The 112898-nt window shown below is 54.7% G+C and carries 113 protein-coding genes, 1 tRNA gene and 1 pseudogene (2 of these 115 running past the window's edge); 61 read left to right on the top strand and 54 right to left on the bottom strand.

Annotation, left to right across the window (positions count from 1 at the left end; all coding sequences use genetic code 11):
- On the bottom strand, window positions 1–309 hold the 5' end (the start) of the coding sequence (locus ACX3P5_RS10845) for a mannosyl-3-phosphoglycerate phosphatase-related protein (protein ID WP_458968683.1). It extends 480 nt beyond the left edge of the window; 309 of the gene's 789 nt are visible here — the first part of the coding sequence; the start codon lies at window positions 307–309; its stop codon lies off the left edge, out of view.
- A 350-nt stretch (window positions 310–659) separates the two neighbouring features.
- Window positions 660–893, bottom strand: coding sequence for a DUF2525 domain-containing protein (locus tag ACX3P5_RS10840; protein WP_233987810.1), 234 nt, complete (start codon window positions 891–893; stop codon window positions 660–662).
- A gap of 314 nt (window positions 894–1207) precedes the next feature.
- On the opposite strand from ACX3P5_RS10840, the gene ACX3P5_RS10835 reads away from it, so the two are divergent.
- Window positions 1208–1366 carry a YqaE/Pmp3 family membrane protein gene (locus ACX3P5_RS10835; protein WP_046288250.1) on the top strand — a complete coding sequence of 53 codons (159 nt, stop codon included), beginning with the start codon at window positions 1208–1210 and terminating at the stop codon, window positions 1364–1366.
- A gap of 63 nt (window positions 1367–1429) precedes the next feature.
- Complete coding sequence (gene dsrB, locus ACX3P5_RS10830; RefSeq protein WP_233987811.1) at window positions 1430–1624, top strand: protein DsrB; 195 nt, start codon at window positions 1430–1432, stop codon at window positions 1622–1624.
- A 117-nt stretch (window positions 1625–1741) separates the two neighbouring features.
- On the opposite strand, the gene ACX3P5_RS10825 is transcribed toward dsrB, so the two are convergent.
- The 15 genes from ACX3P5_RS10825 to fliF form a co-directional block, all read right to left on the bottom strand.
- The gene (locus ACX3P5_RS10825; RefSeq protein WP_458968682.1) at window positions 1742–3448 is read right to left on the bottom strand and encodes a methyl-accepting chemotaxis protein; all 1707 of its coding nucleotides are present in this window, start codon (window positions 3446–3448) and stop codon (window positions 1742–1744) included.
- 138 nt (window positions 3449–3586) lie between these two features.
- A complete protein-coding gene (gene rcsA, locus ACX3P5_RS10820) occupies window positions 3587–4222 on the bottom strand; it encodes a transcriptional regulator RcsA (protein ID WP_293002693.1) in 636 nt (211 codons plus the stop codon).
- Between the two features lie 629 nt (window positions 4223–4851).
- Window positions 4852–5637: a flagellar biosynthetic protein FliR gene (gene fliR, locus ACX3P5_RS10815; protein ID WP_094121981.1), complete on the bottom strand. Its 786-nt coding sequence runs from the start codon at window positions 5635–5637 to the stop codon at window positions 4852–4854.
- Complete coding sequence (gene fliQ / locus ACX3P5_RS10810; RefSeq protein WP_031377095.1) at window positions 5637–5906, bottom strand: flagellar biosynthesis protein FliQ; 270 nt, start codon at window positions 5904–5906, stop codon at window positions 5637–5639. Before fliQ ends, fliR begins: the two co-directional genes overlap by 1 nt.
- A gap of 25 nt (window positions 5907–5931) precedes the next feature.
- Window positions 5932–6663 carry a flagellar type III secretion system pore protein FliP gene (gene fliP, locus ACX3P5_RS10805; RefSeq protein ID WP_233988159.1) on the bottom strand — a complete coding sequence of 244 codons (732 nt, stop codon included), beginning with the start codon at window positions 6661–6663 and terminating at the stop codon, window positions 5932–5934.
- A complete protein-coding gene (gene fliO / locus ACX3P5_RS10800; RefSeq protein ID WP_233987814.1) occupies window positions 6663–7061 on the bottom strand; it encodes a flagellar biosynthetic protein FliO in 399 nt (132 codons plus the stop codon). The genes fliP and fliO overlap by 1 nt, the downstream gene beginning before the upstream one ends.
- Window positions 7062–7063: 2 nt before the next feature.
- On the bottom strand, window positions 7064–7471 hold the full coding sequence (gene fliN / locus ACX3P5_RS10795) for a flagellar motor switch protein FliN (RefSeq protein ID WP_094121979.1): 408 nt from the start codon (window positions 7469–7471) through the stop codon (window positions 7064–7066).
- A complete protein-coding gene (gene fliM / locus ACX3P5_RS10790; RefSeq protein ID WP_031377092.1) occupies window positions 7464–8471 on the bottom strand; it encodes a flagellar motor switch protein FliM in 1008 nt (335 codons plus the stop codon). The genes fliN and fliM overlap by 8 nt, the downstream gene beginning before the upstream one ends.
- A 4-nt stretch (window positions 8472–8475) precedes the next feature.
- Entirely contained in the window at window positions 8476–8961 is a 486-nt protein-coding gene (gene fliL / locus ACX3P5_RS10785) for a flagellar basal body-associated protein FliL (protein WP_336755505.1), read from the bottom strand.
- A gap of 129 nt (window positions 8962–9090) precedes the next feature.
- Window positions 9091–10371: a flagellar hook-length control protein FliK gene (locus ACX3P5_RS10780; RefSeq protein ID WP_458968681.1), complete on the bottom strand. Its 1281-nt coding sequence runs from the start codon at window positions 10369–10371 to the stop codon at window positions 9091–9093.
- The gene (gene fliJ / locus ACX3P5_RS10775) at window positions 10368–10811 is read right to left on the bottom strand and encodes a flagellar export protein FliJ (RefSeq protein ID WP_458968680.1); all 444 of its coding nucleotides are present in this window, start codon (window positions 10809–10811) and stop codon (window positions 10368–10370) included. Before fliJ ends, ACX3P5_RS10780 begins: the two co-directional genes overlap by 4 nt.
- A 28-nt stretch (window positions 10812–10839) precedes the next feature.
- Window positions 10840–12201, bottom strand: a complete 1362-nt coding sequence (gene fliI, locus ACX3P5_RS10770; RefSeq protein ID WP_094121974.1) for a flagellar protein export ATPase FliI — start codon at window positions 12199–12201, stop codon at window positions 10840–10842.
- On the bottom strand, window positions 12201–12893 hold the full coding sequence (fliH, locus tag ACX3P5_RS10765; protein ID WP_233987818.1) for a flagellar assembly protein FliH: 693 nt from the start codon (window positions 12891–12893) through the stop codon (window positions 12201–12203). Before fliH ends, fliI begins: the two co-directional genes overlap by 1 nt.
- A complete protein-coding gene (fliG, locus tag ACX3P5_RS10760; protein ID WP_094121972.1) occupies window positions 12886–13878 on the bottom strand; it encodes a flagellar motor switch protein FliG in 993 nt (330 codons plus the stop codon). Before fliG ends, fliH begins: the two co-directional genes overlap by 8 nt.
- Window positions 13875–15608, bottom strand: coding sequence for a flagellar basal-body MS-ring/collar protein FliF (gene fliF / locus ACX3P5_RS10755; protein WP_458968679.1), 1734 nt, complete (start codon window positions 15606–15608; stop codon window positions 13875–13877). The genes fliG and fliF overlap by 4 nt, the downstream gene beginning before the upstream one ends.
- A 231-nt stretch (window positions 15609–15839) precedes the next feature.
- Here fliF and fliE point away from each other — a divergent pair, with 231 nt between their 5' ends.
- Entirely contained in the window at window positions 15840–16151 is a 312-nt protein-coding gene (gene fliE, locus ACX3P5_RS10750; protein WP_233987820.1) for a flagellar hook-basal body complex protein FliE, read from the top strand.
- A gap of 35 nt (window positions 16152–16186) precedes the next feature.
- On the opposite strand, the gene ACX3P5_RS10745 is transcribed toward fliE, so the two are convergent.
- On the bottom strand, window positions 16187–16717 hold the full coding sequence (locus ACX3P5_RS10745; protein WP_293002722.1) for a tyrosine-type recombinase/integrase: 531 nt from the start codon (window positions 16715–16717) through the stop codon (window positions 16187–16189).
- A gap of 429 nt (window positions 16718–17146) precedes the next feature.
- Here ACX3P5_RS10745 and ACX3P5_RS10740 point away from each other — a divergent pair, with 429 nt between their 5' ends.
- Window positions 17147–17389 carry a DUF2612 domain-containing protein gene (locus tag ACX3P5_RS10740; RefSeq protein WP_233987822.1) on the top strand — a complete coding sequence of 81 codons (243 nt, stop codon included), beginning with the start codon at window positions 17147–17149 and terminating at the stop codon, window positions 17387–17389.
- 338 nt (window positions 17390–17727) lie between these two features.
- Entirely contained in the window at window positions 17728–18873 is a 1146-nt protein-coding gene (locus ACX3P5_RS10735) for an acyltransferase family protein (protein WP_262287626.1), read from the top strand.
- A 139-nt stretch (window positions 18874–19012) separates the two neighbouring features.
- Here the strand turns inward: ACX3P5_RS10735 and ACX3P5_RS10730 are convergent.
- The 3 genes and pseudogenes from ACX3P5_RS10730 to ACX3P5_RS10720 all read right to left on the bottom strand — a co-directional run bounded on the left by ACX3P5_RS10730 (window position 19013) and on the right by ACX3P5_RS10720 (window position 21491).
- Window positions 19013–20132: pseudogene (locus ACX3P5_RS10730) on the bottom strand (IS3 family transposase).
- 263 nt (window positions 20133–20395) lie between these two features.
- On the bottom strand, window positions 20396–20881 hold the full coding sequence (locus tag ACX3P5_RS10725; RefSeq protein ID WP_262287627.1) for an NUDIX hydrolase: 486 nt from the start codon (window positions 20879–20881) through the stop codon (window positions 20396–20398).
- Complete coding sequence (locus tag ACX3P5_RS10720; RefSeq protein WP_262287628.1) at window positions 20874–21491, bottom strand: hypothetical protein; 618 nt, start codon at window positions 21489–21491, stop codon at window positions 20874–20876. Before ACX3P5_RS10720 ends, ACX3P5_RS10725 begins: the two co-directional genes overlap by 8 nt.
- A 239-nt stretch (window positions 21492–21730) precedes the next feature.
- Between ACX3P5_RS10720 and ACX3P5_RS10715 the strand changes: the two genes are divergently transcribed.
- Complete coding sequence (locus ACX3P5_RS10715) at window positions 21731–21955, top strand: phage neck terminator protein (RefSeq protein ID WP_458968678.1); 225 nt, start codon at window positions 21731–21733, stop codon at window positions 21953–21955.
- A gap of 664 nt (window positions 21956–22619) precedes the next feature.
- Here the strand turns inward: ACX3P5_RS10715 and ACX3P5_RS10710 are convergent.
- Entirely contained in the window at window positions 22620–23771 is a 1152-nt protein-coding gene (locus ACX3P5_RS10710) for an acyltransferase family protein (protein ID WP_458968677.1), read from the bottom strand.
- 510 nt (window positions 23772–24281) lie between these two features.
- Here ACX3P5_RS10710 and ACX3P5_RS10705 point away from each other — a divergent pair.
- A complete protein-coding gene (locus ACX3P5_RS10705; protein ID WP_233987824.1) occupies window positions 24282–24623 on the top strand; it encodes a hypothetical protein in 342 nt (113 codons plus the stop codon).
- Window positions 24624–24804: 181 nt separating this feature from the next.
- Here the strand turns inward: ACX3P5_RS10705 and ACX3P5_RS10700 are convergent, their stop codons facing one another.
- Window positions 24805–25164: a hypothetical protein gene (locus tag ACX3P5_RS10700; RefSeq protein ID WP_458968676.1), complete on the bottom strand. Its 360-nt coding sequence runs from the start codon at window positions 25162–25164 to the stop codon at window positions 24805–24807.
- 121 nt (window positions 25165–25285) lie between these two features.
- On the opposite strand from ACX3P5_RS10700, the gene ACX3P5_RS10695 reads away from it, so the two are divergent.
- Window positions 25286–25504 carry a hypothetical protein gene (locus ACX3P5_RS10695; RefSeq protein WP_458968675.1) on the top strand — a complete coding sequence of 73 codons (219 nt, stop codon included), beginning with the start codon at window positions 25286–25288 and terminating at the stop codon, window positions 25502–25504.
- A gap of 48 nt (window positions 25505–25552) precedes the next feature.
- On the opposite strand, the gene ACX3P5_RS10690 is transcribed toward ACX3P5_RS10695, so the two are convergent.
- Window positions 25553–25753: a hypothetical protein gene (locus ACX3P5_RS10690; RefSeq protein WP_094121761.1), complete on the bottom strand. Its 201-nt coding sequence runs from the start codon at window positions 25751–25753 to the stop codon at window positions 25553–25555.
- Window positions 25754–26062: 309 nt separating this feature from the next.
- Between ACX3P5_RS10690 and ACX3P5_RS10685 the strand changes: the two genes are divergently transcribed.
- Window positions 26063–26311: a hypothetical protein gene (locus ACX3P5_RS10685; RefSeq protein ID WP_233987827.1), complete on the top strand. Its 249-nt coding sequence runs from the start codon at window positions 26063–26065 to the stop codon at window positions 26309–26311.
- Window positions 26312–26388: 77 nt separating this feature from the next.
- On the opposite strand, the gene ACX3P5_RS10680 is transcribed toward ACX3P5_RS10685, so the two are convergent.
- The gene (locus ACX3P5_RS10680) at window positions 26389–27015 is read right to left on the bottom strand and encodes a helix-turn-helix domain-containing protein (protein ID WP_458968674.1); all 627 of its coding nucleotides are present in this window, start codon (window positions 27013–27015) and stop codon (window positions 26389–26391) included.
- 138 nt (window positions 27016–27153) lie between these two features.
- On the opposite strand from ACX3P5_RS10680, the gene ACX3P5_RS10675 reads away from it, so the two are divergent.
- The 3 genes from ACX3P5_RS10675 to ACX3P5_RS10665 all read left to right on the top strand — a co-directional run bounded on the left by ACX3P5_RS10675 (window position 27154) and on the right by ACX3P5_RS10665 (window position 28295).
- Complete coding sequence (locus tag ACX3P5_RS10675; protein WP_233987829.1) at window positions 27154–27540, top strand: hypothetical protein; 387 nt, start codon at window positions 27154–27156, stop codon at window positions 27538–27540.
- Window positions 27524–27865, top strand: coding sequence for a hypothetical protein (locus tag ACX3P5_RS10670; RefSeq protein ID WP_233987830.1), 342 nt, complete (start codon window positions 27524–27526; stop codon window positions 27863–27865). The genes ACX3P5_RS10675 and ACX3P5_RS10670 overlap by 17 nt, the downstream gene beginning before the upstream one ends.
- 163 nt (window positions 27866–28028) lie before the next feature.
- Window positions 28029–28295: a hypothetical protein gene (locus tag ACX3P5_RS10665; protein ID WP_094121756.1), complete on the top strand. Its 267-nt coding sequence runs from the start codon at window positions 28029–28031 to the stop codon at window positions 28293–28295.
- Window positions 28296–28333: 38 nt separating this feature from the next.
- On the opposite strand, the gene ACX3P5_RS10660 is transcribed toward ACX3P5_RS10665, so the two are convergent.
- Entirely contained in the window at window positions 28334–28573 is a 240-nt protein-coding gene (locus tag ACX3P5_RS10660; RefSeq protein ID WP_031375086.1) for a DinI-like family protein, read from the bottom strand.
- A gap of 176 nt (window positions 28574–28749) precedes the next feature.
- Here ACX3P5_RS10660 and iraP point away from each other — a divergent pair, with 176 nt between their 5' ends.
- The gene (gene iraP / locus ACX3P5_RS10655; RefSeq protein WP_233987831.1) at window positions 28750–29046 is read left to right on the top strand and encodes an anti-adapter protein IraP; all 297 of its coding nucleotides are present in this window, start codon (window positions 28750–28752) and stop codon (window positions 29044–29046) included.
- A gap of 199 nt (window positions 29047–29245) precedes the next feature.
- Here iraP and ACX3P5_RS10650 read toward each other — a convergent pair whose 3' ends face one another.
- Window positions 29246–29569, bottom strand: a complete 324-nt coding sequence (locus tag ACX3P5_RS10650; RefSeq protein ID WP_094121754.1) for a DUF6388 family protein — start codon at window positions 29567–29569, stop codon at window positions 29246–29248.
- 224 nt (window positions 29570–29793) lie between these two features.
- Here ACX3P5_RS10650 and yedD point away from each other — a divergent pair, with 224 nt between their 5' ends.
- On the top strand, window positions 29794–30276 hold the full coding sequence (yedD, locus tag ACX3P5_RS10645; protein WP_233987832.1) for a lipoprotein YedD: 483 nt from the start codon (window positions 29794–29796) through the stop codon (window positions 30274–30276).
- A 38-nt stretch (window positions 30277–30314) separates the two neighbouring features.
- On the opposite strand, the gene amyA is transcribed toward yedD, so the two are convergent.
- The 4 genes from amyA to fliD form a co-directional block, all read right to left on the bottom strand.
- A complete protein-coding gene (gene amyA, locus ACX3P5_RS10640) occupies window positions 30315–31796 on the bottom strand; it encodes an alpha-amylase (protein WP_458968673.1) in 1482 nt (493 codons plus the stop codon).
- Between the two features lie 100 nt (window positions 31797–31896).
- On the bottom strand, window positions 31897–32262 hold the full coding sequence (gene fliT / locus ACX3P5_RS10635) for a flagella biosynthesis regulatory protein FliT (RefSeq protein ID WP_233987834.1): 366 nt from the start codon (window positions 32260–32262) through the stop codon (window positions 31897–31899).
- Window positions 32262–32669 (bottom strand): flagellar export chaperone FliS, encoded by a 408-nt coding sequence (gene fliS / locus ACX3P5_RS10630; RefSeq protein WP_233987835.1) that lies wholly within the window; start codon window positions 32667–32669, stop codon window positions 32262–32264. Before fliS ends, fliT begins: the two co-directional genes overlap by 1 nt.
- Before the next feature lie 9 nt (window positions 32670–32678).
- Entirely contained in the window at window positions 32679–34106 is a 1428-nt protein-coding gene (gene fliD / locus ACX3P5_RS10625) for a flagellar filament capping protein FliD (RefSeq protein WP_458968672.1), read from the bottom strand.
- A gap of 336 nt (window positions 34107–34442) precedes the next feature.
- Here fliD and ACX3P5_RS10620 point away from each other — a divergent pair, with 336 nt between their 5' ends.
- The 11 genes from ACX3P5_RS10620 to ACX3P5_RS10570 all read left to right on the top strand — a co-directional run bounded on the left by ACX3P5_RS10620 (window position 34443) and on the right by ACX3P5_RS10570 (window position 45659).
- On the top strand, window positions 34443–35666 hold the full coding sequence (locus ACX3P5_RS10620; protein WP_458968671.1) for a FliC/FljB family flagellin: 1224 nt from the start codon (window positions 34443–34445) through the stop codon (window positions 35664–35666).
- Window positions 35667–35829: 163 nt separating this feature from the next.
- Window positions 35830–37032, top strand: coding sequence for a flagellin lysine-N-methylase (gene fliB, locus ACX3P5_RS10615; protein WP_458968670.1), 1203 nt, complete (start codon window positions 35830–35832; stop codon window positions 37030–37032).
- A 163-nt stretch (window positions 37033–37195) separates the two neighbouring features.
- The gene (locus ACX3P5_RS10610) at window positions 37196–37975 is read left to right on the top strand and encodes a glycosyltransferase family 25 protein (RefSeq protein ID WP_458968669.1); all 780 of its coding nucleotides are present in this window, start codon (window positions 37196–37198) and stop codon (window positions 37973–37975) included.
- Window positions 37976–38214: 239 nt separating this feature from the next.
- The gene (locus tag ACX3P5_RS10605; RefSeq protein ID WP_233987839.1) at window positions 38215–39183 is read left to right on the top strand and encodes an HNH endonuclease signature motif containing protein; all 969 of its coding nucleotides are present in this window, start codon (window positions 38215–38217) and stop codon (window positions 39181–39183) included.
- A gap of 141 nt (window positions 39184–39324) precedes the next feature.
- Window positions 39325–40047: an RNA polymerase sigma factor FliA gene (locus ACX3P5_RS10600; RefSeq protein ID WP_233987840.1), complete on the top strand. Its 723-nt coding sequence runs from the start codon at window positions 39325–39327 to the stop codon at window positions 40045–40047.
- Window positions 40048–40097: 50 nt separating this feature from the next.
- Window positions 40098–40601 carry a flagella biosynthesis regulatory protein FliZ gene (gene fliZ / locus ACX3P5_RS10595; RefSeq protein ID WP_233987841.1) on the top strand — a complete coding sequence of 168 codons (504 nt, stop codon included), beginning with the start codon at window positions 40098–40100 and terminating at the stop codon, window positions 40599–40601.
- Between the two features lie 190 nt (window positions 40602–40791).
- The gene (locus ACX3P5_RS10590) at window positions 40792–41778 is read left to right on the top strand and encodes a D-cysteine desulfhydrase (protein ID WP_233987842.1); all 987 of its coding nucleotides are present in this window, start codon (window positions 40792–40794) and stop codon (window positions 41776–41778) included.
- Window positions 41779–41889: 111 nt separating this feature from the next.
- Window positions 41890–42690 (top strand): cystine ABC transporter substrate-binding protein, encoded by an 801-nt coding sequence (tcyJ, locus tag ACX3P5_RS10585; protein WP_233987843.1) that lies wholly within the window; start codon window positions 41890–41892, stop codon window positions 42688–42690.
- The gene (gene tcyL / locus ACX3P5_RS10580; protein ID WP_094121744.1) at window positions 42690–43358 is read left to right on the top strand and encodes a cystine ABC transporter permease; all 669 of its coding nucleotides are present in this window, start codon (window positions 42690–42692) and stop codon (window positions 43356–43358) included. Before tcyJ ends, tcyL begins: the two co-directional genes overlap by 1 nt.
- Window positions 43355–44107 carry an L-cystine ABC transporter ATP-binding protein TcyN gene (gene tcyN, locus ACX3P5_RS10575; protein WP_233987844.1) on the top strand — a complete coding sequence of 251 codons (753 nt, stop codon included), beginning with the start codon at window positions 43355–43357 and terminating at the stop codon, window positions 44105–44107. Before tcyL ends, tcyN begins: the two co-directional genes overlap by 4 nt.
- A gap of 466 nt (window positions 44108–44573) precedes the next feature.
- Window positions 44574–45659 (top strand): acyltransferase family protein, encoded by a 1086-nt coding sequence (locus ACX3P5_RS10570; RefSeq protein ID WP_458968668.1) that lies wholly within the window; start codon window positions 44574–44576, stop codon window positions 45657–45659.
- 1877 nt (window positions 45660–47536) lie between these two features.
- On the opposite strand, the gene putA is transcribed toward ACX3P5_RS10570, so the two are convergent.
- Window positions 47537–51484 carry a trifunctional transcriptional regulator/proline dehydrogenase/L-glutamate gamma-semialdehyde dehydrogenase gene (gene putA, locus ACX3P5_RS10565; protein ID WP_458968667.1) on the bottom strand — a complete coding sequence of 1316 codons (3948 nt, stop codon included), beginning with the start codon at window positions 51482–51484 and terminating at the stop codon, window positions 47537–47539.
- Between the two features lie 448 nt (window positions 51485–51932).
- On the opposite strand from putA, the gene putP reads away from it, so the two are divergent.
- The 5 genes from putP (at window position 51933) to phoH (ending at window position 58252) form a co-directional block, all read left to right on the top strand.
- Window positions 51933–53417 carry a sodium/proline symporter PutP gene (gene putP / locus ACX3P5_RS10560; RefSeq protein ID WP_233987847.1) on the top strand — a complete coding sequence of 495 codons (1485 nt, stop codon included), beginning with the start codon at window positions 51933–51935 and terminating at the stop codon, window positions 53415–53417.
- 193 nt (window positions 53418–53610) lie between these two features.
- Window positions 53611–54438: an iron uptake transporter permease EfeU gene (gene efeU / locus ACX3P5_RS10555; protein WP_233987848.1), complete on the top strand. Its 828-nt coding sequence runs from the start codon at window positions 53611–53613 to the stop codon at window positions 54436–54438.
- Between the two features lie 52 nt (window positions 54439–54490).
- Window positions 54491–55603, top strand: a complete 1113-nt coding sequence (gene efeO / locus ACX3P5_RS10550; protein WP_233987849.1) for an iron uptake system protein EfeO — start codon at window positions 54491–54493, stop codon at window positions 55601–55603.
- A gap of 2 nt (window positions 55604–55605) precedes the next feature.
- Window positions 55606–56880, top strand: a complete 1275-nt coding sequence (gene efeB / locus ACX3P5_RS10545; RefSeq protein ID WP_458968666.1) for an iron uptake transporter deferrochelatase/peroxidase subunit — start codon at window positions 55606–55608, stop codon at window positions 56878–56880.
- A 583-nt stretch (window positions 56881–57463) separates the two neighbouring features.
- Complete coding sequence (gene phoH / locus ACX3P5_RS10540) at window positions 57464–58252, top strand: phosphate starvation-inducible protein PhoH (RefSeq protein ID WP_458968665.1); 789 nt, start codon at window positions 57464–57466, stop codon at window positions 58250–58252.
- Between the two features lie 359 nt (window positions 58253–58611).
- On the opposite strand, the gene ACX3P5_RS10535 is transcribed toward phoH, so the two are convergent.
- The gene (locus tag ACX3P5_RS10535) at window positions 58612–59169 is read right to left on the bottom strand and encodes a serine acetyltransferase (protein ID WP_233987851.1); all 558 of its coding nucleotides are present in this window, start codon (window positions 59167–59169) and stop codon (window positions 58612–58614) included.
- 387 nt (window positions 59170–59556) lie between these two features.
- Window positions 59557–59644 (bottom strand) — tRNA-Ser (locus ACX3P5_RS10530).
- Window positions 59645–59887: 243 nt separating this feature from the next.
- On the opposite strand from ACX3P5_RS10530, the gene phoA reads away from it, so the two are divergent.
- Complete coding sequence (gene phoA, locus ACX3P5_RS10525; RefSeq protein ID WP_262287631.1) at window positions 59888–61306, top strand: alkaline phosphatase; 1419 nt, start codon at window positions 59888–59890, stop codon at window positions 61304–61306.
- A gap of 42 nt (window positions 61307–61348) precedes the next feature.
- Here phoA and msrA read toward each other — a convergent pair whose 3' ends face one another.
- The 6 genes from msrA to eptA all read right to left on the bottom strand — a co-directional run bounded on the left by msrA (window position 61349) and on the right by eptA (window position 67327).
- Window positions 61349–61882: a peptide-methionine (S)-S-oxide reductase MsrA gene (msrA, locus tag ACX3P5_RS10520; protein ID WP_031376424.1), complete on the bottom strand. Its 534-nt coding sequence runs from the start codon at window positions 61880–61882 to the stop codon at window positions 61349–61351.
- Between the two features lie 59 nt (window positions 61883–61941).
- A complete protein-coding gene (locus tag ACX3P5_RS10515; protein WP_458968664.1) occupies window positions 61942–62508 on the bottom strand; it encodes a flavin reductase family protein in 567 nt (188 codons plus the stop codon).
- Window positions 62509–62636: 128 nt separating this feature from the next.
- Window positions 62637–63626 carry an aldo/keto reductase gene (locus ACX3P5_RS10510; protein WP_233987854.1) on the bottom strand — a complete coding sequence of 330 codons (990 nt, stop codon included), beginning with the start codon at window positions 63624–63626 and terminating at the stop codon, window positions 62637–62639.
- A gap of 334 nt (window positions 63627–63960) precedes the next feature.
- A complete protein-coding gene (gene pmrB / locus ACX3P5_RS10505; RefSeq protein ID WP_233987855.1) occupies window positions 63961–65019 on the bottom strand; it encodes a two-component system sensor histidine kinase PmrB in 1059 nt (352 codons plus the stop codon).
- A complete protein-coding gene (gene pmrA, locus ACX3P5_RS10500; RefSeq protein ID WP_233987856.1) occupies window positions 65016–65696 on the bottom strand; it encodes a two-component system response regulator PmrA in 681 nt (226 codons plus the stop codon). Before pmrA ends, pmrB begins: the two co-directional genes overlap by 4 nt.
- Window positions 65693–67327: a phosphoethanolamine transferase EptA gene (gene eptA, locus ACX3P5_RS10495; protein ID WP_233987857.1), complete on the bottom strand. Its 1635-nt coding sequence runs from the start codon at window positions 67325–67327 to the stop codon at window positions 65693–65695. Before eptA ends, pmrA begins: the two co-directional genes overlap by 4 nt.
- 446 nt (window positions 67328–67773) lie before the next feature.
- On the opposite strand from eptA, the gene otsB reads away from it, so the two are divergent.
- The 18 genes from otsB to flhE all read left to right on the top strand — a co-directional run bounded on the left by otsB (window position 67774) and on the right by flhE (window position 88714).
- Window positions 67774–68562, top strand: a complete 789-nt coding sequence (gene otsB / locus ACX3P5_RS10490; RefSeq protein WP_336755475.1) for a trehalose-phosphatase — start codon at window positions 67774–67776, stop codon at window positions 68560–68562.
- Window positions 68559–69995 carry an alpha,alpha-trehalose-phosphate synthase gene (gene otsA / locus ACX3P5_RS10485; RefSeq protein ID WP_233987859.1) on the top strand — a complete coding sequence of 479 codons (1437 nt, stop codon included), beginning with the start codon at window positions 68559–68561 and terminating at the stop codon, window positions 69993–69995. Before otsB ends, otsA begins: the two co-directional genes overlap by 4 nt.
- 1031 nt (window positions 69996–71026) lie before the next feature.
- Window positions 71027–71377: a flagellar transcriptional regulator FlhD gene (gene flhD / locus ACX3P5_RS10480; RefSeq protein ID WP_233987860.1), complete on the top strand. Its 351-nt coding sequence runs from the start codon at window positions 71027–71029 to the stop codon at window positions 71375–71377.
- The gene (gene flhC, locus ACX3P5_RS10475; protein ID WP_233987861.1) at window positions 71377–71955 is read left to right on the top strand and encodes a flagellar transcriptional regulator FlhC; all 579 of its coding nucleotides are present in this window, start codon (window positions 71377–71379) and stop codon (window positions 71953–71955) included. The genes flhD and flhC overlap by 1 nt, the downstream gene beginning before the upstream one ends.
- Window positions 71956–72087: 132 nt before the next feature.
- Window positions 72088–72975, top strand: a complete 888-nt coding sequence (gene motA, locus ACX3P5_RS10470; RefSeq protein ID WP_094121232.1) for a flagellar motor stator protein MotA — start codon at window positions 72088–72090, stop codon at window positions 72973–72975.
- On the top strand, window positions 72972–73916 hold the full coding sequence (gene motB / locus ACX3P5_RS10465; protein ID WP_233987862.1) for a flagellar motor protein MotB: 945 nt from the start codon (window positions 72972–72974) through the stop codon (window positions 73914–73916). Before motA ends, motB begins: the two co-directional genes overlap by 4 nt.
- Window positions 73917–73927: 11 nt before the next feature.
- Entirely contained in the window at window positions 73928–75904 is a 1977-nt protein-coding gene (cheA, locus tag ACX3P5_RS10460) for a chemotaxis protein CheA (protein ID WP_233988160.1), read from the top strand.
- Between the two features lie 23 nt (window positions 75905–75927).
- Entirely contained in the window at window positions 75928–76425 is a 498-nt protein-coding gene (gene cheW, locus ACX3P5_RS10455; protein ID WP_233987863.1) for a chemotaxis protein CheW, read from the top strand.
- A gap of 160 nt (window positions 76426–76585) precedes the next feature.
- Complete coding sequence (locus ACX3P5_RS10450; protein WP_458968663.1) at window positions 76586–78256, top strand: methyl-accepting chemotaxis protein; 1671 nt, start codon at window positions 76586–76588, stop codon at window positions 78254–78256.
- A gap of 205 nt (window positions 78257–78461) precedes the next feature.
- Complete coding sequence (locus ACX3P5_RS10445; RefSeq protein ID WP_233987865.1) at window positions 78462–80024, top strand: methyl-accepting chemotaxis protein; 1563 nt, start codon at window positions 78462–78464, stop codon at window positions 80022–80024.
- Between the two features lie 107 nt (window positions 80025–80131).
- Window positions 80132–81808, top strand: coding sequence for a methyl-accepting chemotaxis protein (locus ACX3P5_RS10440; RefSeq protein ID WP_458968662.1), 1677 nt, complete (start codon window positions 80132–80134; stop codon window positions 81806–81808).
- An 83-nt stretch (window positions 81809–81891) separates the two neighbouring features.
- Window positions 81892–82761, top strand: a complete 870-nt coding sequence (cheR, locus tag ACX3P5_RS10435; protein WP_233987867.1) for a protein-glutamate O-methyltransferase CheR — start codon at window positions 81892–81894, stop codon at window positions 82759–82761.
- A complete protein-coding gene (locus ACX3P5_RS10430) occupies window positions 82761–83810 on the top strand; it encodes a protein-glutamate methylesterase/protein-glutamine glutaminase (protein WP_458968661.1) in 1050 nt (349 codons plus the stop codon). Before cheR ends, ACX3P5_RS10430 begins: the two co-directional genes overlap by 1 nt.
- Window positions 83811–83849: 39 nt before the next feature.
- Entirely contained in the window at window positions 83850–84239 is a 390-nt protein-coding gene (gene cheY, locus ACX3P5_RS10425; protein WP_094121240.1) for a chemotaxis response regulator CheY, read from the top strand.
- A 9-nt stretch (window positions 84240–84248) separates the two neighbouring features.
- Complete coding sequence (cheZ, locus tag ACX3P5_RS10420) at window positions 84249–84890, top strand: protein phosphatase CheZ (RefSeq protein ID WP_094121241.1); 642 nt, start codon at window positions 84249–84251, stop codon at window positions 84888–84890.
- A gap of 191 nt (window positions 84891–85081) precedes the next feature.
- Window positions 85082–86233: a flagellar biosynthesis protein FlhB gene (gene flhB / locus ACX3P5_RS10415; protein ID WP_094121242.1), complete on the top strand. Its 1152-nt coding sequence runs from the start codon at window positions 85082–85084 to the stop codon at window positions 86231–86233.
- On the top strand, window positions 86226–88322 hold the full coding sequence (flhA, locus tag ACX3P5_RS10410; RefSeq protein WP_233987868.1) for a flagellar biosynthesis protein FlhA: 2097 nt from the start codon (window positions 86226–86228) through the stop codon (window positions 88320–88322). The genes flhB and flhA overlap by 8 nt, the downstream gene beginning before the upstream one ends.
- Complete coding sequence (gene flhE, locus ACX3P5_RS10405) at window positions 88322–88714, top strand: flagellar protein FlhE (RefSeq protein WP_083067821.1); 393 nt, start codon at window positions 88322–88324, stop codon at window positions 88712–88714. Before flhA ends, flhE begins: the two co-directional genes overlap by 1 nt.
- Window positions 88715–88775: 61 nt before the next feature.
- Here flhE and ACX3P5_RS10400 read toward each other — a convergent pair whose 3' ends face one another.
- The 4 genes from ACX3P5_RS10400 to ACX3P5_RS10385 form a co-directional block, all read right to left on the bottom strand.
- Window positions 88776–89774 (bottom strand): aldo/keto reductase, encoded by a 999-nt coding sequence (locus ACX3P5_RS10400; RefSeq protein WP_458968660.1) that lies wholly within the window; start codon window positions 89772–89774, stop codon window positions 88776–88778.
- Between the two features lie 170 nt (window positions 89775–89944).
- Window positions 89945–90865 carry a LysR family transcriptional regulator gene (locus ACX3P5_RS10395; protein ID WP_458968659.1) on the bottom strand — a complete coding sequence of 307 codons (921 nt, stop codon included), beginning with the start codon at window positions 90863–90865 and terminating at the stop codon, window positions 89945–89947.
- A gap of 88 nt (window positions 90866–90953) precedes the next feature.
- Window positions 90954–92684, bottom strand: coding sequence for an arginine--tRNA ligase (gene argS, locus ACX3P5_RS10390; RefSeq protein ID WP_458968658.1), 1731 nt, complete (start codon window positions 92682–92684; stop codon window positions 90954–90956).
- A 208-nt stretch (window positions 92685–92892) separates the two neighbouring features.
- On the bottom strand, window positions 92893–93015 hold the full coding sequence (locus ACX3P5_RS10385; protein WP_007889544.1) for a hypothetical protein: 123 nt from the start codon (window positions 93013–93015) through the stop codon (window positions 92893–92895).
- Window positions 93016–93329: 314 nt separating this feature from the next.
- Here ACX3P5_RS10385 and ACX3P5_RS10380 point away from each other — a divergent pair, with 314 nt between their 5' ends.
- Complete coding sequence (locus tag ACX3P5_RS10380; protein WP_233987872.1) at window positions 93330–93890, top strand: VOC family protein; 561 nt, start codon at window positions 93330–93332, stop codon at window positions 93888–93890.
- Here ACX3P5_RS10380 and ACX3P5_RS10375 read toward each other — a convergent pair.
- Window positions 93887–95032: a MalY/PatB family protein gene (locus ACX3P5_RS10375; protein WP_336755456.1), complete on the bottom strand. Its 1146-nt coding sequence runs from the start codon at window positions 95030–95032 to the stop codon at window positions 93887–93889. The two genes, ACX3P5_RS10380 and ACX3P5_RS10375, sit on opposite strands and share 4 nt — an antisense overlap.
- An 85-nt stretch (window positions 95033–95117) precedes the next feature.
- Between ACX3P5_RS10375 and cutC the strand changes: the two genes are divergently transcribed.
- Complete coding sequence (cutC, locus tag ACX3P5_RS10370; protein WP_233987874.1) at window positions 95118–95870, top strand: copper homeostasis protein CutC; 753 nt, start codon at window positions 95118–95120, stop codon at window positions 95868–95870.
- 877 nt (window positions 95871–96747) lie between these two features.
- Window positions 96748–97167: a DUF1090 family protein gene (locus tag ACX3P5_RS10365; RefSeq protein WP_336755453.1), complete on the top strand. Its 420-nt coding sequence runs from the start codon at window positions 96748–96750 to the stop codon at window positions 97165–97167.
- 232 nt (window positions 97168–97399) lie between these two features.
- On the opposite strand, the gene ACX3P5_RS10360 is transcribed toward ACX3P5_RS10365, so the two are convergent.
- Window positions 97400–98131 carry a DUF421 domain-containing protein gene (locus ACX3P5_RS10360; RefSeq protein ID WP_458968657.1) on the bottom strand — a complete coding sequence of 244 codons (732 nt, stop codon included), beginning with the start codon at window positions 98129–98131 and terminating at the stop codon, window positions 97400–97402.
- Between the two features lie 2 nt (window positions 98132–98133).
- Entirely contained in the window at window positions 98134–98832 is a 699-nt protein-coding gene (locus tag ACX3P5_RS10355; protein WP_458968656.1) for a DUF421 domain-containing protein, read from the bottom strand.
- 268 nt (window positions 98833–99100) lie between these two features.
- Between ACX3P5_RS10355 and ACX3P5_RS10350 the strand changes: the two genes are divergently transcribed.
- Window positions 99101–99949, top strand: coding sequence for a hypothetical protein (locus tag ACX3P5_RS10350; RefSeq protein ID WP_233987929.1), 849 nt, complete (start codon window positions 99101–99103; stop codon window positions 99947–99949).
- 29 nt (window positions 99950–99978) lie between these two features.
- Here the strand turns inward: ACX3P5_RS10350 and ACX3P5_RS10345 are convergent, their stop codons facing one another.
- Window positions 99979–101076 (bottom strand): glycerol dehydrogenase, encoded by a 1098-nt coding sequence (locus tag ACX3P5_RS10345; RefSeq protein ID WP_233987930.1) that lies wholly within the window; start codon window positions 101074–101076, stop codon window positions 99979–99981.
- 154 nt (window positions 101077–101230) lie between these two features.
- On the opposite strand from ACX3P5_RS10345, the gene ACX3P5_RS10340 reads away from it, so the two are divergent.
- Entirely contained in the window at window positions 101231–101851 is a 621-nt protein-coding gene (locus ACX3P5_RS10340; protein WP_233987931.1) for a LysE family translocator, read from the top strand.
- 3 nt (window positions 101852–101854) lie between these two features.
- On the opposite strand, the gene cmoB is transcribed toward ACX3P5_RS10340, so the two are convergent.
- From cmoB to ACX3P5_RS10320, 4 genes are all read right to left on the bottom strand, one after another.
- On the bottom strand, window positions 101855–102823 hold the full coding sequence (cmoB, locus tag ACX3P5_RS10335; protein ID WP_233987932.1) for a tRNA 5-methoxyuridine(34)/uridine 5-oxyacetic acid(34) synthase CmoB: 969 nt from the start codon (window positions 102821–102823) through the stop codon (window positions 101855–101857).
- Window positions 102820–103548: a carboxy-S-adenosyl-L-methionine synthase CmoA gene (cmoA, locus tag ACX3P5_RS10330; protein WP_031376660.1), complete on the bottom strand. Its 729-nt coding sequence runs from the start codon at window positions 103546–103548 to the stop codon at window positions 102820–102822. The genes cmoB and cmoA overlap by 4 nt, the downstream gene beginning before the upstream one ends.
- Window positions 103549–103629: 81 nt before the next feature.
- Window positions 103630–104025, bottom strand: a complete 396-nt coding sequence (locus ACX3P5_RS10325; protein WP_094120003.1) for an MAPEG family protein — start codon at window positions 104023–104025, stop codon at window positions 103630–103632.
- A 68-nt stretch (window positions 104026–104093) separates the two neighbouring features.
- Window positions 104094–104915 (bottom strand): DUF72 domain-containing protein, encoded by an 822-nt coding sequence (locus ACX3P5_RS10320; protein ID WP_233987933.1) that lies wholly within the window; start codon window positions 104913–104915, stop codon window positions 104094–104096.
- A gap of 220 nt (window positions 104916–105135) precedes the next feature.
- On the opposite strand from ACX3P5_RS10320, the gene aspS reads away from it, so the two are divergent.
- The 6 genes from aspS to ruvB all read left to right on the top strand — a co-directional run bounded on the left by aspS (window position 105136) and on the right by ruvB (window position 110613).
- Window positions 105136–106914, top strand: a complete 1779-nt coding sequence (gene aspS, locus ACX3P5_RS10315) for an aspartate--tRNA ligase (protein ID WP_336755445.1) — start codon at window positions 105136–105138, stop codon at window positions 106912–106914.
- Window positions 106914–107345, top strand: a complete 432-nt coding sequence (gene nudB, locus ACX3P5_RS10310) for a dihydroneopterin triphosphate diphosphatase (protein WP_233987935.1) — start codon at window positions 106914–106916, stop codon at window positions 107343–107345. The genes aspS and nudB overlap by 1 nt, the downstream gene beginning before the upstream one ends.
- A gap of 235 nt (window positions 107346–107580) precedes the next feature.
- On the top strand, window positions 107581–108324 hold the full coding sequence (locus tag ACX3P5_RS10305) for a YebC/PmpR family DNA-binding transcriptional regulator (RefSeq protein ID WP_233987936.1): 744 nt from the start codon (window positions 107581–107583) through the stop codon (window positions 108322–108324).
- A gap of 37 nt (window positions 108325–108361) precedes the next feature.
- Window positions 108362–108889 (top strand): crossover junction endodeoxyribonuclease RuvC, encoded by a 528-nt coding sequence (ruvC, locus tag ACX3P5_RS10300; RefSeq protein ID WP_031377446.1) that lies wholly within the window; start codon window positions 108362–108364, stop codon window positions 108887–108889.
- 96 nt (window positions 108890–108985) lie between these two features.
- Window positions 108986–109600 (top strand): Holliday junction branch migration protein RuvA, encoded by a 615-nt coding sequence (gene ruvA, locus ACX3P5_RS10295; protein ID WP_031377445.1) that lies wholly within the window; start codon window positions 108986–108988, stop codon window positions 109598–109600.
- An 8-nt stretch (window positions 109601–109608) separates the two neighbouring features.
- Window positions 109609–110613: a Holliday junction branch migration DNA helicase RuvB gene (gene ruvB, locus ACX3P5_RS10290; RefSeq protein WP_233987937.1), complete on the top strand. Its 1005-nt coding sequence runs from the start codon at window positions 109609–109611 to the stop codon at window positions 110611–110613.
- On the opposite strand, the gene znuB is transcribed toward ruvB, so the two are convergent.
- Together znuB and znuC are read right to left on the bottom strand one after the other, a co-directional pair.
- Window positions 110614–111399 (bottom strand): zinc ABC transporter permease subunit ZnuB, encoded by a 786-nt coding sequence (gene znuB / locus ACX3P5_RS10285; protein ID WP_336755441.1) that lies wholly within the window; start codon window positions 111397–111399, stop codon window positions 110614–110616.
- The gene (gene znuC, locus ACX3P5_RS10280; RefSeq protein WP_336755439.1) at window positions 111396–112151 is read right to left on the bottom strand and encodes a zinc ABC transporter ATP-binding protein ZnuC; all 756 of its coding nucleotides are present in this window, start codon (window positions 112149–112151) and stop codon (window positions 111396–111398) included. Before znuC ends, znuB begins: the two co-directional genes overlap by 4 nt.
- Before the next feature lie 77 nt (window positions 112152–112228).
- Between znuC and znuA the strand changes: the two genes are divergently transcribed.
- Window positions 112229–112898 carry the 5' portion of a zinc ABC transporter substrate-binding protein ZnuA gene (znuA, locus tag ACX3P5_RS10275; protein WP_233987940.1) on the top strand. 278 nt of this gene lie beyond the right edge of the window, so only the first 670 of its 948 coding nucleotides appear in the window; it begins with the start codon at window positions 112229–112231; its stop codon lies off the right edge, out of view.

Raw genomic sequence — 112898 nt, 5'->3', positions numbered from 1 at the left:
CTGCAGTTCAGCCAGCCGGGCGCACAGGGCGTCGTAGGTCAGGGTAGTGTCGGGCAGACGGGTCCGCTGCCCATTCATGTCAACCACCGCGCCGTTTTCCGCAATAAAGGGCGCGCCGGCAATCCCGAGCCGTTTCTGCAACGGGATAATTTCGGCTGCTGTTTTGCTGGAGCAGATCACCAGCGGGATCGCCCGCTGTTTCAGGGTAGTCAGCCACTCGGTGGCGGCGTCCCAGCGATAGCTGTGGTGGTCGAGCAGCGATCCATCGAGATCGGTAATTATCATTAACGGCTGTTGAAGATCGGGCATCTGTCAGCTCCTGTCAGCACGGCTAAAGCGGCGATTTTTCAATATTATAGTTGAATATGGCTCACACTTTTTTTTGCAGCGCACGCCGTGAAAATCCAGGATAAATCTTAAATCGAAACGTTACGGATGCTGGCGATGCGTGAAGTGTGCAGGCGCTAAGTCGCTGTCTGCTGCGGTGTTTTCGGTAACATGCACGCTGATTCTGGCCGCCAGGTTGCAGAAATGTGCATATCAGATACTTGTCTTAACGAAGGGAAGGCGTAGTCTGCAGAGGTGTTAAGAATTCCCTGGTGTAACGAATTGAAATTTTTACCCGGCCATCCCGCCGGGTATTTTTTTTGAAATCGATTTCAGCGATGGACTTCACAGGAGCGGCAGTCGCCGATCTCCATTTCAAAGGTATCCGCCAGTTCGGTACCCCGATGCAACAGCCGTGGTTCCACCTTCAGTTCGGGCTGAGGCCCGTGCGCCATCGATTCCTGCATTTCGCCCGCGTTCCCGGCCTGAATCGCCTCCAGTAAACGGTCCACATCCAGTGTCATGGCGGAATGCTGCGTCCCGATAATCTGTTTTTCATCGCTCATTTTCTGACTCCCGGCAGCGGGCAGAGTAATAAGTATAGTGTGTAGCGGAGAAAGGGGCGTGAGGCGATCGCAGCAAAAAAAAGCCCGCGCTGCGCGGGCAAAATCCTTGTTACTTTTAGGTTGACTGCGCCTATGGGGTTGGTGCAGTGAGGAGAAGTGTAAAGGGGAGGCGCGTCAGAAGTCTTGCGGTGAAATGTTAAGGAATTGAAAAAACGCACGCTTACTCAGATTTACCTGACTTTTCGCTCATTAACAGCAGAATCAGCTATAGTTGCTGGCAAAGCTGATTTTTATCAATACCTAAAGGAATGGTTATGGACATCTTGAGAATTATTATCGCTATCCTGCTGCCGCCGCTGGGCGTCTTTATGCAGGTCGGTTTCGGTGGTGCCTTCTGGCTGAACATCCTGCTGACATTGTGCGGCTACATTCCCGGGATTGTGCACGCCGTCTGGGTGATTGCCCGTCGCTAACGCTCGGCATCTCTGCGGTTCTTCGTTTAGACTGTGCAACAGGAAATCATCAGGAGAACCGAAATGAAGGTGAATGACCGCGTCAGCGTTAAAACCGATGGTGGCCCGCGCCGCATCGGTACCATTCTGGCCATGGAGCCATTTAATGAGGGCACCATGTTTCTGGTGGCGCTGGAAGACTACCCGTTAGGCATCTGGTTTTTTAACGAAAGCGATCACCAGGATGGGATTTTTGTCGAGCCGTACAGTGCAGAGTAACAGTGCAGAGTAGTGCGGTAAGGCAGCACAAACGGTGACGCGATCCTCCTCCCCGTCACGGGGAGGAGGGGACACTGATTTTAGTCACGCCGCATTAACCAGCCTGCGTGACTGCACTCAGAAGGTTTCCCAGTTTTCATTACCGCTTGCCAGCGCCGGACGGGCTGCAACGGCAGGGGTTTTCACCGGTGCTGACGCGCGGGGCGCCATCCCGGCAGTGGCTGGCGTATCCTGCAGGCGGAACGCCGATACCGCCTGAGTCAGCTTACCAGCCTGATCTTCCAGCGAGGCCGCAGCGGCCGAGGCTTCTTCTACCAGCGAGGCGTTCTGCTGGGTGACGTTATCCATCTCGGTGACCGCCTGGCTGACCTGCTGAATACCGCGACTCTGTTCATCGGAGGCGGCGGCAATCTCTGCCATGATATCGGTCACCCGACGTACCGCTTCGACAATCTCGCCCATGGTGCTACCGGCATCACCGACCTGCTGCGAACCATCCTTAATCAGCGTTACCGACTCGCCAATCAGCGACTCAATCTCTTTTGCCGCCTGCGCACTGCGCTGAGCCAGATTGCGCACCTCACTGGCGACTACAGCAAAGCCGCGACCCTGCTCACCGGCGCGCGCCGCTTCTACCGCCGCGTTCAGGGCCAGGATGTTGGTCTGGAAAGCGATGCTGTTAATGACGTTAGTGATCTCGGCAATTTTCTTCGAGCTGCCGGAAATATTGTTCATGGTTTTCACCACGTTGCTCACCAGATCGCCCCCGCTGCGCGCTTTGCCTGAGGCATCGGCGGCCAGCTGGCTGGCGTGATGAGCGTTTTCGGCGTTCTGTTTCACCGTTGCGGTAAGCTGTTCCATGCTGGCAGCGGTCTGCTCCAGGGCTGCAGCCTGCTGCTCGGTCCGCGAAGAGAGATCGGTATTCCCGGCAGAGATTTCACTGGAGCCCTGATAAATGGCGACCGCGCCTTCACGTACCGTGCCAACGGTTTTCACCAGCGACTGCTGCATCAATTGCAGATTATGAATCAGCGTGCCGATTTCACTGCGACCGTGCGGCAGCGGAGGTGCGGTGAGATCGCCCTGCGCAATCCGCTCTATGCGCGACACCGACTGACGCAGCGGATTAATCACCACCCGACGCAGGAACACAAAGGTCAGCACCACCAGCACCAGCGCAGCGCCAAAGGCCACCGCCATAGCAATAAAGCCAATACGCGACTGCTGATTCGCTTCTGCGGTGATGGCATTGGCGCGATCGGTACGGATTTTGATCGCCTTCAGCAGCACGGCATTGTAATCCGCATCCAGCTTACGGGTGACGTCAGTTTCCTGAGCGATGATGCCTTCGAAACTGCCCTGTTTACCGGCGTTAATCATCGGTATCAGGCCTTTTTCAATGTAGTCGTTAAAGCGCGCCTTGAGCTGGTCATCCAGCGCGACATCCTCAGGCAATTTCACCTTACGGTCGGCATAGACTTTAAACCCGTCTTTGGCCTGCTGAATGCGTTTCTCCGCCGCCGCTACGTTGGCGCGGAACTCATCCATCTCACCAATACGCGCGGCGGCCCCGGCCTGAATAATGGTCAGACGGGCGGTGCGTAAATGGTTTGAGCTATTCGATATCCCCATGCGCACCTGAATTTCGTCGGTGGCATCGCTGAGCGAGTGATTCCCTGAAATAAGAAAGTAGCTGGCGACACCAATACAGAGTGCAAACAGCAGCAGAATGCCGCCGAAGATCAGGCTAAACAGCGGAACCAGGCGCAGGTTCTGCCATATGCCTGAGGTATTCTGTCCATCATTAACCAGTGCAGTGTTCATATCCTTGCTCTCTTGAGGCTGTTGTTATAAGGGTTAACATCGGCAAGAGGGCGGAAAGGCTTAGCGGCAGGAGTGAGATCTGGATCTCAGTTCAGAGAAAAAAAACCGGCCAGAGCGGCCGGTTTTCATTGCGGGAGATTATCGTACGTTGACGTAAATACCCGACGTGACATTATCTGTTAAACGCACCACATGATAAATAACCTGCTTATTATGGGTTTTGATTTTGCGTTTAATATTACCTTTGTGTGACGAAACGGTTTTCGCCTTAATTTGCATCTTATCTGAGATCTGAATGGTGTCGTGACCTGACATCCACATCTTCAGCATATTTGACTCGGTCTGGCTCAACGTCAATGGATGAACATCCATGCCGGAAGAGATACGCGCAGACTGATTGAGTTTTTTCTGCAAATAGGTGCTCAGCAAGGAATCCAGTGTCGAGGTCTTTATCGATTTTGATGTAATAATCAGGTTCTTACGAACGTAGAGGTATTCCTCAAAATGGATATTGCTAATCGCCATGAATATAAAAAACAGCGTATCAGGGTGCTGCATAATAATGCTGCGGATACGTTCGCTGGAGTCAGGTTCATGAATGAAGCAGTCTTCATTAATAAAGACGACACCAGGTTTTAATTGTTCACATTTTTGCTGTAGTTGCTCAATATCGGAGGCAGAAGTGATATTTTTCTTCTTAACTCCTTTAAAAGACATGTAGTCCGATAATCCCAGGCGTGTGTAGTTGCAGGAATCCATAATAATCGTTGGCATAATAGCGACCCTCACCAATTTGTTATCCGTTTAAATCAACGATGAATTACGCGTTGCGGTACGAGAGAGATTTCTAAGGCACTTTTTTATTCTGCTCGTGCAGTGTGGTAACAGGCAACCGCCCGTAAAAGTCTTCATCCCTGACCCGTTCTGCAAAAAAGTTTGTGCTGCTTTGACGTCACGCATTCTCCGGCAATGGCGGGGAATGCCAGTGAAATACCGGAGGTTAAGTAAGACTCTGTTTTTGGGAGCGCTGTCACTATCGCTGAAAACCCGGAGTTTTCTGATAGGACAAATCTTAAAAACATTTGTTTTACGAAAGTGTGATGTCTCAGCGTGTGTTGACAATGCCGGAAAAAACATTTTTTAACAAGAAAAATCACTAAAGAATTTTTTTTGTTCAAATTCAATGTATTGCCGATTTTGTCAACAAAATCACAGTCTAACCGCTACTGTGAACCGCCCTACTAAAATACGCGAAGCCCGGTTTAATAAGAATTATTTTCAGACTCTCAGCACATTTATCAGATTTTCCTTAGTTGCTTTCTGGAAAATATGGTTTGCAAAATGCACGGATGGTTTTGCGTTACTTAAGTATCACTTCATGAAGATAGTTAGAAACTTAATGTTCAGGGACGGGATAGTTCTGTGAGGAACAGGGCGAGTAAATCAAACACTTCACCGAACAAATGCTCACAGAATGGGGCGAGCAGTGGCATCAGCATACTGATAGTCAAAATGCCCACTGATAAGGTGACAGGGAAGCCAATTGCGAAGATTGATAACTGTGGTGAAACACGGTTTAACAAACCTAGTACCAGATTTAGCATGAGGAGCAAAACGATTAACGGTAGCGCTAACATCATGCCATTAAGGAAAATTAATCCGCCCGATTTCACCAGCGCCATAAACGCATTGGCATTTAGCGGATGTCCGCCGATGGGCAACGTATGAAAACTGTCCGCCAGCAACGAGATCAGCCACAGGTGTCCGTTGAAGGTCAGGAACAGTAACATCGCCAGCATGTCTAAAAAACGCGCCAGTACCGGCATGTTAAGGCGGCTGCCGGGATCGAAAAAGGTGGCGAACGACAGGCCCATCTGTAGCCCAATCACTTCCCCGGCGGTACGCACCGCGGCAAACGCAAACTGCATGGTGAAACCGAGCGCAATGCCAATCAGCATCTGCTGGATCAGCAGCCAGAAGCCGGCGGGCGAAAACAGCGTCACGTCAACCGGAGGCAGCAGCGGCATTAACAGCCAGGTGATCATCACCGCCAGACCAATTTTGACCCGGTGACTGATAGATCGTTCATTAAGCAGTGGCGCAGAGGCCAGCAACGCCAGAATACGCACCAGCGGCCAGAAAAACTGACTTACCCAGTGCACCAGCTGGCTGCTGTCGAGAGTAATCATCAGCCGATGATGTAAGGCAGGTTGGAAAAGACGGTGCGGATATAGTCGAGCAGCAGATTCAGCATCCACGGGCCAGCGATAATGCCGGTGGTGGCCACCGCCAGGATTTTCGGGATAAACGACAGGGTCTGCTCATTGACCTGCGTCGCCGCCTGCAACAGGCTGATCAGCAGGCCGCTGACCAGCGCAGCCAGCAGCATCGGGGCGGCCAGCATCAGGGCGACGCGCATCGCCTCCTGGCCCATTACCATTACTGATTCGGGTGTCATGTTGTGCTCCGGGAAAAGGGTGGGATCAGGAGTAGAAACTTTGCGCCAGTGAGCCGACCAGCAGTTGCCAGCCATCGACCAGAACAAACAGCATCAGCTTAAATGGCAGTGAGATCGTCGCCGGTGGCACCATCATCATTCCCAGCGCCATCAGCACGCTGGCGACCACCAGGTCAATAATCAGAAACGGGATAAACACGGTAAAGCCAATCTGGAAAGCGGTCTTCAGTTCGCTGGTCACGTAGGCGGGCAGCAGAATGCGCATCGGTACCGCTTCCGGACCGGCAATAGGCGCACTGTTCGCCAGCCGGGCGAACAGCGCCAGATCGGCTTCACGGGTCTGACGCAGCATAAACTCACGCAGCGGCTGAGCCCCTTTCTCAATCGCCACATCCATGCTGATTTTGTCCTGGCTGAACGGCAAATAGGCGTCCTGGTAAATCTTGTCGAAGGTCGGCGCCATAATAAAGAAGGTCAGAAACAGCGACAGCCCCAGCAGCACCTGGTTCGGCGGCGCGGAGGGCGTACCCAGTGCGTTACGCAGCAAACCAAATACGATGATGATGCGGGTAAAACTGGTCATCATCAGCAGCACGGCCGGAAGAAAGGTCAGCGCGGTGATAAACACCAGCGTCTGCACCGGCAGTGACCAGCTCTGGCCGCCGTTCGGCAGCGAATGACTCACCAGGCCCGGAAGCTGGGCATGGGCAACCGGTGCCAGCAACAGCAGCGGCAATAAAGGAAGCAGTCGACGCATCATTGAGGTTTTCCGGGACGTTTAACCAGATTCTGTAACAGCTGACGAAAATCCTGAGGTGCAGCACTGACTGGCGTAGTTGCCAGCGGCGCACCCGGCGGCAGGGTATGCAGATGGGTAATCTGCTGTGCGGTGACGCCGAGCACCAGCCGGGCATCGGCGGTATCGACAATCACCACCCGCTCACGCTGACCCACCTGCACGCTGGCGGTCAGTTTCAGCTCCTGGCTGCTTACCTTCTTCGGCGCGAAGCCGAAACGGCGCGCCAGCCAGGCGCAGGCCAGAATCAACAAAATAATCACGGCTAACATGCTGCTGACCTGCACCACCATGGAGCCGGTTGAAATCGGCTGCGCGTGCGGCGCAGCAGGTTGCAGACTTTGATTCTGGCTATTCATTCTCAGCGACTCAGACGACGCATACGTTCGGACGGGGTAATAATGTCAGTGATGCGCACGCCATATTTATCGTTCACCACCACCACTTCACCCTGGGCAATCAGGTAACCGTTGATCAGAATATCCAGCGGTTCGCCGGCCAGACCGTCCAGTGACACCACCGAACCCTGCGTCAGACGCAGCAGCTCTTTGATGGTCATCTTAGTGCGGCCCAGTTCCACGGTCAGTTTGACCGGGATATCCATGATCAGATCGATATCCTGCAGGGAGCCGGAGACGTTGCCGCTGTCGAATGACTTAAACACGTCATCGGTTTGCGGCGCGCTGCTGCTGCCGACCTGCTCATTCATTGCTTCAGCCCACAGATCGTCCGCAGAGATATCATCAGACGGCTTATTACTGTCACTCATGGGGCTGTTCCTCGTTCAGCGAATTCAAAATCGGGTTAATCAGGTGTTCGACACGAAGCGCGTACTGGCCATTCATCGTGCCATATTGGCTGGTTAAGACCGGCACGCCATCCACATGGGCGATAATGCGTTCCGGTTTCTCAATCGGCAGCACGTCGCCGGGTTTCAGCTGCAAAATTCGCGACAGGCGCAGCGAGGTTTCGGCAAAGTGCGCAATCAGTTCCAGCTCGGAGTGCTGCACCTGTTTTACCAGGTTGTCACGCCAGTGGTTATCTTCCTGGCGGGAGTTCTCGAGCGGTGGATTCACCAGCAGCTCGCGCAGCGGCTCAATCATTGAAAACGGGATGCAGATGTTAAATTCACCCACCAGGTTACCAATCTCCACCTGGAACGGCGTGTTAACCACGATATCGTTCGGTGAGGTGGTGATGTTGGTGAACTTCACCTGCATCTCTGAACGTACATACTCGACGTCCAGCGGATAAATGGCTTTCCATGCATCGCTGTAACCATCCAGCGCCAGCTTCAGCATGCGACGGATCACGCGCTGTTCGGTATGGGTAAACTCGCGACCTTCTACTTTGGTCGGGAAGCGGCCATCACCCCCGAACAGGTTGTCCACTGCGATAAAGACCAGGCTCGGTGAAAACACCACCAGTGCCGTACCGCGCAGCGGCTTCAGGTGGATCAGGTTCAGGTTGGTTGGCACCGGCAGATTGCGGGCAAACTCGTGATACGGCTGAATCTTGATCGCACCCACGCTGATATCCGGGCTGCGGCGCAGCAGGTTAAACAGCGCCATACGGAAACTACGGGCAAAACGCTCGTTGATAATCTCCAGCGCCTGCAGACGCTCGCGCACCACGCGACGCTGGGTGTTCGGGTCGTAAGGACGAATATCGCCTTCCGGCCCGTTTTGTTTCTTTTCTTCTTCCGCGCTGCCACTGTCGCCGTTTAATAGGGCGTCAATTTCAGCCTGGGAGAGAATGCTATCGCCCATTGATTCACCTCAAAATGAAGGCAGTAAACAGCACATCGTTCACGGCCTGCGGAGGTTGACCTTTTACCAGTGGTGGTGCCAGCACCTGTTTGATTTGTTCAACAAGCGCTTGCTTTCCTTGCTCTGTCGCCAGCGCCGCAGCGCTCTGACGCGAGAGCAGCAGCAGCAGACGACTGCGCACCTCAGGCAGATAGTCATTTAACCGACGTCGGGTATCCTCATCGGCCAGACGCAGGGTAAAGCCTACGTACAGCACGCGGTCAGGATCGTTGTCGGGATTGACCAGGTTAACCGTAAATGTATCAAGTGCAAAAAAGACCGGGGCGGGAGGCGGTTCGACTTTCGCCACCTCCGGCTTATCGCCCTCATGTTTATTCATCATTCGCCAGACTGCATAGCCTGCCACGCTGCAAGCGGCCAGCGTCACAATGAGCAACACCGGAATTAAGAGTTTACGTTTGCGGCCTTTAGCTTTCGCGTTATCAGACATGTTTGCAGTTACTTCCTGTGAATTATGGGCAAGCCTCTCGGCTCACCTGGACAGATTATCCCGCGTCTTAAGTCAAACAATGGGAAGAAAAGACGCGGGTTTTACGCTTACCTTCAGCGTTTGTCGCTATCAGGCAAAAGTGTCGACCGCGCCATTACCGTTTACGCGCGCCTGAAGGGCAGCGGGAACGGCAATCGGCGTGATGTCGGTATCACTCTCCTGAGCGAGAGAGAAGCGGCCATGCTGTCCGTCGCGGCGCGTCTCCTGCTGTTGCTGGAAGCTCTGGCCTTGCGCGGAACTGTCACTGCTGACCTGACTCTCACCCAGGTTGATTCCGCTCTCTGCCAGCGCGCTGCGCAGCTGCGGAATCGCGGCTTCCAGCGCCGCTCTGACGTGGCTATGGCCGGAAACCAGATTAATTTGTGCCTGGTCGTTATCCAGTTTCAGGCTGATCTGGATAGCGCCCAGGTCTGCCGGATGTAACCGCAGCTCGGCATTCTGCTGACCGTTGCGGCTGAACATCACAATCTGCTGGCTTAACGCCTGCTGCCACTCATCACTGCCCAGCTGGGCATTCAGCATCGGCGTGGAAGGCGTGCTGGTGGTCGACGACGCCATCATCGGCGGTGCCAGGCTGCTGGCACTGGAGATCGGCGTGCTGGCGATCAGCGAACTATCGCTGGCGCTGGCTTTCATCGCGGCCTGATCGTCCTGCCGGGTGAGTTGGCTCAGCGCCTGCTGAAAACTGCTGTCCAGCGTCAGAGTGCTGCTGGCGCTGTTGCTGTTTACCGCAGCCGTACTGACCGGGCTGGCGGCGCTGCTCACCGCGGGCGCATTCAGCGCTGCGTTTTTCACGCCAGGCGTCTGATCCGCGCCGGATTCTTTACTCTCCTGACCGGTGCCGGTCAGCATCTGGGCCAGTGAGGTCAGGCTTTTGCGCGTGCTGTCGCTCTGAATCCCCAGCTCACCCGGCAGTTCGCTGACCGGGCTGGTGCTGGCGCTCGCCGCCGCTGGTGCGGTCGGTAACATGGCGAACAGCGCCTGAACATTTTGCATATCGCTGGCACTTAACGGTGCGGCTTCCGGCTTGTCTTTATCATCGGCTGATTTGGTGCCGGCTTTAATATTTTCCGGTTTAAACAGTGCGCTCAGCGCTGCCGGATTATCCAGTGCCGCGATCAGCGCATTCAGCGGCGCGGCAGGCTGGGCGTCAGTCTCACTTTCTGTTTTGGCATCAGCCGATTGCGCCGCTTTTCCCTGCTGCTTTACCAGGTTAAGCAACTGGTTTCCCAGCGTGGTCAGAAAGTCGTGCGGCAGGGCATCGGTGCCTGCCGCAAGGTCAGTGGAAACTGATGGTTCCGCGTCGGTTTTTACCGCCGCTTTGGTGGAAATGTGTGGCAGCGTAATCATTCGCCTCTCCTCAATGCGGCCCGTTGGGCAAATTCATCCATCCGTTTCTGGTCGAGACGGTTTTCCTGTCGTAATGCATTTTCTGCTGCCCGGGTGATCAGGGTCTGATACGCGTTCAGTCGCTGCTGTTTCTCACGCCAGTTGATCAGCGCCTGCTCTAAACGCTGGTTCCAGCTGTTGAGCTGATTGCGATGCTGATCGATCGCTTTTTCCAGCGTCTGAATAAACTGGTGATAGTTGGTCCAGCGGGTGCTGGCGATGCCGCTCGACATATCGTCGTTGAGCTTGTTGCGATATTCGTCCTGATAGTCGAGCAGCATGGTCAGCTGTTCATTAGCCGCCTGCTGACCGCGACGCATATCGCCCAGATAGATCGCGGCGCGCTCCAGATCCTGCTCCGCTAAATCGCGAAGCGTGTCGATGGCATTTGCAGTTTTCATGGCCGTTACCTTGCGTTAATCGCGTCGATTAGCCGAACAGTGCATGCAGATGCAGGCAGGCGTCGTCATAATCGCTGCGTTCGAAAATGCCCTGTTGCAGGAACGCTTCCATTTGCGGATAGAGCTTGATGGCTTTATCCAGCATCGGATCGCTGCCGGCGGCGTAGGCGCCCACGCTGACCAGATCGCGGTTGCGCTGGTAGCTGGAGAGCAACTGCTTAAACTGACGCACGCGTGCGTAATGGTTCTCATCAATCAGCGAGGTCATCGCACGGCTGATTGAGGCTTCAATATCGATCGCCGGATAGTGACCCGCTTCCGCCAGCCGACGCGACAGCACAATGTGACCATCGAGGATGGCGCGCGCGGAGTCAGCGATCGGGTCCTGCTGGTCATCACCTTCGGTCAGCACGGTATAGAAGGCGGTAATCGATCCGCCGCCATCAATGCCGTTACCGGCACGTTCGACCAGCGCCGGCAGTTTGGCGAACACCGACGGTGGATAGCCTTTGGTGGCAGGCGGCTCACCGATCGCCAGCGCGATCTCACGCTGCGCCATCGCGTAGCGGGTGAGGGAGTCCATAATCAGCAGCACATGTTTGCCGCGATCGCGGAAATCTTCGGCGATACGGGTGGCGTAAGCGGCACCCTGCATACGCAGCAGCGGCGAGACGTCAGCGGGCGCGGCGATCACCACCGAACGGGCACGACCTTCGGCACCCAGAATGTTCTCGATAAAGTCTTTAACTTCGCGGCCACGTTCGCCAATCAGCCCGACCACAATCACGTCAGCTTCGGTATAGCGCGCCATCATGCCGAGCAGCACGCTCTTACCGACGCCGGAACCGGCAAACAGGCCCATACGCTGGCCGCGTCCTACCGTCAGCAGCGAGTTAATCGCACGCACGCCGGTATCCAGCACATCGGTGATCGGCGTTCGCTGTAACGGGTTGAACGGCGGGGTGATCAGCGGCGCACGATAGCCGGTATCCGGTGATGGCAGGCCATCCAGCGGACGACCGCTGCCGTCCAGCACCCGGCCCAGCAGTTGCGGGCCTAACAGCAGTTGCTTACCCGCCTGTGGATTTTCACCGTTCTGCAGCGCGTAGACGCGTGCGCCAGGCAAAATGCCATCCACCTCTTCCAGCGGCATCATCAACAGTTTTTGTCCGTTGAATCCCACCACTTCGCTTTCGATTTCGCTGATGGAGTTGCCATTGTTACGTTCAATAATGCAGGTCGCACCGAGCGGCAACTGCAGGCCGGTCGCTTCCAGCACCAGACCGGTGGCGCGGGTCAGGCGACCATAGCGGCGCACCGGCTGAACCTGGGCGATACGTTTTTCGAACGCGTCGAGCGCGCCCAGCCAGCGATTGAGGCGGGTGGTCATTACACTTCTCCCGGCGCGGCAAGACGGCACAGTTCCTGCCAGCGCGTCGCCACGCTGGCATCGAGGTCGCCATCTTCGGCGCTGAGTTTACAGCCGCCAGGATGCAGCGTGTTGTCCGCCAGCAGACGCCAGCCGTGCAGATCCAGCGTCGGGCCCAGCGTCTGCTCGATACGTTGCAGATCGTCCGGATGCACCCGCAGCTGCGGTTTACCACTGAACATCGGTTCCTGCTGCAGTAATCCCTGAATCTGACGCAGCAGGGCGCTGCCATCGACCGTGGTCGCCTGGCCAATCACCGAGCGGGCGGCTTCCAGCGCCAGCTGCATCAACCGGGCAGCAATAACGCTATCCAGCGATTCCAGCGTGTTCTGAAATTCCGTCACCAGTTGCTGCATCCGCGCCTGTAACGGCGCCTGCTGCTGCTGCGCATCGGCCAGGCCCTGCTGAAAACCGGCGTCGTAGCCCGCTTTCTGACCTTCGGCAAACCCCTGCTGATGACCTTCGTTGTAGCCCTGGCCCTGCGCTTCTTTACGCATCTGCTGTTGCAGACGTTCCAGTTGCTGCTGCTGCTCATCCACTTCGGCGGTAAATTCGGTGATCTCCGGCTGTGGCTCCGGTTCAGGCTGATCGAAACGGCCTAAATCGGTTGGCTGCCACAGCTGCCACGGGCGGGCAGAAAATGCATCAGACATAGGTTTCCTCGCCACCGCCAATCACCATCTCGCCCGATTCGGCTAAGCGGCGTACCACCAGCAGGATCGCTTTCTGCTCGTTTTCCACTGCCGACATACGAACCGGTCCACGGTTGGCCAGATCGTCGCGCAGGATATCGGCCGCACGGGCTGACATGTTTTTGAGGAATTTCTCGCGCAGCGGCTGCTCGGCACCTTTCAGTGCCACCAGCAACTGCTCGGATTCCACTTCCTGCAACAGACGCTGGATGCTGCGGTCGTCGACTTCCACCAGGTTTTCGAACAGGAACATCTCGTCGATAATTTTCTGCGCCAGCTCGCCGTCGAAGTCGCGTACCGCTTCGATAACCGCTTCTTCCTGCTGCGTTTTCATCAGGTTGATGATCTCGGCTGCGGTTCTCACGCCGCCCATCTTCGCGCGCTTGAGATTGGTTCCATCCAGCAGGCCGTTGAGCACTTCGGTCAGTTCGGCCAGCGCCGCTGGCTGGACACCGCCGAAGGTGGCGATACGCAGCATCACGTCGTGGCGCAGACGCTCGTCGAACAGCGCCAGGATATCCGCCGCCTGACCCCGTTTGAGGTGGACCAGGATGGTGGCGATGATCTGTGGATGCTCGTCGCGGATCAGATCGGCAGCCGCCTGTGGCTCCATAAAGTTGAGCGTTTCCATGCCGCTGGTGGTTTCGCGGGTTTCGAGGATATCCTCCAGCAGGCTGGAGGCACGCTCTTCACCCAGCGCTTTAATCAGCACTGAACGCAGGTATTCATTGGAGTTGAGGCTCAGCGCCGCAAACTGCTCGGCATCGGTCTCAAACTCACGCAGCACTTCGGTCAGCTGCTTGTGCGACACCTGGCGCATACTGGCCATCGCGGCGCTCAGGTGTTGCACTTCACGCTGGTTCAGGTGTTTGAAAACTTCCGCGGCGCGCTCTTCGCCGATGGTCATCATCAGGATGGCGCTTTTTTCGGTTCCGGTCAGACTCATAGCTCTTTACTCATCCATTCGCGAATCACCAGCGCAACAACGCGCGGATCGTTTTCAGACATGTCGCGGATGCGTTGACTCATCACTTCTGCGCTCATGCGGTTACTGGACTTACGTTCTTGATCCAGCTCATCTTTGCTGAGCTGTACGTTATAGGCTTCTTCTTCTGCCGGTTCGGCGGCGCGCGCGGCGGCGGCTTCAGCAGCGGCTTTCTCTTCCGCCTTCTTACGAACCAGATGCGGACGAACCAGTTTGCGGTAGAGAATAAAGGCCACCAGCGCCACCAACAGCCACTTACCGGCGCTCATCAGCTGATCAAAGAACGCTTGCTGCTGCCAGAAGGGCAGGTCGCCCGTGGTCGGCTCGGTCGTATTGAACTGCGAGTTCACCACGTTGATGCTGTCACCACGGGTCTGGGAATAGCCCATCGCTTCGCGGGTCAGATCTTCAATCTGCTTCAGCTGCTGCTCATTCAGCGCAACCGCTTTACCTTTATCGTCTTCGCGATAGTTGACGACGACCGCCACCGACAGACGCTGCACGTCGCCGACGTTGAGTTTGGTATGGCGAATGGTGCGGTCCAGCTCATAGTTGACTGTGTCGTCGCGACGTGAGTTGGTCGGCGTGCTGCTGGCCGCTGCGGTACTGGTGGTCTGTGCCGCGTTGTTCTGTCCGTTGGCATTCTGACCATTCGCGTTCTGACCGTTGGCGTTCTGGCCATTGGCGGCTGGCGTATTCACCGGCGCGGTATTGGCTGGCGCGGGCTGATTAGAGAGCGCGCCCGGCACGCCGCCCGGATACGGGCTGCCTGACTGATCGCTGGTGCTGGTCTGACGCGAGCGAATCGCCGCGTTAGACGGGTTCGCGTTAGGCTGATATTTCTCGTCGGTCTGCTCGCTGGTATCGAAGTTGATCTGTGCCGTCACCTGCGCATGCACGTTGCCCTGGCCGAGAATCGGATTCAGGATCGCTTCGATACGTTGCTGATAGCGGGTTTCAACATCTGAGGCGTACTTCAGTTGTGCATCATTCAGATCGCGGCCAACGCTATCAGAGCGGGTCAGCAGGCGACCGGTCTGATCGACCACCGTGACGTTGCCTGGCGGCAAACCCGCCACGCTGCTGGAAACCATGTGGGCGATGGCCTGAATCTGACCTTCATCCAGCGCACGACCCGGCTGCAGGGTTAATGTGACCGAGGCTGAAGGCGCTTTCTGCTCACGCACAAATAAGGTGGGTTTTGGCATCGCCAGATGGACGCGGGCAGTTTTGACCGGACCCAGCGATTCGATAGTGCGAGCCAGTTCGCCTTCCAGCGCACGCTGGTAGTTGACCTGCTCGCTGAACTGGCTGATACCGAACTTCTCTTTATCCAGCAGTTCGAAGCCGACCGAGCCACCTTTCGGCAGGCCCTGTTGTGCCAGACGCAGGCGCAGCTCATGGACATTCTCTTCCGGCACCATCAGTGCGCCGCCATTTTCGGCGAAGCGATAGGGAATGTTCATCTGCGTCAGCTGCGTGACGATAGCACCGCCATCTTCATCTGACAGGTTGTTGTAGAGCACGCTGTAGCTGGGGGCTTTAGCCCACAGCACCATTGCAATCACAATGGCGATAACAGCGGCGGCGGCGACGACTAAAGGAATACGCGGATTTGCGCGCAGGCGAGCGAGAAGGTCACCGAAGCCTTTCTTTTCTTGATCTTGTGTGGCGGCTGCACTCGCATTCATGACCGATTCCTGCCTGACGTAATTGACCGGGTTAGTTGAGATGGCAAAACAGACTCCCTGACCTGCGTAAATAAAAATTCCACTTCAATGCCAGGCATTATTTGTTGAAACCGAAAATTTGATGGCTGGATAAGCCGGGGTTTTTGCTGTCATTTAGCGCCTTTGTCTCATTGACAACGTGCTAGATTTTTGAACACAGAAAAACTTCACCACTTTTACAAGGTAACGTTAATGTCCATTCAGGCAATCGACGGGGTACTTCAGCAGCTTCAGGTCACCTCGCTGCAGGCGAGCAACCGCAGCAGCGAAGCGCCCAACCAGATCGATTTCGGCGCAACCATGAAAGCCGCGCTGGATAAGATCAGCGAGACGCAAACCACTGCCCGCACGCAGGCGCAGGATTTTGAGATGGGGAAACCGGGCATCGCGTTAAATGATGTGATGGTCGATCTGCAGAAATCATCTATCTCGATGCAGATGGGGATTCAGGTCAGGAACAAGCTGGTATCGGCGTACAGCGATATTATGAATATGCAGGTTTAGGAAGGCTAACTTATTGAATAAGAAGGGTATATCGTTCAGATCGCCTTGGTGTGGGACACCTGTGGGACAAATTCGTTGAGTTTTTCGTTCAGAAGACTCCTTTGTGCCTCGTCGTTTTCCTTCATCCAGGATCCGTATACCTGATAAACCATCTGAGCATTTGCATGGCCCATCTGACTGGCTATGAAGTTTGGATTTGCGCCGGCAGAAAGTGACCAGCATGCATACGTGTGCCGGGACTGGTAGGGCTTACGATAAGTCAGCCCGGCCTTCCTTATTGCAGCTCTCCATGTCTGTGGCAGAGATGACACCGCATAATAGTTTTCACTTTTATTGTTGACCGCATTCACTGTCGGGTTGAAGACGAAGGTGAGTTCCTCTTCGCTCTTTTTGCCATATTCCCGGGAATGCACTGTAATGACGGACGATCCCTTCAGTCTGGTCAGCTCCTGCTGATCTTTGAGAGTCGTGACAGCTGCATCTACCAGATAAATAGTGCGCAGACCTGACGCAGTTTTAGTTGGGGTAAAGTCACCGAGGATTGTCAGGTTACGCTTCACTGTGATAGTGCCTTTTATCAGGTCGATATCTTCCCATGCCAGTGCGCAGATTTCGCCATGCCTCTACCGGTGTAGACGGCCAGCGACCACAGGTTACGTAACTGCCAGCACCTGGAACACGCCGACGCAAACCAAAACCTACTTCCGAGTTGAGCTGGAAAGCCCATCTTCACTGCCATCAGACATCGTAACGTAAGCTTAGGGATCAATAATCAGCGCCTTCAATGGCAATAGTGAGCTGGTGCCTAAAGCTCGTATCGCTTCGAAAGTCTTTGCCGGCGGCTATTACTCGGTGCTAAACAACATAGACATGGCATCTGTTAACGTGCTTTCGGTAACAGTCAGTCTGGACGGGATTAACTTCGCTTCCTCCGTTGGATATGGCGTTAACCAGATACCCTCCCTCGACGCCAGTGATATTTGAGTGAGCTTTGTATGAAGAACGTGAAAGACACGATCCTTACGCAATACACCGCCAGCCCCAACATCCGAAGCCTGATTGAAACCTTCAACACATCAACGGACATGACGGAATTTACAGACGAATTCCTGACTTCCATTTGGGTTGTTTCAACGGCAACCGGGTACGGGCTGGATGTGTGGAGGAAGATAGTTGGCGTCTCAAGGCTGCTCAACGTCAGGCTCGCCAAGCCTGATCATTGTAGAGTGGTAATATGAATAATGATAATGTTTTTAGGTTCGCTTTTTTTAAAAAAGGCGAACTTAAGGTTGTTAATGTAATCTTGGCTGAAGAGGATACAAGATTACCGGGTACACAACTCTGAAGTTGAGTGACGATGCTTATTGCTCTCCGGGAATGGTATATAACCCAGATGACGGCATATTCTATCAGGATGAAAATTATTCTGAAATCCACCCCACAGACCCAGAGTTGATTTAAATCCTTTTGCAGTAAATATCCTGTTTGCCATAAACCTCGATGCAAATTTCGCTGTGCGTTTGGTTTTTACATACCTACGGTTTATGATGTGTAAAAACTAGATGATGGTGAATACATGGAACAACTCTGCGTGGTAAAAAAGGATCATTCTGCGGATGGTTTAAGAGGTATAGCTGCACTTTCAGTTGTACTTTGCCACTTTTTGATTGCTTTTTACCCGCAGGGCTTTATTTATCTCTATCCTGGCAGTGCCGTTACAGGAGCAAGGGAAAGCTCCGTGTCTAGCTTCCTTCAGCTTCCGATGATATCTGCCTTCTGGAATGGAACATTGGCCGTCAGTCTGTTTTTTGTACTCAGTGGCTATGTCCTGACAAGCGCCTTTGTAAGCGAGCAGGGTATCAGCATTCTAAGGAAACGCCTGGCTAAACGGTACTTTCGTTTCTGCATTCCTGTATTTGCCAGTGTAATGCTATCGTGGTTCATTGTTACCAGCGGATTAGGGCACTGGAAAGAGGCCGCCAGTTTGTCAGGATCATGGTGGCTGGGTCACTTCTGGTCATTTGAGCCTTCCTTCTACGATGCAATCAAAGAGGCGTTATATGGCGCTATATTTGGAGGGAGGTCTTTCTACATGCCACCCCTCTGGACAATGAAAATTGAGTTTATAGGTTCAATTATCGTTTTGTCATATACCGCCCTTAAAAGAGATAAGCCCTCGGACGCATTGGTTATAGGTGTTATATCAATATACCTTTATATATACGCCAGATATGAGGCAACTTACTACCTGTCATTTATTGCAGGGAGCTATTTGAATAAAATCAATTTCAAGCCAAGAAAGCCATATGTCTTCATCATAATGCTTGCGGCGCTTTACATCGGTGGGGCTAATGGGGATGCGCTTTATACTTGGCTCAATGATGATTATCTGGACTACCCTTTAGCAAAACAGCTGATGAGTGCTGCTGCTGGCTTTCTTATTGTTATGCTGGTTAAGGCTGGTTTTGGGAGAAAAGTTTTCTGCAGTAAGCTAGTGCAACTGTCTGGTAGGATTTCATTTTCAGTATACCTCGTTCACTTCCCTATATTGCTCAGCTTCTCTTCGTACCTATATATCAAGATGCATGATTTCGAAAGCTATGATTTAGCTATTTTTATTAACTTCATTTTGACGATGGCAGTCGTCGTATCAACCGCATACATCTTTATGAAGCTTTTTGATGAGTCGAGTACCAAACTATCTCAAAAACTCATAAAGTGATGTAAAAAATTGATAAAAAAGCCCCGGCGACAGGGCAGCTACAGACCGCGCCCATCTCAGCAGGCTGCGGGGTGTGATTTGAGATTAGGCATTTCTGGTCGCTGCTGCCCTGACCTGCCCCCAGGATTAGATACAACCTTTAGTTAATAATGTCGGTTGGTTTTTCTTCATATTTCCTGTTTCGCCAGTCCATTGCGAATTCAGCTGGTGTCTGGTAATCCAGCGATGAATGGGGACGGCACTCGTTATAATCCTGCCGCCAGTCATTAATCGTTTTCCGGGCATGAAGAATATCGCTGAACCAGTATTCGTTCAGACTCTCATCGCGAAAGCGTCCGTTAAAACTCTCAATAAATCCGTTGTGCGTTGGCTTACCTGGCTGGATAAACCGTAGTTCCACACCATGCTCAAAGGCCCATTGATCGAGCGCGCGGCAGGTAAATTCCGGGCCCTGATCGGTTCTTATCGTAGCCGGATAGCCGCGAAACAGCGCAATGCTGTCCAGAATACGCGTGACCTGCACGCCTGAAATCCCGAAGGCAACAGTGACCGTCAGGCATTCCTTTGTGAAGTCATCGACGCTGGTAAGGCACTTGATCCTGCGACCAGTAGCCAGCGCATTCATGACGAAATCCATCGACCAGGTCATGTTGGGCGCCGCCGGGCGGAGCAGCGGCAGACGTTCTGTTGCAAGCCCTTTACGACGAAGTCTGCTTTTAACGCCCAGACCGTTCAGATGATAAAGGCGGTACACGCGCTTGTGATTAACCAGAAGCCCTTCACGGCGCAGCAACTGCCAGATGCGCCGATAACCAAAACGTCTGCGTTCAAGCGCCAGCTCAGTAATACGCCCTGATAAATGTGCATCAGCAGCCAGACGCTGAGCATTATACGGCAGGTCGACAGGGACAAACCTGTTAGCCTACAGGCACGACGTTGCGACAGACCGGTCGCATCACACATCAACACCACGGCTTCGCGCTTCTGGCCTGTCGTCAGTACTTTCGCCCATGAACCACCTGAAGCGCCTCCTTATCCAGCATGGCTTCGGCAAGCAGCTTCTTGAGCCTGGTGTTTTCTTCCTCAAGCGACTTCAGGCGCTTAACCTCGGGCACCTCCATACCGCCATACTTCTTACGCCAGGTGTAAAAGGTGGCGTCGGAAATGGCGTGCTTACGGCAGAGCTCACGGGCAGAAATCCCGGCTTCAGCCTCGCGGAGGATACTGATGATCTGTTCGTCGGAAAAACGCTTCTTCATGGGGATGTCCTCACGTGGCTTATGAAGACATTACTAACATCGCGGTGTATTAATCAACGGGGAGCAGTTCCGGTACCGGCTGCACGCAATCGAAGAGATACATGACACAATTTTGGATGCTGAGTTTGAGCAGCAGTTGGGCTAAATACCGGAAGGCTGTATGAGTAATTAACAAAAAAGTTTAATATATCCTCATGACTGCGCTTTACTAATTCGGTTTGCAAAGAGCAGGCGGCTTTTTCGTACAATTTCAGCAAGGGGTCTTAACTTGAATTTTTAGTAATCAATAAAATAATGGATGATAAAGTGAAGTTATCTTTTATTAAACCTTGTTTGATCATGTCAAAGATCTCTTCGCGTGAGTAGAATTTACAGCACATGATGCCTTCATTTTTTTGAGGGGAGAGTTGATCTATATCATCAACTTCGCAAAGAATCACCTGGATATTATCTGAGATTAATCCTGAGTCAGTTAATAGTTGTCCAAGTAAATGACTATTAGATGATTCTAAATTCAGTTCTTCTTTCAGTTCTCTTTCGCCGCCAATTAAATGGCTTTCTCCAGCCTCAAGGAATCCGCGAGGAAATTCGTATAAAACCTCACTATTCCTGATGTGTTGAATGATTGCATATTTATTTTCGTGGGCGGCTATTATTACAACACCACCATTTTTTTGATGCAACTTAAGATGTCTCATTTTATCAACTGAGACAGATAGCATGTTGTTTTCGAAAATAACCTTATTCAAAATTGACGATCCATGTTGGTTGGTTAGCAGAACGGCGTATAATCTTTCTTGTATTATAGAGGTAATATAAGACATACGTGAAATAGACCAACACTTTAACGGTTGCGGTCAATAAATCATTGTTGACCTTCAATAGCAAGAATATTTCTTTGACCAATATAGCAGTCGGAAATCCAGATATTAGGATCATGCAAAATATAACTCTGTTCTCAATACCTTTTAACATCCCTCTAAAATCCATATTGCTATATTTTTGGTTCTGCTTTTGGAAGAAATGCTTAATGCTTTCGTTGACATCACTGAAATCAAATTCATTCCTTGAAAGTATTTTATTAAGTGCCAGGGCCGAGTCAGTATATTGCATTTGCCAAGAGCGCAAGCCAGAGAGGGTTCTTATTACCATTCCTCCGATCATACATATAACTAAATTTAAAAATATAGCTGAATATTGGCTGGATATCATTTTGCTGAAGGCTGTATATGAACCAATGTAAAACGACAAGATAACCAGATAGAAAGCAATGGTTTGATCTCTTTTAGAAGACTGCTCTTTTATATGATCATTACATCTTTCATAAACTGACATCAGAAAATCTTTTGATGCTGACATTGGAACTCCTGAAATGTATTTTATAAATAGTTCTTATAAAGTTATTAGTTCTAAAACGCAACGACTGGAAACCATTAAGAACCTTAAATTCCACATTTACCAATGATAACAGTATTGCTATGGAGATACCAAAAGACGACATCCGGCTTCATAGATCAAACTTCAAGGCTATCCATCGGGCATGGTGCGACCAAGCTGGACGCAACTTAGGCCGCGCTGCTGGCAGCCGATAAAAACTTGTGCGGATTCGGCATTATCGGCTTCACCTCCGACAAAGCCCCGCATTCACTAATCAGACTGAAGAAAGCGATCAACTCTGGCGTCACGAAGTTATCGAAACGCTCGTATCCTTCTATGGCCCTCAAAGTCAGTCCATCGCAAACCTGTTTCGCGACGGCCTTAAGATCGAGCAGAACAATGAGGCACTCAAACAAAAAGAGCTTTCACTCGCTGATTACAGCTAATTGAAGGCTTCCCCGAGCTCATCAACAACCAATGGGTGCGCCGGTACGACATCACTGTGCGCCTGCGCCGCAAGGTAATCCGCGACAACGGCATTAAATCACTGGTCGAAGCGTGACAGGTTGAAAGAGCCAAACCTGCCAGCCGAAGGCATAGCCTTGTGACAGCCCCGTTGCTGCCACAATTTACCGTTTTTGGTCTTTCGTCAGAACTTTCGCCGCGGGCCAACTTAAGCCCCTTTTGATCCGGCATGGCATCGGCAAGCAGCTTCATGAAGCGGAAGTTATCACTCTTTAAGTGATTTAAGCGGCTTCATTTCCGGTATTCCATCTCGCCAAACGTCTTATGCGTTGGAAATGATTCTTCATGCGGTTATCTTGAGTATTGTTGATGAAAACATCACTGACATCGAGGTGTACTAATAATCGGGAAGCAAGTCACCCTTGTGGGGACGGCTATGTACGGATCATGTAGTCTTCAACTAAAAGATATTTACGTGCTGCCTGATTTTTTTAGAGTTTTCGATCCGTGATCACTCCGATGATGCAGGATCACAGATCACGCCAGTAACGAGAGTATGAGATCTGTTATTTTTTTCGGCAGATCAACCAAAAAATAAATAAGCAAATATTAATTGCAAGGATTAATTTTCATCTGCCGTGTATACTAATTTATTTTCTTGCTTAGTTTAATGCTTTTTTTCTCAATGGTTATGTACATAATATAAGAAATTACTAATACCGAAGTAAAAGCAACAGTTAGCGAATAGAGGTAATGGAAACCCATGCTTTCCATCCACCGTATTATGCAATAGCCGATGACTGAGTGAAGCGCATAAAACGAATAACTTATTTCTGATAAGAAAGAAATAACCCTGTTTTCTTTAATGTGTTTATTTAGCAGGAAGGCTACAAAGAAAAATATGTACCCATATATATAATTGACGCCGGTGCCTATAAATTGATTAGCCTGGGGGCCAATCTTCCATGAGGCGGCGACGCAGAGAGAAACGATAATAGTAGAAGCAATGAACTCGCCAGAAGTGATCTTTCTCTCATAAAAAAAGTTTATCAGCACACCCAGTATCATATAAGATACATACATAAGTTCAATTTTTAGCGCGTCAAAGGAAAAATGCCCTTGTTCAGATGATCCTATCTGAAAATGGCTGGTTATAACTGTCACAGCCATGAATAAAAAAGGCATTGCAATAACTTTTATCAGAGCGGCGTTTTTTAACGCGCTATATATTATGGCGCAGCATAAATAAAATTTTATCTCAATAGAAAGCGTCCAGTTAACGTAATCGATGCTTTCATAATTGAATAAAGAGCCTAACAGAGAGATATTAAGAATGAAACGGCTTAATCCTATCTGAGCTTCACTTCCCCAGTACGCATGGCTGGAAGCATATACAGCCATCATGATGACAGAGCAAGCTATATATGTAGGATAAATTCTTAAGGCTCGTGATTTTAAGTATCCGCTTCTGCTTTTTTTTCTTAAAGAATAGGAAATAACAAATCCGCTAATCAGAAAGAACACCGAAACGCCGAATGGGCCGTAATTAAAATAGGGGAGTGGTGGAACCAATGATAGATAGTAACTGGGGTTACCAATATTGTTGCCTGAAGCTCCAGTCACTTTACTAATGAACTCATGATCTAAAGAGTAAATTCCTAACCAGTGAACAATGACTACGCATAAAAAGGCAATAGCTCTAAGTTGTCCTGCAAAAATAACGCGAGACGAAGATATCGATGTAGGATACGTCTGGGCAATGCCTGCGCCATTGAGTTCAGGTGATGCTTGCGACATGCAAGACCTCTTCAGATAAAAACCAGTAATTAAATTTCTGTTAAAAAAGGGTAAAGATCAAGTAAATTGTGAGACTTGTCTTAATTTTGGCGTAAAAAGGTTCAGTCAAAGGTTAAAGAGACTTGTGCTAAGCAACCAAGGGCAGTTGTCTGACAAAGTGAAGTGTAGGGCTAAGCTTGCACATTCAATGGTGAGATGATTGAACTAAAAGCTGCTCTTTAGGCTATTTAAACTCTGCGATTTTGTCTTTACGTTTTTTTATAAAAAGATGCCATTATCTTATTTTCATAAATAATGCTTAAATATCATTAGCATAAGTGGAAGGCATGCTGACAGTGGGGTGAATGCTCCTGACCCATTTTGCTCATTAAGTAATGGTCTTTATGCGCCGCATCAGGGATCAAGACGTTTGGTCATTTCACCGATAGTGAGCGAAAATTATGCCACCTATAGTGGGTAGCAATTGCCTGCCACACAGACCTTCTCAGCCATCAGCAGGACACCGCAACAATGATAAAAACGATCGCCGGATTACTGTTACTGACATCTCTGTCTGCTACTGCTGGCACGCCGCTGCAATGCGGACCTTTCAAAATCGAGTCTGATGAAAAGGGCGCAGTCACGGTTAATGGTGCCAGCGCGAAGATAAAGAGCACCACCTTTCTCAAAGCAAAAAACGATGACGATAACGTCAGGCTTCACTGGCGGGTCAAAAACACCAAAGCGCCAGGCATGATCGATATGGATCTGGTGACCCGTGAGGGTAAATCGGAGTTAGAGGCTGAAATCGTCCGTACCAGCCCGAGTCAGATAAAAATTCGCGGCAGCTACGACTGTGAAAAAATAAAGTAACCGCGAGTTCCTGCACCTTGAGCAGACGGAAAGCAAACAGTCGTATCAACTACCGCGTTGAAAACAGCCTTAGCTCAAATATCGATGCGCGCCTTTTCAGGCAATAACGAGTGAAACCCGGTTAAGGCCCTCTGGCCCCAGATGTGATGCGCTCAGGTTTCAGGCAGCCCGATGAATGCGTTCACTGCGCTTTTTTACACTCATCGATCAGGGCCGCTACCGATGCGCTGATGTCGGCGGCGTGCGGGTCATAAAAAAATTCAGTGCTGGTTTCGCTGTGGCTAAATTTGGCTATTTCGACCCAGGCGATAACGGTTCCGTCACCTTGTTCAAGGTTATAGCGTTGCGTACCGCCAGGTAGCGGATCGTCCTGATCCAGATAAAGGTGCCGGCTGATGGCAGCTGAGTAGAGACAGGACTGCACCTGATCAGGATGCGCATTAAAATAGGCGGTTTTAACTTGCGGATGTAATCCAACCCGACCGGTATCCACACAGCCGGCCACCATCATTAAAGCGAGTACTAAAACTGTTTTCTTCATCAACTCAAACCTCATCACGCTGCAGCATTTTTTTTGTCCATTCCGTCAGCCCTGAATCAGCGCCGGACACGGCACAGAATAGCCTGAACTATACTTATCTTTTTTCAACGAGGAGGATGAGATGATCAATCTTCGAGAGATGAATGAGAAAATTCATCAGGTGCTGCAGGCCGATGAAGCGTCAGGGTTTACGCCGCAGACTGCAGAGCAGGTATTAGCGGTGGTGAAATCTTACTGGCAGGAGGGCGATGAAACGATAAGAAACGACATCACCCAGAAATTGTCCCGTCTGGAAAAATCGGGCGTACCTTTTCCGGATCATTACCTCGATACGCTGTAGCCTTCCGCTAAACCACAATGCGCCCCTGCGTGGGGCGCGATCTCTTCACTACTGCGCTTTGTAGGGATCTTTTTTATCATCCTGACTATCATCGTTCTTACGCGGCACTTCGCCATGATCTTTTGGCGCATCAGTAGCGGGATGATCGTCCTCTTCATAGGCATTGCCGACATGTGGCGCCGCTTCCGGCAGGCTTTTACTGACTTCACCTTCGTGTTTACGTTCTTCATTGGTTTTATGTTTAAACATACTTCACTCCTTTTTTTTCTGTCCGTTAAGTCTAGACCAGCCAACAGATGCTGGCAGGCGGGTCCACGTTCAGATAAAAAAAAGCCCGCACGAAGCGGGCTGAATCGGAGTTTTCTCTCGTGTGCTGCACGGCTTTATTCGTTGCGTGTCAGTGTGTAGCGGGATCATGCTAACGGGGTAGAACCGGCGCGGGAATGGACAAATCTGTTATCTGGCGTGCGGCAGGTCACAAATTAATCGATTAATAAATTCGATTGAACAGATTAATAAAAGGCATATAGTGACCTGCGTTACCAGGAGATAGAAATTATGTTACGAGACTATTTAAAGATTGAAGCTGACGATCAGCTGATTAAAAACCGTACCCTGAGCCTGAACAATCGCGGTCAGGAAGAGGTCACTGAGTGGACCATCGTCAGCCCGCACGGCGTCAAAAAAGGCGGCGTGACCCTGTTCGATAAACTGAGCACCCGCCGTTCATGGTGTGTCGGCTATCGCATCACGCAAACCGATCTGCATGGCAATGTGGTGGTGGATAAGCTGACTGACGCGTTATAAGTTGTCCGACTTTTGCCGTAGTAAAATGTGAACTTTGTTGGAATTAACCCGCAGCGTAGCGGGTTTTTTTATGTCCGCTAACGATAGCGGCGCAGTTCTACCAGCGTGCCGGCCAGCTTTATGCCATCGCGACGGGAATGCAGCAGTGGAAAGTCGATGTTCTCCGGTGCCAGCTCAAACTGCACAACACCGCTCTCACTGCTGCGTTGCCGGTATGTACGCAGCAGTGCGCTGTTCTGCTGCAGCGCCAGCACGCTGTCGCCGGGCAGCGGTGAGACGGCCGGATCGATGATCACCACATCATTGTGCCTGATAGCAGGCGTCATGGCCTGTTCCTCAACCCGCAGGGCAAAGCTCTGCTGAGAGAGCGCCATGTCGTTATGCATCAGCAAATCATACTTCACCGAAGTGGCGTCATTCAGCCACCGGGCGACGTCGCGCTGATTGAGCAACGGAATCTGATGCAGGCCGGCAAATCTGCTTTCGCTAAAAACAGGACCATCGCCATCTATCAGATAGGCAGGCGCGCATCCCAGCGATTCCGACAGCCGCAGCAGATTTTCACCACGCGGTAACGTCTCCTCTTTTTCCCATTGTGAGATCGCCACATGGGACACTTTTACCTGTTCCGCCAATTGCTTCTGCGTTAATCCCAGGTTTTTTCGTCGGTGGCGAATACGGTCGCCCAGCGTTTCGTTTTTCATCTGCTTGACATTCAGGTTAAGAATGACTTAAGTATACTTAACCCTGGCATTTAAGCAATCTTAAATTTCAGGCAGGGGACGTGCCTGTTGTTGCACGCCGTGGTGTTCCAGTGACCTTACCGGGTAGAGGGGTGCGGCATGGAAAGTAGTTTAATTACCAGTATGGGTGCGTTGGTTTTGGGTGGGGGCGCGGCGGCACTGTTCTGGAAACCATTATTGGCGGGTATCGCGTCAATCGTGACCAGTAATCGGGCCGGCGGCGAAATTATAACCAGTTATAAAGAACAGGTGGTGTTGCTGAAGGAGAGCAATCTGCTGATACGAGAAGAGAACGACGAGCTACGAGAACGGCACGATAAAAATTTGCGGCGTATCTCCATGCTCGAAACCGATCTTCGGCTTATCAAGAATGCGTTAGGGATACTGCTGGCAATGACAGAGGCCGATCACAGCGATAAGTTTCGCAACGAGGTCGATCGCCTTATCTCAACTCTGGAGGATCGCAGCGATGGTGACGATAAATAGTCCTGCTACAACCCTGTTAAACAAGCGAAAAATTATCCTCGGCGGCGTGATGCTGGGCTGCTCGATGATCTGCGTGCTGATGACGATTCTGTTTCTTTATGTCAGCAATACGGCCAACCGGCGAGTGGCAGAGATTCGGCAGGAGTATCGCAATATAGCGGCAAAACGTGATGCCCGGGTCGATTTGCTGACTAATCAGGTGACGACGTTACAACACAAACTTGATGCGTTACCGGACCGCACGGCGATCAAAACGGTGGATAAAGTCAAAGAGGTAGTGATTGAAAAAGAAGTGTCACCGATGCATTCGCAACCCAGGCCATAACTTCCGATTATTCTTAGTGCGGCTTCGCTATTATCGACTAGTTTTAAATCTCCGGGCGACATTTTCTTTCGCTGTATTGTGCGAAGAAAAGGCCCGCAGATTGGCCGGTTGATGAACCGCTACGCCAAATCACTTTGGATAACTAACCAGAAGGACATTTAGCATGAGCGATTCAACAGAAACCAAGAGCAAAAATGATTACCTGCGTGATGTCACCTCTCAGCTGAAAGAGATGCGCCACTATGCGCAAACCAACACCGAGACGCTGTCAGCACATTGGTTAGCCTTCGACGCGGGCGAATACAAAGACAAAGTTAACGCCGATCGCATCGATGCGCTACTCAACAAGCAGGGTAAGATGCTGGAAGATCTGGATGCGGCCATCCAGGACATTGAGATCGAAATTAATCACAGCGAGCAGGAGAGTTAAGTGATCTCCCGCTAACTGATGCGGTGGCCATTAAGGGATTAATCGGCCACCAGCCACATTTCCGCTTCGTCGAACATCTCTTCAACTATCCGCGCAATCGTCGCTTTGTCGTTCTTACTCAAATCCGTATCAATAGCGTTACGTTCCATCGGTTTGACCTTAACTTCAATGTCAGGAAACACCCGATGCACCCGCTTTTCCAGCTCTTCGAGAATCATCTCGCGCGCACCCGGTAAACCGGCTACGTTACGCTTGTCATAAATCAACTCAACAAACATGATGGCAATCCATTCAGGGCAAAATCGCTGGGATATAATACTGTAAATAAAAACAGTGGCAAGGCGGCGCGCCCGATTACGGGAAATATTTTTATGTCATGCCGGACTGCATCTTGATCTGGCTTATTACTGCATCATCACGACATAATGGCAGCTCAAACATCTGGAGAAGTGCGATGCGACAACTGGTCATTGATATTCTGCTTAAACTGGCAAAGATGGACGTCGACGCGAAAGAGCTGACCGCCCAGCTTGAAGCGCAATCGCTGCTCGTTGCTGCGTTACTGGTGCAGGCCAAACAGGACAACACGCTGACGATTAGCGAGACGGTTCAGGATGCTATTGTCACGGCGTCACGTTCGTCGACCGACTTTTTGCAGTCTGACGTAGACCTGCTGCTGACGCACATTAATCGTCTGCTGGCAGTGGCACAATATGTGGAAGTAAAAGGAAAGATGGCAGAAGAGGAGTAGCCGGAGAAAAAAATTCGCCTCTGGAGGTGAAATCCAGCAACACCTCCAGAGGCAGTGCAAAAGCACTATTCGTTCAAGGACAATCACGACCGAAGTCGTAGGATGAAGTTATACACTTTCCTCGTCCTTGTACAACTTTATCGGCGGTTATCTCACTGGTTGGAGGTGTATAAAAAATACACCTTACAAGACTGGCCGATCAGAGCTCGTTTTTGATGCAAAACTCTTCCCAGCTCATGCCCAGCGATTCAGCATGTGATTTGAGATAGGTCTCAATCGCCTCAGCCGCCACCGCTTTATCTGGCTCAGCCAGCTGTATCGAAAAGATCATCCCATCCAGATTTTTCTGACGTAAAAAAGCCGCATAGATGCGTTCAGCGTGCCATTCACGCAACTGACGCAGGGAAAGATTGGCCGCGCGGGCGTCGCTTTCGGTCAGCTCATCCAGCGCTGCCTGGAAATCGGGATGAGCGGTAAAGAACATGTCGCGCGCCTGCGCGTAATACGCTTCTGGGGTTTTCATAGCCGGGTTCCTGAATATCTGTTGCAGCCCGCCAGTGTAGCGGGTTGCGCCAGCCTTGTCAGGAAGCGATGCTACGGCGTGGCAGAACAACGGTACTGACGCCGACTTTATACAAGACAATGAAAAAAAACGCGCCGGGCGCGGCTGGATCAGCCGGATACCTTGCGCACTGGCGTGGAAAAATTATAACGTAGCCGCCATTGACGCGATCTTAGGGATTAAACATGAAAAAGTGGATGCTGATTGCCACGCTGGCACTGGGCGGTTGTGCGCAAATCAACGATTATGACAGTGCGGTGCAAACGCCGGCGCCGGCGAATCTTCAGGGTAACTGGCAAACCGTCGGGCCTCAGGGAAAGCTGATTAGCGATCAGGCAATGGGCTCGCTTATTGTCAATGCGGATGGCAGTACGCTGGATTGCCGTCAGTGGCAGCGAGTGATTGCCAAACCCGGCAAACTGACGTTGCTGAGCGGTGATTACGTTAACGTAACGCGTCAGGTTCGGGTGATGCCGCTGGTGGTGGATAACGGTGAACTGAGTTATGACGGGCTGACGCTGCGCAAAGTGGATCGTCCGACCCTTGAGTGCCAGCAGGCGCTGGAGGAGGTGGCGAAGCAGCCAAAAGCCGCCATCATTCAGAATATTGAACCGCAGCTGCTGCGGACCCACATTACCGATAACAATGCGGCGGCCTTATCGCAATAATGTGATCTGGCAGGGCCGCGGCCCTGCCAGAAGAGGCACTACTCTGCGACGACCCAGACGCTGACGCTGCCGCCGTTACAGACAAACACTGCATTACCCTGATCATCGGCGGTAATCGTTTCTTCACGGTTTGCCAGATGATCGCGCCATACCTTGCCGGCATAGCCTTCACCCATCGCCACGGCTTTTTCGCCCGCCTCGCCATTCGACATGATTACCACACAGCCCGGCTGCGTTTCGGTTCCGCTGCGGCTAAAGGCAACGCAGTTAGGATGATCGAAATAGTCGGTCTGTACGCCCCAGCCATACTGCTGGCGCGCCCGGATTAACCCTTCCAGCTCCGGGATCACCGGCATCTCAATCTTATGCTTCTCACCGTCGCCACCGGTATCTTCGTAACTGGCGCCGAACAGATCGGGATAGAAAATGGTCGGTACCCCTTGTTCTCGCAGCAGGATCAGCGCGTAAGCCAGCGGTTTAAACCAGGCTTCCACCGGCGCTTCCAGCGACTGTAGCGGCTGGGTATCGTGGTTGGCGACGATCGTCACCGCATGCCAGGGATCGGCCACCACCAGCGAATTAGCAAAGATCTGACTCAGATCGTAAGCGCTGCCTGCGGTTGACGCCTGGTGGAAGTTCATGTGCAGTGGCGCATCAAACAGCATGGTTTTGCCTTCCACCTGATGCACATATTCCTGCAGCTTGTCGGTTTCAAACGACCAGTATTCCGCGACGATGAACATCGGCTCTTCGGCCACTTCCTGAATGTGGTCGATCCAGGCTTTATAGAACCAGGCCGGGATATGTTTCACCGCATCCAGACGAAAGCCGGTACACGGCACCTGTTCCATCACCCAGCGCGCCCAGTATTTCAGCTCTTCGCTCACCGCTTTATTGCGGAAATCGATGTTCGCGCCCATCAGATAGTCGAAGTTACCCAGCTCATTATCCACCTGATCGTTCCAGCCTTCGGCGGTGTAATCATTAATGATTTTAAAGACGCCGTTTTCATCCGGATTTTCGATATGGTCGACGCCGCTAAAGCATTTATGATCCCAGACGAATTTAGAATATTCACCGGCGCGCACCGGGTAGGTGAACTTCGTCCAGGCTTCGCACTCCACCACCTCGTCGTAAATTTCATCACGGTTGTCCGGATTGACGCGGTTGATGCGGATCTGCTCTTTTTCATCGGCACCCATTTTATGGTTGAGTACCACATCCAGCAGCACGCCGACGTTGTGGCTGCGCAAGGCATCTGCTGCCGCCAGTAACTGCTGTTTATCGCCATATTTGGTGGCAACGCTGCCTTTCTGATCAAATTCACCGAGGTCAAACAGGTCATAGCTGTCGTAACCGACCGAATAGCCACCCGATTCCCCTTTATAGCTCGGCGGCAGCCAGGCCATGGTGATGCCGATTTCGCTGAGCCAGGCCGCGCGATCGGCGATTTCCGGCCACAGTTTGCCGCCATCCGGATAATACCAATGGAAAAACTGTAATAACGTCGGGTTTTGCATCTACTGCACTCCAGGGGATGATGAGAATCAAGTATGGAGTAAGCGGCAGAAAAGAGGCGCCGCGCAGAGAAATAAATCTGGCGGCGGGAGAGAGCAGCAATCAGGAGAGGGTTTCGCGCGGTACCATCACAACACCGCCTTGCTTACCGTAGGCAGAAAGCACCGATTTCTGGCGCGCATTCTGGCCGACCAGCGAGGCCAGCTCATCCATCCGCGCCTGCAGCAGGCGTTTCACTTCACTCTCATTATCCAGAATATGACGCAATACCGGACGCAGCTGCTCCTGAACCTGAACGGAAGGAGCGGCAGCTTCTGTCGATTGTGCTAACGATTGCACCGCGCTGACATAGTCCATCTCCCTGCTGATCAATTCATCCCATTCGCCCTGTGCGGCGTGACGCAGCATTCCCTGGCTGAGATCGAGTAACTGTTGGTAAACGGCAATCAGATGCGGTGCAATAGTCATTAAACGGCGTCCTGAATCAGGTTAGGTTGAACCACTTCTTTCCACGCGTCGGCGATGTTGCGCAGTAAGCCTTCGACTTCTTCGATAGCTTCTGCATCATTGTGCAGGTTGGCCTGCAACAGACGACGCGTCATGTAGTTGTAAAGACCCAGCAGGTTGTCTGCCAGCTCATCACCACTGTTTTCACTGAGGCCCTGTTTGAGGCCTCCTTCAATAATATTGATAGCTTTGGAAAGGGAATTACCTTTGCCTTCAATATTGCCATCCTGCATAAACAGGCGAGCGCGAATCAGCGCGCTGAGCGCGCCATCAAACAGCATAACCACCAACTGGTGCTGGCTGGCGCTCATCACGGCGCTTTCCACGCCAATTTTTGCATAGGCTTTGGTGCCTGTAGCGCTGTACATGGTCACTCCTTACGATTTGGAACTGCTTGACGTCATGTTGTCAAACTGCTGAGTCAGGTAGCTACTGGTGCTGTTGAGTGAACTCATCGTCACATCGAGCTGGGTAAATTGCGCCTTATAGCGGGCAATCAGGTTGTCGATGCGAGTGCTCATTTTGTTGTACTGATCGGTCAGGTTGTTGAGCGTCTTGCTCACGCCATCCTTCGCCGCCTGAATGATGCCGGTTGATGAGAGCCAGCCGGTCAGGTTAGTGGCGATTTTGGTGGTGATGCCGGTGGTTTTGCCGTCGCCGATCATCATCTCTTTAATGCCGTCAGGATCTTTATCTAAGGCGGTTTTCAGTACCGCCGAGTCCAGCTTCAGTGCACCGGTGGTCGGGTCTGAAGAGATACCAATCTGCGATAGGGTTTTATAGCTGGATGAGCTCGCGGCATTAGTCAGCAGACCTTTTAACTGCGTCTGTATAGTGCGCAGCGTACTGTCGCCCACCAGCGCGCCGTTGCTGGTATCCTGCGCCGTTGCACCCACATCAACAGCGGTATATTTGGTCAGGCTGTTGAACTGATCGAGCAGGGTATTGTACGCATCAACAAAGGTAGAGAGCGCCGTCGTCACCTTGCTGGTGTCTTTAGCGACGTTCAGGGTCTGGCTGGTGGTGGTGGTGTCTTTCAGATTAAGGGTGATGCCCTCTAAGGCGTCGCTGATGGTGTTGCTGCTGCTGGTGATGGCAACATTATTCACCGTCAGTTGGGCATCCTGTGCCGCCACGCTCAGATCCATAGGATTATCTGCATCGGTTTTAGTGGCATCAAAACCCACAACGTTTTGCAGCGTATCGTCGCCGGTCACGGTCACGGAGGAGACCGCATATTTCTCACCGGTTTTCGCCGCCGTTAATGAGAGCCGATATTCACCGTCACCCGATTTAATGATGCTGGCGCTCACGCCGGCACCCGCTTTATTGATCGCGTCACGCATACCGCTCAGCGAGGTCTGATCGCTGGTGAGCGTAATATCTTTACTGGTGCCGTCAGCCAGCTTGATAGAGAGCGTACGGCTGGCCGCTGAGCTGTCGCCCAGTACGGCGGTGTTGCTGCTCTGCACGCCGGAAGTCAGGGTTTGCGCCTGCGCCAGCTTCGACACGCTAATGGTATAGCTGCCGGCTACGGCGCCGCTCGCGGTGGTGGCGCTAAAGGCGCTGCCGGTGCTGGTGGCGGTGGTGGAGCTAAACAGATCGGCGCTGTTCAGCGCGGTATTCGCGGTCTGAAAGGTCGTCAGCGCGCTGGAGAGCGTACCGTAAGCGCTGAGCTTAGCGGTATAGGCGCTCTGCTGGGTTGAGATCGGTGTCAGCGACGCTTTTTCAGATGCCTGCAAATTATCCAGAATCGTACTTAAATCGAGTCCTGAACCGATACCCAGGGTGGAGATAGTAGCCATGTTGCTTCCTTATATGGTCGACACGGAGTTTGAATACCTGAGTTATCGGCCTTGATTAACGAAAGTTTAAGGTTATTTGCCTTAGGGTAATGAGGTAAATAGGGCATATAGAGAAGGGTATTTCAACGACTAGAAAATTAATCAATTAAGTCTAAAGAAGTGCGGCAGGGTGGCGATAACCAAAAGCGTGACAGGTTGAAGCAAAAAAATTCGCCTGGTACTAAAAAAATTCTAAAGGTTGTTTAACGGCAGACGATAACAACTTTGACGGCGCTGAAGCCGGCGGGTTGAAGCCCACACCTTAACCGAAAGACTTGATTAACAGGAAAATTTATCATGGCCCAAGTCATTAATACCAACAGCCTCTCGCTGATCACTCAGAACAACATCAACAAGAACCAGTCAGCTCTGTCTACTTCTATCGAGCGTCTGTCTTCTGGTTTACGTATCAACAGCGCAAAAGATGACGCTGCTGGTCAGGCAATTGCCAACCGTTTCACCTCTAACATCAAGGGCCTGACTCAGGCTGCGCGTAACGCCAACGACGGTATCTCTGCTGCGCAGACCACTGAAGGCGCGCTGTCAGAAATCAACAACAACTTACAGCGTATCCGTGAGCTGACTGTTCAGGCTCAGAACGGCACCAACTCTGATTCTGACAAATCTTCAATCCAGGACGAAATCAAATCACGTCTGGACGAGATTGACCGCGTATCTGGCCAGACCCAGTTCAACGGCGTGAACGTGCTGGCGAAAGATGGCGCTATGAAAATCCAGGTTGGCGCGAACGATGGCGAAACTATCACTATCGACCTGAAGAAAATTGACTCTTCTACTTTAGGTTTGAGCACTTTCAATGTTACTGGTCCTGTAAGTAAGACTGGAACTTTGTCTGGACCTTCAACTGCAAACCTACAGAGCTACTACGGTGCAACCACCAAAATGACAACTACTTCAGTTGCTGAAGCTGCTTCTGGTGACGATCTGGCTACTCGCCTTGGAGTAGATAGCGGTAGCGTAGCCATTGCGAATGCTGCCGTTGCCGATGATAATGGAAACTTGTTTGCTAAAGTTACTATCACTCCTGGCAGTGCTGCTGAAGTGAATAGCCTCAAAGCAAATGGATTCGAAAGTGAATATGACGCAGGTACCAGTACTGGCGTTGCTAAAGAATACTATATCGCCTTAGATCCGAAAGATGCTGATACTTCAGCAGGTACAACAGCAGCGTTTAGTCTGGATACCACTAAGCTGAATCTGAATAATATGGTTTCTGGTTCTACCACTGACCCACTGGCCAAGCTGGATGACGCGATTGCCAGCGTTGATAAATTCCGTTCTTCACTGGGTGCGATTCAGAACCGTCTGGATTCAGCGGTAACTAACTTGAACAACACCACTACTAACCTGTCTGAAGCACAGTCTCGTATTCAGGATGCTGACTACGCGACCGAAGTTTCAAACATGTCTAAAGCGCAGATCATTCAGCAGGCGGGTAACTCAGTGTTGGCGAAAGCTAACCAGGTTCCACAGCAGGTTCTGTCTCTGCTGCAGGGCTAATCGCCTCTACTCTGAACGTCAAACCCCGCTTCGGCGGGGTTTTTTTATGCCTGTGATTAGCCGCTTTTTTAGCGGTTTCTCCACCCATCAATCGCTGCCCGCTGACTTATTATCCTGACACTGTGCCGCATTCTGTTAAGCGCCTCTGTTGAGCAGGTAAATAATGAAAAATATCACTGTCGTTGAACCGCTGTTTGTCAGTGCCTTTAAATGTATTGGCAGCGCGTGCCGCGATCACTGTTGTAAAGGCTGGGATATCACTCTCGATAAGTCGACGGTCAATCGTTATCTGAAATCTTCCCGGATTGAAATTAAGACGCTGGCGGCTGAAAACATCATCACGACCCGTAAAAGCCATGCCAGCTGGGGAGTGATGAAGCTGAATGCTGCAGGTAATTGTGCCTTTATGGATGAAAACCGGTTGTGTAAAGTCCACGCAACGTTAGGTGAATCAGCATTAAGTCCTACCTGCGCCACCTACCCAAGAGCGGCGAATACCTTTAAATCTGAGCAGCAACGAACCCTCGCGTTATCCTGCCCGGAAGCCACGCGACAGCTCTTCGCCTCGCCCGATGCGATGCTGTTCGGGGAAACGCTCAGACGTCTGCCAGAAGGCTTTAAGGCGAAGGATCTCGATCAGGAGAAAAAGCTGCTTAATTTGATGTGCCTTTACATTGTTAAGTTTAGCGGCGTTCAGCTTGATGAGGCGCTGTACGCGCTGGCCAGTTTCCTGCTGGGCGTGGAGAAACTGAACGCAAGCGAGGATCGGGTTGCGCAGATGGAGCACTATTTTTCTCAAACGCTGGCGGGTTTAGAGCAGGGCGAGATCAGGCAACAAATTGCACAGTTGAAGCCAGATTACAATTTGCAGTGGTCGCTGTTGTTAAGGCTTCAGAGCTATCTCGGGGTCATGGCGGATAAGCGGGGCTGGCCAACGCTGAACCACTACGTAAATAAGCTGATTTATATTCAGGCGGAAGGCGCGCAGTCGGATGACATTCACCAGTCGATGATACGACTGGACCATGCCTGGCAGCATAAAGTGATGCCGTGGCTCGCCGAACGTCCGTGGATAATGAACAACTATGTTCAGTACCGCATTTACGATGATTTTTTCCCCAATGACGAAGGCCGTAGCCACTTACTTAGCCTCTATCTGCTGACGGCAGAATGGTTTTTACTTAAATCACTGATTGCCGCCAATGTTGAGCTGGTCGGAGAGATGAACGAAGATGATATGATTAATATCATTTACAGCTATCATTCTATTACCAAACACAATCCGCAATCTGCCGCTGCCTTCATCGCCGAAATCAATAAAACCAAAGTCAACGATGACCTGTCACTGCTGTTATTATTGAAGTAAATACGACCCCGCGTTAGCGGGGTTAATTTTAAAATTCGCAAATGAGGCTAATTTCTCTGCATTCAGTGCGACTTAGCATTTTTAAATCTTCAGTATTAAGCCTGATAACGGTATGCTTGTCGTTTCTGACACATTTAGTTACCAGGGCGTAAATAACTCCGCAATGAAGACCTTCATTATCAACCTCGCTTCATCCACTGAACGCCGTGCCATGATTTCCGCACAGTGCCATAAGGCAGGAATAGCCTATGAGTTTATTGATGCCGTTAATGGTAAAGCACTGAGTGAGAAAGAAATTTCCCAGCATACGCGGCCGGTTAACTATGCGTTTAAACCTGGTGAAATAGGCTGTGCATTGAGCCATATCAATATTTACCGGAAAATGGTTGATGAAAACATTGCGCAGGCATTGATTCTGGAAGATGACGCGCTGCTAACTGAACAGTTACCGGAAATATTAAACAGCCCCTCATTACAGTTGCCAGAAAATAGCCCTGTGCTGGTACTGTTATCGCAAGTTAATAAATATGTTAATAAGGTTGTTGCACCGGTTACGCCAGCCGCCAGTTTATTTCCGGTACACAGCGCGACCACGTCTCATGCTTATGTGATTAATCTCGAAGCCGCCAGACGGCTGCTGAAGCTGCTTTATCCGGTCTGGATGGCCGCTGATAAATGGTGTCTGTTCGAGGAGCATGGCGCATTCCGGTTATTGGCTGTCTATCCTGCGCCGGTGTTACTGCATGACGTGGCGCAACATACCACCATTCAGCAGTTTGATGATGTTGACAATCACAACAGACAAAAACGGGCGATCTGGACCAGCATTATGGCGAAACGGCCACTCAGCGCAAAAATCCGTCAGCGTTATCGTCGGGCGGTGGTACCGCTTCTGAACCCAATTGTTGATGTCAAAGCCCGGCTAAAAGAGTCGGGCCAGTAACACACCCGGTCTTCAGAGGTGCAGGCATAGCTTTCCAGCAGAATTAACCCCCGTGCCACGGGGTAGCCATGCCGGCACAGTTGCTGAGATCCCTGACAGCAGAGCCGGCGCAATGTCAGCAAAAAATACACCGCGCTGCGCTTATTCACCACCCGGTTACAGTTCCCCTCCAGCCTGCCGATAACTCCTTGCAGAACAACATCACTTTTGATCCATTTTCCTTATTTTGTGGAGTGTCTATGCGCTTCAATTATGACTTGTTACCGGGTGAGCGGCTGACCTTTGAGGAGATCGCGCTGCGCTATGCCCAGCAATACCCTGAGGAGAAGGAGCTGACGGCGCGCGCGCTGCTCAGCCCGTCAACCAGCTTTCGCACCCTGAAAATCCGTGCGGTGTTTGCGCAGGAAGAGAGCAACAGTCCGCTGGAGGATCTGCTGTTCATCGCCAACGATAATGAACGTAAAAATTACCTGCGCCGCTTTGAGCACTACCTGAAGCAGAATCTCTCCTTTCTCTATTTCCGGCGCAGCGAGAAAGAGAAACGCGACAATCTGTGGAAGGTGATGGGCAGCACTCAGGTGTTCGCGATGATCGATCCCCATTCGGCTACCGCCCAGAACCTGATCAACAGTCGTGGCTACAAACTGGTGCTGATGTATCAGGATGAAGACGAGGCCTACTGGCAGCTGTTTAACCCGCAGGCGAATCCCTGCTTTCCGCAGTCGCGGCGCATCCAGTTCATCGTGGTGTTGAGCACGCCCCAGCATAAAGTCCCGGCGGCGGTGATGCCGGGGACCGAAGTGGGGCGGCGGGTGAAAGCGCGGGTGCTACAGCGCGCCAGCCAGGCGGAGTTCAGCGCGGGGGTAAAAGCGCGTTACGGTGGCTGTGTGATGACCGGAACCCGACTCACCGAACGGCACAACTGGCCGTGGGTGGAAGCGTGCCACATCGACACGCAGGAGAATGACGAAGGGGTGCTGGCGGATAACAGTATCGATAACGGTTTATTTTTGCGCAGCGATCTACAACGACTGTTTATCAATCGGCTAATCAGCATCGATGGTGAATCGGGGCAGATTCAGGTGCATCCGGGTGACGAGGCGCAGGAAAACATCAGCCCTTATTATCAGGAACTTGATGGTCGCGTCTGCACCCTGTGGTCGGCAGTTCCTCCCGCCACCCGCCAGCGGCTGCGGGCGCGACGCTAGTCCACATCAGGGGCAGACGGATTTGCCCCTGCAGATAACAAAAATGAAATAACCTCGTTTTACCCCGCCTATTCCCCCAATCAATAACCCTACAGAATTGGATAATCATGCCGATAACTTCATTAACGCAGGGTAGTCAACGTGAACGATCTCTATACCGCCGAAGGCGTGATGGACAAGCATTCGCTCTGGCAGCGCTACGTCCCGCTGGTGCGCCATGAAGCGCTGCGCCTGCAGGTGCGTCTGCCAGCCAGCGTTGAGCTGGACGATTTGCTGCAAGCGGGAGGTATCGGCCTGTTAAATGCCGTGGAGCGCTACGACGCGCTACAGGGTACGGCCTTTACCACCTATGCCGTGCAGCGTATCCGTGGCGCAATGCTGGATGAGCTTCGCAGCCGGGACTGGGCTCCACGCAGCGTGCGTCGAAACGCGCGCGAGGTGGCCGGAGCAATGCATAAGGTGGAACAGGCGCTGGGTCGTGCTGCCTCCGAGCAGGAAGTCGCTGAGCAGTTGAATGTTTCAATGGAGGAGTACCGGCAGATCCTGCTGGACACCAACAACAGTCAGCTCTTCTCCTACGATGAGTATCGGGAAGAACATGGCGACAGTGCGGAGCTGGTGACGGAAGGGCATGAAGAGGCCAACCCGCTTCATCAGTTGATGGAAGGGAGTCTGCGTGAGCGCGTCATTGAAGCGATCGAAGCGTTACCCGATCGTGAAAAGATGGTGCTGACACTGTACTACCAGGAAGAACTGAACCTGAAAGAGATTGGCGCGGTACTTGATGTGGGGGAATCCCGTGTCAGCCAGCTGCACAGTCAGGCGATTAAACGCCTGCGGGCCCGACTTACGGGAGCGCGCTAGCAGTATCAGTTCCTGGCGATTCAAAAATATAAGAAACCGGGGACTCAGCAATGGGAGCCAAGACCAAGGCCAGACCGTTAAGTCGTTATCTTAAAGACTATAAACACAGCCAGAGCAACTGTTCACACTGTGGCAAGGTATTAGATCGTATGGCGCTCGTTTTTCGCGGCCAGATCATCAATAAAGAGGCCATCGCTCGGATGGACCAGATGATTGATGAGCCACTGTGGCTGAAACTTCAGCCAGAACTGACTGCGCTCTGTCGCTTTTGCAGCGATATTTTTTGCAATACCCATCCTAATTACTTCGACATTATGGCGTTCAAACAGTACCTGTTCGAACAGACAGAGATGAGCCCCAGCACCATTCGTGAATACGTGGTGCGGCTGCGTCGGCTTGACGACATGCTGAAGGCAAAAAATTTCCCGGCCGATCGGCTACAGGGCAATAGCTGGCATCAATGTCTGGAAAGCGACCTGCCGGATGCGGGCAATAACAATTACCGTATTGCTCTGCGCAAATACGATCAGTTTTTAGGGTGGCAACAGGGCTAGATCCCTGCTGCACACCCATTGCTCCCCCTGCGCACCGCCGGTGCGTTCCTGCCATTTTTAATCTGAAAAAAATGGCGGGGCGGGGGAGCACGCCTGTCACCGCATCTCACGCCACCTGAATCAGAGTGATCCTTTTCGCATCTTCTGCAACACTGTAAGGATAATTTCCAATGCCCGAATGGAGGCAGCATTGTCTTTACATCTGTTACACCAGTTTCCCCGGCTTGAGCTGCTGGGCGCACCGACGCCGTTAGAGCACCTGCCGCGACTCTCCGACTATCTGGGCCGCGATATTTTCATTAAGCGCGACGATGTCACGCCCGTGGCGATGGGCGGCAACAAACTGCGTAAGCTGGAATTTCTGGCGGCCGATGCGCTGCGCGAAGGCGCGGATGTGCTGCTAACCGCTGGCGCGATTCAGTCCAACCATGTGCGGCAGACCGCTGCCGTTGCAGCCCGTCTTGGCCTGAAATGCGTTGCACTGCTGGAAAATCCGATTGGTACCCATGCTGAAAACTACCTGAGCAACGGTAACCGGCTGCTGCTGGAGCTGATGGACGCGGAAGTGATCATGGTCGATGCGCTGCACAACCCTGCGGAACAGCTGGCTGAGCAGGCTGCGCGGCTTGAAGCCCAGGGATTCCGCCCTTACATCGTGCCGGTCGGCGGCTCCAATGCGCTGGGTGCGCTAGGCTATGTGGAGTGCGCGCAGGAGATTGCCCATCAGAGCGAAGGCGTGGTTGATTTCGCCGCCGTGGTGGTCGCTTCGGGCAGTGCCGGCACCCATGCCGGTCTGGCGGTGGGTCTGGAGCATCTGTTGCCGGAGACCGAGCTGGTGGGCGTCACCGTTTCACGCCAGACTGAGGCGCAGTTACCGCTGGTTGAGCGGCTGCGTCAGTCGCTGGCGGAGACGCTGGAAGTGCAGGCTAAGGCACCGATTACCCTGTGGGATGACTACTTTGCGCCGCGCTACGGCGAGCCAAACGACGAAGGCATGGCGGCGGTGAAACTGCTGGCACGGCTGGAAGGTATTCTGCTGGACCCGGTCTACACCGGTAAAGCGATGGCGGGCCTGCTGGACGGCATCAGTCAGAACCGTTTCCGTCGTGAAGGGCCACTGCTGTTTATTCATACTGGCGGTGCGCCGGCGTTATTTGCTTATCATCCTTCGGTCTGAGACAAGCAAAAAAAACAGTTTATAATCTTGCCGTTATCACGACAGACCGGCAGCGGGATCGCAGCGTTGCCGTTATAAACTACACACAACACAATCAATAATGGGGTGAATATGACCTTTTCTCTTGTACGTCGCCAGTTGGTGATGGGCGTCATGGCCGTGGCGCTGGTCGCGGGCGTCAACGTTAAAACTTTCGCAGCGGAAAACCTGCTGAATAAAATTAAAGAGCGCGGCACGCTGCTGGTGGGTCTGGAAGGCACTTATCCGCCGTTCAGCTTCCAGGATGAAAAGGGCAAGCTGACCGGTTTTGAAGCGGAGTTCGCGCAACAACTGGCGCAGCATATGGGCGTTAAGGCCAGTCTGAAACCGACCAAATGGGACGGTATGCTGGCCTCGCTGGATGCGAAGCGCATTGATGTGGTGATCAACCAGGTCACCATCTCTGATGAGCGCAAGAAGAAGTATGACTTCTCTACGCCATACACCATCTCCGGCATTCAGGCGCTGACCATGAAAGCCAACGCGGGCACCATCACCAAACCTGCTGACCTGGCCGGTAAAAAGGTGGGCGTCGGTCTGGGCACCAACTACGAGCAGTGGCTGCGTGAAAACGTGAAAGGCGTGGATGTGCGTACCTATGATGATGACCCGACGAAATATCAGGATCTGCGCTCAGGCCGCCTGAACGCCATTCTGGTTGACCGCCTGGCCGCGCTGGATCTGGTGAAGAAAACCGGCGATACCATGGCCGTTGCGGGTGATGCGTTCTCTCGTCAGGAATCGGGCGTTGCGGTTCGTAAAGGCAACGACGACCTGCTGAAAGCGATCGACCAGGCTATCGCTGAAATGCAGAAAGATGGCTCGCTGAGCAAGCTGTCTCAGAAATGGTTTGGCGCGGACGTGACGAAATAATGCAGGAAAGTCTTCAACTGGTGCTGGATTCAGCACCTTTTTTATTAAAGGGCGCGCTGTTTACGCTGCAACTCAGCATCGGCGGGATGTTCTTCGGCCTGGTGCTGGGATTCATTCTGGCGCTGATGCGTCTGTCACGCTTCTGGCCGATCAGCTGGCTGTCGCGCATCTACGTCTCTATCTTCCGCGGTACGCCGCTGATCGCTCAGCTGTTTATGATCTACTACGGCTTACCGCAGTTTGGCATTGAACTGGACCCGATTCCGTCGGCGATGATTGGCCTGTCGCTGAATACGGCGGCCTATGCCTCAGAGTCACTGCGTGGCGCGATTTCCGCGATTGAGCGTGGTCAGTGGGAAGCGGCAGCGAGTATTGGTATGACGCGCTGGCAAACCCTGCGCCGGGTGATTCTGCCGCAGGCAGCCCGCACCGCGTTGCCGCCGCTGGGTAACAGCTTTATCAGCCTGGTTAAAGATACCTCACTGGCGGCGACCATTCAGGTGCCTGAGCTGTTCCGTCAGGCGCAGCTGATTACCTCGCGTACGCTGGAAGTCTTTACCATGTATCTGGCTGCCTCGCTGATTTACTGGGTGATGGCGACGGTGCTGTCCGCCCTGCAGAACCGGCTGGAGCAGCACGTTAATCGTCAGGATCAGGAGTCGAAATGAGTGCCATCGAAGTCAGAAAGCTGGTGAAATCCTTCAATGGCCAGACGGTGCTGCACGGCATCGATCTCGATGTCGCGGCAGGCGAAGTGGTGGCGATCATCGGTCCCAGCGGCTCGGGTAAAACCACGCTGCTGCGCAGCATTAACCTGCTGGAAGTGCCGGACAGCGGTACCATCAAAGTGGGCGATATCACCGTTGATGCGGCACTGGCGCAGAGTAAGCAAAAAGAGCAGGTGCGTCGTCTGCGTCAGCAGGTGGGCTTTGTCTTCCAGAACTTTAATCTGTTCCCGCACCGTTCGGTGATGGAGAACATTATTGAAGGCCCGGTCATCGTTAAACGCGAAGCCAGATCGGAAGCGGTGGCACGCGCCCGTGAACTGCTGGAAAAAGTCGGACTGCACGGCAAAGAGGAGAGTTATCCGCGCCGTCTTTCTGGTGGTCAGCAGCAGCGCGTGGCCATTGCCCGTGCGCTGGCGATGCGACCTGAGGTGATTCTGTTTGATGAGCCGACCTCGGCGCTGGATCCGGAGCTGGTCGGTGAGGTGCTCAACACCATCCGTGCGCTGGCCGAGGAGAAACGCACGCTGGTAATCGTGACGCATGAGATGAGCTTTGCCCGTGACGTGGCTGACCGCGCCATCTTTATGGATCAGGGGCGTATCGTCGAGCAGGGCGAAGCAAAAGCGCTGTTCAGCAATCCACAGCAGCCGCGAACCCGTCAGTTCCTCGATAAATTTCTCAGTCAGTAATGCCGCAGCCTTCCCCAGGGAGGGCTGCGTTAATCTGTTTAAAAATCACGATTTTGGCTGAATAGCGTAGCGGTTATTGCCGCGGATATTGAGCATTATCACAGTTCAATAAGCCATCGTTAAACCTTTTGGCACATCTGACAAATCTTTTCCTTTCATCGGATATAGAGTGGTTTTTATTATTGCCACTTCCTCTTATTTATTTTTTCGGGATTATCAGAAAATATTATCCTTTATCTCTGTTCTGGCGTAATTAATCGCGTCAGCGTGTGCTTTAACGATAAGTGTAAGGAAAGGTTCCACTGCGTAAATAACTGTAGCAACAGGACCATGCGGGATTTTTTAAGACTTTCGCTACATTCACCACCGATTCAATGACGAATAATCGCTGGATAACCATAAAAGCACGACTGATTTCCTCGCTTTTACTTTTCAGCGTTCTGACCTACACAGCCGGAGTCATTGAATGAACGACACCAGAACCGAACATATAGCCTGGATAAACACCCTGAAAGGGGCCTGTATATTACTGGTGGTCCTGTACCACACGGTGTTACCTGGATTTGAAGGAACAGTTAAATATCTCTCTGCCGGATGGATCCCCGCCGAAATATGGGTGCAGTTTAATACGGTCCTGTCGCCGCTACGGATGCCCGCTTTCTTTTTTGTTTCGGGCCTGCTGGCGACTAACGGTATAATTAACCGGCCCTGGAAACAGGTATTTACCAGCCGCATCACCAATCTTTTTTATCTCTATATTTTATGGGGCTTCATTCAGTGGTGGTCGATTTTAGGTATCTCCACTGAAATTACCGGCCAGCGCATTTCACAGAATCTGAATGCGGCCTACGCCGGATCGCTGATTGAGTTTCTGAAGCTGACATTTATGGCCATGAGTACGTCATGGTACTTATATGGGCTTGGACTCTATTTCCTCTGCGCCAAACTTTTTCGTCAATATAAACTGGTGCTGATGGCAGCGGCAATTCTGCTGAACTATCTGGCAGTTGAAAAGATTATTCCCTACTGGGGCCCACAGAGTCTGGCGCAATATTTCCTTTTCTTCCTGCTGGGCGCGTTCTGGAGCCAGACGATGCTGCGCCTGAGCGAGTGGCGTCGTGAAAACTACACACCCTGGGCCATCCTGGCCGCGCTGGCGGGTATTCACGCGATATTCGGTCTGGATAAGAGTCTGTTCATGTGCATCCTGGCGGTGCTGTTCAGTATTGCCGCCTGCCGCTGGCTGAATCTGCATTTCAGCATGCGTTATATAAACTGGATTGGCCGGAATACGCTGCAGATTTATGTCATACACCGTATTTTTATCGAGTTTTTCGGTATGTCAGCGATCCTGTTTGCACAGCGCCACCATCTGTTTGAGCAGGCGTGGTTTTCATTCCTCTGGGCCTGTTTCTATCCGCTGGCGATTGTGGGCCTCTGTTCGCTCTGTTCGGTGGCGATCTGGTCGCTGACCAACCGTGGACTGGGGCAGTCACTGTTTGTGTTTCCAACACTGATGAAAAGGGCGCCTGGCGGCGCGAGCAGTGGGTAAGTTACGCTTAGCAGCGGGCTGGGGCCGGTTTCGCCTGGCGGCGGGCTGGAGCTGGGGTCAGGTTACGCATAGCTGCGGGCTGGCACTGAGCGGGTTTCGCACGGCAGCGGGCTGGCATTGAGTAAGGTTTCGCCCGCCAGGCGCTGGGGAGTTTCAGGTTGCCTGAGCGGGCGGACGCGTCAAGGGGCGGCCGCCCGCCCCTTAACAATCCCGGCGTCCGGCTGCCTTAGCGCCACGCTGCGCGCGGTGCCTTCGTCATTCACTGCGGCCGACGGACCGTCCGGACTCGCCGTCCCTGGCGAGGCCGTCCTTTCGCCGACGTCCTGTCGGCTCTTCCTGGCCTTCGCTCATTCCTCAGCGCTGCGGACGCCTCTGACAACCCCCCGTCTGTGATTTCTTACATTTTTCATGCGGTCCGGAGCTGGCTGATGACGGGGTGATTACGCCTGGCGGCGGGCTGGGGTCAGGTTACGCTAGCGGCGGGCTGGCACTGAGCGGGTTTCGCATGGCAGCGGGCTGGCACTGAGTAAGGTTTCGCCCGCCAGGCGCTGGGGAGTTTCAGATTGCCGGAGCGGGCGGACGCGTTAAGGGGCGGACGCCCGCCCCTTAACAATCCCGGCGTCCGGCTGCCTTAGCGCCACGCTGCGCGCGGTACCTTCGTCACTCACTGCGGCCGACGGACCGTCCGGACTCGCCGTCCCTGGCGAGGCCGTCCTTTCGCCGACGTCCTGTCGGCTCTTCCTGGCCTCCGCTCACTCCTCAGCGCTTCGGACGCCTCTGACAAACCCCCGACTGTGATTTCTTACATTTTTCATGCGGTCCGGAGCTGGCTGATGACTGGGTGATTGCGCCTGGCGGCGGGCTGGGGTCAGGTTACGCTAGCGGCGGGCTGGCACTGAGCGGGTTTCGCATGGCAGCGGGCTGGCACTGAGTAAGGTTTCGCCCGCCAGGCGCTGGGGAGTTTCAGATTGCCCGAGCGGGCGGACGCGTCAAGGGGCGGACGCCCGCCCCTTAACAATCCCGGCGTCCGGCTGCCTTCGCGCCACGCTGCGCGCGGTGCCTTCGTCATTCCCTGCGGCCGACGGACCGTCCGGACTCGCCGTCCCTGGCGAGGCCGTCCTTTCGCCGACGTCCTGTCGGCTCTTCCTGGCCTCCGCTTACTCCTCAGCGCTGCGGACGCCTTTGGCAACCCCCGCCTGTAAATTCTTAAATGTTATGTAGCCCGGCATTGTCTGGCAGCTCACGAATACGGATGCGTCTGGCAAACTCCGGTACGTAATTCCTGAATGGTTATCCGGCTCTGCCCGGTGTGGTCGCTGGCAAACTAAAAAACTGACAGCAGCGGAAGCTAGTCCCTACAGCAACGAAGAATCTGAAAAGAAACACAGAAATAACAGCGAGGGGTGGGGAGGCCGTCTGAAGCGCTGAGCGGATGAGGGATTTCAGGACGAGCGACAGGGATGTCGCGAAGAGGCGGGGCCGCGCCAGGGATGGCGCGTCCCGGCCGGTCCGTAAGAAATCCGGAAGAAGCGAAGGGACCGCGAAGCGGCGGTGAAGCAGGCCGGAGCCCGGGGTCAAGGGGGCGCGGCGACTGGCGCCCCCTTGTCGGTCGCCGGCAGCGGCGAAGCTGAAACTGCCACAGCCAGCCGGCGAACGAAACCCGCTCCCAGCCCGTTCGCGCAGCGAACCCCCACCAGCCAGCCGGCGAACGAAACCTTCTCAGAGCCCGTTCGCGCAGCGAACCCCACCAGCCATCCGGCGAACGAAACCTCTCCCAGCCCGTTCGCGCAGCGAACCCTAACCCAGCCGATCGGCGGCTCGAAACCCGCTTTCAGCCCGTTCGCGCAGCGAACCCCATCAGCCCCAGCGGGCGCCCCTTACCCTATGGTCATCAGACTGGCATTGCCGCCAGCCGCGGCGGTATTCACACTGAGCGAACGCTCAATCAGCAACCGCTCCAGCAGCAGATTAGTCTCACCGCGGGCGAAGCCCTGCACCGACACAATCGCGCCTTCACGCGCCGCAATCTGCTCGCACAGGGTCCGCAGCTGATCGGCATCACCGTGATAGATCACCGCATCAAACTCAGCGCTTAACGGATCGCGCGCCAGGGTGATACGGGCTTTCACTGCGTCTGGCAGGCTTGCCAGCAGGCGACGATGCAACTCATCATCCTGCCACAGCGCCTTGCTGCCGACGCTGGTCACCGCCGCCAGCTGCACTAAAGCATCCTGCTCATTGTCGGCCAGACAGAGCACCTGATCACGAGGCAGCAGCGAGAAGGTATTGCGCTCGCCCGTCGGGCCTGGCAGCAACCGCACTACGCCTGCCTGCGCCAGATCGGCATAGTGCTGACACAACGCCGCCAGCTCAGGCTTCTCTTTCGCCCAGCCTGCCAGCGCCTGATGCGGTGCCAGCAGCGCCTGACGCAGCGTCGTGTCGGCAGGGCATATAGCATCCTGACGATCGAAAGTCAGCCGCAGCGCGCCATCCGGACGATGCGCCAGCAGACGATAGAGGTAGAGCGGACCGCCCGCTTTCGGGCCGGTGCCGGATAAGCCCTCGCCGCCAAACGGCTGCACGCCCACTACGGCACCGACCATGTTGCGGTTAACGTAGAGATTGCCGACCCGGGCGTTCGCCGTCACCTGGGCAATGGTCTCGTCGATGCGGGTATGCACGCCCAGCGTCAGGCCGTAACCCGAGGCGTTGATCTGATCCACAATCTGCGGCAGTGCATTACGGGTGAAGCGCACCACATGCAGCACCGGACCAAACACCTCTTTATCCAGATCGGTCACCTTATCCAGCTCAATCAGGGTCGGCCTGATAAAGGTGCCGCTGCTCCACTCTTTGCTATCCTGCGGGTTCTCCTGCACCGCCTGATAGACCGTGAAGCCTTTATTGCGCATCGCCTGAATGTGACGCTCGATATTGGTTTTGGCTTCGGCATCAATCACCGGACCAATATCGGTCGACAGACGCTCCGGATTGCCCATCCGGCATTCCGCCATCGCGCCGCGCAGCATCTTCAGGGTATGGTCAGCCACATCTTCCTGGATGCAGAGCAGACGCAGGGCCGAGCAGCGCTGACCGGCGCTATCGAAGGCCGAAGCGACGATATCAATCACCACCTGCTCAGTCAGCGCGGAGGAGTCGACGATCATCGCATTCATCCCGCCGGTTTCGGCAATCAGCGGCGTCGGACGACCTTGTGGGTCGAGACGACCCGCCAGATTACGTTGCAGCAGCGTGGCGACCGCGGTTGAACCGGTGAACATCACGCCGCGAACCCGATCGTCACCGGTCAGTTGCGCGCCGACCGTCTCACCCAGGCCAGGCAGCAGTTGCAGCACGCCCGCCGGCACGCCCGCATCCAGCAGAATCTGTACCGCCTGCGCCGCAATCAGCGGTGTCTGCTCCGCCGGTTTGGCCAGCACGCTGTTTCCCGCTGCCAGCGCTGCGGCAATCTGTCCGGTAAAGATCGCCAGCGGGAAGTTCCACGGGCTGATACAGACCACCGGACCCAGTGGACGGTGGGTTTCGTTATCGAAATCTTCCCGCACCATACCGGCGTAGTAATAGAGGAAGTCGACCGCTTCACGGACTTCGGCAATGGCGTTGTTGTAAGTTTTGCCCGCTTCACGCACCAGAATGCCAATCAGCTGCTGCAGCTGGCCTTCCATGATTTGCGCGGCGCGTTCCAGGATCGCGGCACGCTCCTGCGGCGGCGTGGCGAACCAGATCGGTCCGCTGTTGACCGCAGCGTCCAGCGCCTGCGAGACTTCCTGCTCTGTCGCTTCACGCACCTGGCCGACAACATCGTTTGGCGCCGCCGGGTTAATGATAGTGCGGGTTTCCCCGTCGCCCGGCTCACCTTCAATCATCGGCTGCGCCAGCCACGGCTGCGCGGCACTGCTCAGCAGTGCGCTGGAGAGTGAGGCCAGACGATGTTCATTGGCCATATCCAGACCGGCTGAATTGACGCGTTCAGCACCGTACAAATCGCGCGGCAGGGGGATCTTCGGATGCGGCAGGCCAATGGCGCCTTCGCTGGCCCCGAGCTTCTCCACCGCGCTGACCGGATCGGCAACCAGCTCATCAATCGGCAGCGAGGTATCCGCAATACGGTTAACGAAGGAGGTGTTGGCACCGTTTTCCAGCAGGCGACGCACCAGGTAAGCCAGCAGCGTTTCGTGCGTGCCGACCGGGGCATAAATGCGGCAGGGACGATTCAGTTTGCCGTCCGCCACTTTACCCACCACCTGCTCATACAGCGGTTCGCCCATGCCGTGCAGGCACTGGAACTCATACTGACCAGGATAGTAGTTGTTACCGGCCAGCTGATAAATCGCCGCCAGCGTATGGGCGTTGTGGGTGGCAAACTGTGGGTAGATCAGGTTAGGCACCGCCAGCAGTTTACGGGCGCAGGCCAGATAAGAGATATCGGTATAGACCTTACGGGTATACACCGGATAGCCCTCCAGCCCTTCCATCTGGGCGCGTTTGATTTCGCTGTCCCAGTAGGCCCCTTTGACCAGACGGATCATCAGGCGGCGACGGCTGCGCTGCGCCAGATCGATCAGCTCATCAATCACAAACGGACAGCGCTTCATATAGGCCTGGATGACAAAACCGATGCCGTTCCAGCCTTCCAGTTCCGGCTCGAAACAGAGTTTTTCCAGCAGGTCGAGTGACAGCTCCAGCCGGTCAGCCTCTTCCGCATCGATGTTGATGCCGATGTCATAGGAACGAGCCAGCAGCGTCAGCGATTTCAGAATAGGGTAGAGCTCCTCCATCACCCGCTCATACTGGGCGCGGCTATAGCGCGGATGCAGCGCCGACAGCTTAATCGAGATGCCCGGGCCTTCATAAATGCCACGACCATTCGACGCTTTACCGATGGCGTGAATCGCCTGCTGATAGGAGATCAGATAGGCTTTAGCATCGCTGGCGGTTAGCGCCGCTTCACCCAGCATGTCATAGGAGTAACGGAAACCTTTCTCTTCCAGCTTACGGGCGTTAGCCAGCGCTTCAGCAATGGTTTCGCCCGTGACGAACTGCTCACCCATCAGACGCATCGCCATATCGACGCCTTTGCGGATCAGCGGTTCGCCACTCTTGCCAATAATGCGGTTTAGCGAGCGCGACAGGTTGGCTTCATTATGCGTAGAGACCAGGCGACCGGTAAACAGCAGTCCCCAGGTGGCGGCATTTACGAACAGTGACGGGCTGCGTCCAAGATGCGACTGCCAGTTGCCGTTGCTGATCTTATCGCGGATCAGCGCATCTCGGGTGGGCTTGTCCGGAATGCGTAATAGCGCTTCGGCGAGGCACATCAGCGCGACGCCTTCCTGCGAGGATAAAGAGAACTCCTGCAGCAGGCTTTGCACCATGCCAGCGCGTCCGGTTGCCCCTTTCTGGTGCCGCAGCTTATCGGCTAACTGATAAGCCAGCTGATGCGTTTTTTCGGCCAGCGCCGCGGGCAGGCGCGCCTGCTCCAGCAGCATCGGCACCGCATCGGTCTCCGGGCGACGCCAGGCGGCGGTCACGCTGGAACGGGTCACCGACTGCGGCAGAATCTGCTCTGCGAAGTCCAGGAACGGCTGATGCGCTTCCTCGGTCAGCACCTCATCCGCCTCCACGGTTGCCTGTCCGGATAACGGGATTTCAGGCAGTGAATCGCCCGACTCAAGCTGGCCGAGGTAGTTGAAGATCGCCTGCTTAATCAGCCAGTGTGGCGTGCGATCAATACGCTGGGCAGCCAGTTTGATGCGCTCGCGAGTCGCGTCATCCAGTTTTACACCCATGGTGGTTGTACCCATGAATCCAGTGCTCCTTATAGTGGTTCGATACGGCGTGGCTGCACTATCACTTAAGTTGCAACTTTGTGCAACCGTGTTAAATGTGAGCCAGTTAACACCCTTTTAATGCCGCCGATTGTTAACTTTTGCAGACCGGCACGGATATTGCTGCAAGATCCTCGCCAATCTGGCAGGCCCGGTAAACCGCGGTTTCTGTGAGGTTGTGCCAGGGTGCAACTTGAGATCTGTGAGCGAGTGCAACCTCTGAGCACATTTTCGCAATCGGTTAGTGAAATCGCTGTAACGCCTGTGTTAAATCCATTGTGCGCGGAACGCCTTTCCGGCAGGATACCGCGCCGCAGGGAAACGGCGAACGCCCTGACGAGGATAATCGGTCCGTTTTGCCCCGTTCCGGCAAGCAGGCAGCTGGCGATTTCTCTGGGATATCAAATAATAAGTGGAGAGACAGATGAGTCTAAGTACACCGATGCTGGTGACCTTTGTGGTTTATATTCTTGGGATGGTGCTAATCGGTTTTGTGGCGTACCGCTCAACCAAAAATTTCGATGACTACATCCTTGGCGGTCGCAGTCTCGGCAGCGTGGTGACGGCACTCTCGGCTGGCGCATCAGACATGAGCGGCTGGCTACTGATGGGATTACCAGGAGCCATTTTCATCTCCGGCATTTCGGAAAGCTGGATTGCAATTGGCCTGACCATTGGCGCCTGGCTGAACTGGAAAATCGTTGCCGGTCGTCTGCGGGTGCAGACCGAGCATCACAACAACGCTCTGACGCTACCGGACTTCTTTACCAGCCGTTTTGAAGATCACAGCAAAATCCTGCGCGTCATCTCGGCAATCGTCATTCTGGTGTTCTTCACTATCTATTGCGCCTCGGGCGTGGTGGCGGGCGCGCGTCTGTTTGAAAGCACCTTCGGCATGAGTTATCAGACGGCGCTGTGGGCCGGTGCTGCCGCCACCATTCTCTATACGCTGGTCGGCGGTTTCCTCGCGGTGAGCTGGACGGACACGGTGCAGGCCAGCCTGATGATTTTCGCGCTGATCCTGACGCCGGTGTTTGTGATTATCGCGGTGGGCGGCTGGTCTGACTCGCTGGCGGTGATCGAAGCGAAAAGCCTCGAAAACCTCGACATGCTGAAAGGGCTTAACGTTGTGGCGGTGATTTCGCTGCTTGGCTGGGGGCTGGGTTACTTTGGTCAGCCGCACATTCTGGCGCGCTTTATGGCGGCAGATTCGCACCGTTCAATCCGTACCGCGCGCCGTATCGGCATGGCCTGGATGATCCTCTGTCTGATCGGTGCGGTTGGCGTAGGCTTCTTCGGTATCGCTTACTTCCAGAACAACCCGACGCTGGCTTCCGGCGTCAACGATAACGCCGAGCGGGTCTTTATTGAGCTGGCACGTATCCTGTTCAACCCGTGGGTGGCCGGTATTCTGCTGTCAGCCATTCTGGCCGCGGTGATGTCGACCCTGAGCTGTCAGCTGCTGGTCTGCTCCAGCGCCCTGACTGAAGATCTCTATAAAGGTTTTCTGCGTAAGAACGCCAGCCAGAAGGAACTGGTGTGGGTCGGACGTCTGATGGTGCTGCTGGTGGCGCTGATTGCGATCGCGCTGGCGTCGAATCCGGAAAACCGGGTGCTGGGTCTGGTCAGCTACGCCTGGGCAGGTTTCGGTGCAGCCTTTGGGCCAGTGGTGCTGTTTGGTGTCTGCTGGAAGCGGATGAACCGCAACGGTGCACTGGCTGGCATGATCGTCGGCGCATTAACTGTGCTGGTGTGGAAACAGTATGGCTGGCTGGGACTGTATGAAATCATCCCAGGCTTCCTGTTCGCCAGCATCGCCATTGTCGTGTTCAGCCTGCTGGGTCGTGAACCTTCAGCCGAAGCGCAACAGCGCTTTGACGCGGCAGAAGCGGAGTTCCAGACGAAATAAACTCCGCACGGTCTGAAAAAGCCCGCCCGGTGATCCCGGCGGGCTTTTTTTTGTTACAAAGATAAACCACTCAAATGCGAAATTATCTCATTCGGCAACTTGTTTTTTTCGTGGCGATAATGATAATCGGTATCGTTTACACTTTACCTGATTTTACTTTCATTGACGCTGCTTAACATTCAAGAGGTTGGCGATGTTTGTTCCGTTTCTCATCATGCTGCGCGAAGGGTTAGAAGCCGCACTGATTGTCAGCCTGATCGCCAGCTATCTGAAGCGCACCCAGCGCACTCAGTGGTTCCCCGCCATGTGGGCCGGGGTGTTTATCGCCGCAGCGCTCTGCCTGGGGCTGGGCCTGTTCATCAACGCGACAACCGGCGAATTTCCGCAGAAACAGCAGGAGCTGTTTGAAGGGCTGGTGGCGCTGGTGGCGGTGGTGATCCTGACCTCGATGGTGTTCTGGATGCGCAAAGTGGCGCGCAACATTAAGGTCGAACTGGAGCAGGCGGTGGACCAGGCGCTACAGCGCTCGGGACGCGGCGGCCTGGCGCTGGTGCTGATGGTCTTCCTGGCGGTCGCGCGTGAAGGGCTGGAGTCAGTGTTCTTTCTGCTGGCGGCTTTTACTCAGGATGTCGGCTACGCGCCGCCGATTGGCGCGGTGCTCGGGCTGGCGACCGCTGTGGTGCTGGGAATGCTGCTTTACTGGGGCGGGATTCGCCTCAACATGGCCCATTTCTTCCGCTGGACCAGCATCTTCATCCTGTTTGTTGCAGCGGGACTGGCCGCCGGGGCGATTCGCGCTTTTCACGAAGCCGGTTTGTGGAATCGCTTTCAGGATGTGGCGTTCGATCTCAGCAACACCTTATCGACCCACTCGCTGTTCGGCACGCTGCTGGAAGGCGTGCTGGGCTATCAGGAAGCTCCCAGCGTCAGCGAGGTGGCGGTGTGGTGCCTCTATCTGATCCCGGCCCTGATTCTGTTTTTTATGCCCGCGCGGCCTGCTGCGTCGGCGACGGTGCGCTAAGCCATTTATCGGGCGCGCCAGCCGCGCTCATTAACGTGATAGGGAAAGAGATATGACAATGCGTTTTCGCCGCAAGGCACTGCTGCTTCCTCTGCTGGCGATCTCTGCCTCCGCGGCAGCGGCGGTGCCACAGGTGACCGTAACGGTTAATGACAAGCAGTGTGAGCCAATGACCTTAACCGTCAAGGCCGGTAAAACCCAGTTCCTGATTAAAAACAACAGCCAGAAAGCGCTGGAGTGGGAGATCCTGAAAGGAGTAATGGTGGTTGAAGAGCGCGAAAATATCGCGCCAGGTTTCAGCCAGAAACTGACTGCCAACCTGCAGGCGGGCGAATATGAGATGACCTGCGGCCTGTTGAGCAACCCGAAAGGTAAGCTGGTAGTGGAAGGTGAGGGTGCGGCAAAAAGTGCGCCCTCTGAGCGGATGCAACTGGTCGGCCCAATCAGCGCCTACAAAGCCTACGTCACTGAGCAGGTGAGCCAGCTGGTGAGCCATACCCAGGCCTTTACCGATGCGGTCAAAGCTGGCGATGTCGAAAAAGCCAAAGCGCTGTTTGCTCCGACGCGTCAGTATTATGAGCGCATTGAGCCAATTGCTGAGCTGTTCTCCGATCTCGACGGCAGCATTGACGCCCGTGAAGATGATTATGAGAAGAAAGCGGAAGATCCTAAATTTACCGGCTTTCACCGGCTGGAAAAAGCGCTGTTCGCCGATCGCAGCACCGAAGGGATGGCCGGCTACGCGGATCAGCTGAATAAAGACGTTAAAGATTTGCAGACCCGCATCAGCGAACTGGCCTTCCCGCCAGCCAAAGTGGTTGGCGGCGCGGCTGGGCTGATTGAAGAGGTCGCCTCCAGCAAAATTTCCGGTGAAGAAGATCGCTACAGCCGCACTGACCTGTGGGACTTCCAGGCCAACGTTGACGGTGCGCAGAAAATTGTTGAGCTGCTGCGGCCGATGGTCAGCCAGGCTAACCCGCAGTTACTGGCGAAAATCGACGGCAACTTCAAAAAAGTGGATGCGATTCTGAGTAAATATCGCACCAAAACCGGTTTCGAATCCTATGAGAAACTGACCAGCGCCGATCGTAATGCGCTGAAAGGGCCGATTACCGCGCTGGCGGAAGATCTTTCATTACTGCGTGGCACCCTGGGTCTGGATTAATCATGAGTCGTCAGGAAGATGACGCGCAGCCCGCGCGTCGTCGTTTACTAAAAGGGCTGGGCCTGCTGGGCGGGGCGGCCGCACTGGGTGGCGGTTGCCCGTTTCACGCCGCCGCCGACAGCTTCTCACCGGGTACGGTAACGCCGCAGGCACGGCAGCAGACGCAGCCGTTTTACGGTCCGCATCAGGCAGGCATCGTGACGCCACAGCAGGCATCAATGATGCTGGTGGCGTTCGATCTGCTGAGCAGCGATAAAGCGGAGCTGGAACGGCTGTTTCGCCTGTTGACGCAGCGCATCGCTTTTCTCACGGCGGGCGGTCCAGCACCTGCGGTGACCAATCCCCGCCTGCCACCGATGGATTCCGGTATTCTGGGCGCGACCATCGCGCCGGATAACCTGACGATTACCGTGTCGGTCGGCAATTCGCTGTTTGATGAACGCTTTGGTCTGGCGCCGCACAAGCCGAAAAAATTGCAGCCGATGACTCGCTTTCCCAATGATTCGCTGGATGCCAGTCAGTGTCATGGCGATCTGCTGTTGCAGCTCTGTGCCAACACTCAGGATACGGTGATTCATGCCCTGCGGGATATCATCAAGCATACGCCTGACCTGCTTGGCGTACGCTGGCGGCGTGAAGGCTTTATCTCCGATCACGCGGCGCGCAGCCAGGGGCAGGAGACGCCCATCAACCTGCTGGGCTTCAAAGACGGGACGGCCAATCCGGATACTCACAATCGGGCGCTGATGAATCAGCTGTTGTGGGTGACGGACGATCAGGATGAACCCGCCTGGGCGCGTAACGGCAGCTATCAGGCGGTGCGCCTGATCCGTTTTCACGTTGAGATGTGGGACCGTACGCCGCTGGGCGAGCAACAGACCATTTTTGGCCGCGATAAGCTGAGCGGGGCGCCGCTGGGTATGCAGCATGAACGCGATATCCCCGATTATCAGCGCGATCCGGAAGGCGAGGTGATTGCGCTGGATGCGCACATCCGGCTGGCAAATCCGCGTACGCCGGAAACCGCCAGCAGCCTGATGCTGCGTCGCGGCTACAGCTATTCTGCCGGCATCTCCGCTTCCGGTCAGCTGGAGATGGGGCTGTTGTTCGTCTGTTATCAGCACGATCTGGAAAAGGGTTTTATTACGGTCCAGAAGCGTCTGAATGGCGAAGCGCTGGAAGAATATATCCGGCCGTTTGGCGGCGGCTATTTTTTTGTTCTGCCCGGCGTTACCGATGTGAATCATTATTTAGCCCAGCCGCTGCTGGAAGCCTGATTAAATTTCATCCACATCGCGCTGTCTGGCCCCGGACAGCGCTTTTTTTTGGCGTAACAGCGAGCCGGGGCGGTTCCTGGCTCAGCTTTTACTGAAATTTTAACGCGAGCTTTAGTGTGACAGAATAAAGCAACTATCTGATTTTTATGGATATTTTTATTTGTTGAGGCTAAAGTTATCCTGCGCAATTCGCAATTACTTTGCCATGAAGTAAAATTACTGTTGCAAAGCGCCAATAAAATGGTGCACTTTAATCAGTAAGCGTAATCAGACGTGTTGATGTATCACACTGGAGTTCGCGCATGGGTCGATTCTTTTATGGAAAGTCTGTATCAGTAAATAGATTACGCTTAACCGCGAGGGCTATTCTGCCTCGTCATATCCTCCTCTCTTCAACGTTCTCTCTTGTCATTTCGCATCCTTTTTTTACCGGTGTACAGCAACGCTGTGGTGCTGCTGCATGCCTGATTTCATGGCCTGTCACGGCTCTAAAGGAAGCCAACTGAAACCTCTAAAGCGTTCACGTAATCGCAACGGGCAATTCGCCTGACGCGGGAAATGAAACCAACTGTAAGGTGCCACTATGGGAAGACAGAAAGCAGTGATCAAAGCGCGTCGGGAAGCAAGACGAGTGCTTCGCAATGACTCCCGGAGTCATCGTCAGCGTGAAGAAGAATCGGTCACTTCGCTGGTGCAAATGGGTGGGCTGGACTCGATTGGTATGGCGCGCGATGTGCGTGACCGGGGACCGATTGAAGCCCGTAATGAAGCTCAGGCGCACTATCTCAACGCCATAGAAACGAAACAGCTGATCTTTGCCACCGGTGAAGCCGGTTGCGGCAAAACCTGGATCAGCGCTGCGAAAGCGGCAGAGGCCCTGATTCATAAGGATATTGACAGGATTATCGTTACGCGCCCGGTATTACAGGCCGATGAGGATCTGGGATTCCTTCCCGGCGATATCTCTGAGAAATTCGCGCCCTATTTCCGACCGGTGTACGACATTCTGGTTAAACGGCTCGGCGCATCCTTTATGCAATATTGTCTGCGCCCGGAAATTGCCAAGGTCGAGATCGCTCCGTTCGCCTATATGCGCGGCCGGACCTTTGAAAATGCGGTTGTTATCCTGGATGAGGCGCAGAACGTCACCGCCGCCCAGATGAAAATGTTCCTGACCCGACTGGGCGAAAACGTCACGGTCATTGTCAATGGTGATATTACCCAGTGCGACTTGCCCGCTGGGGTGCCTTCTGGTCTCGCAGACGCGCTGGCGCGTTTCGAAGAGGACGAGATGGTTGGCATCGTACGTTTTGGCAAAGAGGATTGTGTGCGTTCTGCGCTGTGTCAGCGCACCCTGCACGCGTATTGCTAGCGTTTGATTGAGTAGAAGTGTAGCGCCCAAACCCGGCTTCGGCCGGGTTTTCTTTTTGTCTTTATTGGTAATGATAACGCGCCGCAGTGAGCATCAGGTGTCGACGTAATATTACCGGTCAGGTCATATGACGTTACCTTGTTAAATACGGCACAGCCTGAACATTAATTTAAACAGGTAATATGGATTAAGAGCAGCTAACCACTTTACGGCAGCGACTTACAGGCTTGCTCTGGCAACGCTGATCTATTCAGCTTTAGTCGCTGCCGTCACTCTTTGCAGGATAACGATTAGGGCGGTTTACCTGTAATCATTAAACTCAACAGACATTTCGGCAAGGTTAAAGAAGCGTCAGAAAATCATTCAGGCCTGATAACCTGCATTTTTTCTGTGTAAACAACACTATTGTCGGGGATGTTCTGATTGATAAATGACATGGCTCCGATAGTCACGTTGTTTCCTATGATCAGTGAGTCGCCGATGATGCAACTTCCGGCCCCGACTTCAACGTTGTCGCCAATGATAATGCGGACTGCCATGCTGTTATCTGAGCGACCGGAGATGCCGATGGTTGAGTTTTGGCGGATCTTAAAATTGCAGCCGATAACGGTGCATCCATTGATCACTACCGATAAAAAGTGACTGACTTTTAAACCTGGTCCTATTTGGGTACCTGGCTGAATCTCAGTGTTGTATTTCTGAATTAATTTTCTATTAATTCTATGCGCCATCTTTTTTAATAACCTGCTGTCGGAATTGTATAAAAAGGAAACAATTCGCCACCAGAAGTTAAACCGCCTGTCCGGACACTTAAACGCCTTGTGGAACGTACGTACCCAGCTAAAGGGTTTATCACTTATCATAACTTCGCGGCGTAAGCATTCATGCAGGTGTTTTTTTAATTCATCTTTTTTCATGTTTTTATCTGGGACTTTTAAATAATTAGCCGCGTATATTAGCAGGCTTCAGTAAACACTTTTTGCGCCAGGTCATTTACCTTAAAACAGAGTTAAATAAAAGTCATTCGAATTAACGATAATGGAAGTTTAATTAACAGTCTCAAATAACAATAATGAACAAAGGATTGGCTTATATAAGGGGGCTGCGGAACTGGAGAGTGCTGATAACGGATCGCCAGGGCAGGATAGCTTCGCACCTTGTAGCGCTCGCCCTGCGGGCAGCGTCGCAGGCTCCGCTGTTCAACGGGCTGCGCCCGTTGTCGAACCCCGGCGGGGCTTCTCACCCGTTCAGTGAATGGCGCATAAAAAAAAGCCTGAACTTTCGTTCAGGCTCTTCTTTGAATGTGGCGGTGAGAGGGGGATTCGAACCCCCGATACGTTGCCGTATACACACTTTCCAGGCGTGCTCCTTCAGCCACTCGGACACCTCACCACATTTTTTCCATTGACCGCGCCGGGTCAACGGGGCGCTACTATAGGGAGTCGGCTGAAAAGGGTCAAGTACTATTTTTCTCTTTTGTTCTATTCGCTTAACCTCTGAACGAATCGATTTAGCCTTGTTCGCTACGCCGGTTTTGTCATCAAACTGAAACCCGGATGACACAAAAAGATCACCCGATCGTCGCAAAATTACCGACTGAAATCATTGGTATTTTTTGCTTACAAGGATCGATTAATGAAAAAGCTTCCTCTGTTTACCCTTTCTCTGCTCGCCTCCGTGATCGCCACGCCGACCCTGGCAGATACCGACCTTGCTTCCCGCGCGGCGCAGGGAGATATCAGCCAGCACGGCGGGGCGCGTCGGTTGACCGGTGATCAGACTGAGGCGTTAAAAGCCTCGTTACGCAATAGCACCGCAAAAAACGTCATCCTGCTGATTGGCGACGGGATGGGCGACTCTGAAATTACTGCGGCGCGTAACCTGGCAGAAGGGGCGGGCGGCTTCTTTAAAGGCATCGATGCGCTGCCGCTGACCGGCCAGTACACCCACTATTCGTTAGACAAGAAAACCCATAAGCCCAATTACGTCACTGACTCTGCCGCGTCAGCCACCGCCTGGGCGACCGGCACCAAAAGCTATAACGGTGCGATCAGCGTTGACGTAAATGGTCAGGATCAAATGACGTTGCTGGAACTGGCGAAAGCGGCGGGCAAAGCCACCGGTGACGTTTCGACAGCTGAATTACAGGATGCGACGCCCGCCGTGCTGTTCTCACACGTCACCTCACGTAAATGCTACGGACCAGAAAAGACCAGCGAACTCTGTCCAACCAACGCTTTAGAGCAGGGTGGTAAAGGGTCGATCAGCGAGCAATTACTGAAAACCCGCCCGGACGTGACCCTGGGCGGTGGCGCGAAGTCCTTTGCTGAGGTGGCGAAAGCGGGCGAGTATCAGGGTAAAACCCTGAACGAGCAGGCGCAGGCGCTGGGCTATCAGCTGGTCAGTGACTGGCAGGGACTCAATGCCGTAACCCAGGCCGACCAGAAGAAACCGCTGCTGGGCCTGTTCTCGCCTGGCAACATGCCGGTGCGCTGGCAGGGACCCAAAGCCAGCTATCACGGCAATATCGATAAGCCGGTGGTAACCTGTGAAGTGAATAAAGATCGCCCGCTGTCGACGCCTACGCTGGCACAGATGACCGCCAAAGCGATCGACCTGCTGCGTCACAATCCCGATGGTTTCTTCCTGCAGGTGGAAGGCGCCTCAATAGATAAGCAGGATCACGCCGCCAATCCGTGCGGACAAATTGGCGAGACGGTGGATCTGGATGAAGCGGTCCAGCAGGCGCTGGCATTTGCGCGTGAAGAGGGGAATACCCTGGTGGTGGTGACGGCCGATCATGCTCACAGCAGTCAGATCGTCGAGAACGGCACCAAAGCGCCGGGCCTGACGCAGGCGCTGAACACCAAAGACGGCGCGGTGATGACCATCAGCTATGGCAATTCAGAAGAGGATTCGCAGGAACATACCGGTTCACAATTGCGTATTGCGGCGTATGGGCCACATGCCGGTAACGTGGTGGGACTGACCGATCAAACCGATCTGTTCTTTACCCTGGGGAATGCGATGGGGCTGAAGCTGCCCGGTCAGTAAAACCGGGTCGGGGTGGTGGAAACCACCCCGCAGCTGAAAAAACTAGCTCTTCACCTTATTGGCAAAGCTCTTACGCAGTTTCTGCAATTTCGGTGGGATCACCGCCAGGCAGTAACCGTTACGCTGACCAGCACCGTCCCAGTAATCCTGGTGATAGGCTTCAGCCGGATACCACTCTTTCAGCGGCTCGATGGTGGTTACCACCGGCACATCGTGATCGGCCTGCGCGCGTTCAATCGCGGCACGGGCTTCCGCTTCCTGCTCTGCATTGGCCGGGAAAATCGCTGAGCGATACTGGGTACCGATATCATTGCCCTGACGATTAAGCTGGGTCGGATCGTGGGTCACAAAGCTGATATCCAGTAAATCACCGTAGCTGACTTTTTCCGGATCAAAGCCGATGCGGATCGCTTCAGCGTGACCGGTGGCACCGCTGCAGACCTGCTCATAGGTCGGATTTGGCCGGGCACCGCCGGTGTAACCGCTCTCTACCGACTCCACGCCGATCACATCCTTAAATACCGCTTCGGTGCACCAGAAACAGCCACCCGCGATCACTGCATATTCGATTGCCATAATGAATTACTCCTGTCAGGTCGAAAGAGGAGAATGGGGACGAGAGCGCCCGCTTTCAACTAAAGCAGCATTTCCGGTTTAAAATCTTTGCTCTTATCCAGCAGCTTATCGCTCATCACGCTGAAGCGGCCTTCACCGGTGTAGTGCAGGGTGGTGGGATAGTCGGGATGTTCGGCAACGTGCGCTTTAACAATCTCAAAAATAAACAGGTTGTAGTTATCGACCATCGAATCGTCATACAGCTGGCATTCGAAGCTGGCAAAGCATTCGGCAATCATCGGCGCGCGAACTACCTGCGCGGGCTCAGCCGTCAGGCCAAAGGCGTCGAACTTATCCAGCTGGTCACCGTGGCTGTTACCGATCGCCACCACCTGATCAATCAGCGAGGCCGAAGGCACGTTGAGCACGCACTGACCGCTGTTACGGATCAGTTCATGACTGTAGTTCATGCCGGCAATCATGCAGCCGACCAGTGACGGGGAAAATTCAAGCACGGTGTGCCAGCCGAGGGTCATGATGTCGTGCCGATCCTCAAACTGCGAGCTGAGCAGCAGGACCGGACCCGGCTCAAGATATTTACGCGCTTTGCTGACCGGAAAAGCATATTTGTGCATGCGTTGACTCATGGCGGAACTCCCTGAACGGAATGGTGCCACTAAGTGTAGAGCACCACGCCGACGCAGCGGTGGAGCCAACCCGCAGAATGGAAAAAAGCGCTGCCGCGGCGCGGTTCAGCGCGCGTCAGCGTTCGGGCTTAACGGCCAACCCGCGCCTGCAAGGCGGCAGGGTAGCGGTCACCTTGTATCTGGACCGCGTCCAGTGCCTGATTGATGCGCTGTAACTCTTCTGCCGTGAGCTGCAACGCTGCCGCCTGCAGGTTTTCGCTCAGACGGTGCAGTTTCGTGGTGCCAGGGATCGGGACAATCCACGGTCTTTGTGCCAGCAGCCAGGCGAGGGCAATCTGTGCCGGTGTGGCAGCGTTATCCTGTGCGAGAGTGCCGAGCAGATCGATCAGCGCCTGATTAGCGGCCAGCGCTTCAGGCGAAAAGCGCGGCACCTGGCTGCGGAAATCGTCGCTGCCAAAGGTCGTGTCCGGCTGAATGGCGCCGGTCAGATAGCCTTTACCCAGTGGACTGAACGGCACAAAACCGATGCCCAGCGCCTCCAGCGTCGGCAGCATCTCCGCCTCCGGTTCACGCCACCACATCGAATATTCACTCTGCAACGCCGTCACCGGCTGAACCGCGTGGGCACGGCGCACGGTCTGTACGCCAGCTTCGGATAAGCCAAAATGTTTCACCTTACCTTCGGCGATTAAATCTTTAATCGTTCCGGCGACATCCTCAATCGGCACCTCAGGATCGACCCGATGCTGATAATAGAGGTCAATCACTTCCGTTCTCAGCCGACGCAGCGAACCTTCAATTGCCCGGCGAATCTGTTCTGGCCGGCTGTTAAGAATCTGCTGTTTGTTATCCTCGCCAAAAGTGAAGCCAAACTTAGTGGCGATCACCACCCGATCGCGAACCGGTGCCAGCGCTTCGCCCACCACCTCTTCATTCAGCCACGGGCCGTAAACTTCAGCGGTATCGAAAAAAGTGACGCCCTGATCGACGGCGGCGCGGATCAGGGAGATGGCCTGCTGTTTGTCAGTTGCCGGACCATAACCGTGACTCAGCCCCATGCAGCCGAGCCCCAGGCTGGAGACCTCCAGACCGGACTGACCTAATCTGCGTGTTTGCATTGTTGCTCTCCTCGGAAGTGTTGCGGGAATCGCCTGAGAATAGAGCACATCGCGCGCGCTGATTAGATCCCTGAACAGAGATGAGTTTATGAGTTGTGCTCATTAGTGGTGGGGAAAGGGCGATTTTTAACCTAAGTCCGGCGAGCTTAAGGTTTCCTTAATCTGGCGCGAGGATACTCCAGGGACAACATGAGGAGAATGCCATGAAATCTGCGTCTACTGCGGTAATTGCTGCACCTGCCCGACCTGTCAGTGAATATGCGGCCGTGCTGATCGCCGCCGCAACCGTGATCCTGTTTCTGGCGGCATGGTTCAGCGCCTGAGTCGTCTGCCATCAGAATTTAATCACCGCCCGACAGCCGCTGCGGTCGCGGCGGTTTTCCAAAAAGAACTGAAAGCGATGCAGCTGCACAATGCGGCTGACGATGCTTAACCCCAGTCCAATCCCGCCGTAACGACTGTCCATCCGGATAAAGGCTTTACTCAGCTCACCGCTTTTACTTTCATCAATACCCGGACCTTCGTCTTCCACCGTCAGGGTCGGCTGTGCGCCCGACGCCAGCCGCAGAGTAATCGCACTCTCTTTGGGGCTGTAACGATGGGCATTCTCGACCAGATTACGCAGCAACATTTTCAGCAACGTCGCGTCCCCGCGTACAAACAGCTCCTCTGGCAGATCGAGCGTCAGCGTCTGCTGGTGCGCATCCAGCATGGTGCTTAGCTCCGCCTCCATCGGCAATATCACATCTTCAATCAGCGCCACATTCTGATAGGTGCCGGAGGTAAAAGACTGCCCGGCACGCGCCAGCTGCAACAGCTGCGACACGCTGTGCGTCATCTGATCGAGCCGCTGGAGTAACGGCTGAACATGGGCCTCGCCGTTGCGTTCAATCAGTTCCAGATGCAGTCGTAATCCCGCCAGCGGGGTGCGCAGCTCGTGCGCCACATCGGCGGTAAACAGCCGCTCGCGCTCCAGGCTGTTATTCAGCCGCGCCACCAGCTGGTTGATCGCCTGGGTCACGGCATCGATCTCATGCACCGAACTATGGCAGGCGATTGGGTCCAGATTCTCTTCGCTGCGGTTCTCCAGTTCACGCTGCAGTTGATACAGCGGCCGGGTGATCCATTTCACCGCCTGATAGCAGAGCAGCAGCGTCAGCGTAATCATCACCAGACTCGGCACCGCCAGGCTGGCAACCGCTTCATGCACCTCTCTTTCGACGTGGCGATCCATATTGCGCTTCTGCAACTGCGCTTCGACCAGAAACTGAATCTGTTCTTTACTCTCATGCCACAGCCAGACTACGCTGATCACCTGGAACACCAGCAGAATCAGGCCTATGGTCAGGATCAGGCGAAAACGCATACTGCGATGATCGATCCGGGATTTCATGGTGCCTCGCGCATCACGTCAGTCGTTACCAGCGCATAGCCGAAACCGCGCACCGTGCGGATCGCACTTTTGCCGATTTTGTCACGCAGATTATGAATGTGAACTTCCAGCGTATTGGTAGACGGCTCGGTTTCCCAGTTATAGATATCCTGATAGAGGATTTCGCGGTGCACCGGGTTACCTGCCTTCAGCATCAGGCGGGAGAGGATGGCATACTCTTTGGGCGTCAGATCCAGCAGCGTTCCGGCGAGTGAGATCTGGCGATGCGTCATATCCAGCGCCAGCGCGCCGACCATCAGATGACTGTCGCCCTGATTGACATGGCGGCGGATCAGGGCACGAATGCGTGCCAGCAACTCCTCCAGCGAGAACGGCTTAATCAGGTAATCATCGGCACCGGCATCCAGCCCGGCAATACGTTCACTGATGGTGTCACGCGCGGTGAGAATCAGTACCGGCGTCATCTTCTTCTGCCGACGCAGACGCAGCAGAAAATGCAGTCCGTCTTCATCGGGTAAACCGAGATCCAGCACCACCAGACTGTAAAGGCCGCTGGCAAAATGCGCTTCAGCATCCCGCACCGTGGTAACGCCATCACAGACGTAACCTTCGCCCTCCAGCGCCAGGATCAATCCCTGTAACAGCAGAGCATCATCTTCTACGATTAGAATTTTCATTGTGGTCGGCTCCGACACATCGTCAAAATGTCATCCGCGGGTACATATTCGTGGGTCGCGGTGCCGGTTAATCCCAGCATGGTTGAGAACAGATTATCCTGTGAAAAATCGTCTGTCGCCGCCAGTCTGGTCAGGCAGCCACGATTAATCGCATAGCGCTGCTGATAATCCTCTGACAGCCAGATCAACATCGGCACATGTTTTTGCGTCTCCGGGGCAATCGCGTAGGGCAGGCCATGCAGGTATTCGCCATTTTCGCCCAGCGATTCACCGTGATCGGAAAGATAGACCAGGCTGGTGGTAAAGCGATCCTGATGGGCACGCAGCAGGTTAATCGCCTTATCCACAATGTGATCCACATTCAGCAGCGTATTGTCATAAGTATTGACCAGCTGTTGCTGCGAACAATCCTGAATCTGATTGGTATCACAGGTCGGGACGAACTGACGCAATTCCGGCGGATAGCGGTGGCTGTAGGTCGGGCCGTGGCTACCAATGGTGTGCAGCACAATCACCGCATTGCCCTTAATCTGGTTAATGTAGTCATCCAGGCCATGAAACAGTACGTCGTCGTAACATTCACCGTTAATACACATGCCAGGCAGATTCAGGCTGGTCATATCCTGATGCGGCACCCGGTCGCAGGCGCCTTTACAGCCGCCATCATTCTCATTCCATAACACGCTGATGCCCGCCCGCTGGATGATATCCAGTAACCCTTCCTGATGCGCCGCCAGTACATCATCATAATGTGCGCGCGGCATATTAGAGAACATACAGGGCACCGAAACGGCAGTGGCCGTGCCGCATGAGGTAGTGTGCGGAAAATAGATCACATTATCTTTTGCCAGCAGCGGGTTGGTCTGACGGGCGTAGCCGCCCAGCGAGAAGTTCTGCGCCCGTGAGGTTTCCCCAACGATCAAAATGGTCAGATTCTGTTTACCGCCGCTGAGCCGATCGGGCTGTTGATGGGCATCTTCGCCAATACGTACCAGCGGCAGGTTCTCCAGTTGCTGATGCTTATACCAGGAGAGGCTGGCGGCGATGCTGTTTGACGGGCTAAGCGCCTTCACCAGTTCGCGGTTATTGCGAAACAGCGAGGCGTAATCTTTATAGAACAGCAGCGCAACCAGCAGGATCACCGCCACGGAGATCATGATGCTGAGCAGTCGCTGCACCACGCCACGCCAGTGCTGTTTCTTCAGCCGCGGCCAGAACACCAGCAGCGCCATCAACAGGCCCGATGTCAGCAGGGTAAACAGCAGTTGTGGGGTGATGAGCGCAAAAGATTCCGACGCGGTGGTATCCATCATATTGGTGATCATCGAGCGATCGACCACGATGTTATAGGTCTGGATAAAAAACTGTGCGCTGGCGGAGAGCAGGATAAACAGCGCAATCAGCAGTCGGTCCAGCCAGAGAAACGAGGCGAGGGTGATCACAATGTTGATCACGCTAAACGCCACCAGCGGCATAGAGAAAAAGACCAGCGAGGCGTGCAGGCTGGTCAGTGGCATCAGAGCCAGCACCTGACGGTAATAGGCCAGATTAAGGAAAACCGAGATATAACAAGCCGCAAGGATCAGCAAAGTGAGGCGGCTGATAACCGGCCGGTTCAGTGTAAATGCCATGTTGAGAAATATCCGAATATCAATTGTGTGCTGAGAGTGCACTTTCAATATTAGGAATACCTTAAGACGCTTAAGGTTGGCCCGGCTCCGGTGGCTCAGCCGCGGTACACAAGGGCTATTCCCCATCCATCGGCTGCAAAAAAAGGAATGAAGAGAAAATAACCCGCTATTCAGCGTCGGCAAGGCTGGCTGACTTAACCGCAGCGGCTGGCATGAAACCTGCATCTTTCTGGCAAAGCCACTATTACTGTCTACACTTAATCGGGTGATGTTCTCAGTCAGCCAGTATTGTCAGTAATGAGCTTGCAAGTTTGAGGAGAGTGACCTATCGAATCGCCCGGCTTTATCCCTCAATCGCCACGTTATCAGAATTTCCCTCTTGCTGACCCTACTGCGTCAGGACATCCTTGATTTGAACTCAAATTTCCAAATTCAGGAGAAGTGACGTGACCCAAGCGGTAGATACCTCTGACGCGTTCCCGACACTCGATGGCGGGCTTTATGCCTTCTTTTTTGATGTCGATGGCACGCTGGCAGCGATACAGTCCCGTCCCGAAGCGGTGTTTATTCCTGAACAGGTCGTTGACCAGTTACAACAACTCTCCGCACTCAGTCAGGGTGCGCTGGCGCTGGTCTCTGGCCGGCCGATTGAACAACTCGATGCTCTGGCCGCGCCGTGGCGCGGTCCTGCCGCTGGCGTACACGGTGCCGAGCGCCGTGACGCCGACGGCGAGATGCAGCGCATCAGCCTGCCGGTTGAGGTTGAACAGGAACTCCGGACGGAACTGCAAAACGCGATGGCGTTATGGCCTGGCACCCAGCTGGAAATCAAAGGCATGGCCTTTGCACTCCACTATCGCCAGGCGATGCAGCATGAACAGGATGTGATGCGACTGGCTGAGCAATCTGTAAAACGTTTTCCAGGACTGGCGCTTCAGCCAGGGAAATGTGTCGTTGAAATTAAACCTTTAGGGATTGATAAGGGCGCTGCCATTGGCGATTTTATGCAACAGGTGCCTTTTGCCGGACGCATTCCGGTATTTATTGGAGACGACCTGACAGATGAGAAAGGCTTTCTCGCGGTTAACGCCATGCAGGGCATCTCTATTAAGGTCGGCGAAGGTTCCACTCAGGCCCGCTATCGATTAAACAATGTCGAGGCAGTATATGGCTGGCTGGAACGAACATTATTACGATTAAAGCAAGACAACGTCGGTAAGGAGTTTAGGTTATGAGTCGTTTAGTGGTTGTATCTAACCGTATTGCCATTCCAAATGGGGCTAAAACCAGCGCAGGCGGCCTGGCCGTTGGGATTCTGGACGCGTTGAAAAGCACAGGCGGACTGTGGTTTGGCTGGAACGGTGAAATCAGCGAGTTCTCAGGCGAAGAAGAGGACGATGTTACCGTCCAGCAGCATGAAGGCATTGAGTATGCCTCCTTCCCGTTAAGCCAGAACGAATACGATCTCTACTATTGCCAGTTTTCCAATACCGTAATCTGGCCCGCCTTCCATTATCGTCTTGATCTGGTGCAGTTCCAGCGCGAAGCCTGGGACGGCTATTGCGAAGTGAATGATGCGGTGGCCCAGCGGTTAAAACCGTTGATTGAGCCGGATGATATTCTGTGGATCCACGATTATCACTTCCTGCCGTTTGCCGCAGCGCTGCGTCGTGCCGGTATTAATAACCGCATCGGTTTCTTCCTGCATATTCCTTTCCCGACGCCTGAGATATTCAATGCGCTGCCACCGCACAAGGAACTGCTGGAAATGCTGTGCGAGTATGATCTGCTGGGTTTCCAGACCGAATCAGATCGGGTTGCTTTCCTCGACAGCGTCAGCCAGCTGACACAGTTGCAGAATAAAGGGGATAAGAAGCATCGCGCCTTCGGCAATACCTTTATGACCGAGGTTTATCCGATTGGGATTGAACCCGACAGTATTAAAGAGATGGCTGAAGGGCCGTTGCCACCGAAAATGGCGGCGATGAAGAAAGAGCTGGGCGACGCGCGCAACATTATTGCCTGTGAGCGCCTCGACTATTCCAAAGGTCTGCCTGAGCGTTTCCTGGCGTATGAAGCGCTGCTGGAGAACTACCCCCAGCACCGCGGTAAAATTCGCTACTCACAGATTGCGCCGACCTCACGCAGTGATGTGCAGGCCTATCAGGATATTCGTCATCAGCTGGAAACTGAAGCAGGGCGCATCAACGGTAAATACGGCACGCTGGGCTGGACGCCGCTCTACTATCTCAACCAGCACTTTGATCGCCGGCTGTTGATGAAAATCTTCCGCCTGACCGATGTCGGTCTGGTAACGCCGCTGCGTGACGGGATGAACCTGGTTGCGAAAGAGTATGTGGCGGCGCAGGACCCGGACGATCCGGGTGTGCTGGTGCTGTCGCGCTTCGCCGGTGCCGCCAATGAGCTGACCTCTGCGCTGATCGTCAATCCTTATGACCGCGATGAAGTGGCGGCGGCGCTCGACAAAGCGATTACCATGCCGCGCACTGAAAGGATTTCACGTTATAACGACATGATGGCGGTGCTGCGTAAAAATGACATTACCGCCTGGCGTGAAAACTTCCTCAAAGACCTCTATCGCATCGCCCCTCGCAGTGCCGACCATGGTACGGCGAACAAGGTCGCAACCTTTCCTAAACTGGCCTGATTAAACGGCCTGAAGCCGTTCTGACGGGCAACGACATCTTTGGGTGTCGTTGCCCTTTTTTACAGCCAGCACCGGCTGTGCTCGCCGGTTACATTCCGTCATGCTCCCTGCCACAATCTTTACCCTGGCTGGCGTTCGCTTTACGCCGCTTCACCCGGCACAGGGCTCAAAAAAAAGCAAACGGTCAAAAAAACCACTGATAAGCGTATCAGGCGGCTTTCTTTAATTTTTAAACTCAAGTTTTTCTTCCCGCTGCCGATACTGACTAAGCCTGATTAAACCCTTCCCCAATTCATTCATCCTGCTTATGTAACTCATTGTTACATCTGGTGTCGTATACTAAACATCCAGCGGTAACTGTTAACGCTTGGTTGCCAGTTGAAGTCAGTACTGCCGTATAAACCTTAACGCTTTCATTACTCACCCTCTGCGATACTCACCCTAAGTGACTAATTACAAAGTGATTCTCTGCCGCTTCGTTCAGCATAATATGCTGACTTAGTCGTTTTAAATGGTTCTAAATAGGGTGTTAAATCGATTAACACTGACAATAGATCGACGCCGTCTCAAAGCCTCGAATAGAGCTGCTTTTACCCCCTATTAAACCTTTCTCAGGACCAATTCGACTTAAAATCGGCTTTTTTCGCTCAAAAATTGAACAACAGACAAAGGATCGTAAAGGGTTGCTGAAGAAATTTGCCTTAAAAGTGTGATCTGCGTCACACTTTATCTAAAATTTCACAGTACTGTCGTTGTATGTCGAAATCAGACGATATAGATTTGCCTTGTTTTCGGAATAGTCTTAAAAAATGTAAGAAGACGTCACGGAAGATGGTCAGAACTCGAAAATAAAATGGCCTGGATTTTTGACTTTCGGTGGGTCATGAACCCACACATAAGATGAAGGCGAAAAGCAGTGACATTGGCTTCACATGACATTTTTTTTGCCATCTTTAGATTTACCAAACAGCAGCTCAATACGCAGATAATAATCTGTGGTGAAGTTACGTCGCGTCTCTCAGGATGGAAAAATGGGTACATCTGAATTACTAAAACATATTTACGATCTCAACTTGTCATATTTACTGCTTGCGCAGCGATTAATTAACCAGGAAAAAGCTTCGGCAATGTTTCGCCTCGGTATCGATGAGAAAATGGCGGACGCATTATCTGAATTAACACTGCCTGAAATGGTAAAAATGGCGGAAACCAATCAATTGGTTTGCCAGTTCCGTTTTACCGATAGCAGCACAATTAATCGCCTGACGCAGGAATCACGCGTGGATGATTTACAGCAAATCCACACCGGCATTTTATTATCGAGCCGTTTACTGCGTAACGCGTCTAAAGATGACGTGCCTGCTAAAAAGAGGGCGATGTGATGACTGAGAAAAGTATTGTTCAGGAAGCGCGTGATATTCAGCTCGCGATGGAGCTGATTACCCTGGGCGCGCGTTTACAGATGTTAGAAAGCGAAACCCAACTGAGTCGTGGTCGTCTGATTAAGCTCTATAAAGAGCTGCGCGGTAGTCCGCCACCGAAAGGCATGCTGCCTTTCTCTACCGACTGGTTTATGACCTGGGAGCAGAATATTCACGCTTCCATGTTCTGTAACGCCTGGAAGTTTTTACTGAAAACCGGACTGTGCAACGGCGTCAACGCCGTGATTAAAGCCTACCGGTTATATCTCGAACAGTGTCCGCAATCGGACGAGGGCCCGCTGTTGGCGCTAACGCGTGCATGGACCCTGGTGCGATTCGTTGAAAGTGGCATGCTGGAACTGGCCGATTGCAAAAGCTGTAATGGCAGCTTTATTAATCACGCCCATCAGCCGGTTGGCAGCTTTGTCTGCAGCCTGTGCCAGCCGCCATCACGTGCCGTAAAAAGACGTAAACTTTCTGCAGATTCTGCCGATATGTTTCCACAACTGCTGGATGAACAGGTTAAACGCGCCGTTTAAGTTTGTTCGCACTGTGGAAGCCATCCAGCAGCGGTTAATACCGCTGCTTTTTTTTTGCTTCCGTTTTACGAATAACACCTGCGGCTCTCTGGCTTAACTTCCACCAACACGTTACGGACGTAAGGATTTCTTGTGCTGATAATTTTAGGTTATTTGATTGTTTTAGGCTCCGTGTTGGGCGGATATGCGCTGGTGGGTGGCCATCTTGGCGCACTTTATCAGCCGGCTGAATTATTAATGATCGGTGGCGCCGGGGCCGGTGCTTTTTTAGTGGGCAACAACGGCAAGTCGATTAAAAAAACCCTGAAAGCGTTACCTTTGTTATTTCGCGGGTCAAAATATAACAAAGCGGTTTACATGGATCTGATGGCGCTGCTCTATCGCCTGATGGCCAAGTCCCGTCAGCAGGGGATGTTGTCGCTGGAACGCGATATTGAAGATCCCAGCCAGAGCGAAATTTTCGCTAATTATCCGCGTATTCTTGCCGATAAACAGTTAGTGGATTTTATTACCGATTATTTGCGTCTGATGGTCAGCGGCAACATGAACGCCTTTGAGATTGAGGCGCTGATGGATGAAGAGATTGAGACCTACGAGCACGAGTGTGACGTACCGGCGCAAAGTATAGCGGCGGTCGGCGATGGTCTGCCGGCATTCGGTATCGTGGCGGCGGTAATGGGCGTGGTACATGCCCTGGCTTCCGCCGATCGTCCGGCGGCGGAACTGGGTGCGCTGGTGGCTCATGCGATGGTCGGAACATTCCTCGGCATTCTGCTGGCGTATGGCTTCATTTCGCCGCTGGCGTCGGTACTGCGCCAGAAATGTGCTGAAACCACCAAGATGATGCAGTGCATCAAAGTGACGCTGCTCTCCAGCCTGAATGGTTACGCGCCTCAGATTGCGGTGGAGTTTGGTCGTAAAACGCTCTATTCCGCTGAACGTCCCTCATTCAGCGAACTGGAAGAGCACGTACGTAACGCGAAGAACCCGGCTAAACAGACTTCGGATCAGACCTCATGAAGCATGGCAATCGCCCAATTGTGCTGATCAAAAAGCGCAAACATAAAGGACATGAAGGCAGCCACGGGTCGTGGAAAATTGCCTACGCCGACTTTATGACGGCGATGATGGCATTTTTTATGGTGATGTGGCTGCTTTCCATCGCCAACCCGCAGGAGCTGGTGCAGATCGCTGACTACTTTAAAACGCCGCTGAAAGTGGCGATAACCGGTGGCCAGCGCAGCAGCGACAGCGACAGTCCGATTCCTGGCGGCGGCGACGATCCGACGAAAAAGATCGGTGAAGTGAAGAAAGTGGTCGATATGGATGAGCAGAAACGCAAGCTGGACGATATTCGCCTTAACCGGCTGCGGGAAAAGCTCGATCAGCTGATTGAAGCCGATCCGCGTCTGAAAGCGTTACGTCCGCATCTGATCATCAACATGGTGGAAGAGGGGCTGCGCATTCAGATTATCGACAGCCAGAACCGCCCGATGTTTAAGACCGGCAGGGCTGAGGTGGAGCCCTATATGCGCGATATTCTGCGCGCCATTGCGCCGATCCTCAACGGCATTCCCAACCGTATCAGTCTGGCCGGCCATACCGATGATTTTCAGTATGCCAGCGGTGATAAAGGGTACAGCAACTGGGAACTCTCAGCCGATCGTGCCAACGCCTCGCGGCGTGAACTGGTGATTGGCGGGTTAGACAGCGGCAAAATTTTGCGCGTGTTAGGCATGGCCGACACCATGCGCCTGAAAAATCGTGGCGGGAATGATGCGGTTAACCGTCGCATCAGCCTGCTGGTGTTGAACCACGACACCGAAGCGGCAATAGAAAAAGAGAACGCAGAAAGTGATGCCGTCCAGATCAGCGATCCGGCGGCCATTGAACAAATTACCGCACCGTCAGCTCCCCAGGGCAGCGCGGTGAATACAGCAGCCCCCTCACAGCCGAGGTGATCCCCGTGAGTATGGACATCAGCGATTTTTACCAGACGTTTTTTGATGAAGCCGATGAGCTGTTAGCGGATATGGAACAACACCTGTTGGGTCTCGACCCGCAGGAACCAGATTCTGAACAGCTTAACGCCATCTTCCGCGCCGCCCACTCGATTAAGGGTGGCGCCGGAACCTTTGGTTTTACGGTATTACAGGAAACTACTCACATCCTGGAAAACATTCTGGATGGTGCTCGTCGCGGCGAGATGCAGCTCAGCACCGACATCATCAACCTGTTTTTGGAAACCAAAGATATTATGCAGGAACAGCTCGATGCTTATAAAACCGCGCAAGAGCCGAACGCGGAGAGCTTCAAATATATCTGTGAAGCGCTGCGCCAGCTGGCGCTGGAGGCCAAAGGTCTGCCGGTTGAAGCACCGGTCAGCGTGGCCGCCGTTGCCAGCGCAGCACCGGCCAGCAGTGCGCTGCGCGTGCAGCTGATCGATCTGAAAGAGAAAGAAGTCGATCTGATGCTGGAAGAGATGAGCAATCTCGGCACCCTGACTAACGTCCAGAAGGGCAGCAACACGCTGGATGTCTGCATTGATGGCGTCGGCAAAGATGACATCGTGGCGGTGCTCTGCTTTGTGATTGATGAAGCGCAGATTCGCTTCCCGCAGGCGGAAGAGCCGGCACCGGTGTCAGCGCCAGCGCCTGTTGCGCCGGTGGTGGCTGAAGTGCAGACCGCCAGCGTCACCGAACTGCCAGTGGCCGCGGTGAAACGCGAAAGCAAACGCGCTGCGGCACCGGCCAAATCAAGCGAATCCACCAGCATCCGCGTGGCGGTTGAGAAGGTCGATCAGCTGATTAACCTGGTCGGCGAACTGGTGATTACCCAGTCGATGCTGGCGCAGCGTTCCGGTGAACTCGATCCGGTGGCGCACGGTGACCTGCTGAACAGCATGGGTCAGCTGGAGCGTAATGCCCGCGATCTGCAGGAATCGGTGATGTCGATTCGTATGATGCCAATGGAATATGTCTTCAGCCGCTTCCCGCGTCTGGTGCGTGACCTGGCGAGCAAGCTCGGCAAAGAAGTGGAGCTGACGCTGCTCGGCAGCTCAACCGAACTCGATAAGAGCCTGATTGAACGCATCATCGATCCGTTAACGCACCTGGTGCGTAACAGCCTCGACCACGGTATCGAATCGCCGGATAAACGTCTGGCGGCCGGCAAAGTGGCAACCGGTAACCTGACGCTGTCGGCGGAACATCAGGGCGGCAACATCTGTATCGAAGTCTCTGATGACGGTGCCGGTCTGAACCGTGAACGTATTCTGGCGAAAGCGCTCTCATCCGGCTTGCCGGTCAGCGAAAGCATGAGCGACGAAGAGGTCGGGATGCTGATCTTCGCGCCTGGCTTCTCAACGGCCGAGCAGGTCACCGACGTGTCAGGCCGCGGCGTCGGCATGGATGTGGTGAAACGAAACATCCAGGAGATGGGCGGTCACGTCGAAATCGCCTCGAAGCAGGGCAAAGGCACCACCATCCGTATCCTGCTGCCGCTGACGCTGGCGATCCTCGACGGCATGTCGGTTCGTGTGGCGGATGAAGTCTTTATTCTGCCGCTCAATGCGGTGATGGAATCGCTGCAGCCGCGTGCTGAAGAGCTGAAACCGCTGGCCGGTGGCGAGTGCGTACTGGAAGTGCGCGGTGAGTATCTGCCGCTGGTCGAACTGTGGAACGTGTTTGAGGTGCAGGGGGCGAAAACCGAGGCCACCCAGGGCATCGTCGTCATTCTGCAAAGCGCGGGCAAGCGTTACGCGCTGCTGGTCGATCAGCTGATTGGTCAGCATCAGGTGGTGGTGAAGAACCTGGAAAGTAACTATCGCAAAGTGCCGGGCATCTCCGCCGCCACCATTCTTGGCGATGGTAGCGTGGCGCTGATTGTCGATGTTTCAGCACTGCAATCACTGAACCGTGAAAAACGTGTGGCTGGCGCTGCCGCCTGATTGATAACGAAAGGGTAAATAACATGAATGGAATGGCAACCGTGACAAAAATCGCTGGCGAAACTGTCGGCCAGGAGTTTCTGGTCTTCACGCTGGGCGATGAAGAGTACGGCATCGATATCCTGAAAGTTCAGGAAATTCGCGGTTACGATCAGGTAACGCGTATCGCAAATACCCCTGAATTTATTCGCGGCGTCACCAACCTGCGTGGCGTGATCGTGCCGATTATCGACCTGCGGGTGAAGTTCTCCCAGCCCGATGTCGAATACAACGATAACACCGTGGTGATCGTGCTGAATCTGGAGAATCGCGTGGTCGGGATCGTGGTGGATGGCGTTTCTGACGTGCTGTCACTGACCCAGGATCAGATCCGCCCTTCACCGGAGTTCGCCGTCACCATGTCAACCGAGTACCTGACCGGTCTCGGCGCGCTGGGCGATCGCATGTTGATTCTGGTTGACATTGAGAAGCTGCTGAGCAGCGACGAGATGGCGCTGGTGGATAACCTGCGTAGCGCCTAAGCGTCACGTCACAGGCCGGTTATGTCCGGCCTGTGACAGTTTTACTGCTGAATAATTTCTTATTTTTCAAATAATAAACTCACTTTCTTCTCTAATTTCCCGCACGCACCTGCCGATAATCACGTTGCTGCTTTATCACTTACATTTTCCAGGGTTAATCATGTTAACGAAAATTCGCGTTGTCACCAGCCTGTTGCTGGTATTGCTGATGTTTGGGCTGTTACAGGCCTTTTCCGGCTCCGTTTTTTATTCGGCACTCAGCCATGACAAGCGTAGTTTTGCCGTGTCGCAGCTGGCGATGCAGAACACTCAGGCTCTCAACGATGCCTATATGAGTCTTAACCAGAGCCGGGTCTTACTCACCCGCATTCAGCTGCGCTTTGCCACCAGTAAACTGGAAGGAAAAGACGCCGACGTTGCCGGACTGTTTGACGACAGCAAAGCCTTTCAGCAGGCGGCCGCGGGCTATTACAAAGTCTTTAAGGAGACGCCCGATACCCCAGGGCAAAATCTGCAACTCAATGACCAGCTGGATCAGCGCTACAGCGCCTATGCTACGGCATTAAACGATCTGCAGACCGCACTGCAGGCGAACGATCTGGTGGCGGCTGGCAAAGCGCCGGTGGCACCGGGCCAGAGTGCGTTTCTGAAGCTCTATACCGACTGGCGCGCCGATCAGAACCGACTGACCACGCTCGGCGTTGAAGAGAACAGTTCTGCTTACAGCCGGATGCTGTGGATACTGGGCACCATCATGGCGGTAGTAGCAGGTGTGATCGTCCTGTGCTGGTTCGGTCTGCGCAAGGTATTAATTACTCCACTGAACACGAACATCACCCATATTCAGCACATCGCGCAGGGCGATCTGACCCAGCCGATCGCGGTTGAAGGGCGTAACGAGATGAGCCAGCTGGCGGCCAGCCTGCATGATATGCAGCAGTCACTGGTGCGCACGGTGAGCAACGTGCGCGAAGGGTCTGATGCCATTTTTACCGGTGCCAGCGAAATTTCTGCCGGCAATAATGATCTCTCTGCCCGTACTGAACAGCAGGCTGCCTCTCTGGAGCAGACCGCCGCCAGCATGGAGCAGCTGACCGCCACGGTGAAGCAGAACGCAGACAATGCGCGTCAGGCGTCGCAGCTGGCGCAGACCGCCTCAGAAACCGCGCAGAAGGGCGGCAATGTGGTGGATGGTGTGGTGAAAACCATGCGCGACATCGCGGGCAGCTCGAAGAAAATTGCTGATATCACCAGCGTGATTGACGGCATCGCCTTCCAGACCAACATCCTGGCGCTCAACGCCGCGGTGGAAGCGGCGCGGGCCGGAGAACAGGGGCGCGGTTTTGCGGTGGTAGCGGGTGAAGTGCGCAATCTGGCCCAGCGCAGCGCCCAGGCCGCCAAAGAGATCAAAGGACTGATTGAAGACTCGGTTAACCGGGTCAATGCTGGCTCCCAGCTGGTGGGAACCGCCGGTGAAACCATGAGCGATATCGTCAGTGCGGTGACCCGCGTCACCGACATCATGGGCGAGATCGCCTCGGCGTCCGATGAGCAGAGTCGCGGTATCGATCAGGTGGGTCAGGCGGTTACCGAGATGGATCGGGTCACCCAGCAGAACGCCTCGCTGGTCGAAGAGTCAGCAGCGGCGGCGGCCTCGCTGGAAGAGCAGGCCAGCCGTCTCAGCCAGTCAGTGGCGGTGTTTAAGATCCAGCGCGCGTCTGGCGGGCAGACGCTGACCAGGCATCTGCCGATTGCCTCGCCGGTGACCGCTCTGGCACCGCGTAAAGCGCTGACCGCACCGGTTAGCGACACTCACTGGGAAACCTTCTGATCGACCGCACGCCCCGCCTGCCTCCAGCCGGGGCGTGCACCTGCGCCTCATCCCGCCAGCCTGACTAAAGCCAAACCCGCCGCCCGGTAGCAATATCATTAATTACAAAAGCCGATTGTCGCTGAAAAGCGGCGAAAACCGCTAACACATCGCGTCAGAGCGCCGATAAAGCCGCTGCACCTTAATCAACCTGCAGGGGAACAAGATGTTAAAAAGAATAAAAGTGGTCACCAGTTTAATCGCGGTACTGGTGATCTTTGGCGCGCTTCAGCTGCTCTCCGGCAGCCTGTTCTGGTCGGCGCTGAATAAAGACAAAGCGGCTTTTGCCCTGTCGCAAGTCTCCAATCGCAACGTCACGGCGATGACCGACGCCTATATTTCGCTGAACAACAGCCGCACCACCCTGAACCGCGCCATGCTGCGGTTACAGACCAGCATGGCCTCGCAGATGAACGGCGGTCAGCTCGACGATCTGATGAACAAAGCTAACGCGCAATTAGCCGAGGCCGATCGTCACTTCCAGATCTACTACAACCTGCCTGCGACCGCTGGCCTTGCGGTGGCGCTGCGCGACCGGCTGGAAGCGGATTACGCCAGTTACGACAACGGCCTGAAAGCGATGGTGAAAAGTCTGCAGGCGCGCGATCTGGAAGGGATGTTTAAACAAAATATCGAACAGAAACAGGTGGCGATGCAGGGCAGCTATGGTGAGTGGCGCGCCCGTCAGACCGCGCTGTCTGAACAGGGCATTGCCCAAAACCAGCAGGCTTTTACCCAGATGATGTGGCTGTTGGGCGTGATTGCCGTGTCGGTACTGGTGGTGATTGTCGCCTGCTGGTTTGGCCTGCGGCAGGTGTTAATTCAGCCGCTGCAACAGCTGCTGGCGCATATCCGATCTATCGCCTCCGGCGATCTGACCCAGCCGATCCAGGTCGAGGGGCGTAACGAGATGAGCCAGCTGGCGGCCGGCATTCAGGAAATGCAGCAGTCGCTGGTGATGACCGTCAGCAACGTGCGTGACGGCTCTGACGCCATCTTTACCGGTGCCAGTGAGATTGCTGCCGGTAATAACGATCTGTCAGCGCGTACCGAAGAACAGGCCGCCTCGCTGGAGCAGACCGCCGCCAGCATGGAGCAGCTGACCGCCACGGTGAAGCAGAACGCAGACAATGCGCGTCAGGCGTCGCAGCTGGCGCTGACCGCCTCAGAAACCGCGCAGCAGGGCGGCAAAGTGGTGGACGGTGTGGTCAGCACCATGAAAGAGATCGCCGGCAGTTCGAAGAAGATTGCCGATATTATCAGCGTGATTGACGGCATTGCCTTCCAGACCAACATCCTGGCGCTTAACGCCGCGGTGGAAGCGGCGCGGGCCGGTGAACAGGGCCGCGGTTTTGCGGTGGTGGCTGGTGAAGTGCGTAATCTGGCGCAGCGCAGCGCCCAGGCGGCGAAGGAGATCAAAGGGTTGATCGAAGATTCAGTGGCACGCGTCAACAGCGGTTCGCTGCAGGTCGAAAGCGCGGGCAGCACCATGAACGACATCGTCGGCGCGGTCACCCGCGTGACCGACATCATGGGCGAGATCGCCTCGGCATCCGATGAACAGAGCCGTGGCATCGAGCAGGTCGGTCAGGCGGTGACCGAGATGGATCGCGTCACCCAGCAGAACGCCTCGCTGGTGGAGCAATCCGCCGCCGCTGCTGCCGCCCTGGAGCAGCAGGCCAGCGTTCTGACCCAGGCCGTCTCCGTTTTCAAAGTTTCCCGCGTCTGATTTTCTCTCCTCTCCTCATGGCGGCAGCGGTAAAGCCGCCGCCATGCATAAAGTTCCCTTCAGATGCGCCGATAAACAGAAGCGAATCGCCAACCAATGAGGTGTGTATGTTTAGTCGTGTACGTGTTGTTACCGGTCTGCTGTGCGTGCTGGCGCTGTTTGCGCTGCTGCAGCTGTTTTCCGGCGGAATGTTTTTCAAAACCGTCAGTTCAGATAAAGAGAATTTTGCCTATAACCAGCGGCTGAATACGCTGCAACAGGCGATGGGCACCTCATGGGTTTCGCTGGTTCAGGCGCGCAACACCCTTAACCGCGCCGGTATTCGTTTTCTGCAGGATGCGCAGATGTCCGGATCGGGCGCCACGGTGAAAGATCTGGTGGCACTGGCGGGTGAAGAGCTGAAACAGGCTGAGCTGGGCTATCAAACCTTCAACGCTAACCTGTCAGAAAAAGGCAAAAACGCCGACAACGTCAAAGCGCTGCAGGCAAATTATCAGGCTTATCACGACGCGCTGGCCGAACTGATGGTGTTCTTCAACAGCGGCAACTTTAAGGGCTTTGTTGACCAGCCTACTCAGAGTTATCAGGACAAGTTTCAGAAAGATTACAACGCCTGGCTGGAATACAACCAGGTGCTGGCGAAGCAGGGCGTGGATGCCAATGAGCAGGCCTATAGCCGCTCCATCACCATCGTGGTTGCGACGCTGGCTGTCACGCTGCTGATGATTATTCTGGTGTGGAACGTGATGCGCCGCGTGCTGATCCGCCCGCTGCGTCAGAGCATCGAGCATATTCAGCATATTGCGCGCGGCGACCTGACCCAGCCCATCGATCTCTCGGTGCGTAACGAAATCGGCGAGTTGCTGGCTTCCTTGCAGAACATGCAGCAGGAGCTGGCGCGCACCGTTCGTAGCGTACGTGATGGATCGGACGCGATTTATACCGGTGCCAGCGAAATCGCCATCGGTAACAACGATCTCTCCTCACGCACCGAACAGCAGGCCGCCTCACTGGAGCAGACCGCTGCCAGCATGGAGCAGCTGACCGCCACCGTGAAGCAGAACGCCGAGAACGCCCGTCAGGCCTCGAAGCTGGCGCTTAACGCCTCTGAAACCGCGCAGCAGGGCGGCAAAGTGGTGGATGGCGTGGTCACCACCATGAAAGAGATTGCCGGCAGCTCGAAAAAGATTGCCGATATCACCAGCGTGATTGATGGCATCGCCTTCCAGACCAATATCCTGGCGCTGAACGCCGCGGTGGAAGCCGCCCGTGCCGGTGAACAGGGTCGTGGTTTTGCGGTGGTGGCGGGTGAAGTCCGCAGCCTGGCGCAGCGCAGCGCGCAGGCGGCCAAAGAGATCAAAGGTCTGATTGAAGACTCAGTCAGCCGCGTCAATACCGGCTCGGTGCTGGTGGAGAGCGCAGGCGACACCATGAGCAACATCGTCAGTGCGGTGACCCGCGTCACCGACATTATGGGCGAAATCGCCTCCGCGTCGGATGAGCAGAGCCGTGGCATTGATCAGGTGGGTCTGGCGGTCACCGAGATGGATCGCGTGACTCAACAGAACGCCTCGCTGGTGGAAGAGTCGGCTGCTGCCGCAGCGGCGCTGGAAGATCAGGCCAGCCACTTAAAACAAGCGGTCTCAGTGTTCAATATTGGTAAAGAATTTGTCGCCCAGGCCGTTAACAAGACAACGGCGACAAAAAGCCTTCAGTTGGATGCGCCGTTAACCGTTGCCCGTCAGTCTGCGTCACGCAGCGACGACAACTGGGAAACCTTTTAATCGCCTGGAAGGCCCGACCGCTGTCTGGCGGTCGGGCATCGCAGCAGAAAGTTAATGTGTTTTAGTTCAGGCCAGGTGCAGAAATGAAAAAATCGACATTCGAGCAAAATGAGACGACGACGCTGCTGTCGCAAATGGTGCAGCGCTTACCGCTGTCAGATACGCATTTCCGTCGTATCAGCCAGCTGATCTATCAGCGTGCCGGTATCGTGCTGGCCGATCACAAGCGCGAAATGGTTTACAACCGTCTGGTACGTCGTCTGCGCACGCTGAATATCGATGATTTTGGTCGTTACCTGGCGCTGCTGGAACACGATCCGAACAGTGCGGAATGGCAGGCGTTTATCAATGCGCTGACCACCAACCTGACCGCGTTTTTCCGCGAGGCGCATCACTTTCCGATCCTCGCGGACCATGCGCGTAAGCGTCAGGGTAATTTCAGCGTCTGGAGTACCGCCGCGTCGACCGGTGAAGAGCCTTACTCGATTGCCATGACGCTGGCCGAAACGCTGGGGACCGGACCGGGTAAGTTCCAGGTTCACGCCAGCGATATCGACACCCAGGTGCTGGAAAAAGCGGTGGCGGGCGTCTATCGCCAGGAGGAGCTGCGTACGCTGTCACCGGCGCAACTGCAACGCTTCTTCCTGCGCGGTACCGGTCCACATGCTGGCATGGTGCGGGTACGTTCTGAACTGGCCAGCATGGTCAGTTACGCACAGCTCAATTTGCTGGCGAATGACTGGGCGCTGCCAGGCCAGTTCGACGCCATTTTCTGCCGCAATGTGATGATCTATTTCGATAAAGAGACGCAGGAGAAAATTCTGCGTCGGTTTGTTCCCTTGCTGAAGCCCGGCGGCATTCTGTTTGCTGGTCACTCAGAGAACTTCAGTCAGATCAGTAAAGAGTTCTGGCTGCGTGGGCAAACCGTCTATGGACTGACGAAGGAAAGATGATGAGCAAAATCACCGTGATGTGCGTAGATGACTCTGCGCTGATGCGGCAACTGATGACGGAAATCATCAATAGCCATCCGGATATGGAGATGGTCGCGACTGCGCCCGATCCGTTAGTCGCCCGCGATCTGATTAAGCAGTTTAATCCGCAGGTGCTGACGCTGGATGTGGAAATGCCGCGCATGGATGGCCTCGACTTCCTCGAAAAACTGATGCGTTTACGGCCAATGCCGGTGGTGATGGTCTCATCGCTGACCGGAAAAGGCTCGGAAATTACCCTGCGGGCGCTGGAGCTGGGTGCGGTGGACTTCGTCACCAAACCGCAACTCGGGATTCGTGAAGGGATGCTGGCCTACAGCCAGATGATTGGCGACAAAATTCGTGCTGCCGCCCGCGCCCGTCTGCATAACCGGGCGGCGATGCCGGTGCCGGCGACGCTGAAAGCGGGTCCGTTGCTGAGCAGCGAGAAGCTGATTGCGATTGGTTCGTCAACCGGCGGTACCGAGGCGATTCGCCATGTGCTGCAGCCGCTGCCAGCCACCAGCCCGGCGCTGCTGATTACTCAGCATATGCCGCCAGGCTTTACCCGCTCTTTTGCCGAGCGGCTGAACAAGCTGTGTCAGATCACGGTGAAAGAGGCCGAAGACGGCGAGCGTATTCTGCCGGGACACGCCTACATCGCGCCAGGTGCGATGCACATGGAGCTGGGCCGCAGCGGTGCCAACTACGTGGTGAAACTGAACGAAGGGCCACCGGTCAACCGGCACAAGCCCTCTGTGGATGTGCTGTTTAAATCGGTGGCGATCAACGCCGGACGCAATGCGGTCGGGGTGATCCTCACTGGCATGGGCAACGACGGGGCCGCCGGGATGCTGGAAATGCATCGGGCTGGTGCCTGGACCATTGCCCAGAGCGAAGCCAGCTGTGTGGTATTTGGCATGCCGCGTGAGGCGATAGCCACGGGCGGCGTGAGTGAAGTCGTGGATTTAAGCAACATCAGCCAGCACATGCTGGCGAAAATTAGCGCCGGACAGGCATTGCGTATTTAACAGGCCCGTCCTGCCGGGCGAGATAACACAGGAGTAGATATGGCTGATAAAAACATGCGCTTTTTGGTGGTAGACGACTTCAATACGATGCGTCGTATTGTGCGTAACCTGCTGAAAGAGCTGGGCTTCAACAACGTTGAAGAAGCAGAAGATGGCGTGGATGCGCTCTCAAAGCTGAAAGCGGGTGGTTTTGACTTCGTCATTTCCGACTGGAACATGCCGAACATGGATGGCCTGCAGCTGCTGCAAACCATCCGTGCCGATGCCGCGATGAGCAGCATGCCGGTACTGATGGTCACCGCAGAAGCGAAGAAAGAGAACATTATCGCTGCCGCTCAGGCTGGCGCCAGCGGATACGTCGTGAAACCGTTCACGGCGGCGACGCTGGAAGAAAAGCTTGGCAAAATTTTCGAAAAACTGGGCATGTAAGGAGATGTGATGAGCGACCTTCCGAAACCAACTGAGGATGCCTCGGCACACGACATCATTACCCGCATCGGCTCTCTGACGCGTATGCTGCGCGACAGCCTGCGCGAGCTGGGGCTGGATCAGGCGATTGCCGATGCGGCTGAAGCCATTCCCGATGCCCGCGATCGTCTGGATTATGTGGTGCAGATGACGGCGCAGGCCGCCGACCGTGCGTTGAACTGCGTTGAGGCGGCACAACCGCATCAGGATAAGATGGAAGCCGGGGCAACCCAGCTGAAAGGGCGTTGGGACCAATGGTTTGAAAACCCAATTGAACTGGCCGATGCGCGTGAGTTGGTAACGGATACTCGCGAATTCCTTGCTGCCGTGCCGGATCATACGTCCTTTACCAACAAGCAGCTGCTTGAAATCATGATGGCGCAGGATTTCCAGGACCTGACCGGTCAGGTCATCAAGCGCATGATGGATGTGATCCAGGAGATTGAGCGCCAGCTGTTAATGGTGCTGCTGGAGAACATGCCGGAAGTCAGTGCCGAGAAGCGTCAGGAAGGCACCAGCCTGCTGAACGGTCCGCAGATTCACGCCGATGCACCTGGCGTGGTGGCGAACCAGGATCAGGTTGATGACCTGCTGGACAGCTTAGGATTTTAATCGGCTGAAGCCAGCCTGCGGGCTGGCGACACGGCTGCACCTCTCTGTTACGGGTCCACCAGACGGTGGGCCCGCTCTGCTTTGCCCGACTCATCCGTCAAAGAACGCCCCTTTTTCCCGTTTTATCTGCGCTTTAACCCCACTCAAATTTGGCATTCTATGCTCAGAATTCCTGCCAACCGAGGTTTGTCGTGGCTGAAGAGAGCGACGAGGACAAAACAGAATCGCCCACCGCGCACCGACTTGAAAAAGCGCGTGAGGATGGGCAGATCCCGCGATCGCGCGAGCTGACCTCATTACTGATGCTGCTGGCCGGCATCATGATTCTGTGGATGGGCGGCACCATGATGGCGCACCGGCTGGCCAGCATGGTCGCCACCGGTTTGCGTTTCGATCACGGCATGGTGACCGACGATAAAATTATCATCAGCCACATCGGCAGCCTGATTGGTCAGGCGCTGATGGCGCTGCTGCCGCTGATGGGCGGACTGGTGCTGGTCGCGATTGCTGCGCCGATGCTGCTGGGCGGCATTGTGATCAGCGGCAAGTCGATCAAGGTCGACTTCACCAAGCTCAGTCCGATGGCCGGTTTCAAGCGCATGTTTGCCGCACAGGCCTGGACCGAACTGTTTAAAGGCATTCTCAAGACCGTGCTGGTGGGCGCCGTTGGCTGCTGGTACATCTACGCTCACTGGCCGGAGATGCTGCGTCTGATCAGCGAATCCCCGATCACCGCCCTGATACACGGCATGGATATGATCGCCATCTGCTGCACCCTGGTGATGCTGGGGCTGGTGCCGATGGTGGGTTACGACGTTTTCTGGCAGCTCTACAGCTATTACAAAAAGCTGCGCATGTCGCGTCAGGAAATCCGCGATGAGCACAAGCAGCAGGAGGGCGATCCGCACGTTAAAGGGCGTATTCGCCAGCAGATGCGCGCCGCCGCCCGCCGCCGCATGATGGCCGATGTGCCGAAGGCTGACGTCATCGTCACTAACCCGACCCACTATTCGGTGGCGCTGCAGTACAACGAGAAGAAGATGAGTGCGCCGAAGGTGATTGCCAAAGGCGCGGGCGAGATTGCCCTGCGTATTCGTGAACTGGGTGCGGAACACCGCATACCGGTTCTGGAAGCACCGCCGCTGGCGCGTGCGTTATACCGACACACTGAAATTGGACAGCACATCCCCGGCGCGCTCTATGCGGCGGTGGCGGAAGTGCTGGCATGGGTCTGGCAGTCACGCCGCTGGAAGCGCGAAGGCGGCCTGATCCCGACCAAACCGAAAAACCTGCCGGTCCCGGCAGAGATGGACTTTGCAGGAGAGAGCAAAAACGATGGCTAATAACCTGGCCGCAAAACTACGTTTACCGGGCAACTTTAAAGATATGCAGTGGCAGGTACTGGCGGGTCCGGTACTGATCCTGATGATCCTGTCGATGATGGTGCTGCCGTTACCGCCGTTCATCCTCGATCTGCTGTTCACCTTTAACATTGCGCTGTCGATCATGGTCCTGCTGGTGGCGATGTTCACCCAGCGTACGCTGGAATTTGCGGCATTCCCGACCATTCTGCTGTTCTCCACCTTGCTGCGTCTGGCGCTGAACGTCGCCTCAACCCGTATCATTCTGATGGAAGGGCATACCGGTGCGGCAGCGGCGGGTCAGGTGGTTGAGGCCTTTGGTCACTTCCTGGTCGGCGGCAACTTCGCCATCGGTATCGTGGTGTTTATCATCCTGGTGATCATCAACTTTATGGTCATCACCAAGGGTGCGGGCCGTATCGCAGAAGTGGGCGCGCGCTTTGTGCTTGATGGGATGCCCGGTAAGCAGATGGCGATCGACGCCGACCTCAACGCCGGTCTGATTGGCGAAGATGAAGCTAAACGCCGCCGTTCTGAAGTGACCCAGGAAGCGGACTTCTACGGTTCGATGGACGGTGCCAGTAAGTTCGTTCGCGGCGATGCCATCGCCGGTATCATGATCATGGTGATCAACGTTATCGGCGGCCTGCTGGTCGGCGTGGTGCAACACGGCATGGACGTGGGGCACGCGGCGGAAACCTATACCCTGCTGACCATCGGTGACGGCCTGGTCGCGCAGATCCCGGCGCTGGTGATCTCTACCGCGGCGGGCGTTATCGTAACCCGCGTGGCGACCGATCAGGACGTTGGCGAGCAGATGGTGACCCAGCTGTTCAAAGATCCGCGGGTGCTGATGCTGAGCGCCGGCGTCATCGGCCTGCTGGGGCTGGTGCCGGGTATGCCAAACTTCGTGTTCCTGCTGTTTACCGCGGCCTTACTCGGTCTGGCCTGGTGGCTGCGCGGACGTGAAATGCAGCCGAACAAAAAGTCGGAAGCAACGCCGGGCAGCATCACCAAAGCGCCGGACACGCCCGCCACCGCCGAAGCGTCGTGGACCGATGTCCAGCTGGAAGACACGCTGGGAATGGAAGTGGGCTACCGGCTGATTCCGATGGTCGATCATCTGCAAAATGGCGAACTGCTGGGCCGCATCCGCAGTATCCGTAAAAAAGTGGCGCAGGACGTGGGCTTCCTGCCGCCGGTGGTCCACATTCGTGACAACATGGAACTGCCACCGGCGCGCTACCGTATTCTGATGAAAGGGGTCGAAATCGGCAGCGGCGATGCCTATCCTGGCCGCTGGATGGCGATCAACCCAGGCACCGCGGCAGGCAGTCTGCCGGGTGAAGCCACCGTCGATCCGGCGTTTGGGCTGGCAGCGGTCTGGATTGACAGTGCGCTGAAAGAGCAGGCGCAGATCCAGGGCTTTACCGTAGTGGAAGCGAGTACCGTGGTGGCCACCCACCTTAACCATCTGATTGGGCAATTCGCCAGCGAGCTGTTTGGCCGTCAGGAAGCGCAGCAACTGCTGGATCGCGTCACTCAGGAGATGCCGAAGCTGACGGAAGACCTGGTGCCGGGCGTGATTTCGCTGACCACGCTGCACAAGGTGCTGCAAAACCTGCTGGTGGAGCGGGTATCCATTCGTGATATGCGCACCATCATCGAAACGCTGGCTGAACATGCGCCAGTGCAGAGCGATCCTCAGGAGCTGACCAGCGTGGTGCGCGTGGCGCTGGGCCGCGCCATTACTCAGCAGTGGTTCCCGGGCAACGATGAAGTGCAGGTGATCGGACTGGATTCCACGCTGGAACGCTTGTTATTACAGGCGTTGCAGGGCGGCGGCGGACTGGAACCGGGCCTGGCTGATCGGCTGCTGAGCCAGGCGCAGGCGGCGCTGCAGCGTCAGGAGATGCTCGGCGCACCGCCGGTGCTGCTGGTGAACCATCCGCTGCGGGCGTTACTGGCGCGCTTCCTGCGACGCAACCTGCCGCAGCTGGTGGTGCTGTCGAATCTGGAGCTGAGCGATAACCGCCAGATTCGGATGACCGCCACCATCGGAGGCAAATAATGCGCTGGCTGGTGATGGCATTCGTGATGCTGCCACTGATGGCGCAGGCGGCCGGTGGTGCCTGGAGTGCTTCGGCCAATGGGCCGCTGCTGGCTAACCGCGGCAGCTGGCAACGGGCGCAGCCGCTGACGCCGCCCGCCGACATTAGCGGGGAGGTCAGCGTCGTTAACTGGCGTTATCAGCTGAGCAGACCGGCCCCGTCCGGCCTGCAGGTGCGGCTGTGCGGCGAACAGCGCTGCACTTCCCTGGAGGGGGCCAGCGGCACCACACGCGGGTTGGCACATCTGAGCGCCGGTGAGACTTTGCACATGGTGTTTGGTTTTGCCGGAAGCGGGGCGCTGCCACCCGGTTTACGGGTGGTGAGCAGTGAAGTGATGGTCAATTACGAGTAAGGATATCGTTGCTGAATTGACTAGCGCACCTGGGCACAGTGCGCGAGTGCATAGTTTGTGTTCAGGCGTTAACCCCCTTCATTCCCTCCTCAGAGTAGCGACCGCCTTTAACTTCAACCTGTTGATGAACAGCATCCAGCAACCCGATATCTTCCTCTTCCAGCTCGATATCCGCGGCTTCCGCGTTTTCAGTGAGATAAGCGATCTGTTTGGTGCCTGGAATCGGCACAATTTTTTCATACTGTGCCAGTAGCCAGGCCAGCGCAATCTGCCCGGTAGTGGCGTGATACTTCTCCGCCAGCGGCGTTACCGCGTTAAGAAGCTGGAGATTGTGATCGATATTTTCCTGCTGGAAACGGTCATTATTTTTGCGGAAATCCCCTTCAGCAAAATCGCTGTTTTTACGGTATTTACCGGTCAGGAAACCTCTGCCCAGCGGTGAATAGGGCACCAGGCCGATACCGAGCTTTTTCACCGCTGGCAGAATTTCCTCTTCGATGTCTCGCGTCCAGAGTGAATATTCCGTCTGCAGCGCGGCCAGCGGGTGGATCGCCTGCGCCCGGTTCAGCGTTGCGGCAGAGGCTTCACACAATCCAATCCGGGCGATTTTACCTTCCTGCACCAGGCGGCTGAGACACTGCATGCTCTCCTCAATCGGGGTCGCCGGACTGATGCGATGCAGATAAAAGAGATCGATACGCTCGACGCCCAGCCGTTTCAGGGAGGCATGGCAGCTGCGGGTAATGTAGTCTGGCTGATTATTAATGGTGCGGGCATAGGCCGCATCCGCCGGACGCTCAATGCCACATTTGGTGGCGACGGTGAATTTCAGCCGTTCAGCCTTGCTTAGTCCGGCAAGAAACTCTCCGATCAGCTGCTCGTTGTGGCCACGTCCGTAGAGATCGGCGGTATCAATAAAAGTGATATCCAGCTCGCGCAGCTGGCTGAGCAGTTGCAGGGAGTGACGATCATCGGTCTGACCGTAAAATTCGCTTAGCCCCATCGCGCCGTAGCCGATGGCGCTGACATCCAGACCCTGAGTTAATGTTCGCTTTTTCATTGTCTCTCCTCGTAAGTGAGACGCGATTGTTTCACTCCGTGCGACAGCAATGAATTGCTCTTTCCGTCATGCAAAAAAGGTATCAGGGACGAGAGGGGACAACATCAGGATGGGCGACAGGCCGCGCGGAAGAAGGGAAACCGCGACTCAGCCGCGCAGACGCGCGGGGCTCAGCGTTCAGCGGACTGCGAGAGTGTTCTCAGCGCATCGAGAACCGCCTCATTGTTTTCATCAGCGCGAATGGCCGCATAAACATCAATCGCCAGCTGTTGCGCCGCGCCTTCCGTCAGCGGGCGGTAACAGAGTCCTGCCTGATTAAAGGTACATTTTGACTGCGGCATCAGCGCGCAGCCTTTACCTCTGGCGATGTGCGACAGCATCAGCAGGGAATCTTCCGGCTCTCTCACTCGTTTCAGCGTGACGCTGAGCATGGCGAAGTAGCGCTCGCATTTATCGTAAAACTGCGGATTGGCACTGCGCGCGAACCAGAACAGCGGCAGGTCAGCCAGCGCCTCCGGTGAGACTTTTGCCGCCAGACTGGCCGGATGGGCCGACGGCATCGCGACCAGTAGCGGCTCGCGGTAAACCCAGGCGTACTGAACAGCTTTTTCCGCTTCCGGACCTTTTTCGCCGGTGAGGATCAAATCCAGGCTGTTTTTTGCGAGGCTTTGCAACAGCTGAGCGGAAGTCAGGCTGGGCATTTCCATCTCATCACGGGCATGAAAAGCGGCGAGTTGCTTATTGAGCGGCGCGATCAGTTCAAAGTTCAGCGTGCGGGTCAGCCCGATGCGCAGTCTTGCGGCAGGCTGCGCTTCCTGCTTTAAGGCACTCAGCGCACTGAGGATCGCTTCTGCTTTCGCCACTAGCGCACGGCCCGCTTCGGTGAGCGTTACCTCATGGGTTGTGCGACTGAACAGCAACTGACCGAGCAGATCTTCCAGGCTTTGAATCTGGCGGGTAAGCGGAGGCTGCGTCATGCTGAGTCGCTCTGCGGCCCGGCGAAAATTAAGCTCGTGCGCGACAGCCAGAAAGCACTGCAACTGTTTAATGGTGGGAAGGTGGCTGCTGATGAGGTGCGCGGCGACAGACATAACACGCTCCTGCTGCGGAGATTTGGGGGAAGTTCAGAGAGGATACTGAGATCAAAAACGGAGAGGGAAAACCTCTCCGTTTCTGAGATTACATGCGCTCGACGGTGTCGATACCCAGCGTATCCAGACCCTGCTTCAGCGTTTTCGCGGTCAGCGCGGCCAGCTGTAGCCGGCTCAGGCGGGTTTCTTCTGATTCCGCGCTGAGGATCGGGCAGTGCTCGTAGAAGCCGGAGAACAGACCGGCCAGATCGTAGAGATAGGCACACATCACGTGCGGCGTACCGTCGCGCGCCACCTGAGTGATCACCTCTTCGAACTGCAACAGACGGGTGGCCAGCTGCGCTTCACGTTCTTCGCTGATCACAATCTCTGCATCCAGTGCATCAGCGTCAATACCGGCTTTACGGAATACCGACAGCACGCGGGTATAAGCGTACTGCATGTAAGGCGCGGTGTTGCCTTCAAACGCCAGCATGTTATCCCAGTCAAAGATGTAGTCGGTGGTGCGGCTTTTCGACAAATCAGCGTATTTCACCGCGCTGATGCCCACCACTTCCGCCAGCGTTTTCACTTCCGCTTCGCTCATCTCCGGGTTCTTCTCACGCACCAGGGAATAGGCACGCTGATAGGCTTCATCGAGCAGATCGGCCAGCTTGATGGTGCCGCCGCTACGGGTCTTAAATGGACGACCATCTTTGCCCAGCATCATGCCGAACGCGTGGTGTTCCAGCGGTACCGACTCCGGCACATAGCCCGCTTTACGCACGATAGTCCAGGCCTGCACCAGATGCTGATGCTGACGCGAGTCGATGTAGTAGAGCACCCGATCGGCCTTCAGGGTTTCATAACGATATTTGGCGCAGGCGATATCGGTGGTGGTATAGAGGTAGCCGCCATCCTTTTTCTGGATGATGACGCCCATTGGTTCGCCTTCTTTGTTCTGGAACTCATCCAGGAACACCACGGTCGCGCCTTCACTTTCCACTGCTAACCCTTTCTGTTTCAGGTCAGCGACGATGCCGGGCAGCATATCGTTGTAGAGGCTCTCACCCATCACATCTTTGCGCGTCAGGGTGACATTCATGCGGTCATAAATTTTCTGGTTCTGACTCATGGTGATGTCGACCAGTTTTTTCCACATCTGGCGGCAATAGTCGTCGCCGCCCTGCAGTTTGACCACATAGCTACGTGCCCGCTCGGCAAATTCTGGATCTTCGTCGTAAGTCCGCTTGGCTTCACGGTAGAACGCTTCCAGATCGGCCAGCGCCATCTCGGCGTGATGCTCGTTTTGCTGTTTTTCGAGGAAGGCAATCAGCATACCGAACTGGGTACCCCAGTCACCGACGTGGTTGGCGCGAATCACCCGATGGCCGAGAAACTCCAGCGTGCGGACCGCCGCATCACCAATGATGGTGGAGCGCACATGGCCGACATGCATCTCTTTGGCCACGTTCGGCGCAGAGTAATCCACCACGATGGTCTGCGGCTCGGCCAGTTGCACGCCGAGGCGCGGCAGAGTCAGTGCTTCGCGGGCGTGGGTCGCCAGCCAGTGGTGGTCGAGGAAGATGTTGATGAAGCCCGGTCCGGCAATTTCAACTTTACTGGCGATGCCGGTCAGGTCGAGATGCTGGATCACTGCTTCCGCTAATTGTCGCGGTGCCTGTCCCAGCTTTTTCGCCACGGCCATAATACCGTTGGCCTGATAATCACCAAACTGGACCCTGGCGGACTGACGAACCTGCGGTTCGCAATCGGCGGGAGCGCCGGCTAAAACCATTGCCTGACTGACTTTTGCGGAAAGAAGAGCCTGAATATTCACCGAGTTACCTTCATGTGCTGAACAACGCCCGAACCTGTTGAGTCGAGCCGTCATCATCTTGCCTGGCAGCATCGCGCAACGGAGTGACAGAAACGGATGGAACAGACAAAATGGAAAAAAATGAGGGGAAAAGTATACGTGAAATGTCGGTGGGCGTCAGTATTTGGATGAAGCGGGGAAACAGAGCCGAAGATGTTTCCCAGGGGCTTTAACGACGTCGTGGATGACGGCGAGGGTTCTTGACGCTTTTATCTTCACGCACCTTCCAATGGCGGGAAATTGCAAATCCCATCAGTGCGATCAGGACTGCGACAACGATGAGCATAGACATATAGCCATTCCTTTTGGTTGTGTTGGGTCAAATTTATAAGAAAGAGGAGGTGGCTGCAATTGTTTGAGTGCCAAATAAGACTTATCTTATTGTATTAAAGAAGGTGATATAAATCAGGAGTTTAAGTCACTTTCATCAATTAACTCATGGACCTAAAGAGGGGATTAATCCGAATTGAAAGCTGTTCTTATACGCTTTTGCAGGAAATAATGGGTTAAATAGGATGAATCTTACCATTTTGTCATGCGCAAGGCCGCGCAGGCCAGGGGTTCGATTGATAATAAAGTTTAAACAAACCGAGAGGATTTCCCGTTTTGAACCGATCTTTTCCCGCTGAATTGGATGATTTAAAGACAGATTTGCAACGTTTTGAAGAATCGTTGCAAAGTTTTGCACAGAGGCTGGGTTTACAACTTAACGATCTTGAAATCGATCACATTGCGGTGCGTTGTCATCAGGAAGCGACGGCAATACGCTGGCAGCAAGGGCTGCAACAGATCGGCAGTCAGTTTTCCCAGGCCATGATTAATGGCCGGCCAATCTGCCTGTTTAAATTGCATCAGCCACTGCAGGTAGCAGGCTGGCCGGTGGATGTGGTTGAGTTGCCGTGGCCCGGCGAGAAACGTTACCGTCATGAAGGATGGGAGCATATCGAAGTGGTGCTGCGTGGCGATCATCAGACGCTGGGCGTGCGGGCTATGGCGCTGTTATCCGATGACGCCCTGACTCAGCCCGGTATTTCGTTCAAAACCAGCTCGCCGCAGGGCGAAAATGAGCGTCTGCCGAATCCGACCCTGGCGGTCACAGATGGGCAGACAACCATTAAATTTCATCCTTGGCGACTGGAGGAAATCGTCGCCAGCGAGCAAGGCTAAGGCCGGGCAGCAACGGCGCGCTGCAGACGAGCAACCGCCTCATCGAGCAGGGCGCGGGTACAGCCAAAGTTGAGACGGACAAACTGGTCGTCACCAAACTCGCGTCCGGCTGACAGCCCCAGCCCATGTTTTTCAAAGTAGAGCGCCGGGCTGGCCACACCCAGACCGCGCGCATCGATCCAGGCCAGATAACTCGCCTCAGGCGCTGAAAGCGACAACCCGCTGAGCTTATTCACCTGCGACACCAGCCAGTCACGGTTGCTGCGCAGGTAGTCATTCTGTGCGCTGAGCCAGTCACTGCCTTCGCGCCACGCCGCTTCTGCGGCCGTCAGCGCCAGAATATCAACATCCGGCACGATGCCACGCCGGACACGATCAAAGCGTGCGCGGAGTTCAGGATTGGGGATGATGGCGATGGACGCACCCAGTCCGGCAATATTGAAACTTTTGGACGGTGACAGCAGCGTAATCGAGCGCAGTGCCGCGTCTTCGCTCAGGGTGGCAAACGGAATATGCTGCACGCCGGGTTCCAGCACCAGATCACAGTGGATCTCGTCGGAACAGACGATCAGATCATGCTGCTGAGCAAACGCCAGTTGCGCCTGCAGTTCATCACGCCGATAGACCGTGCCTCCCGGATTCTGGGGATTGCACAACATCAGCAACCGCTCTTTGCCCGTCATCTGCCCGTCTGCCGCTGCCAGATCCAGCAGCCAGCGTCCCTGTTGCAGAATCAGCGGCAGGTTCAGCTGACCTCGCTCCGCCAGTTTTGCTGCACCGCGAAACGGCGGATAGATGGGCGTCGGTGCAATGCTGCGTTCATCCGGAGCAGTAAAGGCACGCACCGCAAGATTTAACCCGGTCACCACGCCAGGCAGCACCACAATCCATTCGGGATTAACGTGCCAGTGATAGCGCGAGGCCAGCCACGCAATCGCGCTGTCAATGAAACCGACAGGCTTATCGCCATAACCAAAAATGCCATGTTCGGCGCGGGCCTGTATCGCTTCGATCACAGCCTCAGGGGATCGAAAATCCGTATCCGCCACCCATAACGGCAGAATGTCCTGGTCCGCATATTTGTTCCATTTAAGGCTATCGCTGTGACGACGGTCTATCCGTTGGTCGAAATTGAATGCCATAGTTAACTTTCCCGGTAAACTCATTCCAGCAGCCAGACTAACTGATGAATCTGCCTTGAACCAGAGTCATGTAAAGGAGAAGAGAATGACCACACTGGAAATTTGCTGCTATGGCGTGGATTGCGCAGTGACCGCGCAGCAGGCCGGCGCCGATCGGGTTGAACTCTGTGCCGCACCTCGAGAAGGGGGATTAACCCCGTCGGCAGGCATGCTTCATGCGGCACGACGTGAGGTTTCAATTCCGGTTCATCCCATTGTCCGGCCACGCGGCGGTGATTTTTGCTACACCGCACGCGAATTTGAGGCGATGAAATCTGACGTTGCATTGATCCGTGAGCTCGGTTTTCCCGGGCTGGTCATCGGCATGCTGAATGAGGATGCGCATATCCATCGGGGTCAGATGCGGCAGATTATGGCGCTGTGCGACGGACTGGCGGTGACCTTTCACCGCGCTTTCGACCTGTGCCACAGTCCGAAGCGGACGCTGGAAGAGCTGACCGATCTCGGCGTGGCGCGCATTCTCACTTCCGGCCAGCAGCAGAGCGCGGAGAACGGAATTGCATTACTCAAGGAACTTAATGAGGCGAGTACAGGTCCTATCATTATGGCAGGTGCCGGTGTTCGTCTCAGTAACCTGCAAAAGTTCCTCGACATGGGCATACGTGAAGTTCACAGCTCGGCAAGCCGGTTAGTCGCTTCGCCGATGCGCTACCGTAAAGCGGGTGTGTCCATGTGTTCTGAAGCCGAAACCGACGAGTTCAGCCGCTATTGTGTGGATGGCGATGTGGTGGAAGCGATGAAAAGCGTGATGCAGATGAGCACCGTTCGGGTGGCCTGAATCATGACCGATTTTGCCGCGCAGCACGCCGATCATTGACGTGGTGTTTGCAAGTACCAAACCCCAGTATGCTTGCTGGGGTTCTTTTTGCCCGCAACAAAATCTTTAGCCGAACCACGCGGCCGCGGCGCTGCGGCATAGTGCAGCATAGTGCAGCATTCTGGTCTGATGCCGTGCGGACAGAAGGCGCTGCGCGTCGGCCGTAATCTGTGAGCTGAAATCATCCATGTCGTCTTCGGCAAGGCTTTATAGCTTAATCCGTCGCAGCTTCACGCTAAACATCGGACTACTGAATATAACCACTCGCGATTTTTCTGATTATTTTTCCATCCGGTAAGCTGACTTTTCGGTATAATATTTTTTATCGTTGTGCGCTGGTTTTATATTCAGCGATCCACAATTAACGCCGGTTACGTTATCATTTTTGGTAGTATTATTCCGTAACTTATTCCAATACTTCCTTTCCAGTCCGCGACGACTGCGAAACGTTGAACGCTGCGCCGAAGCCCCTTAAATCCCTTCTGGGAAGCGCTGGAATTTCATCTCACTGCTTTATTTTTTTGCGCTAACTGTCAGTAAAGAAGTGACGCCTGAAATACAGAAAGCAATCAGCGTAAAGTCCGGCATTGTAAAGAGATCTGCATGGGTATCGCCATCTGTCATTGGGCATAAATAAAAAAGTAAAGATCACCGCGCGTCTTTATTATTGTCATTATGGAATGCATAGAGTGCAATAAAATATTTCCTCAGGCCTGGCTATTATTTTATTTGACTTGAATGAAAGGAAAGGTAGATTCTTATTGCGTCGATTTTCGCTGATATACCGCCGTGGATGTTTTCCAGGTAAGACCTGGTTTTTAACAAGGAGTGAAATTTAATGAAAAAGACTTTCTTAACGATACTATTACTTTCGTCGCCAGCGGTAACGCTTGCTGCTACACAGTCATGCAGCGAACAGCTTGCTGATATTAGCGCTAAAAGCGAAATGGCCAGAAATAGCGGAAATAGCGCGGAGGTCTCCAGGCTGGAAATTGCACGTAATAAGGTGCAAACCTACTGCTCAGACGACCGTCAGGCGCGCCAGGCGACCCATAACGTCAGTAAGAAAGAGTTAAAGGTTAAAAAAGCAGAGCTTGAACTGCAGCAGGCGCAGCAGGAACTGGCGGAAGCGAAAGAAGAGGGTCGGCTCGACAGAATCTCTCAGAAAACACATAAAGTTGAAGAGAAAAAACTCAAGCTTGAATCCGCTAAAATTGACCTGAAAGAAGCTCAGGACGATGCTGAGCGCCTGAACTAATCACCGCGTAACAGACGATGTTGAAAGGCTCTCATAGAGAGCCTTTTTTACTTTTTAATCTTAACCGATCGTGATTCAGCGCTCGCGAGGCGCAACCTTTTTTCGAGCGGTTCCAGGGTTGCTCAACGCATAGCGTTTCGATTGGTTCACGTTGCGCTATTCCTCTTCAACCGGGTGAGAAGTCATGCCTTATCCAGCTTAACTGAACCCTCACGTACTTAACTGCGCTCTGTTATTCGCCCGCCTCGCGCGGATGCTCTTTCTGATGCGGATCATAAATTTTTTCCGTTCCCAGTCGCTTCACCGCTGGCCGCCATGCCTGCTGTTCGCAATAATCACACCGTTGTTCCGGCTGCGCTTTACTCTGCACCACATAACCGCAATGACCGCAGGCGAAGCGGTCATCAACCGCAATATGCTGGTTAAACTGCTGGTTCTGTTCAGGTAGTAACCATAATCCGGCACGGGGTTGCCGGTAGCACAACAGGCTGACCCGGCCGGAAGGTTCCAGCCAGGCGCGCCGCACCTCTCCCAGATGCTGAATCCCCATTGAGCGCAGTTCGGAAAAGGTACGATCGCGGGAGAACTCCGCATGGTGCAGATGCTCCAGCGCCAGCCGCCCATCCATCACCAGCATCGTGGCGTCACCCTGGGTCAGCACTTCCAGCCGATGCGAAAAAAACGTGGACCAGGAGAGCAGGCGAAAACAGCCAAGCAGGGTGATCAGCAACACGATAGTGGTCAGTATCCCTTTTTCAGGCGTCTGTAACGGTGCACCAATTGCAGCACCCAGCATAATCATGATCGCCAGGTCGATAATGCTTAACTGACCGGCGAAGCGTCGGCCCATCAGCCGCAGCACCAGCAGTAAAACCAGATAGATACACAGAAAACGCAGCAGGACTTCCGCCGCAAAGGACCAGGGCGCTTCACCTATCAGCCAGCGGTGCAGAAGATTACCCATGATCACTCCTCCAGCGACGCAGACGCAGGCAGCCATTGGTGCGCGTGGCAACCGTGGCAGGCACTGTCAGCAGGCGTGGTGCGGTCAGCCAGGTTTCCGCAGGAGGCGCAGACCTGATGCTCGCCGGTCTCCATTGCGGCGATCAGGGCGTGATCGCCGCGAGGCACAATCGCCAGGCCGGGCCGCGGCGTATCACTCCAGATCAGCGTCAACGCACCGGAAGGCTCGATGTAGATGCGGCTGAGCTGGCCCAGATGCTGAACGCCACGACCGCGCAGCAGCGAAAACAGTTTCTCGCGTGACAGTACGGTGGCGCGCAGCGTTTCCAGCTTCAGGCGACCTTCATCCAGCAGCACCCGTTCGCCACCCGCCAGCAGCCGATCGAAGCGGCGTGAACCCAGGCTGAGATGGCCTGCCAGATGCTGTAACGCCAGCAGGCTGACAATAATCACCAGCGGCGGCAACAGCCCGCGTTTGTCATCCAGCAACGGAACGCCCATCGTACCCGCCAGTGTCACCACCGCAGAGAGTTCGAACAACGTATATTGTGAGGCCACGCGACGCCCCAGCAGACGTAATGTGATAATTATCAGGATAAAGCAGATCACTGCCCGTCCCATCACCTCCAGCAGAAACGTTGGCGGATTCTGGCCAAAAACCAGACGCGCAATATCTGACAAAGCGATTTCATCCTGCTTCATGACTCATCTTTTCTCCGGTTAACTCACGCCAGAGTGAAAAGTATATCGGCAGAATTTCATTTTTCCGCCCGGCCTGAAACGCGCTTAACCCTTGTGCCGTCTGGCTTAGAGGCTAAAAAACGTTATAAAATCGGAACAAAGTGCGCGCGATTTTAGGTTGCGGGCGATGAAATAATTGACGCTATCTGACAACGGATATTTTTGCGCTACACCGCCATTCGTCGCTGCAGCGTTTACACTTAACGCAACGTTGTCTGGAACTTACCCTATGAAATGCGAACCGATTGTTGCCGCAAGCCTGTTACTGGCTGCGTTGAGTCCTCCGCTGTTTGCGGCCAGCCAGTGCGGTCCGCACAGCGGGGCTATTGCCAGCAGTAATAACTGGATCCTGCTGGGCGGAAGCGCAAAAGGCGCGGTTAAGCAGGTGATCGCCGGTGAGTTTGGCAAAGATGTCAATTCGCAGAAGCGGGTGCTGGGGCAGTTTGATGCCTGTGGCGATTTGCTGGTGGCTGACGTCAGCTATGACAAGAACGAGCGCAACGTGATCCTCAGTATGGAGCAGCACATCGCCAGAGTGCAGGGCGGCTGGGTGGCGGAATATGCTTACCTGGTGAAAGTGCTGAAAGAGGGGAAAGAGGTGGTGGTGGATAACCGGCAGGGGACGATTAACTGGCACAAGGGCCAGCACGGTAACATCATCAGCGCGTCGGACAAATTTACCAGCATGGGCAGCAGCGGATTTACCGACACCACCTATCGTTACGATCCCCAGTTCCGGCTGCAAAAGAGCGTGGCGCGCGGCAGCGATCAACTGACCAACGGGGAATATCTCTATCGCTGGAATCAGCAGGGTCTGGTAACCCGTACCAGTTCAGCCCGCAGCACCGACAGCTACAGCTACGATAACCAGTGGCGCGAGCTGCGTCTGAATGGCACCGCCACCACGCCGCTGAGCACCATCCGCACCGTCGATGAATGCCAGTCGTGGGACCAGGCGGGTAACTGCACTCTGAGCTATCTGCATGAAACCGAGATGTTTACCCGCGGCACCATCGAACGCCATCTCAGCTCCGCCTACAAATATGAGTACTGGGATCAGCCCGCCGCTGAAGAGTAGCGGGCGACTCGGCAATCGCGCGCAGCGGTTTACGCCACCGTTTTACTGAACGCATCCAGCGCCAGCAGGGCGTTGGCAATATCTTCCGGCGACAGGTTAGGATTCAGATTCTTCAGCGTGTCGCCCTCGCTGTTCGCCAGCGCACCGATTTTGACCAGATTTTCCCAGCTCTCATTCTCCAGATGCAGCTCTTTCAGGGTGGTCGGCATCTTAATTGCGCGATAGAAACGAATATAGCGCGCAATCTCCTCATCCGGCCGCTGCTCCAGCACCATCTGCGTCAGCGTGCCGTAAGCAACTTTCTCACCGTGCGTCAGGTGATGGATATCGCCATCAATTGCGGTAAAGCCGTTGTGGATGGCGTGAGCCGCGGCCAGACCGCCATTTTCGAAGCCCAGCCCGGAGAGCAGCGTATTCGCTTCGACCACCGCCTCGACCGCTGGCGTTACCCGTTTTTCACTCACCGCCACGTAAGCGCTGTAGCCCCAGGTCAGCAGCGTCTCTTCACAGGCACGGGCGATGGCCAGCCCGGCGAGCGTGGGATCGCCATTAACCATTGATTTGGCGTGCGAGCGCGCCACCGCCTGCGCTTCGACCCAGGTCGCCAGGCCATCGGCGATGCCAGAGGCGAACAGCCGCGCCGGCGCGCTGGCACAGACTGCGGTATCCACCAGCACCAGATCGGGGTTCTTGCTGTAGAAACGGTAACTTTCAAACACGCCGCTGTCAGAGTAGATCACGGAGAGGGCGCTGCAGGGCGCATCGGTTGAGGCGATGGTCGGCACGATCGCTACCGGCTGCTTCAGCTCATCCGCCACCGCTTTAACGGTATCCAGCGTTTTGCCGCCGCCCAACCCAACCACCACATTGCAGCCCTGACTTTTTGCCAGCTGGCTCAGGCGGGTGATCTCATTGCTCGACGCCTCGCCGTTGAACTGCTGCCAGTTGAAGGTCACGCCCGCCTGTTGCAGCGCCTGCTGCGCGCGTTCGCCGATCAATTTCCAGACGACGTCATCTGCGACCAGGAAAGCGTTATCACCCAGTTCGGCCACATAAGGTCCCAGCTCATCCAGCACGCCCGCGCCCTGCACATATTTACGGGGTGAAGAGAAGATAAATTTACTCATAATCACAGCTCCTTAATATGAAGTTAAACCGCCCTTAGCCTGGCACACGCTGACGAACAGGGAGAGTAAGCAGGGTGAGATAATTCGACGGGCCTGTTACGCTAGCAGGACACCCAGACGCTGCTGACCGGCTGTTACCTCCAGGGAGAATGCCATGACCACCACGCTGTTTTCATTTCTGTTTGCCATCACCATACTGACGCTGACGCCAGGATTTGATACCGCGCTGGTACTGCGCTCAGCAGTCGCTCAGGGCGCAAAGCGCGCCAGCGTGACGGCACTGGGTATCACGCTCGGCTGTCTGGTCTGGGGTGTCGCGGTGGGATTCGGATTAGGCGCGCTGCTGCTGGCCTCCGAAATGGCCTATAACCTGCTGAAGTGGCTGGGTGCCGGCTGGTTACTCTGGCTGGGGCTGAAGTTGTTGCTGAAGCCCCGCCAGGGAGCCATCGACACGCAACAACCGGCGCTGCAACAGGGCTATCTAGCCTGCTTCAGCCGCGGTCTGCTGGGCAATCTGCTGAACCCCAAAGTGGGCATCTTCTATGTGAGTTTTTTGCCGCAGTTTATTCCGGCCGGGGCATCGGTCGCGCTGTGGTGTAGCCTGATGGCGCTGGCACATATGGTTCTGGGGCTGGTGTGGAATGCGGTATTGATTGGCGGCAGCCACTATTTCGCCGGTCATCTGCGTCAGCCACGGGTGCTGAAGGTGATGGATCGTCTGACCGGCTGTGTCTTTATCGGTTTTGCGGCGAAACTGGCGTTGTCTCGCCGCTAAAACTCAGGGTTTGGTGGCGACCAGCACCGCACGCAGCGGCGCGGGATAACCCTCAACGGTTTTGCTGGCGTCGTCAGGATCGAGGAACTCGGCCAGCGATTCGCTGGTCATCCAGTCGGTGCGACGCTGCTCTTCAGTGGTGGTGCGAGCGAAGTCGACGATGCGGACATCGACAAAACCGCTCTTCTCCAGCCAGCTTTTCAGCGCCTCGGCAGAGGGAATAAAGAACACATTGCGCATCTGCGCGTAGCGTTCGCCCGGCACCAGCACCTGATTAACGTCACCCTCAATCACTAAGGTTTCCAGCACCAGTTCGCCGCCGCTCACCAGCTGATTCTTTAACTGCAGCAGGTGATCCAGCGGGGAACGGCGGTGATAGAGCACGCCCATCGAAAAAACGGTATCGAACGCCTGCAGCGCCGGCAGTTGCTCAATCCCCAGCGGCAACAGGTGGGCGCGACGATCGTCATTCAGCAGCTTACGTACCGCTTCGAACTGCACCAGGAACAGCTGCATCGGATCGATACCGACCACCAGATGCGCGCCCGCACCGATCATCCGCCACATGTGATAGCCGCTGCCGCAGCCGACATCCAGCACCGTCCGGCCCGCCAGCGACGAGATATGCGGCAGAACGCGATCCCATTTCCAGTCGGAGCGCCACTCGGTGTTGATGTCGGTGCCGTAGAGCGAGTAAGGCCCTTTGCGCCACGGCATCAGGTTACGCAGCAGTTTCTCAATGCCCTGACGATGACGATCGCTGATGTCGTCGCGGTCAGCGCTGACGCTGTGCAGCAGGTCAAGTTTCTGCGGCTCCAGCAGCGGCAGATACTCCAGCGACTTATACCAGTCGCGGAAGTGTCCATGCAGGTTTTCCCGCTGCCATTCGCTGATTTGCGCCGGCAACACTTCCAGCCACTTCGCCAGCGGACCCACGGCGATTTGCTGATAAAAACGGCCAAAATCGATCATTTCAATGCCACCAGTGATCCAAAGTTAAAGCACTGGAACCAGAGTTCGGCGTGCGAGAAACCGGCCTGTTTCAGGCGGGCTTTGTGCGCTTCCACGCTGTCGGTCAGCATCACATTTTCCAGCATGCTGCGCTTCTGGCTGATCTCCAGTTCGCTGTAGCCGTTGGCACGCTTGAAGTCGTGATGCATGTTAAACAGCAGTTCACCCACTTCGGCGTCTTCAAAGCTGAATTTTTCCGACAGCACCAGCGCACCGCCAGGCTTCAGCCCGTGCCAGATTTTCTCCAGCAGCGCCAGCCGCGCCGGTGGTTCAAGAAACTGCAGCGTGAAGTTGAGCACCACCAGCGAGGCGTTCTCAATCGCAATATCGCGGATATCCGCTTCCAGCACCGTCACCGGCGTATCAGCGCGAAAGGCATCGATGTGGCGACGGCAGCGCTCGACCATCGCCGGGGAGTTATCCACCGCAATGATCTGGCAGCCGGGCACCTGAATGTTGCGGCGTACCGACAGGGTCGCCGCGCCGAGCGAGCAGCCGAGGTCATAGACCTGGCTGTCGGGGGTCACAAAACGTTCTGCCAGCATGCCAATCATCGAGATGATGTTGGAATAGCCTGGCACCGAGCGCTGAATCATGTCGGGAAAGACTTCAGCAACGCGCTCGTCAAAAGTCCAGTCACCCAGTTTTGCAATGGGCGCTGAGAAGAGTTGATCGCGGTCAGACATATCGAAAATCCGAAGAGACGACGGAAAGGGCGCTATTCTGGCAGAAAGTGGGGCGGGCTGCACCCCTTAACCCGGCAACACTCAGTGTAGCGTCAGCACCAGCTCCCAGGGCAGATAGATCAGGTTGAAAATCACCATGCCGCACAACGAAAACAGCGTCAGCAGCATGCCATATTTCCGGCCCGGCATGGCGCTGTGACGCAGACCCCAGGCGTGCAGCAGGCGGCTGATAAAGAACAGCAGGGCGGTCAGGTGCACCATCCAGATGTCGGCACCGTTCATCTCCATCATCACCAGCAACAGCAGCGCCAGCGGGATGGTTTCGATAGCGTTGCCGTGAATGCGAATCGCCATCTTTAAGTCATGGTAGCCGCCGTCGCCATACGCCACCCGATAGAAGCGGCGGTAACGCACCACGTCCAGCGTAAACTTCATGACCAGCAACGCACCCCACACCACGTATAACGCGCTAACCATTGTGACTCCATCAGCATCAGTAAGGCGGCTATTCTAACCAGCGCGGAGGGCGCTGTCCTGTCCAGTGATTAAAACAGTGATTCCTGTTGTGGCCAGTCGGGACCGCTGCCAATCTGCGGGTCAATCTGTTGCAGTTCGGGCCACAGCGCCTGCACCAGTGGAAATACCTGGCCCATATCCGGGGTATGCAGAAACAGCATCGCGTCGCCCTGTTGCTGCCATTCCGCTAACTTTGCCCGCCAGATCTGAAACAGCGGCACGCTCTCCTCCACGCTGTCGCTGCCGATAAAGCGCACCATCGGCTGCGCGCCGGTGCGCAGGGCATGCGGCGGCACGCGCGGCTTCTGGTTGCGTGCCGCCAGCGCCGCCGGGCTTTGCGACGCTGAGGCGTGGACCGGACGGCTGTCCAGCATCACCCGGTTAACGCCGCGCGCCAGCAAGCCGCGATTCAGCGCCCGCTCGGCTTCACCTTTGGCGAAAAACGCCGCATGACGCACTTCGACACCGTATTCGAAACGCGCAGGCAGGCTGTCGAGAAAGCGCCAGAGATCGTTCAGCTGCGCCGGAGAAAAAGTGGCGGGTAGCTGCAGCCAGTATTGACCGATGCGATCGGCCAGCGGCTCCATCAGCCGCAGAAAATCGGTCAGCAGGTCATCGCTGTGCTGCAGCGCCGCCTGATGGCTGATGGTACTGGGAAATTTAAAGCAGAAGCGAAAGGCATCATGCGTCATCTCACGCCAGCGCAGTACGGTGTCGGGCGCGGGCAGCGCATACAGCGTGGTGTTACCTTCAACACAGTGAAAATAGCGGGCGTAGTCAGCCAGATTCTCAATGCCCCAGCGTTTCCAGTGTGAATGCTGCCACTGTGGCAGGCCAATACGAAGCGTCACGCCCTCTCTCCTGGCTCAGAATGAAGATTTACGATTATCCTCTAAGGTCACGCCCCGGTGCAAACAGGTCAACTGCCGATGAAATCGCCGCTTTGGCGCGGCTCTACTTATCCTGGTTGCCTTTTTCCATTATAATGACCGCCATTTTTGCGACAGCATCGCATCAGGTTACGCGGCCGGATGCTGTCAGCTGCAGCGGCGAAGTTAAAAGGATAGCGTTATGCGTACAGAATATTGCGGACAGCTCAATCTGTCTCATGTGGGTCAGCAAGTCACTCTTTGCGGCTGGGTAAACCGCCGTCGCGATCTGGGAAGCCTGATTTTTATCGATATGCGCGACCGTGAAGGCATCGTGCAGGTGTTCTTTGATCCCGATCGTCAGGACGCGTTTAAGCTGGCTTCTGAACTGCGTAACGAATTTTGTATCCAGATCACCGGTACCGTGCGTGCCCGTGACGATAAGAATAAAAACAGCGAGATGGCGACCGGGGAAGTCGAAGTATTTGCCCATGCGCTGAACATCATCAACCGTTCTGAGCCGCTGCCGCTGGATGCAAACCAGACCAACAGTGAAGAAGCGCGCCTCAAATACCGCTATCTGGACCTGCGTCGCCCGGAGATGGTGACCCGTCTGAAAACCCGCGCGAAAATTACCAGCTTCGTGCGTCGTTTTATGGATGATGAAGGTTTCCTCGATATTGAAACCCCGATGCTGACCAAAGCGACGCCGGAAGGCGCACGCGACTATCTGGTGCCGAGCCGGGTGCATAAAGGCAAGTTCTATGCGCTGCCGCAATCGCCACAGCTGTTCAAACAGCTGCTGATGATGTCGGGCTTCGATCGCTACTACCAGATCGTTAAATGTTTCCGTGACGAAGATTTGCGTGCTGACCGTCAGCCAGAATTTACTCAGATCGACGTCGAAACCTCCTTCATGACCGCGCCACAGGTGCGTGAAGTGATGGAGCGTTTAATCCGCAATCTGTGGCTGGACGTGCAGGGTGTGGATCTCGGTGAATTCCCGCAGATGACCTTCGCTGAAGCGATGCATCGCTACGGTTCCGATAAGCCAGATCTGCGCAACCCGATGGAGCTGGTGGACGTCGGCGATCTGCTGAAAAACGTCGAATTCCAGGTCTTCTCTGGCCCGGCCAACGATGCAAAAGGCCGTGTGGCCGCCTTGCGCGTGCCGACCGGTGCGCAGCTGAGCCGTAAGCAGATTGATGAATATGGCAAGTTCGTCGAAATTTACGGTGCCAAAGGTCTGGCATGGATGAAAGTTAACGTGCGCGCCGACGGTCTGGAAGGCGTGCAGAGCCCGGTAGCTAAGTTCCTGAATGCGGAGATCGTGGAAGGCATTCTGAGCCGCACTGGCGCTCAGGATGGCGACATCATCTTCTTTGGTGCCGATCGCGCCAAAGTGGTGGCTGACGCGCTGGGCGCGCTGCGTCTGAAAGTGGGCCGCGATCTCAGCATCACCGATGAGAAAGCCTGGGCACCGCTGTGGGTCATCGATTTCCCGATGTTCGAAGAGGACGAAGAGGGCGGCCTGGCGGCGATGCACCATCCGTTCACTGCGCCGAAAGAGATGAGCGCAGAGGAACTGGCTGCCGATCCGACCCGTGCCGTGGCGAATGCCTATGACATGGTGATCAACGGTTATGAAGTGGGTGGCGGTTCCGTACGTATCCACAACGGCAAAATGCAGCAGACGGTGTTCAGCATTCTGGGTATTGAAGAGCATGAGCAGCGTGAGAAGTTTGGCTTCCTGCTGGATGCGCTGAAGTTCGGTACGCCGCCACACGCTGGCCTGGCGTTTGGTCTGGATCGCCTGACCATGCTGCTGACCGGTACCGATAATATTCGTGACGTGATTGCGTTCCCGAAAACCACCGCCGCAGCCTGCCTGATGACCGAAGCCCCAAGCGAAGCGAATCCCGCCTCGCTGCTGGAGCTGGGCATTCAGGTAGTCAAAAAAGAAAAGCCTGAGAATAAATAATGGGCTATAAACACCCGGTTTCGGTGCTGGTGGTCATAATGGCGCGCGACACAGGCCGGGTGTTAATGCTGCAGCGGCAGGACGATCCGGCCTTCTGGCAGTCGGTCACCGGCAGCCTTGAAGCCGGTGAGTCGCCGCTGACGGCCGCGGTGCGTGAAGTGGGCGAAGAGTTGGGCATCGACGTGCTGGCCGAGCGGCTGGAGATGGAAGATTGTCAGCGTCAGATCGACTTTGAAATCTTTCCGCACTATCGCCATCGTTATGCACCCGGTGTCACCCATAATCACGAGCACTGGTTCCGGCTGCGATTGCCAGCAGAGCGTGATATCACGCTGACCGAGCATCTGGCGTTTCGCTGGCTGCGACCGGCGGAGGCTGCGGCACTCACCAAGTCCTGGAGTAATCGCCAGGCGATTGAAGAATTTACCTGAATTGCTGCTGCCGCGCATTTTTCCGGCGGCGAATCGATTAAATTTTATGAATCTGGTGAGTTTTAACAGGACTACACCAACCTATTGAACAGTCAGGCGTAATCGGCGCCGCAAGGTTGTTCACCGCCAGCGCAACCTGACCCGCATACTCTGGTATCGGCGTTGCGAGAAGGGCAGCGAACAAGCTCGCAGCCAGGATAGCCTGCACCCTGTAAAAGATCGGAGAAAATTTAAAATGGCAGGACACAGTAAGTGGGCAAACACCAAACACCGTAAGGCGGCGCAGGATGCTAAGCGCGGTAAAATCTTCACCAAGATCATTCGTGAACTGGTGACAGCGGCCAAGCTGGGCGGCGGCGATCCGGGTTCAAACCCGCGTCTGCGTGCAGCAATGGATAAAGCGCTGGCGAACAACATGACTCGCGACACCATGGATCGCGCCATCGCGCGCGGTGTGGGTGGCGATGACAACGCCAACATGGAAACCATCATTTATGAAGGTTACGGTCCAGGCGGCTCCGCCATCATGATCGAATGCCTGAGCGACAACCGTAATCGTACCGTTGGCGAAGTGCGTCATGCCTTCACCAAAACCGGCGGCAATCTTGGCACCGACGGCTCCGTGGCTTACCTGTTTAACAAGAAAGGCGTGATCTCCTATGCGCCAGGTCAGGATGAAGATGCGGTAATGGAAGCGGCACTGGAAGCGGGTGCAGAAGACGTGGTCACCTATGACGACGGCGCAATTGATGTCTTCACCGCCTGGGAAGAGATGGGCACGGTGCGTGATGCACTGGAAGCACATGGTCTGAAAGCGGATACCGCAGAAGTGGCGATGATCCCGACCACCAAAGCCGAAATGGATGCGGAAACCGCTCCCAAACTGCTGCGTCTGATCGACATGCTGGAAGATTGCGACGATGTGCAGGAGGTCTATCACAACGGTGAGATCTCCGACGAGGTGGCGGAAACGCTGTAATGGCGCTGAGCCGCAATCCCTTAACCGGAGAGGCGTAATGTCGATTATTCTGGGTATCGATCCCGGTTCGCGCATCACCGGTTATGGTGTCATTCGTCAGACTGGCCGCCAGCTCACCTACCTGGGCAGCGGCTGTATCCGCACCAACACCACAGAGCTGCCCGCCCGCCTGAAGCTGATTTATGCGGGCGTCTGTGAAATCATCACCCAGTTTTCGCCCGATTACTTCGCCATCGAACAGGTGTTTATGGCGAAGAATGCGGATTCCGCGCTGAAACTGGGACAGGCGCGCGGCGCGGCTATTGTCGCGGCGGTCAACCACGATCTGCCGGTATTCGAGTACGCCGCGCGTCAGGTGAAACAGACGGTGGTCGGCATCGGCAGCGCCGAGAAAAGCCAGGTGCAGCACATGGTGCGAACCCTGCTGAAACTGCCGGCCAACCCGCAGGCGGATGCCGCCGATGCGCTGGCCATCGCGATTACCCATTGCCATGTGTCGCAGAATGCCGCGCGGATGAGCGACAGCAAGCTGGTGCTGACCCGCGGGCGTTTACGATCGGGTTAAGCGCACTGTCGCAGCGCTCCCCCGCAGGCTGGATATTCATCCAGCCTTTTTTATGTTATAAAATCCGCCACATTCGTTAGTTAAGGAAGTATTCAGGTGATAGGTCGTTTACGGGGCAATATTCTGGAGAAGCAGCCGCCGCTGGTGCTGCTTGAGGCGCACGGCGTAGGCTATGAAGTCCATATGCCCATGACCTGTTTCTATGAGTTACCTGAACTGAATCATGAAGCGGTGATTTTTACCCACTTCGTGGTGCGCGAAGATGCGCAGCTGCTGTTTGGCTTCAACAGCAAACAGGAGCGAGCGCTGTTTCGTGAGTTGATTAAGGTGAATGGCGTCGGCCCGAAACTGGCGTTAGCGATCCTCTCCGGCATGTCGGCGCAGCAGTTTGTCACCGCGGTCGAGAAAGAGGAGATCGCCTCGCTGGTGAAACTGCCGGGCGTGGGCAAGAAGACCGCTGAGCGTCTGGTGGTTGAGATGAAGGACCGCTTTAAAGGGATGCATGGCGATCTGTTTGGCGGTGATTCTGCCTTTACGCTGACCACGCCGAACGCGGAACCGGAAACCAATGATGCGGAAGCCGAAGCGGTTGCAGCGCTGGTGTCGCTGGGTTATAAACCGCAGGAAGCCAGTCGTATGATCAGTAAAGTCGGTCGACCGGATGCGGATTGCGAAACCCTGATCCGCGAAGCGCTACGCGCCGCCATTTGAGGTAAGTCATGATAGAAGCCGACCGCCTGGTCTCTGCTGTAAGCGTTAACGAAGAAGAGAGTCTCGATCGCGCCATTCGCCCGAAGATGCTGACCGAGTATGTGGGTCAGCCGCAGGTGCGTGAGCAGATGGAGATTTTCATCAAGGCAGCCCAGCTGCGCGGCGATGCGCTGGATCATCTGCTGATCTTTGGTCCGCCGGGGCTCGGGAAAACCACCCTGGCGAACATCGTCGCCAATGAGATGGGCGTGAACCTGCGCACCACCTCCGGTCCGGTGCTGGAGAAAGCGGGCGACCTGGCGGCGATGCTGACTAACCTTGAACCGCACGACGTGCTGTTTATTGATGAGATCCATCGTCTGTCACCGGTGGTAGAGGAAGTGCTCTATCCGGCGATGGAAGATTACCAGCTGGACATCATGATTGGTGAAGGCCCGGCGGCCCGCTCGATTAAGCTCGATCTGCCACCCTTTACCCTGATTGGTGCCACCACCCGCGCCGGTTCACTCACCTCGCCGTTACGCGATCGCTTTGGCATTGTGCAGCGGCTGGAGTTCTATCAGGTGAAAGATCTGCAGCACATCGTCGGCCGCAGTGCCGCCTGTCTGGGGCTGGCGCTGAGTGAAGAAGGGGCGTTAGAGATCGCCCGTCGCGCCCGCGGAACGCCGCGTATCGCCAACCGTCTGCTGCGCCGGGTACGTGACTTCGCCGAAGTGCGCGCTAACGGTGAGCTGAGCGGTGAGGTTTCTTCCAGCGCCCTTGATATGCTGAACGTCGACAGTGAAGGGTTCGATTACATGGACCGCAAGCTGCTGCTGGCGATTATTGATAAGTTCATGGGCGGACCGGTCGGGCTGGATAACCTGGCGGCGGCCATTGGCGAAGAGCGTGAAACCATTGAAGATGTGATCGAGCCGTTTTTGATCCAGCAGGGGTTCATTCAGCGCACACCGCGCGGCCGGATGGCCACGCAGCATGCGTATCGTCATTTCGGTATCACCCGCGAAGTCTGATCAGACCGCCGGTTTACGCACCATGCTGAAGATAAACAGGATGGCGGCGCACAACACCACCGATGGACCGGCGGGCGTGTCATAAAAGGCCGAGAAGGTCAGGCCGCCGGTAACGGCGAGCACGCCGATAACCACCGCCACGCCAGCCATCCCTTCGGGGGAACGGACAAAACGACGTGCGGTGGCGGCCGGGATGATCAGCAGTGACGTAATGATCAGCGCACCCACGAACTTCATCGCCACCCCAATCGTCAGCGCGGTGACCAGCATCAGAATCAACCGGGTTCGCTGAATATTGACGCCATCCACCTGTGCCAGCTCCGGGCTGATGGTCATCGACAACAGCGAACGCCACTGCCACGCCATCACCAGTAACACCACCACCACGCCGCCACCCATCATCCAGAGATCGTCCGGCGTGACCGCCAGCAAATCGCCAAACAGATAGGCCATCAGGTCAACCCGCACGTTCTTCATCAGGCTGACCACCACCAGACCCAGCGACAGCGCGCTGTGCGCCATGATGCCGAGCAGCGTATCGATCGCCAGATGCGGACGTCGCTCCAGCCAGACCAGGCCCAGCGCCAGACAGACCGTCACCAGGATCACGGCGTAATAGGGGTTAACGTTGAACAGCAGGCCAAAGGCGACGCCGAGCAGTGAGGCATGGGCCAGCGTATCGCCGAAGTAGGACATTTTGCGCCAGACTACAAACGACCCCAGCGGGCCTGCAGCCAGCGCTAACATCACGCCGCCTATCCAGCCCGGTAGTAACAACTCAATCATGATGAACCCTGTCCTTTGCGTAAAACAATGCGTCCCTGAAGGTCGTGACGGTGATTATGGTGGTGACGGTAAATCGCCAGCTGTTGCGCGCCGCGAGGACCAAACATGGCGATAAATTCGGGATGTTGCGACACCGCTTCCGGCGTACCGGAACAGCAGATGTGGTGATTAAGGCACAGCACCTCATCGGTTTTGGCCATCACCAGATGCAGATCGTGAGAAACCATCAGCACGCCGCAGTTCAGTTCATGGCGTAGCTGATCGATCAGATCGTACAGCGCCACCTGACCGTTAACATCCACGCCCTGGGTCGGCTCATCCAGCACCAGCAGCTGCGGCTGGTTGAGCAGGGCGCGCGCCAGCAATACCCGCTGGGTTTCACCGCCGGAGAGTTTTTGCAAAGGCGCATTGAGCAGGTGACCCGCCTGGACGCGTTTAAGCGCTGGCAGAATTTCCGCGCTTTTACTGCCGCGCGATAAACGCATAAAGCGTTCTACCGTCACCGGCAGCGTTGGATCGATGTGCAGTTTTTGCGGCACATAACCGATGCGCAGCCCAGCATCACGCCGGAGCGTACCGCTGGTCGGGGCTAATAATCCCAGCACCACGCGCACCAGTGTCGACTTTCCCGCGCCGTTGGGACCCAGCAACGTCAGAATACGGCCCGGCTGCAGCGCCAGGCTGACGCCAGACAACACCGTGCGCTGGTCAAATTTGATCGAAACGTTTTCGAGGCTAACAAGTGAGGTCATAGTATTTACAGGTTGCACAGAATTTCGAATGTTATAATATCACATCCCATCACCCGGTCACGATGGAATGACGCATAATGTTACATATTAAAAAAGGTGCACTTTTCGCCTTAACTGCTTTCTCCGCAACAGCTTCTTTTACCTTTCCTGCTCACGCCAATGTTGTGGCTTCACTGAAACCGGTCGGATTTATCGCGGCGGCCATTGCTGATGGCGTGACCCCGGTCGATGTTCTGCTGCCGGACGGGGCCTCGGAGCACGATTATGCCCTGCGCCCATCTGATGCAAAACGCTTAAAAAACGCGGACTTAGTTGTTTGGGTCGGGCCGGAAATGGAAGCCTTTATGGCGAAGTCTGTGGCTGAACTGCCGGCTAAAAAAAATCTGTCGATGGCCGATATCAATGGGGTGAAACCGCTATTGATTAGCGGTGGTGAAGATGAAGATGAACACACAGCGGAAAAATCCGAAGCCGCAGAGGCCGATGCCCATCACCATCATCACGGCGAGTTTAATATGCACCTCTGGTTGTCGCCGGAGATAGCGCGGAAAACCGCGGTTGCAATCCATGAAAAATTATTGGAACTTATGCCGCAAGATAAAGCCAAACTTGACGCCAACCTCCAGCAGTTTGAGGTAACTTTGGCGGACACGGACAAACGCGTTAACGCACAACTCGCGCCGGTCAGAAATAAAGGATATTTCGTTTTTCACGACGCTTACACGTACTTTGAAAAACACTACGGTC

Source organism: Pantoea sp. S-LA4, assembly GCF_054482835.1.
This window is presented reverse-complemented; position numbering and strand designations above follow the sequence as displayed.

Excerpts from the sequence above, each read along its gene's own strand:
- ACX3P5_RS10840 (WP_233987810.1), bottom strand. The coding sequence starts at position 893 with ATGAGCGATGAAAAACAGATTATCGGGACGCAGCATTCCGCCATGACA.
- ACX3P5_RS10835 (WP_046288250.1), top strand. The coding sequence starts at position 1,208 with ATGGACATCTTGAGAATTATTATCGCTATCCTGCTGCCGCCGCTGGGC.
- dsrB (WP_233987811.1), top strand. The coding sequence starts at position 1,430 with ATGAAGGTGAATGACCGCGTCAGCGTTAAAACCGATGGTGGCCCGCGC.
- ACX3P5_RS10825 (WP_458968682.1), bottom strand. The coding sequence starts at position 3,448 with ATGAACACTGCACTGGTTAATGATGGACAGAATACCTCAGGCATATGG.
- rcsA (WP_293002693.1), bottom strand. The coding sequence starts at position 4,222 with ATGCCAACGATTATTATGGATTCCTGCAACTACACACGCCTGGGATTA.
- fliR (WP_094121981.1), bottom strand. The coding sequence starts at position 5,637 with ATGATTACTCTCGACAGCAGCCAGCTGGTGCACTGGGTAAGTCAGTTT.
- fliQ (WP_031377095.1), bottom strand. The coding sequence starts at position 5,906 with ATGACACCCGAATCAGTAATGGTAATGGGCCAGGAGGCGATGCGCGTC.
- fliP (WP_233988159.1), bottom strand. The coding sequence starts at position 6,663 with ATGCGTCGACTGCTTCCTTTATTGCCGCTGCTGTTGCTGGCACCGGTT.
- fliO (WP_233987814.1), bottom strand. The coding sequence starts at position 7,061 with ATGAATAGCCAGAATCAAAGTCTGCAACCTGCTGCGCCGCACGCGCAG.
- fliN (WP_094121979.1), bottom strand. The coding sequence starts at position 7,471 with ATGAGTGACAGTAATAAGCCGTCTGATGATATCTCTGCGGACGATCTG.
- fliM (WP_031377092.1), bottom strand. The coding sequence starts at position 8,471 with ATGGGCGATAGCATTCTCTCCCAGGCTGAAATTGACGCCCTATTAAAC.
- fliL (WP_336755505.1), bottom strand. The coding sequence starts at position 8,961 with ATGTCTGATAACGCGAAAGCTAAAGGCCGCAAACGTAAACTCTTAATT.
- ACX3P5_RS10780 (WP_458968681.1), bottom strand. The coding sequence starts at position 10,371 with ATGATTACGCTGCCACACATTTCCACCAAAGCGGCGGTAAAAACCGAC.
- fliJ (WP_458968680.1), bottom strand. The coding sequence starts at position 10,811 with ATGAAAACTGCAAATGCCATCGACACGCTTCGCGATTTAGCGGAGCAG.
- fliI (WP_094121974.1), bottom strand. The coding sequence starts at position 12,201 with ATGACCACCCGCCTCAATCGCTGGCTGGGCGCGCTCGACGCGTTCGAA.
- fliH (WP_233987818.1), bottom strand. The coding sequence starts at position 12,893 with ATGTCTGATGCATTTTCTGCCCGCCCGTGGCAGCTGTGGCAGCCAACC.
- fliG (WP_094121972.1), bottom strand. The coding sequence starts at position 13,878 with ATGAGTCTGACCGGAACCGAAAAAAGCGCCATCCTGATGATGACCATC.
- fliF (WP_458968679.1), bottom strand. The coding sequence starts at position 15,608 with ATGAATGCGAGTGCAGCCGCCACACAAGATCAAGAAAAGAAAGGCTTC.
- fliE (WP_233987820.1), top strand. The coding sequence starts at position 15,840 with ATGTCCATTCAGGCAATCGACGGGGTACTTCAGCAGCTTCAGGTCACC.
- ACX3P5_RS10740 (WP_233987822.1), top strand. The coding sequence starts at position 17,147 with ATGAAGAACGTGAAAGACACGATCCTTACGCAATACACCGCCAGCCCC.
- ACX3P5_RS10735 (WP_262287626.1), top strand. The coding sequence starts at position 17,728 with ATGGAACAACTCTGCGTGGTAAAAAAGGATCATTCTGCGGATGGTTTA.
- ACX3P5_RS10720 (WP_262287628.1), bottom strand. The coding sequence starts at position 21,491 with ATGTCAGCATCAAAAGATTTTCTGATGTCAGTTTATGAAAGATGTAAT.
- ACX3P5_RS10710 (WP_458968677.1), bottom strand. The coding sequence starts at position 23,771 with ATGTCGCAAGCATCACCTGAACTCAATGGCGCAGGCATTGCCCAGACG.
- ACX3P5_RS10705 (WP_233987824.1), top strand. The coding sequence starts at position 24,282 with ATGATAAAAACGATCGCCGGATTACTGTTACTGACATCTCTGTCTGCT.
- ACX3P5_RS10700 (WP_458968676.1), bottom strand. The coding sequence starts at position 25,164 with ATGAAGAAAACAGTTTTAGTACTCGCTTTAATGATGGTGGCCGGCTGT.
- ACX3P5_RS10695 (WP_458968675.1), top strand. The coding sequence starts at position 25,286 with ATGATCAATCTTCGAGAGATGAATGAGAAAATTCATCAGGTGCTGCAG.
- ACX3P5_RS10690 (WP_094121761.1), bottom strand. The coding sequence starts at position 25,753 with ATGTTTAAACATAAAACCAATGAAGAACGTAAACACGAAGGTGAAGTC.
- ACX3P5_RS10685 (WP_233987827.1), top strand. The coding sequence starts at position 26,063 with ATGTTACGAGACTATTTAAAGATTGAAGCTGACGATCAGCTGATTAAA.
- ACX3P5_RS10680 (WP_458968674.1), bottom strand. The coding sequence starts at position 27,015 with ATGAAAAACGAAACGCTGGGCGACCGTATTCGCCACCGACGAAAAAAC.
- ACX3P5_RS10675 (WP_233987829.1), top strand. The coding sequence starts at position 27,154 with ATGGAAAGTAGTTTAATTACCAGTATGGGTGCGTTGGTTTTGGGTGGG.
- ACX3P5_RS10670 (WP_233987830.1), top strand. The coding sequence starts at position 27,524 with ATGGTGACGATAAATAGTCCTGCTACAACCCTGTTAAACAAGCGAAAA.
- ACX3P5_RS10665 (WP_094121756.1), top strand. The coding sequence starts at position 28,029 with ATGAGCGATTCAACAGAAACCAAGAGCAAAAATGATTACCTGCGTGAT.
- ACX3P5_RS10660 (WP_031375086.1), bottom strand. The coding sequence starts at position 28,573 with ATGTTTGTTGAGTTGATTTATGACAAGCGTAACGTAGCCGGTTTACCG.
- iraP (WP_233987831.1), top strand. The coding sequence starts at position 28,750 with ATGCGACAACTGGTCATTGATATTCTGCTTAAACTGGCAAAGATGGAC.
- ACX3P5_RS10650 (WP_094121754.1), bottom strand. The coding sequence starts at position 29,569 with ATGAAAACCCCAGAAGCGTATTACGCGCAGGCGCGCGACATGTTCTTT.
- yedD (WP_233987832.1), top strand. The coding sequence starts at position 29,794 with ATGAAAAAGTGGATGCTGATTGCCACGCTGGCACTGGGCGGTTGTGCG.
- amyA (WP_458968673.1), bottom strand. The coding sequence starts at position 31,796 with ATGCAAAACCCGACGTTATTACAGTTTTTCCATTGGTATTATCCGGAT.
- fliT (WP_233987834.1), bottom strand. The coding sequence starts at position 32,262 with ATGACTATTGCACCGCATCTGATTGCCGTTTACCAACAGTTACTCGAT.
- fliS (WP_233987835.1), bottom strand. The coding sequence starts at position 32,669 with ATGTACAGCGCTACAGGCACCAAAGCCTATGCAAAAATTGGCGTGGAA.
- fliD (WP_458968672.1), bottom strand. The coding sequence starts at position 34,106 with ATGGCTACTATCTCCACCCTGGGTATCGGTTCAGGACTCGATTTAAGT.
- ACX3P5_RS10620 (WP_458968671.1), top strand. The coding sequence starts at position 34,443 with ATGGCCCAAGTCATTAATACCAACAGCCTCTCGCTGATCACTCAGAAC.
- fliB (WP_458968670.1), top strand. The coding sequence starts at position 35,830 with ATGAAAAATATCACTGTCGTTGAACCGCTGTTTGTCAGTGCCTTTAAA.
- ACX3P5_RS10610 (WP_458968669.1), top strand. The coding sequence starts at position 37,196 with ATGAAGACCTTCATTATCAACCTCGCTTCATCCACTGAACGCCGTGCC.
- ACX3P5_RS10605 (WP_233987839.1), top strand. The coding sequence starts at position 38,215 with ATGCGCTTCAATTATGACTTGTTACCGGGTGAGCGGCTGACCTTTGAG.
- fliZ (WP_233987841.1), top strand. The coding sequence starts at position 40,098 with ATGGGAGCCAAGACCAAGGCCAGACCGTTAAGTCGTTATCTTAAAGAC.
- tcyJ (WP_233987843.1), top strand. The coding sequence starts at position 41,890 with ATGACCTTTTCTCTTGTACGTCGCCAGTTGGTGATGGGCGTCATGGCC.
- tcyL (WP_094121744.1), top strand. The coding sequence starts at position 42,690 with ATGCAGGAAAGTCTTCAACTGGTGCTGGATTCAGCACCTTTTTTATTA.
- tcyN (WP_233987844.1), top strand. The coding sequence starts at position 43,355 with ATGAGTGCCATCGAAGTCAGAAAGCTGGTGAAATCCTTCAATGGCCAG.
- ACX3P5_RS10570 (WP_458968668.1), top strand. The coding sequence starts at position 44,574 with ATGAACGACACCAGAACCGAACATATAGCCTGGATAAACACCCTGAAA.
- putA (WP_458968667.1), bottom strand. The coding sequence starts at position 51,484 with ATGGGTACAACCACCATGGGTGTAAAACTGGATGACGCGACTCGCGAG.
- putP (WP_233987847.1), top strand. The coding sequence starts at position 51,933 with ATGAGTCTAAGTACACCGATGCTGGTGACCTTTGTGGTTTATATTCTT.
- efeU (WP_233987848.1), top strand. The coding sequence starts at position 53,611 with ATGTTTGTTCCGTTTCTCATCATGCTGCGCGAAGGGTTAGAAGCCGCA.
- efeO (WP_233987849.1), top strand. The coding sequence starts at position 54,491 with ATGACAATGCGTTTTCGCCGCAAGGCACTGCTGCTTCCTCTGCTGGCG.
- efeB (WP_458968666.1), top strand. The coding sequence starts at position 55,606 with ATGAGTCGTCAGGAAGATGACGCGCAGCCCGCGCGTCGTCGTTTACTA.
- phoH (WP_458968665.1), top strand. The coding sequence starts at position 57,464 with ATGGGAAGACAGAAAGCAGTGATCAAAGCGCGTCGGGAAGCAAGACGA.
- ACX3P5_RS10535 (WP_233987851.1), bottom strand. The coding sequence starts at position 59,169 with ATGAAAAAAGATGAATTAAAAAAACACCTGCATGAATGCTTACGCCGC.
- phoA (WP_262287631.1), top strand. The coding sequence starts at position 59,888 with ATGAAAAAGCTTCCTCTGTTTACCCTTTCTCTGCTCGCCTCCGTGATC.
- msrA (WP_031376424.1), bottom strand. The coding sequence starts at position 61,882 with ATGGCAATCGAATATGCAGTGATCGCGGGTGGCTGTTTCTGGTGCACC.
- ACX3P5_RS10515 (WP_458968664.1), bottom strand. The coding sequence starts at position 62,508 with ATGAGTCAACGCATGCACAAATATGCTTTTCCGGTCAGCAAAGCGCGT.
- ACX3P5_RS10510 (WP_233987854.1), bottom strand. The coding sequence starts at position 63,626 with ATGCAAACACGCAGATTAGGTCAGTCCGGTCTGGAGGTCTCCAGCCTG.
- pmrB (WP_233987855.1), bottom strand. The coding sequence starts at position 65,019 with ATGAAATCCCGGATCGATCATCGCAGTATGCGTTTTCGCCTGATCCTG.
- pmrA (WP_233987856.1), bottom strand. The coding sequence starts at position 65,696 with ATGAAAATTCTAATCGTAGAAGATGATGCTCTGCTGTTACAGGGATTG.
- eptA (WP_233987857.1), bottom strand. The coding sequence starts at position 67,327 with ATGGCATTTACACTGAACCGGCCGGTTATCAGCCGCCTCACTTTGCTG.
- otsA (WP_233987859.1), top strand. The coding sequence starts at position 68,559 with ATGAGTCGTTTAGTGGTTGTATCTAACCGTATTGCCATTCCAAATGGG.
- flhD (WP_233987860.1), top strand. The coding sequence starts at position 71,027 with ATGGGTACATCTGAATTACTAAAACATATTTACGATCTCAACTTGTCA.
- flhC (WP_233987861.1), top strand. The coding sequence starts at position 71,377 with ATGACTGAGAAAAGTATTGTTCAGGAAGCGCGTGATATTCAGCTCGCG.
- motB (WP_233987862.1), top strand. The coding sequence starts at position 72,972 with ATGAAGCATGGCAATCGCCCAATTGTGCTGATCAAAAAGCGCAAACAT.
- cheA (WP_233988160.1), top strand. The coding sequence starts at position 73,928 with ATGGACATCAGCGATTTTTACCAGACGTTTTTTGATGAAGCCGATGAG.
- cheW (WP_233987863.1), top strand. The coding sequence starts at position 75,928 with ATGAATGGAATGGCAACCGTGACAAAAATCGCTGGCGAAACTGTCGGC.
- ACX3P5_RS10450 (WP_458968663.1), top strand. The coding sequence starts at position 76,586 with ATGTTAACGAAAATTCGCGTTGTCACCAGCCTGTTGCTGGTATTGCTG.
- ACX3P5_RS10445 (WP_233987865.1), top strand. The coding sequence starts at position 78,462 with ATGTTAAAAAGAATAAAAGTGGTCACCAGTTTAATCGCGGTACTGGTG.
- ACX3P5_RS10440 (WP_458968662.1), top strand. The coding sequence starts at position 80,132 with ATGTTTAGTCGTGTACGTGTTGTTACCGGTCTGCTGTGCGTGCTGGCG.
- cheR (WP_233987867.1), top strand. The coding sequence starts at position 81,892 with ATGAAAAAATCGACATTCGAGCAAAATGAGACGACGACGCTGCTGTCG.
- ACX3P5_RS10430 (WP_458968661.1), top strand. The coding sequence starts at position 82,761 with ATGAGCAAAATCACCGTGATGTGCGTAGATGACTCTGCGCTGATGCGG.
- cheY (WP_094121240.1), top strand. The coding sequence starts at position 83,850 with ATGGCTGATAAAAACATGCGCTTTTTGGTGGTAGACGACTTCAATACG.
- cheZ (WP_094121241.1), top strand. The coding sequence starts at position 84,249 with ATGAGCGACCTTCCGAAACCAACTGAGGATGCCTCGGCACACGACATC.
- flhA (WP_233987868.1), top strand. The coding sequence starts at position 86,226 with ATGGCTAATAACCTGGCCGCAAAACTACGTTTACCGGGCAACTTTAAA.
- flhE (WP_083067821.1), top strand. The coding sequence starts at position 88,322 with ATGCGCTGGCTGGTGATGGCATTCGTGATGCTGCCACTGATGGCGCAG.
- ACX3P5_RS10400 (WP_458968660.1), bottom strand. The coding sequence starts at position 89,774 with ATGAAAAAGCGAACATTAACTCAGGGTCTGGATGTCAGCGCCATCGGC.
- ACX3P5_RS10395 (WP_458968659.1), bottom strand. The coding sequence starts at position 90,865 with ATGTCTGTCGCCGCGCACCTCATCAGCAGCCACCTTCCCACCATTAAA.
- ACX3P5_RS10385 (WP_007889544.1), bottom strand. The coding sequence starts at position 93,015 with ATGTCTATGCTCATCGTTGTCGCAGTCCTGATCGCACTGATGGGATTT.
- ACX3P5_RS10375 (WP_336755456.1), bottom strand. The coding sequence starts at position 95,032 with ATGGCATTCAATTTCGACCAACGGATAGACCGTCGTCACAGCGATAGC.
- cutC (WP_233987874.1), top strand. The coding sequence starts at position 95,118 with ATGACCACACTGGAAATTTGCTGCTATGGCGTGGATTGCGCAGTGACC.
- ACX3P5_RS10365 (WP_336755453.1), top strand. The coding sequence starts at position 96,748 with ATGAAAAAGACTTTCTTAACGATACTATTACTTTCGTCGCCAGCGGTA.
- ACX3P5_RS10360 (WP_458968657.1), bottom strand. The coding sequence starts at position 98,131 with ATGGGTAATCTTCTGCACCGCTGGCTGATAGGTGAAGCGCCCTGGTCC.
- ACX3P5_RS10355 (WP_458968656.1), bottom strand. The coding sequence starts at position 98,832 with ATGAAGCAGGATGAAATCGCTTTGTCAGATATTGCGCGTCTGGTTTTT.
- ACX3P5_RS10350 (WP_233987929.1), top strand. The coding sequence starts at position 99,101 with ATGAAATGCGAACCGATTGTTGCCGCAAGCCTGTTACTGGCTGCGTTG.
- ACX3P5_RS10345 (WP_233987930.1), bottom strand. The coding sequence starts at position 101,076 with ATGAGTAAATTTATCTTCTCTTCACCCCGTAAATATGTGCAGGGCGCG.
- ACX3P5_RS10340 (WP_233987931.1), top strand. The coding sequence starts at position 101,231 with ATGACCACCACGCTGTTTTCATTTCTGTTTGCCATCACCATACTGACG.
- cmoB (WP_233987932.1), bottom strand. The coding sequence starts at position 102,823 with ATGATCGATTTTGGCCGTTTTTATCAGCAAATCGCCGTGGGTCCGCTG.
- cmoA (WP_031376660.1), bottom strand. The coding sequence starts at position 103,548 with ATGTCTGACCGCGATCAACTCTTCTCAGCGCCCATTGCAAAACTGGGT.
- ACX3P5_RS10325 (WP_094120003.1), bottom strand. The coding sequence starts at position 104,025 with ATGGTTAGCGCGTTATACGTGGTGTGGGGTGCGTTGCTGGTCATGAAG.
- aspS (WP_336755445.1), top strand. The coding sequence starts at position 105,136 with ATGCGTACAGAATATTGCGGACAGCTCAATCTGTCTCATGTGGGTCAG.
- nudB (WP_233987935.1), top strand. The coding sequence starts at position 106,914 with ATGGGCTATAAACACCCGGTTTCGGTGCTGGTGGTCATAATGGCGCGC.
- ACX3P5_RS10305 (WP_233987936.1), top strand. The coding sequence starts at position 107,581 with ATGGCAGGACACAGTAAGTGGGCAAACACCAAACACCGTAAGGCGGCG.
- ruvC (WP_031377446.1), top strand. The coding sequence starts at position 108,362 with ATGTCGATTATTCTGGGTATCGATCCCGGTTCGCGCATCACCGGTTAT.
- ruvB (WP_233987937.1), top strand. The coding sequence starts at position 109,609 with ATGATAGAAGCCGACCGCCTGGTCTCTGCTGTAAGCGTTAACGAAGAA.
- znuB (WP_336755441.1), bottom strand. The coding sequence starts at position 111,399 with ATGATTGAGTTGTTACTACCGGGCTGGATAGGCGGCGTGATGTTAGCG.
- znuC (WP_336755439.1), bottom strand. The coding sequence starts at position 112,151 with ATGACCTCACTTGTTAGCCTCGAAAACGTTTCGATCAAATTTGACCAG.